This is a genomic window from Streptomyces yangpuensis, from assembly GCF_001005295.1.
GTDB classification, from domain to species: domain Bacteria; phylum Actinomycetota; class Actinomycetes; order Streptomycetales; family Streptomycetaceae; genus Streptomyces; species Streptomyces yangpuensis.
On sequence record NZ_LBMK01000002.1, the window covers coordinates 1803196 to 1913538 of the forward strand.

At 72.6% G+C, this 110343-nt stretch carries 108 protein-coding genes and 6 pseudogenes; 58 read left to right on the forward strand and 56 right to left on the reverse strand.

Going from position 1 to position 110343, the window contains the following annotated elements; translation table 11 throughout:
• Positions 1–413 precede the first annotated feature (413 nt).
• Positions 414–2903 (forward strand): hypothetical protein, encoded by a 2490-nt coding sequence (locus AAT21_RS13315; protein WP_046776798.1) that lies wholly within the window; start codon positions 414–416, stop codon positions 2901–2903.
• Positions 2904–2949: 46 nt separating this feature from the next.
• Here AAT21_RS13315 and AAT21_RS13320 read toward each other — a convergent pair whose 3' ends face one another.
• The 3 genes from AAT21_RS13320 to AAT21_RS13330 form a co-directional block, all read right to left on the reverse strand.
• Positions 2950–3204 carry a hypothetical protein gene (locus AAT21_RS13320; protein WP_046776799.1) on the reverse strand — a complete coding sequence of 85 codons (255 nt, stop codon included), beginning with the start codon at positions 3202–3204 and terminating at the stop codon, positions 2950–2952.
• Between the two features lie 16 nt (positions 3205–3220).
• Complete coding sequence (locus tag AAT21_RS13325) at positions 3221–3652, reverse strand: VOC family protein (RefSeq protein ID WP_046776800.1); 432 nt, start codon at positions 3650–3652, stop codon at positions 3221–3223.
• Between the two features lie 270 nt (positions 3653–3922).
• Entirely contained in the window at positions 3923–4564 is a 642-nt protein-coding gene (locus AAT21_RS13330) for a ScbR family autoregulator-binding transcription factor (RefSeq protein ID WP_046776801.1), read from the reverse strand.
• 317 nt (positions 4565–4881) lie between these two features.
• On the opposite strand from AAT21_RS13330, the gene AAT21_RS35470 reads away from it, so the two are divergent.
• A complete protein-coding gene (locus AAT21_RS35470) occupies positions 4882–5013 on the forward strand; it encodes a suppressor of fused domain protein (protein ID WP_235438774.1) in 132 nt (43 codons plus the stop codon).
• Between the two features lie 19 nt (positions 5014–5032).
• On the opposite strand, the gene AAT21_RS13335 is transcribed toward AAT21_RS35470, so the two are convergent.
• Positions 5033–5689, reverse strand: a complete 657-nt coding sequence (locus AAT21_RS13335; RefSeq protein ID WP_046776802.1) for a response regulator — start codon at positions 5687–5689, stop codon at positions 5033–5035.
• Entirely contained in the window at positions 5686–6645 is a 960-nt protein-coding gene (locus AAT21_RS13340; protein ID WP_046777356.1) for a HAMP domain-containing sensor histidine kinase, read from the reverse strand. The genes AAT21_RS13335 and AAT21_RS13340 overlap by 4 nt, the downstream gene beginning before the upstream one ends.
• A 400-nt stretch (positions 6646–7045) precedes the next feature.
• Here AAT21_RS13340 and AAT21_RS13345 point away from each other — a divergent pair, with 400 nt between their 5' ends.
• Together AAT21_RS13345 and AAT21_RS13350 are read left to right on the forward strand one after the other, a co-directional pair.
• A complete protein-coding gene (locus AAT21_RS13345; RefSeq protein ID WP_046776803.1) occupies positions 7046–7516 on the forward strand; it encodes a cation:proton antiporter regulatory subunit in 471 nt (156 codons plus the stop codon).
• A 4-nt stretch (positions 7517–7520) separates the two neighbouring features.
• Positions 7521–8753 carry a cation:proton antiporter gene (locus tag AAT21_RS13350; RefSeq protein ID WP_046776804.1) on the forward strand — a complete coding sequence of 411 codons (1233 nt, stop codon included), beginning with the start codon at positions 7521–7523 and terminating at the stop codon, positions 8751–8753.
• A 571-nt stretch (positions 8754–9324) separates the two neighbouring features.
• Here AAT21_RS13350 and AAT21_RS13355 read toward each other — a convergent pair.
• The 3 genes from AAT21_RS13355 to AAT21_RS13365 form a co-directional block, all read right to left on the reverse strand.
• Positions 9325–10635, reverse strand: a complete 1311-nt coding sequence (locus AAT21_RS13355; protein WP_107081252.1) for an LCP family protein — start codon at positions 10633–10635, stop codon at positions 9325–9327.
• A gap of 219 nt (positions 10636–10854) precedes the next feature.
• A complete protein-coding gene (locus AAT21_RS13360; protein WP_235438775.1) occupies positions 10855–11532 on the reverse strand; it encodes a M15 family metallopeptidase in 678 nt (225 codons plus the stop codon).
• Between the two features lie 295 nt (positions 11533–11827).
• Positions 11828–12373, reverse strand: a complete 546-nt coding sequence (locus tag AAT21_RS13365; RefSeq protein ID WP_046776806.1) for a MarR family winged helix-turn-helix transcriptional regulator — start codon at positions 12371–12373, stop codon at positions 11828–11830.
• A gap of 176 nt (positions 12374–12549) precedes the next feature.
• Between AAT21_RS13365 and AAT21_RS13370 the strand changes: the two genes are divergently transcribed.
• A complete protein-coding gene (locus tag AAT21_RS13370; protein WP_046776807.1) occupies positions 12550–13617 on the forward strand; it encodes an alkene reductase in 1068 nt (355 codons plus the stop codon).
• 34 nt (positions 13618–13651) lie between these two features.
• Here the strand turns inward: AAT21_RS13370 and AAT21_RS13375 are convergent, their stop codons facing one another.
• From AAT21_RS13375 to AAT21_RS13410, 9 genes are all read right to left on the reverse strand, one after another.
• The gene (locus AAT21_RS13375; protein WP_046776808.1) at positions 13652–13852 is read right to left on the reverse strand and encodes a hypothetical protein; all 201 of its coding nucleotides are present in this window, start codon (positions 13850–13852) and stop codon (positions 13652–13654) included.
• A gap of 78 nt (positions 13853–13930) precedes the next feature.
• Entirely contained in the window at positions 13931–14104 is a 174-nt protein-coding gene (locus AAT21_RS37455; protein WP_157879677.1) for a hypothetical protein, read from the reverse strand.
• A gap of 106 nt (positions 14105–14210) precedes the next feature.
• A complete protein-coding gene (locus AAT21_RS13380) occupies positions 14211–16739 on the reverse strand; it encodes an acyl-CoA reductase (RefSeq protein ID WP_046776809.1) in 2529 nt (842 codons plus the stop codon).
• 2 nt (positions 16740–16741) lie between these two features.
• The gene (locus AAT21_RS13385; protein ID WP_046776810.1) at positions 16742–17890 is read right to left on the reverse strand and encodes a LuxE/PaaK family acyltransferase; all 1149 of its coding nucleotides are present in this window, start codon (positions 17888–17890) and stop codon (positions 16742–16744) included.
• 5 nt (positions 17891–17895) lie between these two features.
• Complete coding sequence (locus AAT21_RS13390; protein WP_046776811.1) at positions 17896–19056, reverse strand: GNAT family N-acetyltransferase; 1161 nt, start codon at positions 19054–19056, stop codon at positions 17896–17898.
• Positions 19053–20420, reverse strand: coding sequence for an MFS transporter (locus tag AAT21_RS13395; protein WP_079025602.1), 1368 nt, complete (start codon positions 20418–20420; stop codon positions 19053–19055). The genes AAT21_RS13390 and AAT21_RS13395 overlap by 4 nt, the downstream gene beginning before the upstream one ends.
• Complete coding sequence (locus AAT21_RS13400; protein ID WP_046776812.1) at positions 20417–21715, reverse strand: phenylacetate--CoA ligase family protein; 1299 nt, start codon at positions 21713–21715, stop codon at positions 20417–20419. The genes AAT21_RS13395 and AAT21_RS13400 overlap by 4 nt, the downstream gene beginning before the upstream one ends.
• A 248-nt stretch (positions 21716–21963) precedes the next feature.
• Positions 21964–22491: a hypothetical protein gene (locus AAT21_RS13405; protein WP_052757760.1), complete on the reverse strand. Its 528-nt coding sequence runs from the start codon at positions 22489–22491 to the stop codon at positions 21964–21966.
• Positions 22492–22744: 253 nt separating this feature from the next.
• Entirely contained in the window at positions 22745–23482 is a 738-nt protein-coding gene (locus AAT21_RS13410) for a VOC family protein (RefSeq protein ID WP_046777359.1), read from the reverse strand.
• Between the two features lie 85 nt (positions 23483–23567).
• On the opposite strand from AAT21_RS13410, the gene AAT21_RS13415 reads away from it, so the two are divergent.
• A complete protein-coding gene (locus AAT21_RS13415; RefSeq protein ID WP_046776813.1) occupies positions 23568–23918 on the forward strand; it encodes a DUF1398 family protein in 351 nt (116 codons plus the stop codon).
• Between the two features lie 426 nt (positions 23919–24344).
• Positions 24345–27047, forward strand: a complete 2703-nt coding sequence (locus AAT21_RS13420; RefSeq protein WP_063838110.1) for a glycoside hydrolase family 2 protein — start codon at positions 24345–24347, stop codon at positions 27045–27047.
• Positions 27048–27073: 26 nt separating this feature from the next.
• Here AAT21_RS13420 and AAT21_RS13425 read toward each other — a convergent pair whose 3' ends face one another.
• Both AAT21_RS13425 and AAT21_RS13430 read right to left on the reverse strand, forming a co-directional pair.
• Complete coding sequence (locus AAT21_RS13425) at positions 27074–27667, reverse strand: NAD(P)H-dependent oxidoreductase (RefSeq protein WP_046776814.1); 594 nt, start codon at positions 27665–27667, stop codon at positions 27074–27076.
• A gap of 81 nt (positions 27668–27748) precedes the next feature.
• Positions 27749–28255, reverse strand: coding sequence for a nuclear transport factor 2 family protein (locus AAT21_RS13430; RefSeq protein WP_046776815.1), 507 nt, complete (start codon positions 28253–28255; stop codon positions 27749–27751).
• Positions 28256–28489: 234 nt separating this feature from the next.
• Between AAT21_RS13430 and AAT21_RS13435 the strand changes: the two genes are divergently transcribed.
• The 3 genes from AAT21_RS13435 (at position 28490) to AAT21_RS13445 (ending at position 30973) form a co-directional block, all read left to right on the forward strand.
• Positions 28490–28972, forward strand: coding sequence for a barstar family protein (locus tag AAT21_RS13435; protein ID WP_052757761.1), 483 nt, complete (start codon positions 28490–28492; stop codon positions 28970–28972).
• A 97-nt stretch (positions 28973–29069) separates the two neighbouring features.
• Positions 29070–29918, forward strand: coding sequence for an NAD(P)H-binding protein (locus tag AAT21_RS13440; protein ID WP_046777362.1), 849 nt, complete (start codon positions 29070–29072; stop codon positions 29916–29918).
• Positions 29919–29953: 35 nt separating this feature from the next.
• Positions 29954–30973: an AraC family transcriptional regulator gene (locus tag AAT21_RS13445; protein ID WP_046776816.1), complete on the forward strand. Its 1020-nt coding sequence runs from the start codon at positions 29954–29956 to the stop codon at positions 30971–30973.
• On the opposite strand, the gene AAT21_RS13450 is transcribed toward AAT21_RS13445, so the two are convergent.
• Positions 30939–31445, reverse strand: coding sequence for a GNAT family N-acetyltransferase (locus AAT21_RS13450; RefSeq protein ID WP_046777363.1), 507 nt, complete (start codon positions 31443–31445; stop codon positions 30939–30941). The two genes, AAT21_RS13445 and AAT21_RS13450, sit on opposite strands and share 35 nt — an antisense overlap.
• A gap of 175 nt (positions 31446–31620) precedes the next feature.
• On the opposite strand from AAT21_RS13450, the gene AAT21_RS13455 reads away from it, so the two are divergent.
• The 4 genes from AAT21_RS13455 to AAT21_RS13470 all read left to right on the forward strand — a co-directional run bounded on the left by AAT21_RS13455 (position 31621) and on the right by AAT21_RS13470 (position 33760).
• Positions 31621–32859 (forward strand): tryptophan 2,3-dioxygenase family protein, encoded by a 1239-nt coding sequence (locus tag AAT21_RS13455; RefSeq protein WP_157879678.1) that lies wholly within the window; start codon positions 31621–31623, stop codon positions 32857–32859.
• A 56-nt stretch (positions 32860–32915) separates the two neighbouring features.
• Positions 32916–33113 carry a hypothetical protein gene (locus tag AAT21_RS13460; protein WP_046776818.1) on the forward strand — a complete coding sequence of 66 codons (198 nt, stop codon included), beginning with the start codon at positions 32916–32918 and terminating at the stop codon, positions 33111–33113.
• A gap of 81 nt (positions 33114–33194) precedes the next feature.
• Positions 33195–33485, forward strand: a complete 291-nt coding sequence (locus AAT21_RS13465; RefSeq protein ID WP_200904379.1) for a hypothetical protein — start codon at positions 33195–33197, stop codon at positions 33483–33485.
• The gene (locus tag AAT21_RS13470) at positions 33485–33760 is read left to right on the forward strand and encodes a hypothetical protein (protein ID WP_052757762.1); all 276 of its coding nucleotides are present in this window, start codon (positions 33485–33487) and stop codon (positions 33758–33760) included. The genes AAT21_RS13465 and AAT21_RS13470 overlap by 1 nt, the downstream gene beginning before the upstream one ends.
• Before the next feature lie 33 nt (positions 33761–33793).
• Here the strand turns inward: AAT21_RS13470 and AAT21_RS13475 are convergent, their stop codons facing one another.
• Positions 33794–34612 carry a YwqG family protein gene (locus AAT21_RS13475; protein WP_046777366.1) on the reverse strand — a complete coding sequence of 273 codons (819 nt, stop codon included), beginning with the start codon at positions 34610–34612 and terminating at the stop codon, positions 33794–33796.
• Positions 34613–34732: 120 nt separating this feature from the next.
• Between AAT21_RS13475 and AAT21_RS13480 the strand changes: the two genes are divergently transcribed.
• A complete protein-coding gene (locus tag AAT21_RS13480) occupies positions 34733–35470 on the forward strand; it encodes a DUF6193 family natural product biosynthesis protein (protein WP_046776819.1) in 738 nt (245 codons plus the stop codon).
• A 376-nt stretch (positions 35471–35846) separates the two neighbouring features.
• Positions 35847–36638 carry a polyphosphate kinase 2 gene (ppk2, locus tag AAT21_RS13485; RefSeq protein ID WP_046777367.1) on the forward strand — a complete coding sequence of 264 codons (792 nt, stop codon included), beginning with the start codon at positions 35847–35849 and terminating at the stop codon, positions 36636–36638.
• Positions 36639–36668: 30 nt separating this feature from the next.
• Here the strand turns inward: ppk2 and AAT21_RS13490 are convergent, their stop codons facing one another.
• Positions 36669–37211 carry a GNAT family N-acetyltransferase gene (locus tag AAT21_RS13490; protein WP_046776820.1) on the reverse strand — a complete coding sequence of 181 codons (543 nt, stop codon included), beginning with the start codon at positions 37209–37211 and terminating at the stop codon, positions 36669–36671.
• A 178-nt stretch (positions 37212–37389) separates the two neighbouring features.
• Between AAT21_RS13490 and AAT21_RS13495 the strand changes: the two genes are divergently transcribed.
• Positions 37390–38817, forward strand: coding sequence for an amidase (locus AAT21_RS13495; protein WP_046777368.1), 1428 nt, complete (start codon positions 37390–37392; stop codon positions 38815–38817).
• Between the two features lie 103 nt (positions 38818–38920).
• Here AAT21_RS13495 and AAT21_RS13500 read toward each other — a convergent pair whose 3' ends face one another.
• From AAT21_RS13500 to AAT21_RS13520, 5 genes are all read right to left on the reverse strand, one after another.
• Entirely contained in the window at positions 38921–39931 is a 1011-nt protein-coding gene (locus AAT21_RS13500) for a carbohydrate ABC transporter permease (protein WP_079025606.1), read from the reverse strand.
• Positions 39928–41310, reverse strand: a complete 1383-nt coding sequence (locus AAT21_RS13505; RefSeq protein WP_046776821.1) for an ABC transporter permease — start codon at positions 41308–41310, stop codon at positions 39928–39930. The genes AAT21_RS13500 and AAT21_RS13505 overlap by 4 nt, the downstream gene beginning before the upstream one ends.
• 10 nt (positions 41311–41320) lie before the next feature.
• A complete protein-coding gene (locus AAT21_RS13510; protein ID WP_046776822.1) occupies positions 41321–42652 on the reverse strand; it encodes an ABC transporter substrate-binding protein in 1332 nt (443 codons plus the stop codon).
• Between the two features lie 128 nt (positions 42653–42780).
• Positions 42781–44484 carry a glycoside hydrolase family 13 protein gene (locus tag AAT21_RS13515; RefSeq protein ID WP_046776823.1) on the reverse strand — a complete coding sequence of 568 codons (1704 nt, stop codon included), beginning with the start codon at positions 44482–44484 and terminating at the stop codon, positions 42781–42783.
• Positions 44485–44696: 212 nt separating this feature from the next.
• The gene (locus tag AAT21_RS13520) at positions 44697–45971 is read right to left on the reverse strand and encodes an ABC transporter substrate-binding protein (protein ID WP_046776824.1); all 1275 of its coding nucleotides are present in this window, start codon (positions 45969–45971) and stop codon (positions 44697–44699) included.
• A gap of 167 nt (positions 45972–46138) precedes the next feature.
• On the opposite strand from AAT21_RS13520, the gene AAT21_RS13525 reads away from it, so the two are divergent.
• From AAT21_RS13525 to AAT21_RS13535, 3 genes are read left to right on the forward strand one after another with little or no spacing between them, the layout of a single operon-like run.
• Complete coding sequence (locus tag AAT21_RS13525; protein WP_030660918.1) at positions 46139–46645, forward strand: PadR family transcriptional regulator; 507 nt, start codon at positions 46139–46141, stop codon at positions 46643–46645.
• Entirely contained in the window at positions 46642–47433 is a 792-nt protein-coding gene (locus AAT21_RS13530) for an ABC transporter ATP-binding protein (RefSeq protein WP_046776825.1), read from the forward strand. The genes AAT21_RS13525 and AAT21_RS13530 overlap by 4 nt, the downstream gene beginning before the upstream one ends.
• A 2-nt stretch (positions 47434–47435) precedes the next feature.
• Positions 47436–49790, forward strand: a complete 2355-nt coding sequence (locus AAT21_RS13535) for an ABC transporter permease (RefSeq protein ID WP_046776826.1) — start codon at positions 47436–47438, stop codon at positions 49788–49790.
• On the opposite strand, the gene AAT21_RS13540 is transcribed toward AAT21_RS13535, so the two are convergent.
• Positions 49770–51026: a nuclear transport factor 2 family protein gene (locus tag AAT21_RS13540; protein WP_046776827.1), complete on the reverse strand. Its 1257-nt coding sequence runs from the start codon at positions 51024–51026 to the stop codon at positions 49770–49772. The genes AAT21_RS13535 and AAT21_RS13540 overlap by 21 nt on opposite strands.
• Before the next feature lie 251 nt (positions 51027–51277).
• Between AAT21_RS13540 and rph the strand changes: the two genes are divergently transcribed.
• Both rph and AAT21_RS13550 read left to right on the forward strand, forming a co-directional pair.
• On the forward strand, positions 51278–53884 hold the full coding sequence (gene rph / locus AAT21_RS13545; RefSeq protein WP_046776828.1) for a rifamycin-inactivating phosphotransferase: 2607 nt from the start codon (positions 51278–51280) through the stop codon (positions 53882–53884).
• 155 nt (positions 53885–54039) lie between these two features.
• The gene (locus AAT21_RS13550) at positions 54040–54369 is read left to right on the forward strand and encodes a hypothetical protein (protein WP_046776829.1); all 330 of its coding nucleotides are present in this window, start codon (positions 54040–54042) and stop codon (positions 54367–54369) included.
• A 16-nt stretch (positions 54370–54385) separates the two neighbouring features.
• Here the strand turns inward: AAT21_RS13550 and AAT21_RS13555 are convergent, their stop codons facing one another.
• Positions 54386–54631: a DUF6479 family protein gene (locus tag AAT21_RS13555; RefSeq protein WP_052757763.1), complete on the reverse strand. Its 246-nt coding sequence runs from the start codon at positions 54629–54631 to the stop codon at positions 54386–54388.
• Positions 54632–55018: 387 nt separating this feature from the next.
• Between AAT21_RS13555 and AAT21_RS13560 the strand changes: the two genes are divergently transcribed.
• Positions 55019–55294 (forward strand): isoamylase early set domain-containing protein, encoded by a 276-nt coding sequence (locus AAT21_RS13560; protein WP_046776831.1) that lies wholly within the window; start codon positions 55019–55021, stop codon positions 55292–55294.
• Between the two features lie 150 nt (positions 55295–55444).
• On the opposite strand, the gene amaP is transcribed toward AAT21_RS13560, so the two are convergent.
• The 5 genes from amaP to AAT21_RS13585 are packed head-to-tail and all read right to left on the reverse strand — an operon-like array spanning position 55445 to position 57869.
• Positions 55445–56044, reverse strand: coding sequence for an alkaline shock response membrane anchor protein AmaP (gene amaP / locus AAT21_RS13565; RefSeq protein ID WP_046776832.1), 600 nt, complete (start codon positions 56042–56044; stop codon positions 55445–55447).
• A 33-nt stretch (positions 56045–56077) separates the two neighbouring features.
• Positions 56078–56731, reverse strand: a complete 654-nt coding sequence (locus tag AAT21_RS13570; RefSeq protein ID WP_079025607.1) for a DUF6286 domain-containing protein — start codon at positions 56729–56731, stop codon at positions 56078–56080.
• Between the two features lie 35 nt (positions 56732–56766).
• The gene (locus tag AAT21_RS13575) at positions 56767–57171 is read right to left on the reverse strand and encodes an Asp23/Gls24 family envelope stress response protein (RefSeq protein WP_046776833.1); all 405 of its coding nucleotides are present in this window, start codon (positions 57169–57171) and stop codon (positions 56767–56769) included.
• Complete coding sequence (locus AAT21_RS13580) at positions 57168–57347, reverse strand: hypothetical protein (RefSeq protein ID WP_046776834.1); 180 nt, start codon at positions 57345–57347, stop codon at positions 57168–57170. Before AAT21_RS13580 ends, AAT21_RS13575 begins: the two co-directional genes overlap by 4 nt.
• 39 nt (positions 57348–57386) lie before the next feature.
• Entirely contained in the window at positions 57387–57869 is a 483-nt protein-coding gene (locus AAT21_RS13585; RefSeq protein ID WP_046776835.1) for an Asp23/Gls24 family envelope stress response protein, read from the reverse strand.
• Positions 57870–58028: 159 nt separating this feature from the next.
• Here AAT21_RS13585 and AAT21_RS13590 point away from each other — a divergent pair, with 159 nt between their 5' ends.
• From AAT21_RS13590 to AAT21_RS38905, 5 genes and pseudogenes are all read left to right on the forward strand, one after another.
• Complete coding sequence (locus AAT21_RS13590; protein ID WP_079025608.1) at positions 58029–58679, forward strand: RNA polymerase sigma factor; 651 nt, start codon at positions 58029–58031, stop codon at positions 58677–58679.
• Positions 58670–59350, forward strand: a complete 681-nt coding sequence (locus AAT21_RS13595; RefSeq protein WP_046776836.1) for an Asp23/Gls24 family envelope stress response protein — start codon at positions 58670–58672, stop codon at positions 59348–59350. The genes AAT21_RS13590 and AAT21_RS13595 overlap by 10 nt, the downstream gene beginning before the upstream one ends.
• Positions 59347–59739, forward strand: a complete 393-nt coding sequence (locus AAT21_RS13600; protein ID WP_046776837.1) for a hypothetical protein — start codon at positions 59347–59349, stop codon at positions 59737–59739. The genes AAT21_RS13595 and AAT21_RS13600 overlap by 4 nt, the downstream gene beginning before the upstream one ends.
• A 552-nt stretch (positions 59740–60291) precedes the next feature.
• Positions 60292–61329 carry a YihY/virulence factor BrkB family protein gene (locus AAT21_RS13605; protein WP_046776838.1) on the forward strand — a complete coding sequence of 346 codons (1038 nt, stop codon included), beginning with the start codon at positions 60292–60294 and terminating at the stop codon, positions 61327–61329.
• A pseudogene (locus AAT21_RS38905) lies at positions 61330–61474 on the forward strand (DUF4235 domain-containing protein); the annotation flags it as partial. It abuts the gene before it with no gap.
• A gap of 57 nt (positions 61475–61531) precedes the next feature.
• Here AAT21_RS38905 and AAT21_RS13610 read toward each other — a convergent pair.
• The gene (locus AAT21_RS13610; protein ID WP_235438777.1) at positions 61532–61825 is read right to left on the reverse strand and encodes a DUF4190 domain-containing protein; all 294 of its coding nucleotides are present in this window, start codon (positions 61823–61825) and stop codon (positions 61532–61534) included.
• Positions 61822–62013: a hypothetical protein gene (locus tag AAT21_RS13615; RefSeq protein ID WP_046776839.1), complete on the reverse strand. Its 192-nt coding sequence runs from the start codon at positions 62011–62013 to the stop codon at positions 61822–61824. Before AAT21_RS13615 ends, AAT21_RS13610 begins: the two co-directional genes overlap by 4 nt.
• 100 nt (positions 62014–62113) lie before the next feature.
• Here AAT21_RS13615 and AAT21_RS13620 point away from each other — a divergent pair, with 100 nt between their 5' ends.
• From AAT21_RS13620 to AAT21_RS13630, 3 genes are all read left to right on the forward strand, one after another.
• Complete coding sequence (locus AAT21_RS13620; RefSeq protein ID WP_046776840.1) at positions 62114–62749, forward strand: TetR family transcriptional regulator; 636 nt, start codon at positions 62114–62116, stop codon at positions 62747–62749.
• A gap of 109 nt (positions 62750–62858) precedes the next feature.
• On the forward strand, positions 62859–63146 hold the full coding sequence (locus AAT21_RS13625; protein WP_046776841.1) for a hypothetical protein: 288 nt from the start codon (positions 62859–62861) through the stop codon (positions 63144–63146).
• Between the two features lie 122 nt (positions 63147–63268).
• Entirely contained in the window at positions 63269–64651 is a 1383-nt protein-coding gene (locus AAT21_RS13630; protein WP_046776842.1) for a mycothione reductase, read from the forward strand.
• 2 nt (positions 64652–64653) lie between these two features.
• Here the strand turns inward: AAT21_RS13630 and AAT21_RS35480 are convergent.
• The 3 genes and pseudogenes from AAT21_RS35480 to AAT21_RS13640 form a co-directional block, all read right to left on the reverse strand.
• Positions 64654–64800 (reverse strand): annotated as a pseudogene (locus AAT21_RS35480) (SDR family oxidoreductase); the annotation flags it as partial.
• A 79-nt stretch (positions 64801–64879) separates the two neighbouring features.
• The gene (locus AAT21_RS13635) at positions 64880–66382 is read right to left on the reverse strand and encodes a hypothetical protein (protein ID WP_235438778.1); all 1503 of its coding nucleotides are present in this window, start codon (positions 66380–66382) and stop codon (positions 64880–64882) included.
• 181 nt (positions 66383–66563) lie between these two features.
• The gene (locus tag AAT21_RS13640) at positions 66564–66752 is read right to left on the reverse strand and encodes a DUF6381 family protein (RefSeq protein ID WP_046776844.1); all 189 of its coding nucleotides are present in this window, start codon (positions 66750–66752) and stop codon (positions 66564–66566) included.
• A 237-nt stretch (positions 66753–66989) separates the two neighbouring features.
• Between AAT21_RS13640 and AAT21_RS13645 the strand changes: the two genes are divergently transcribed.
• A complete protein-coding gene (locus AAT21_RS13645) occupies positions 66990–67562 on the forward strand; it encodes a DUF2231 domain-containing protein (protein ID WP_052757764.1) in 573 nt (190 codons plus the stop codon).
• Between the two features lie 43 nt (positions 67563–67605).
• Here AAT21_RS13645 and dhaK read toward each other — a convergent pair whose 3' ends face one another.
• The 3 genes from dhaK to AAT21_RS13660 form a co-directional block, all read right to left on the reverse strand.
• Positions 67606–68610, reverse strand: a complete 1005-nt coding sequence (dhaK, locus tag AAT21_RS13650) for a dihydroxyacetone kinase subunit DhaK (RefSeq protein WP_046776845.1) — start codon at positions 68608–68610, stop codon at positions 67606–67608.
• Positions 68611–68994: 384 nt separating this feature from the next.
• Positions 68995–70248 (reverse strand): PP2C family protein-serine/threonine phosphatase, encoded by a 1254-nt coding sequence (locus AAT21_RS13655; RefSeq protein WP_235438779.1) that lies wholly within the window; start codon positions 70246–70248, stop codon positions 68995–68997.
• A gap of 235 nt (positions 70249–70483) precedes the next feature.
• A complete protein-coding gene (locus AAT21_RS13660) occupies positions 70484–70825 on the reverse strand; it encodes a hypothetical protein (RefSeq protein WP_235438780.1) in 342 nt (113 codons plus the stop codon).
• 225 nt (positions 70826–71050) lie between these two features.
• On the opposite strand from AAT21_RS13660, the gene AAT21_RS13665 reads away from it, so the two are divergent.
• Entirely contained in the window at positions 71051–72235 is a 1185-nt protein-coding gene (locus AAT21_RS13665) for an alcohol dehydrogenase catalytic domain-containing protein (protein ID WP_046776846.1), read from the forward strand.
• A 354-nt stretch (positions 72236–72589) separates the two neighbouring features.
• Here AAT21_RS13665 and AAT21_RS13670 read toward each other — a convergent pair whose 3' ends face one another.
• Positions 72590–72868 (reverse strand): GlsB/YeaQ/YmgE family stress response membrane protein, encoded by a 279-nt coding sequence (locus tag AAT21_RS13670; protein WP_046776847.1) that lies wholly within the window; start codon positions 72866–72868, stop codon positions 72590–72592.
• A gap of 147 nt (positions 72869–73015) precedes the next feature.
• Between AAT21_RS13670 and AAT21_RS13675 the strand changes: the two genes are divergently transcribed.
• From AAT21_RS13675 to AAT21_RS13690, 4 genes are all read left to right on the forward strand, one after another.
• Positions 73016–73558 (forward strand): cysteine hydrolase family protein, encoded by a 543-nt coding sequence (locus AAT21_RS13675; RefSeq protein WP_046776848.1) that lies wholly within the window; start codon positions 73016–73018, stop codon positions 73556–73558.
• A 179-nt stretch (positions 73559–73737) separates the two neighbouring features.
• Positions 73738–73935 (forward strand): hypothetical protein, encoded by a 198-nt coding sequence (locus AAT21_RS13680; protein ID WP_046776849.1) that lies wholly within the window; start codon positions 73738–73740, stop codon positions 73933–73935.
• A gap of 380 nt (positions 73936–74315) precedes the next feature.
• Positions 74316–76097, forward strand: a complete 1782-nt coding sequence (locus AAT21_RS13685) for an N-acetylglutaminylglutamine amidotransferase (RefSeq protein WP_046776850.1) — start codon at positions 74316–74318, stop codon at positions 76095–76097.
• 73 nt (positions 76098–76170) lie between these two features.
• Positions 76171–78387 carry a prolyl oligopeptidase family serine peptidase gene (locus tag AAT21_RS13690; protein ID WP_079025610.1) on the forward strand — a complete coding sequence of 739 codons (2217 nt, stop codon included), beginning with the start codon at positions 76171–76173 and terminating at the stop codon, positions 78385–78387.
• A 62-nt stretch (positions 78388–78449) separates the two neighbouring features.
• Here AAT21_RS13690 and AAT21_RS35490 read toward each other — a convergent pair.
• Positions 78450–78662 (reverse strand): annotated as a pseudogene (locus AAT21_RS35490) (SDR family oxidoreductase); the annotation flags it as partial.
• 164 nt (positions 78663–78826) lie between these two features.
• On the opposite strand from AAT21_RS35490, the gene AAT21_RS13695 reads away from it, so the two are divergent.
• Positions 78827–79207 (forward strand): hypothetical protein, encoded by a 381-nt coding sequence (locus tag AAT21_RS13695; protein WP_046776851.1) that lies wholly within the window; start codon positions 78827–78829, stop codon positions 79205–79207.
• Positions 79208–79251: 44 nt separating this feature from the next.
• On the opposite strand, the gene AAT21_RS13700 is transcribed toward AAT21_RS13695, so the two are convergent.
• Entirely contained in the window at positions 79252–79728 is a 477-nt protein-coding gene (locus tag AAT21_RS13700; RefSeq protein WP_046776852.1) for a hypothetical protein, read from the reverse strand.
• A 197-nt stretch (positions 79729–79925) separates the two neighbouring features.
• Entirely contained in the window at positions 79926–80255 is a 330-nt protein-coding gene (locus tag AAT21_RS13705) for a hypothetical protein (protein ID WP_046776853.1), read from the reverse strand.
• 374 nt (positions 80256–80629) lie between these two features.
• Here AAT21_RS13705 and AAT21_RS35495 point away from each other — a divergent pair.
• Positions 80630–81184: pseudogene (locus AAT21_RS35495) on the forward strand (SDR family NAD(P)-dependent oxidoreductase).
• 178 nt (positions 81185–81362) lie between these two features.
• Positions 81363–81605 (forward strand): DUF5133 domain-containing protein, encoded by a 243-nt coding sequence (locus AAT21_RS13715; RefSeq protein WP_046776855.1) that lies wholly within the window; start codon positions 81363–81365, stop codon positions 81603–81605.
• A 546-nt stretch (positions 81606–82151) separates the two neighbouring features.
• Here AAT21_RS13715 and AAT21_RS13720 read toward each other — a convergent pair.
• Positions 82152–83075, reverse strand: a complete 924-nt coding sequence (locus tag AAT21_RS13720) for an oxidoreductase (RefSeq protein WP_327152734.1) — start codon at positions 83073–83075, stop codon at positions 82152–82154.
• On the opposite strand from AAT21_RS13720, the gene AAT21_RS13725 reads away from it, so the two are divergent.
• Positions 83074–83592, forward strand: a complete 519-nt coding sequence (locus AAT21_RS13725) for a MerR family transcriptional regulator (RefSeq protein ID WP_079025611.1) — start codon at positions 83074–83076, stop codon at positions 83590–83592. The genes AAT21_RS13720 and AAT21_RS13725 overlap by 2 nt on opposite strands.
• A 31-nt stretch (positions 83593–83623) precedes the next feature.
• On the opposite strand, the gene AAT21_RS13730 is transcribed toward AAT21_RS13725, so the two are convergent.
• The gene (locus tag AAT21_RS13730; protein ID WP_046776856.1) at positions 83624–84829 is read right to left on the reverse strand and encodes an alpha/beta hydrolase family protein; all 1206 of its coding nucleotides are present in this window, start codon (positions 84827–84829) and stop codon (positions 83624–83626) included.
• A 211-nt stretch (positions 84830–85040) separates the two neighbouring features.
• On the opposite strand from AAT21_RS13730, the gene AAT21_RS13735 reads away from it, so the two are divergent.
• Positions 85041–85880, forward strand: a complete 840-nt coding sequence (locus tag AAT21_RS13735) for a hypothetical protein (protein ID WP_052757765.1) — start codon at positions 85041–85043, stop codon at positions 85878–85880.
• Positions 85881–86142: 262 nt separating this feature from the next.
• Here AAT21_RS13735 and AAT21_RS13745 read toward each other — a convergent pair whose 3' ends face one another.
• From AAT21_RS13745 to AAT21_RS13755, 3 genes are all read right to left on the reverse strand, one after another.
• On the reverse strand, positions 86143–86706 hold the full coding sequence (locus tag AAT21_RS13745) for a ribosome-inactivating family protein (RefSeq protein ID WP_046776858.1): 564 nt from the start codon (positions 86704–86706) through the stop codon (positions 86143–86145).
• 260 nt (positions 86707–86966) lie between these two features.
• Complete coding sequence (locus AAT21_RS13750; protein ID WP_046777380.1) at positions 86967–87350, reverse strand: VOC family protein; 384 nt, start codon at positions 87348–87350, stop codon at positions 86967–86969.
• A gap of 346 nt (positions 87351–87696) precedes the next feature.
• Positions 87697–88950 carry a cytochrome P450 gene (locus AAT21_RS13755; protein ID WP_046776859.1) on the reverse strand — a complete coding sequence of 418 codons (1254 nt, stop codon included), beginning with the start codon at positions 88948–88950 and terminating at the stop codon, positions 87697–87699.
• Positions 88951–89187: 237 nt separating this feature from the next.
• Between AAT21_RS13755 and AAT21_RS13760 the strand changes: the two genes are divergently transcribed.
• The 8 genes and pseudogenes from AAT21_RS13760 (at position 89188) to AAT21_RS13795 (ending at position 96775) form a co-directional block, all read left to right on the forward strand.
• Positions 89188–89619 (forward strand): CBS domain-containing protein, encoded by a 432-nt coding sequence (locus AAT21_RS13760; protein WP_046776860.1) that lies wholly within the window; start codon positions 89188–89190, stop codon positions 89617–89619.
• A 296-nt stretch (positions 89620–89915) separates the two neighbouring features.
• A pseudogene (locus tag AAT21_RS13765) lies at positions 89916–90092 on the forward strand (ribonuclease BN); the annotation flags it as partial.
• A 126-nt stretch (positions 90093–90218) separates the two neighbouring features.
• Positions 90219–90632: a phage holin family protein gene (locus AAT21_RS13770; RefSeq protein WP_046776862.1), complete on the forward strand. Its 414-nt coding sequence runs from the start codon at positions 90219–90221 to the stop codon at positions 90630–90632.
• Positions 90629–90982 carry a DUF3618 domain-containing protein gene (locus tag AAT21_RS13775; RefSeq protein WP_046776863.1) on the forward strand — a complete coding sequence of 118 codons (354 nt, stop codon included), beginning with the start codon at positions 90629–90631 and terminating at the stop codon, positions 90980–90982. The genes AAT21_RS13770 and AAT21_RS13775 overlap by 4 nt, the downstream gene beginning before the upstream one ends.
• Before the next feature lie 388 nt (positions 90983–91370).
• Positions 91371–92219: an MIP/aquaporin family protein gene (locus AAT21_RS13780; protein ID WP_046776864.1), complete on the forward strand. Its 849-nt coding sequence runs from the start codon at positions 91371–91373 to the stop codon at positions 92217–92219.
• Between the two features lie 252 nt (positions 92220–92471).
• Positions 92472–93989, forward strand: coding sequence for a glycerol kinase GlpK (gene glpK / locus AAT21_RS13785; RefSeq protein ID WP_046776865.1), 1518 nt, complete (start codon positions 92472–92474; stop codon positions 93987–93989).
• Positions 93990–94170: 181 nt separating this feature from the next.
• A pseudogene (gene abc-f, locus AAT21_RS13790) lies at positions 94171–95821 on the forward strand (ribosomal protection-like ABC-F family protein).
• A 210-nt stretch (positions 95822–96031) separates the two neighbouring features.
• Positions 96032–96775, forward strand: a complete 744-nt coding sequence (locus tag AAT21_RS13795) for a class E sortase (RefSeq protein ID WP_107081254.1) — start codon at positions 96032–96034, stop codon at positions 96773–96775.
• Positions 96776–96836: 61 nt separating this feature from the next.
• Here AAT21_RS13795 and AAT21_RS13800 read toward each other — a convergent pair whose 3' ends face one another.
• Entirely contained in the window at positions 96837–98933 is a 2097-nt protein-coding gene (locus tag AAT21_RS13800; protein ID WP_046776866.1) for a SpoIIE family protein phosphatase, read from the reverse strand.
• A gap of 259 nt (positions 98934–99192) precedes the next feature.
• On the opposite strand from AAT21_RS13800, the gene AAT21_RS13805 reads away from it, so the two are divergent.
• The 7 genes from AAT21_RS13805 to AAT21_RS13835 all read left to right on the forward strand — a co-directional run bounded on the left by AAT21_RS13805 (position 99193) and on the right by AAT21_RS13835 (position 105976).
• Entirely contained in the window at positions 99193–99732 is a 540-nt protein-coding gene (locus AAT21_RS13805) for a hypothetical protein (protein WP_046776867.1), read from the forward strand.
• A gap of 253 nt (positions 99733–99985) precedes the next feature.
• Positions 99986–100354: a hypothetical protein gene (locus AAT21_RS13810; RefSeq protein ID WP_046776868.1), complete on the forward strand. Its 369-nt coding sequence runs from the start codon at positions 99986–99988 to the stop codon at positions 100352–100354.
• Between the two features lie 38 nt (positions 100355–100392).
• Entirely contained in the window at positions 100393–101604 is a 1212-nt protein-coding gene (locus AAT21_RS13815) for a cytochrome P450 family protein (RefSeq protein ID WP_046776869.1), read from the forward strand.
• A gap of 519 nt (positions 101605–102123) precedes the next feature.
• Positions 102124–102852 carry a hypothetical protein gene (locus AAT21_RS13820; RefSeq protein WP_052757766.1) on the forward strand — a complete coding sequence of 243 codons (729 nt, stop codon included), beginning with the start codon at positions 102124–102126 and terminating at the stop codon, positions 102850–102852.
• Between the two features lie 27 nt (positions 102853–102879).
• Positions 102880–104091 (forward strand): FAD-dependent monooxygenase, encoded by a 1212-nt coding sequence (locus AAT21_RS13825; RefSeq protein WP_046777383.1) that lies wholly within the window; start codon positions 102880–102882, stop codon positions 104089–104091.
• The gene (locus AAT21_RS13830) at positions 104088–104321 is read left to right on the forward strand and encodes a hypothetical protein (protein ID WP_046776870.1); all 234 of its coding nucleotides are present in this window, start codon (positions 104088–104090) and stop codon (positions 104319–104321) included. The genes AAT21_RS13825 and AAT21_RS13830 overlap by 4 nt, the downstream gene beginning before the upstream one ends.
• A gap of 149 nt (positions 104322–104470) precedes the next feature.
• Positions 104471–105976, forward strand: a complete 1506-nt coding sequence (locus AAT21_RS13835; protein ID WP_046776871.1) for a SpoIIE family protein phosphatase — start codon at positions 104471–104473, stop codon at positions 105974–105976.
• A gap of 29 nt (positions 105977–106005) precedes the next feature.
• Here AAT21_RS13835 and AAT21_RS13840 read toward each other — a convergent pair whose 3' ends face one another.
• Positions 106006–107811, reverse strand: a complete 1806-nt coding sequence (locus AAT21_RS13840; protein ID WP_235438781.1) for an ABC transporter ATP-binding protein — start codon at positions 107809–107811, stop codon at positions 106006–106008.
• A gap of 73 nt (positions 107812–107884) precedes the next feature.
• On the opposite strand from AAT21_RS13840, the gene AAT21_RS13845 reads away from it, so the two are divergent.
• A complete protein-coding gene (locus tag AAT21_RS13845; RefSeq protein ID WP_046776872.1) occupies positions 107885–108502 on the forward strand; it encodes a TetR/AcrR family transcriptional regulator in 618 nt (205 codons plus the stop codon).
• Between the two features lies 1 nt (position 108503).
• Here AAT21_RS13845 and AAT21_RS37460 read toward each other — a convergent pair whose 3' ends face one another.
• The 3 genes from AAT21_RS37460 to AAT21_RS13855 all read right to left on the reverse strand — a co-directional run bounded on the left by AAT21_RS37460 (position 108504) and on the right by AAT21_RS13855 (position 110209).
• Positions 108504–108614, reverse strand: a complete 111-nt coding sequence (locus tag AAT21_RS37460) for a S1 RNA-binding domain-containing protein (protein ID WP_157879679.1) — start codon at positions 108612–108614, stop codon at positions 108504–108506.
• Positions 108615–108637: 23 nt separating this feature from the next.
• Positions 108638–109450, reverse strand: coding sequence for a polysaccharide deacetylase family protein (locus tag AAT21_RS13850; protein ID WP_052757767.1), 813 nt, complete (start codon positions 109448–109450; stop codon positions 108638–108640).
• Between the two features lie 327 nt (positions 109451–109777).
• On the reverse strand, positions 109778–110209 hold the full coding sequence (locus AAT21_RS13855; protein ID WP_046777386.1) for a ribosomal maturation YjgA family protein: 432 nt from the start codon (positions 110207–110209) through the stop codon (positions 109778–109780).
• Positions 110210–110343 lie beyond the last annotated feature (134 nt).

Genomic DNA, 110343 nt, shown 5'->3' on the forward strand with positions numbered 1-110343 from the left:
GGGGGGGGGGCAGGGGCGAACTGATGGATGGCCAGGACCGTCAGTAGGCGACGGGCGACGGGCGACGGGCGACCGTGCCTTGCCCGCCACGGGACGACAGGCCGGCCAGTAGATCCCGGCCATTGACGATCGGGCGGACTTCCAGGCCGCCCTTGCCGGGCGGCGGACAGACGATGCTCAGGCGAAGAAGGTCCGACCCGGCAGTAGGCCGGTGGCGCCATCTGCGGTACGAGCAACTGGGCCTTTTGTGCAGCAGGTGGCAGGAGATCCGGCGCGGCCACCACGCCGGGGACAAGGATGCGACGGTGGGGACCACGCCTTCCGGCTCCCGGAACGGGCGGAGCCTCGCAGGTCCTCGCTGTCAGACCCCGCCTGTAGCGTCGGTCTTCTGACACGACGTGAGGAGTGGGTGGGTGGGGATCAACGAGTCGGCCGCGGTGGCAGCCGCGTACCGCCTGGCGGACCGGTCGACGGCCGTCGGCCTGGTCCGGAGCCTGCGTGCCGAGACGCGCGAGCTCCTGGTCTGCGGTTGCCGTCGGCCGCAGCGGCTGGTGGAGGCGGTGATCGCCTCCGGCGACCGTGAGTTGCAGGTGGCGCTGGCGCGTAATGCCGGCCTCTGCACACCCCGGCAGCGCCTGCGGCTGGCGCGGCTGGGCGTCCCCGATGTCGGCCGCGCCCTGTACGTGGCCGAGCGCTGGTCCCGTACCGGCTGCCGCGACGAGATACGGGCCGCCGTACTGGCGGCGGCCGATCCGGAGGACCCGGCCTGGCGGGCGCCGGGCGGACTGGTCGCCATGCTGCTCGGCGAGACCCACCCCACGGAACTCGCCGCGGCGATCCGCGCCCCGTTCCCCGACCTGGCGCTGCACGCCCTGCGCCACTGTGGCCGTGACCTGCCACTCCCGATACTGCTCCGGGCGGCTCGGACCCTCCACGCGCACGGCGGGCCGGAGCGGCTGACGGCGCTCGCCGAGCTCGTCGACGAGGAGGGCGGGCTCGGCCACCCCGGGCTCGCCGCCCTCCTGCGCCGCGCCGCTGACGGCGACGTCGAATCCGGGGCCCGTGGCGGTGACGGCTCCGTGGCTTCGCTCCTTGCCGGGGATCCCTCGCCCACGGACGAGCTTCTCTGCGCCGTCCGCCTGCACGGGGGAAGGGAGATGACCGCCGATGTGCCGCCGGACTGGGAAGGCGTTCGCTCCGAGCACGCCAGGCACCCCTTCACCGCCGGCGATCTCACGCACCTGAACCGGTGGCCCGGCTGTCCGCCGGACCTGGCCGTCGAGGGCCTGCGGAGGGATCCCCGTACGGCGCTCGTCCAGGGGGCGGGTCCGCTGCCGCTGTCCGCGCTGACCGGGCCCGCGGCCGAGCCCGCGCGGTCCTACGTACCTCGTGTCCTGGAGCGGGGCCTGCGTGAGGGCTGGCTGTCGGCGGAACGGCTGTTCACCGAGGTGACCCCTGCCGCCGATGTCATCGGCTGTCTGCCGCAGGGCGACGAGCTCGTGGGCAAGGCGGTGCGGGAGCTCACGGCTCCACTGGGGGACGAGCCAGCCGCCTGGCTCGCCCTCTACCGGCGGATCAACCGCTTCGAGGGGACGGCCACGGAGCTTGTCGCAGCGGCCCGTGCGGACGCCGCCGGGCGCCGCGGCCCCGCCCCGTCGTGGCCGCGGGCCACCGGCCCGGCCTTCCCCTGCCGGGAACCCGAGGGGGCGCGTGCCCTCTTCCAGCGGCTGTTCGCGTATGCGCAGGAGGATGTCCAGGAGGCCCTGGTGCCCCACCTCGACCTCCGGGCGGTCCAGCACCTGCTCGTCTTCGGCACACCCTCCCCGCGCCTGCGCGAGCGGATCACCGCCGTCCATGGCAGGGCCGCACAGGTGGCCCATGCCTCCCGCTGGGACCTGCCCGGCGAGATCGTCGAGGAACTCCTGGACCTCGACGACCCGGAGGTGAACGAGAAGCTCTACCTCTACGGGGCGATAGCCCGGGAGGAGCGCGAGCGGATCCTGGCCGGCCGGGGCCGGGGCGGCGGCTCCGTGCCCGTCACCGACGGGCTCCTCGGCGCACTCACCTGGATCGACCTGCGACACCACCGGGCGTGGGTGAGCGCCGGCCTGCTCTCCGGCGACCCCCGGGTGCTCAGGGTGGTGCTGGGCCGGATCAGGACCCACACGGAAGCCGGCCGCCTGCGCGTGCTGGTCCGGCTCTGGGAGCGGCACGGCCGGGAAGCGGTCGGCTCGCTGTTGGCGGAGGAGGACTTCCCCGGCCGCACCGGCGGAGCCCGGCACCCGCTGCCCGCCGCCACTCACAAGAACGTGGCAAAGGCCCTGGCCTCGCCCGACGGACTCGCCTTCCTCCGCGGCCGGCTGGCCGCCGAGGAGGATCCCGTACGCGTGGTCGCACTGCTGCGCCGCACCGCCGCCGGACCCGTCGCCGAGCGGGTACGCCACCTCGCGGAGGAGGGCACCGCCCTGCCCTGGCCGCAACTCCTGGAGGCACACGCTGCCGATCCCCTGCCCGTGCACCTGCTGCGGGCCCTCGCCCAACAGCCCGACTGCCCGCAGTCGCTGCTGCTGGCGGCGCTCGGCGCCGGGCCGGTACGCCGCCTCGACGACGCGCCGTGGCTGGTGCCGGCGATCGAGGCGGGCCGCCTCACCCCGGACGACATCTTCCGGCACTGCGGACCGGCCGCCGAGGCCGTGTCCCTCCTCGCCGGAGTCCACAGTCACTGGTCCACCGCCGAGGCCGCCTCGTGGGGCCCGCTGCTGCGCGAGGCCCGCGCCCTCACCCGGTCCCACCTCGGCACCTCCCAGGAGGCCTGGACCCGAGCAGCCCGTCTCCTCCCGGCCTTCCCCGGCTCCCTCCGCGCCCTGTTCACTGCGGCAGCCACCGACTCGACCCCCGACTGAGACGCGGGTGGTCGGTCGGCGGGGCCGGAGGACGGCCGGGGCGCGTTCAGCAGGGGCCGGGGAGCGGGCCGGGCGTGCGCAGTATGCGCAATGCGGCCCGCGCCGCGGCCCCTTGCCCCGTACGTGCCAGTGCCTCCAGGGCGTAGAGGTCGGCCCAGCCGCGCCGGAACTCGTCATCGCGCGGAAGGGCCTCCAGGGCTCGTATGTTCTCACCCAGTGCCCGTACCAACCGTTCGGCGAACTCGGAATGACCGGTGTCGTGCCCGGCCCGCCGCAGTGCGTCGATCTCCTTCCGGCTCATCGGCCCATGGGCGACGTCAGCGCTCGCTCAGGTCGGAGGGGGCCTCCTGGACCACCCAGCTGTTGCCGTCCGGGTCGTTGAAGGACAGGAAGGAGTTCCAGGTGCCGCCCTTGCCGTCCTCCCAGCCCGTCTCGCCGACGTGGCGGACGGGGGAGACGACCACGCCGCGCCCGGTCAGGGCCGCGTGGGCGGCGTCGATGTCGGTGACGCAGATCTGCAGTCCGTGCAGGGTGCCCGGTGCCATGACCTTCGTGTCGGGCGGTGTGGGCATGCCCTGGAGCAGGGCGATGGAGCACCGGGAGCCGGGCGGCGTCAGCTGGATGACGCGCACCCCGGGGGCGACCTCGTCGTCGAGGTCGACGGTGAAGCCGATCTTCTTGGCGTAGAACTCCTTCGCACGGTCCATGTCGGTGACGGGGACGGGCACGACTTCGATGGTCCAGTTCACGGGGTGTCTCCTCGGAGACGTCGACGGGTTCGGTGGGTGCCTGCGGCGGTCCACGGTTGCCGATGGCGGTCCGGTCGCGCACGCCGAAACGCCCGTAGGGGCCTGACAGGATTGTCCCGTGAACCCCTGTTCGAGAGGTTGGGCAGGGCGGTCTCGCTCACGCCGTGGCGAGCACCCCCGTGGTTCGCCACGGCGTGTGCGAGGCCGCCCTGGTGCGGTGCGGTGCGGTGCGGTGCGGTGCGGTGCTGAGCAGTGCGGTGCGCGGTGCGGTCAGTCGGTGGGGGAGCCGTACGACAGCGGTGTGCCCATGGGGCGGAACCGGTCCATCCGGTCCGCGGGGACGATACTGGGGAGGAGGAAACTCCACAGGTCCGCGACGCGGGTGTGGAGGTCCTGGCGGCGCGTGCGGACGTGCGAGGTGACCTGGATCCCCGTGAACGCTCCGACGAGGAGCGCCGAGAGGGCGTTGACGTCCAGCGCGGGGTGGAGGTCACCGGCCTGCTGAGCCGGGATCAGGCAGGCACGGCAGGTGTCGATCCAGGCGTCGTAGGGGGTCGGGTCGGGGTGGGTGAAGGAGCCGAACTCGATGACCAGGCGGATGCCGGCGCGGATACGGACATTGGTGCGCAGCCCGTGTGCCATCTGGTGTGTCAGGTCGATGACGGTCTGCAGCCCCGGGTTCTCGACCGCCGGAAGGTGGTCCGAGACCTGGAACTGCTCCTCCATCAGTGTGCGGGCGAGCGCCTGCTTGGACGGGAAGTGGAAGTAGAGGGCTCCCTTGGTGACTCCGGCGTGCTTGACGACGTCACTGAGGCTGGTGCCCTCGAACCCGCAGTCGTCGAACGCGATGGCGGCGCCGTCGAGGATGGACTGACGGGTGATCTCAGCCCGTTCCTGTCTGGCCCTCGCCACGTGGTCGTCCTTCCCGGGTCACTGCTGGTGCGGTGCGGTGCGGTGCGGTGCGGTGTCCTCTGCGGTGTGTCGTCAATGTAATCGGGTGACCTGAAAGAAAACCAGTCGACAGGTACTTTTGTATGAGAATGGGGAGGCGTTCGTGCTGTTGTGGTGCTCTTTGTGCGGTTGTCGCATGGTGGGCTGCTGCTCTGTGAGGCACGAACGGCGGTCGCAGCGAAGTGAGTTGAGGGGGCGGTAGGCCGGGTGCTCGTCAGCCTGCCGTACCTGCACGGCCCGAGCTCGAACATTGCCCGCTGCCCGGGGGCCACGCCCGCGTGCTCTGGACCCTGCCGGTGACGAGCGCGGAGATCGAGTTCCGCCGGAACCACGGGCACGAGGCGCTGGAGCGGCTGTTCGGCGAAGCGGGGATCGCGCCCACGGATCCGTACCGGGCCTCCGGTGTATGAGTTCCGCGGCCGGGGCCGGTCAGGGTTCGATCAGCCCGACGCGTATGGCGTAGCGGGTGAGTTCCAGCCGGTCGCGCAGGCCGAGCTTCTGCAACAGGTTGGCGCGGTGGCGTTCCACCGTCTTGGCGCTGATCACGAGGAGGTCGCCGATCTCCTTCGAGGTGTGCCCCTCGGCGACCAGCTTGAGGATCTCCTCCTCTCTTTCGGTGATGGGCCGCGCCGGGAGGTCCCCACCGGTGCGGGCGCGGTCGAGGTAGGTGCGGATCAGGGTCGTCTCGGCGCCGGGGTAGATGAACGGCTCGTCGCGCAACGCCGCCCGGCACGCCTCGACGAGATCGCGGTCGGCGACGGACTTCGGTACGTAGCCGCTGGCGCCGGCCCTGAGGGCCTCGAAGAAGTACTGCTCGTTGTCGTACATGGTCAGCATCAGGATCCGCAGCCCCGGCCGCAGCCGGGACAGCTCGCGGGCGGCCTGCAGCCCCGTCTGGCGGGGCATCGCGATGTCCAGGATGGCCAGGTCCAGGCCCGGGTCCTCGCGGGCACGCAGTACGGCGTCCGCACCGTCGTCGGCCTCGGCGACGACGGCCAGGTCCGGCTCCGCGTCGAGGATGAGCCGCACGCCGCTACGGACGAGGGCGTGGTCGTCGGCGAGCAGGATGCGAGCCGGTGCGGTCATGAGCTGGATCCCCCGTGTCGGAGTGCAGTGACGTTCAGGCGCACATCGGTGCCGCTGCTCGGCCCGGCCCCGACGAAGAGCTCGGCACCGATCAGCAGGGCGCGTTCGCGCATCCCCCGGATCCCCGCGCCCTCCGGCGCGCCGCCGAGCCCGCGGCCGTTGTCGCGGACCAGCAGCGCCGTGCCGCCGCCCGGCACCGGCCGCAGGTGGATCTCCACACGGGTGGCCCCCGAGTGGCGGGCGGCGTTGGTCAGCCCCTCCTGCGCGACGCGGTACAGCACGAGCTCCGTGGCCGGGTCCAGGGCCGGCAGCCCCGGAGTGATGAGGGCGCTGACGCTCAGCCGGGGCGTGGTGAACTCGGCGGCCAGCGAGCGCAGGGCACTGTGCAGACCCAGCTCCTCCAGGACCCCCGGGCGCAGCCGGCGCGCGATGCGCCGGATCTCGTCCAGGCTGGTCCGGGTGGTCTCCTGCGCCTGGTGGAGATCGGCGCGCACCGGCTCGGGGATCCGGTCGGCGGCGTGTTTGATCTGGAGGAGTACCGCCGTCAGGGTCTGCCCGACCTCGTCGTGGAGTTCCTGCGCGATGCGCTGGCGTTCGTCCTCGAGCGCGGACAGGACCCGTCCGGTGCTGGTGGCCCGTTCCGCTTCGAGCCGGTCCAGCATCGTGTTGAACGTCCCGGTCAGCTCGGCGATCTCCCCCTGTCCGGTGACCTGAAGCCTGGCGCCCGGCTTGAGGAGGTCGACCGTCGCCATCGCCCGGCTCAGCCGCCCGAGCGGGGCCAGCCCGATCCGCAGCAGCACCGCGTTCGCGATGAGCATCGCGACCAGCCCGGCGACCAGCACGATCGCCTCGCCGAACAGCACCGGGGTCGACACGGTGACCGGACCGAACAGCAGCAGGACCGCGACGACGAGCACGGCGGCGTTCAACAGGAAGATCCGCCAGTACAACGACATGGCCACGCCCCTTTCCGGCCTGCTGCCTCCCATCCCCGTCCCATCCCGTCCATGGTCCCCGAGCCGGGCTGGGTCTGCATACCCTGACCTGCGGCGGAACCCACTTACCCACCTCGATCCTCGCCAGCGGGACGGGCTGCTGTCCATCCGTGCCGACACCCATATTCCGGCCATGCGAAACATGGCAGCATGAACCCGGCCGCGCGGATTCCGCATGCTTGGACGGTCCGGGTCACCAGGAACACCAGGGCTACCCGGATTGCTCGGATTGCTCGGATTGGTCGGATCACCTGGATCACTCGGATCATGCCGATCGTCGGGGCTTCCCGGATCCGCCGCGTGCCGCACCACCGTCACAAGGCTCACAACACGAGGGGGATGGGCTGTGCCTGCTCCACGGATGCGTACGACGCCACTGCCCGGCATCGGCGTCCAGTACGACCTCACCACCCGCGAACACCGCAACCTGTCGGTCATCGCGCACCGGGACGGCACCCGCACCGTCAGCCTGTACCGGGCCGACGACCCGGACGCCTGCGCCGAGTCGCTGCATCTGACGGGAGCCGAGACGGCTTCGCTGATCGACGCGCTGATGCCGGCGCACCACAGCCCGAACCTCCTGCACACCACCGATCTGGGCCTGGTCGCCGAGCGTGTCGAGCTCTCGGCGCACTCGCACTGGAACGGCCGGGTGCTGGGCGAGACCAGGATGCGCACCGAGACGGGCGTCTCGGTCGTGGCAGTGCTGCGGCGGGCCGAGGCCCGGCCCTCCCCGGCCCCGGACTTCCGCCTCGCCGGCGGCGACACCCTCATCCTGATCGGCACCCGCGAGGGCGTCGACGCCGCCGCGACGATCCTCGACAGGGAGTGATCGCGTGCACTCTGCCGTCTTTCTCATCGAGTTCGGAGCGATCCTCCTCGGACTGGGCCTGCTGGGCCGGGTCGCGGGCCGCCTGAGGTTCTCGCCGATACCCCTGTACCTGCTCGCGGGGCTGGCCTTCGGCACGGGCGGCCTCCTCCCGCTGGGCGCGAGCGAGGAGTTCGTCGCGATCGGCGCCGAGATCGGCGTCATCCTGCTCCTGCTGATGCTGGGTCTGGAGTACACCGCCAGCGACCTCGTCTCCAACCTCAAGACCCAGTACCCGGCCGGGATCGTCGACTTCACCCTCAACGCCCTGCCCGGCGCGGCCGCGGCCCTGCTGCTGGGGTGGGGGCCGGTCGCCGCCGTCGTCCTCGCCGGCGTCACCTGGATTTCGTCGTCCGGCGTCATCGCCAAGGTCATGGGAGACCTGGGCCGGCTCGGCAACCGCGAAACGCCGGTCATCCTGTCCATCCTGGTCCTCGAGGACCTGGCCATGGCCGTCTACCTGCCGATCATCACCGCACTGCTCGCCGGAGTGAGCCTGGCGGCGGGCAGCCTCACGCTGGCCATCGCCCTGGGCGTCGCGGGCGCGGTGCTGTTCGTCGCGGTCCGCTACGGCCGGGTCATCTCCCGCTTCGTCTCCAGCGACGACCCGGAGAAGCTGCTGCTGGTCGTCCTCGGCCTGACGCTGCTGGTGGCGGGTATCGCCCAGCAGCTCCAGGTCTCCGCCGCCGTGGGCGCGTTCCTGGTCGGCATCGCCCTGTCGGGCGAGGTCGCCGAGGGCACGCACACGCTGCTGAGCCCGCTGCGGGACCTGTTCGCCGCTGTGTTCTTCGTCTTCTTCGGCCTGCACACCGACCCGGCGAGCATCCCGCCGGTGTTGCTGCCCGCTCTTGCGCTGGCACTGGTCACCACCGGTACGAAGATCGCCACCGGGTACTGGGCGGCGAAGCGGGCCGGCATCGGGGTCAAGGGCCGCTGGCGGGCGGGCGGCACGCTCGTCGCCCGCGGCGAGTTCTCCATCGTCATCGCAGGCCTCGCGGTCACCGCCGGCATCGAACCGGAGCTGGGACCGCTCGCCACCGCGTACGTTCTCATCCTCGTCGTCGTCGGACCGCTCACCGCCCGCTACACCCAGCCCCTCGCAGCCTGGTTCACCGAGCGCCGACAGACGGGCGGCGGCTCCGCCGACCCGGCCGCGGAAACCACCGCGGCCCTGCCGGAACCGGCCTCCCGGGAGCGCTGACCCTGTCGTCGAAGTAGCCAGGCGGGACTTCGACGACAGGGCCTGCGGGGCGTCCTGCCGATGAGGCCGTCCCTTCCGGACCGTGCCGCGCGGCCCTGGTCGGGCAGGATCCGGGCAGGTCCGGAAGGGGCCGCGCAGACGCGTCGTTGCCGCAGGCTCACGCCTCACGGCAGCCGCTCACGGTCCCGGCCGGCCGGACCGGTTCTTGCCCGGGCTGCGTCCGGGGCGCGGAGGGGAGCGCCGGAGCGCGGGACGCGCGGGGTGGGTTTCGTCGCTCCTCTCGTGCCCGGGCGCGCCCTCTTCCGCCGGTGGGCGTCACGTATGGACAACACCGTGATCTGCCTGACCCGTTGGGGCCGAGGTCGGGGCCGGGGCAGGGGCGGGGGCTGGAGCACATCGGCTCCGGCAGCGGGTCCCTCCTGCAACGGGAGTCTGCCTCCACCCCACCGTCACCAGGGGCGCAGGCGTCGCGCATCGGGGCCGGCACCCATCGTGGCCGTGTGCGTCTCCGTGCTGCCGCTCGTCCTCGCGGCAATCCCGTTCGCGGTAACGCCGTTCGTGGCGACGCGGGTCACGGACGCCCCGCCGGGACCGGTCCCGACGGCTCGGCGCAGCGCAGGCTGTCGCCGGTCACCGGGGCGCCGTCGGCGATGTTTCGGTCGTAGGTGACGGTCTTGACCCGTACCGGTTCCGCGCCGACGGCGACGTCGAAGACGGCGTCGTGACCGGGAACGGCTTCCAGCCGGGAGCCCGGCAAGGCCGCGGCGAGGGTCGCCGCGTGCTCCTCCTGGCCCGGGGCGTAGCGGATGACCGGCGGACCCGCCGGGCGTACGGGCGATGCCGACGGGGAGGTGTCGGTGACGACGAAGCCGTTGCTGCGCAGCGCCGCGGCCACGGTGGCGTCGTCCACCCGGACCGCGATGGCCGCGGGGCTGGTCGGCGCAGGGGTCTCCGCGACGGGCTGGATCCGGGTGTCGCCGGTGATCGGGCGGTCGGCGCCCAGGGCTTCCCACAGTGCGGCGGACCTGGCCTCGTCCCACACGAGTGTGGACCCCACGCCCGGCACGCGGTGGTCGAAGAGGCGGATGGGGACGGTGGCGAACTCGGTACGGTCCGCACGCAGACGGCCGAGCGCCCAGCCGATGCGGATCAGGTCGCCCGGGCCCGTCCCGGCGTCGGTGCGCACGGTCTTCAGGAGGGTGTGGACCGTCCGCGCGGTGCGTACGGGGCTGGCCAGGGCGCCCTCGACGGTGAGGCGGGCCAGCAGGTCGTTGACCACGCGCTGCTGGCGGCGTACGCGACCGAGGTCCCCGGGCCGGAGATTGACGTGCCGGGCCCGGACGTAGCGCAGGGTCCGGTTGCCGTCGGTGTGGTGGCGGCCGGCCGCGATGTCCAGGCCGGAGTTCTCGTCCTTGAGCGGCCTGTCCGTGCACACCGTTGCGCCGCCAAGGTTGTCGATGGTCCGCTCGAAGCCGACGAAGTCGGTCTCCAGGTAGTGGTCGACGTGGAGTCCGGTGGCCTTCTCGACGGTGGCGACCGTGAGCGGGCCGCCGCCGAGGGCAAAGGCGCCGTTGATCTTTCCGCTGCGCGGCGGGCCGGCGGGGCCGGCGTATGCGACGTAGGAGTCGCGCGGGATGGAGACGACGCTCGCGCGGCGTTCGTCCTCCGACAGGTGTACGAGCATCATTACGTCGGTGCAGTTGCAGCCTTTCCCGCCCACGTGGAGCCGGTTCTTCTCGGCGGTGGAGAGCCCCGCGCGGCTGTCGATGCCCACGATCAGGATGTTCGTGCCCCGGCCGCCCCCTGCCGGTGCCGCCGCCGCGGGGGTGTGGGCCGATACGGCCTGCGTGCCCACGAGGGATCCGCAGGAAAGGGCGGTCACGCAGGCGAGAGCAACGGCGAGGCGGCGCAACGCGGGTCCCCCAAACAGGATGAAACGGGCTCGGATCGCGACTGTAGGGGGAGCGGGTGGCGGAGTCGGAGGATGAGCGGTCGTGTACACGCCGGTGTCACTCGCGCGGCGGGCGGCGGGCGGCGGGCGGTGGGCGGTGGGCGGTGGGCGGTAGCGGCGGCGCGCCGGGTCGTGTTGCCGGCAGGGGGCTCACTCGCCGTTGGCGGAGAAGTGCTGGTAGTCCGGGTTGGCCCAGCGGCCGCCCCACTGCCAGCCCACCTCGCGGAAAGCCGCGGCGACGGCGTCGGCGGGGTGGATCTGGCCCGGGCGGGCCGGGGACCGCCGCAGGTGGGCGCGTGCGTTCGGCGGGTGGACGACGCCGTTGATGTCGACGTACGGGTTCTCGACGGGGTTGATGTCGACCGCGTCGCCCCAGGCGTGCCGGGACAGCCGCCGGGGATCGCCGGTGACCGGACGGCAGTTGAAAGCCGACGTGTTGTCGTCGGCCATGGCCTCCGCGTCGTCGCGGTACTCGGCCATCACGCGCATCCGGCGGATCGGGAACCGGGCTTCGAAGGCCCGCTCGAAGACATGCAGGACGGGGCGGACGGCGTCCTCGTGGACGACCATCTCACCCACGTGGGTGCGGCCGTCGAAACCCCAGTGGTTCATGCGGATGAGCCGGAGCCGGTCCGGCGGGACCGGGCAGCCCGCCCGGTGGGAGGCGCCCAGCTTTGCCTGCGGCACGGTCGTGACGCGCGAGGTGAACCGGACCGGCGGGTCGGGCGGTCCGGCCGGCGCCCGCGACGGGGCGGCCTGTGTGGAGCAGGCCAGTGCGGCCGCGCACAGGGCGGCCGTCACGGCCGCGGCCGCGGTGGTGTGGCGCACGGAACCACGCTAAGGCGAGCACCGCAGCCCGGCATGCCGACCGGCCCAGGCCGGAACCGGGAGGACATGCCGTGCAGGGCGGGTGAGAGCCGGACGGCCGGACACATGCCGGGCGGGACCCGCTGCGGTAACCGGGCCGGACCCGCTGGGCGCGACGGGGCGGACGGGGCGGCCTCCCGGGAGGAACCCTGTAGGCCGACCGGGCGGAATCCATGGGCACGCCTGGCCGGGCGGGCAGGGTTGGCGCGCCGGGGCGGGCGGGGCAGGAGTCGGTCGGGAGCCGGGCGGTGTTCGGTCAGCAGTCGAGTGGGCCCTGGTGCGGGGAGTGGCAGTCGGCTTCGGCGGCTCGGGCCGCCGATGTGCAGAGGGAGCCCTCCACCTTGGCCAGCAGGCGGGCCAGCTCGGTGCGTTCGGTGGCGTCCAGGCCCTCCAGGGTCTGGCGCTCCAGCTCGCCCCACGCCTCGCGGACCGCCATGAGGAGCCCGCAGCTCGCCTCCGTCGCCTCCACCAGCGAGGCGCGCCGGTCCGCCGGGTCGGGGCGGCGCCGTACGTGACCGGACTGTTCGAGCCGCTGGAGCATCTTGGTCACCGTGGACGGGTCGAGCCCGACCGCCTTGATCAGCTCGGACTGCCGCACGGCCCCGCTGTCCCACAGGTGCATCATCAGGAACTCCTGGCCCGGATGCAGGCCGAGGTCCCGCAGCAGGCGGCCCGCCGCGATCCGGTGGAGCCGGGCCACCCGGCTGATCGAGTGGCTCACCGGCCCGTCCAGTACAGCCCCGGGCACGGCCGCGCACTGCGGCGTCTGCCTGCTCGGTTCCTGGGCGGCTTCCGCGGTCATGGGGGCGCTCCTCCTGCGTGGCTGAGGCGGGGTCCGGTGGGCGGGTCCCCGCCCGGACCGTCGTCCGCTCCGCCGATTTTACCCGCCGCCCAGATTTTACCTTGGCCGACCAACTAATGGGGTACGCTGCCTCCCGAAGCCATTGATTGGCCGACCAAATATCTATGGAGGCAAAGATGACCAGCGCTTTCGATCCCGTCCGCCTGGCCGGGGGGACCACCCTCTCCAACCGCATCGCCCTGGCCCCGATGACCCGCAGCCGTGCCGGTGAAGGCGGTGTCGCCACCCCCCTCGTCGCCGAGTACTACACCCAGCGCGCCTCGGCCGGTCTGATCATCAGCGAGGGCGTCCAGCCGTCCGTGGTCGGGCAGGGCTACCCCTTCACCCCCGGCCTGCACAGCGCCGAGCAGGTCGCGGCCTGGCGTGAGGTCACCGACTCCGTCCACGCGGCCGGCGGGCGGATCTTCGCCCAGCTGATGCACTCAGGCCGTATCGGCCACCCGTCGCTGCTGCCCGACGGGCTCGTCCCGGTGGCCCCGTCGGCGGTCAGGCCGGCCGGCCAGCTGTTCACGGGCGAGGGCATGAAGGACTTCACGACCCCCCACGAGCTGACCGGCGACGAGGTACGGGCGACCATCGCCGACTACGCCGACGCCGCCCGGAATGCCATCGAGGCCGGCTTCGACGGCGTGGAGCTGCACGGGGCCAACGGCTACCTGATCCACCAGTTCCTGGCCCCGGGCTCGAACCTGCGCACCGACGAGTGGGGCGGACCGGCCGAGAACCGCATCCGCTTCGCGGTCGAGGTGGTCAAGGCGGTCGCCGCCGCCATCGGCGCCGAGCGCACGGCCCTGCGCATCTCGCCCGGGAACCCGTACAACGACATCTCCGAGCCCGACGCGCAGCCCGTCTACGAGGCGCTGGTCAAGGAGATCGACGGGCTGGGGCCGGCCTACCTGCACGTGCTGGAGTACGGCCCCGAGGCACGGGAGACCACCCTCGCCCTGCGCAAGCAGTTCTCCGGACTCCTCGTGCTGAACCCGGCCACGGAGGGCCCCACCGACCACCGCGCCCTCGCGCTGGTCGAGGACGGCACCGCCGACCTGATCGCCTTCGGTGCGCTCTTCCTGGCCAACCCCGACCTGCCGGACCGCCTGCGCACCGAAGGCCCGTACAACACCCCGGACCCGTCCACCTTCTTCGGGGGCGACGCCCGCGGCTACACGGACTACCCGACGCGCTGAACGAGGTCCCCGCCGGGGAGGCCGCCGGCCGGGGTCAGCCGCGGCGGTTGAGTTCGTTCGGCGGGGTGTAGAACCTGCGCCCGGGGGAGAGCTTGTCGAAGCGGGCCTCCTGCCGGGCCCGTTCCTCCGCCTGCAGTCCGTCGAGGTTCCTCGTCCGGGTGGCCCGGTCGCTCCAGAGCAGGTACGCGACCAGCGCGACGATGGGAAGCCCCAGGCATGCATAGAAAAGGATCACGGTCTTCGTACCCCCCGGCGAAGATCAATAAGTGTGCTGAGTCTGCGCACGGTGCGGGGAGAGAGTCAAGGGCCCGCCTCACAGGGCCGGTGCGGCGAAGGCCCCGTCGAGGAAGCCGTCCGGCAGGCCCGTACCCGTCCAGGTCCAGCCGGAGGGGCGCACCGCCCCGGCGACCTCCTCCACGGCCGTGTCCGCACGCGCGGGATCAGGCTCGGGCAGGCCCAGGGCGACCACCGCCCTCGCGGACGACACCGGGGTCCCGCCGCACGGACAAATGTCGACGACCGGCCCGGCGGCTCGCGCACGCGGCCCGGCGGGCCGGCGAGCACGCGCCGGGCCGCCGGGCCGCGTACGGGTCCTACCTGCGGGCGTCCACCACGGCCAGCAGCTTGCCGCTGGTCGGGCTGCGGTCCAGCGACGCGCCGTCGACGGCTTCGACGGCCAGGTCGAGCAGCCGCTCCGTCACCGCCTCCCGGAGCTCCGGATAACCGGCCAGGAAGACCTCCCGCAGCCGCTCCGGGTCCGTCGCGCCGGCGCGTTCCACCCGTACGGTCAGCCGCTCGCGCGCGTCCGTGACGTCGAGCCGGATCTGCAACTCGCCCCGGTGGCCGCCGCTTTCCCCGGCCAGGTCCAGGAAGCGGCGCTGGTTGAGGAAGTACGTCGCCACCCGCATCACGTCGCCGGTGCGGCCCCGGAGTTCGAACCGGGGGGCCAGGCGGCCGCACGGACAGCGGCCCGGGATCTCCCGGCCCAGGTCGCCGATCACGTACCGGCCCAGGTCCTGGCCGCGCCGGGCGTGCGTGGTGAAGACCAGCCTGCCGGTCTCGCCCGGCGTCACCGGCCGGTCCTCGGCCAGGTCCAGGATCTCCATGGTGTGCAGGTCGGCGTGCAGGTGGTGGACTCCGCCGGAGCTTTCGGTGCACTGGTAGCCCAGCGGCCCGAGGTCGGTGCTGCCGTAGGTGATCGAGCGGATCACCTCGATGCCGAAGGTGTCCTTCAGTGTGCGCTGCTGCTCCGGGGTGAAGTGCTCGCCGCCGTAGAAGACCTTGCGCAGGCCGCCGTACGCACGCAGGGCGTCCGCCTCCGCGTGCAGCAGCTGCCACAGGTAGGACGGCATCCCGAAGAGGGTGTCGGCGCCGTGGTCGATGAGCGCCTGCGCCGTAGCCCGGTGGTCGGGGCCGGCCGACAGCGGCAGCTGCACCCCGCCGAGGCGTTCCAGCACGGAGAAGAAGCTGATGAAGCTGCCGTACATGGCACCGCAGTAGAAGAGGTTCGCGGTGCGGTCCCCGACCGGGTCGTAGCCGGCCGCGAGCAGGCCGCGTGCGGCGGCGTGCATCTGCGTGTCGTAGTCGTCGTAACTGAAGATCGACAGCGCGGGCGCCCCGGTGCTGCCGCCACTGCGGAAGTACAGCTCGGCGTCCGCGCGCGCCACCCGCCGGCCCGGCTCCTGCACGTCCTCCTTGCCCAGCAGCGGTCCCGCCGGCGCCGGCAGGACGACGGGCCGGGCCAGGTCGTCCAGGCAGGCGGTGGTGGCGAAGACGGCCGGGTCGGCCTGTACCGCGACACGCCGGCTGTAGCGCTGGAGGGCGTACACACCGTCGTGCGGCTCACCCGCGTAGCTCTCCAGCATGGACCCGACCGGTGTCACCCGGGTGACACCCGCGGCCAGGGCGGTGCGCGACAGCTCGGCGATGTCGGTCCGGCTGCCCGCGAGGCCCGCGGTCTGCAGGTAGCGGCGCATCGGGCGCAGGGTGGCGATCATCCGCTTCCGCGGCAGCGGCTTGACCCACACGCTGCGGTGCAGCGGCGACGCGGTGAGCGGGGACCGGGTGTCGGCCATGACCCGCCACGAACCGTCGGGCGCGGCGAACACCCGGGTCAGGCCGAGGTGTTCCTCCAGCCGGGCCACCAGCTCGGTGGTGGTCAGCTCGGCCGCCTCAGCCGGGTCCGGCTCGGCCGCCGAGGCGGCGCCCACCGCCGAGGCGACGCCGACCGCCGGCGGGCGGGCCGCGAGCACGGCGGCGAAACGCTCGGCGAAGGCGAACACCTCGCCCTCGTCCTCGGTGTCGAGGTAGACCACCTGGGGGCTGGAGCAGGCCTGCTGCTCGTGCAGGCACACGTCGTCCGCGAGGGCGCCGAGCGTCACCGCGTCCGACCAGGCGTCACGCGTCAGGTAGGCGAAGGAGATCCGGTGCCCCCACTCCACCAGCCGGCAACCGGCGGGCACATGGGCCGCCACGCCCTCCACGGCGCCCTCCCCGCCCCACACGGCGACGGCGTCCGCGGGCGCGCACATCAGGCGCAGCCACTCCTGCCGGGACGACGGGAACCGCAGGACGACGATCCGCGCGGCCAGCGCACCACTGGGGTCCAGGGCCGCCAGCTCGGCCATCAGGTGCTGGGTGAACAAGGTGTCGGCGCTGCTGGTCTTCAGCACGTTGACGTTCCCGGCCAGCAGGCCCTCGACGATGCTCAGCGGTGCCACGGTCGCCGCGTTGCCCGGGGCGATGTGCGCGACCAGGCCGACGGGCGCCCACGCCTCGTAGACCGTCTCGCGCGGATCCGCCCGGTTCAGCCGGCCCGGAGCCGTGCCGCCCAGTTCACGGCGCAGCTTCCGGGTCAGTTCACGCCGGGCGAGCAGGGCGCCGAGCTCGGCCAGGACCGCCGGGTCCTCGCCCTCCGGCAGGTGCGCGGCGAGCCGGCCGTGCACGGGGTGGGCCGGGTCGCACAGCGCGGCGGCCAGGGCGTCGCAGGCGGCCAGGACGGTCTCGGTCGCCAGCTCTGTTGCCAGCGCGGCCTCGACCGCCGCGGGCAGCTCGACAAGGCGGCGCCCGGCCTCCTCGTCGCCGACGAAGGAGCCCTGCCAGTAGTGGTGGTGCACGCTCATGGTCACGCCATTCCCTTCATCAGTTCCGCCGCGGCCACGGCGCAGCTTTTGTTGCGGCTCACCCCGGCACGGCCGTGCACGGTGAACCAGGGGGTCTCCAGCTCGCACCCGCAGGCCTCACCCGGCTGGAGGGAGGCGAGGTCGCCCATGACCACGCTCTGCGCCGGCACCGAGGTGATGTACGGCGACACCAGGTGCAGGTAGCCGCGTTCCCCGTACGGCAGGGGCTCCAGGTTCCGGGTGGAGCGGATCGTCACCCGGGACCAGACGGGGGCGTGCAGCCGGTGGTGGTCGCACTCGATGTACGGGATGCAGTGCTCCACCGACCCGAAGGTGTCCCGGATCCGCTCACCCGGGATGCCGAGCTGCTCGGTGACGCGCGCGTACAGCTCCTCCTTCTCGATGCGCCGGTCGGCGTGCCCCTTCCAGCCGCCGCCGAGGACGACGAGCGAACCCTCCGGCAGGCGCAGCGGCGCCATCCCCATGGCCCGCATCCGCTCCAGCGTGAAGAAGAGGAAGGCGGGGAAGCCGAGGATGCGGACCGGGGCGTCCTCCCGCTCGAAGCGGCGCAGCGCGGCGATGCAGCCGAAGGGGTCGAACTCGTGGTCGCCGCCGGTGTTGCGCAGTGCGTACTCGACGCTGCGCGCGGGGGCGAAGTCGCACAGGTAGTTGTCGGTGAAGGCGGTGCCCAGGTTCAGGGACGGGGCCGGCTCGTAGCTGTACAGGAGGTAGTTGACCTCCTGGTCCGGGGTGATCCAGCCGTTGCGCTCGAAGATCCGGGCGACCATGCGCTGGGCGGAGCGGATGGTCCAGTGATCGAAGAACATCTGCGACTTCTGGCCGGTGGTGCCCGACGAGGTCAGGTGCAGTTCGACGTCCTCACGCGGGATGGAGAGCACCTCGTGGCGCTTGAAGAAGTTCGCGTGGACGAGCGGCGTACGGTACGGCTCCGCCGGGGGAGTGGCTTCGTACAGGGAGCGGAAGAACGGGGAGCGTTCGCGGTGCCAGGCGTTGGTCTCCGCCATGGCCGCGGCGAAGAGCTCGTCCATGGCGGGCCCGTGGGCGTACGGGTCGGTCAGGTCGCACAGCTGTTGTACGTGCGGCAGGAGGGCCGGGTCGGGTACGGCGACGGGCGCGAGATGGGGGTTCATACGGTTCATGGGGCAACCTCGGATGGTGTGGGCAGGTGCGCCGCCGCCCAGGCCGACGCGTAGCAGTCCAGGTAGGGCTGAAGGGGTGGTTCGACGGCGACGCCGCGGAAGTCGATCCGCTCGCTGGAGCGGGACAGGACGGCGTAGTCGTGGAATCCGTCGCCGTCCGCGCGCATCGCCGGGTAGAGGGCTCCGGCGACGAACCCCTGGGTGAGGAAGGCGGAGAGCGCCTCCTCGTGGGCGAGCGGCACCAGGGCCTCGACGTAGCCGGCGCCTGCGCGGGCCAGGGCCCGGGTGACGGGTTCGAGGTGGGCGGCCGCGGCCGCCGGGTCGGGGTGGGCGGTCAGCAGCGAGCAGTACCCGCCGGCGCGGTTGAGGTACGCGTACACCTCGAAGCGGCCGTCCTCGGGCGTGAGCAGCACGTTCGGGGTGTGCAGCGGATAGAACCAGCCCTCCGCGCCCGGGAACCGCTCGCGGAAGCGGCGGCGTACGAACGCGGGCGCCTCGATCATCTCCAGCTGCTCGACGCCCCGTTGGCGGTCGGGTGCCGGGCGGCGGCGGCCGGCGGCGGCCCGCACTTCCGGGTAGCCGATGCCGAGGGCATCCCCGGCGGTGCGCAGCAACGGCAGCAGCGCGGCGGGCACTTCGGTGACGGGCACCCGGCGGTCGAGCACACCGGGGGAGTGACGCGCGTAGAGGGCGAGGCTCTCGCGGCTGCTGAGATCCACCGCGTTGGGCAGGATGCCCAGCGGGCGGAAGCCGTTGCGGGCGACGACCCGCTGCGGGCCGGACCCTACGGTGCGGACGGTCGCGTACACCGAGTCCAGCCGGCCCGTGTCCAGCATCCGGGCGCAGAGCGCCTCGGTCAGGGCGGCGGCCAGACCGGCGGAGCGGTACTCGGGGTGCACGGCGATGCCCTCCAGCCGGGCGATGCGGCTGCCGGCCTCGCCGTGGATGGCGGCGGACCCGGTCAGGGCCCCGGTGGCCGCGCAGCGGGCGACGAGCCACAGGGAGTGCGGGTCCGCCATGAGCAGGGCCATCTCGGCCGGGTCCGTCCCGAGCGCCACCGGGTAGTGGGGGCCGTAGACGGCGTAGTAGAGCTGACGCAGTTCGGCGATGTCCGCCCGGGTGGCCTGGGCGATGACCGGGGCGGCGAGGGTACTCACCGGGCGCCTCCCGGGGTTCGCGGCTCCGCCGCGGGCGTGGGCTCGGGCGTACGGCTCCCCGGCAGGGCCAGCGCACAGGCGGCGGGCAGCAGGCCGACGCCCTGCACCAGACACAGCGTCTGCGGGGAGAGGACGTCGCCCGCGGAGCCGAACACCAGGGACGCCACCGGCAGGGAGGCGCCCAGGACGGCCTGCATCACGGCGAAGAAGCCGGGCTTGTCGGCGGTCGGCACCAGCCGCTGGAAGAGGGCCACGAAGCGGACGCTGACGGCTCCGGCGCACCAGCCGGCCACCGCCAGGCAGCCCGCGATGACCAGGCGGTGCGCGAACAGGCCGGGCAGCGCCAGGGCGAGGGCCATCAGACCCAGGCAGTACGCACCGGCCACCGTGGGCCGGCCCGGCACGCGGGTGCCGGTGAAGGCACCGATGAGCGCGCCCGTGCCCAGCGAGGCCTCCAGCAGGGCGACCGTGCCGCCACCGCCGCCGAGGACGGAGCGGGTGTAGAGCGGGATGACGACGAACACGGCGGCGGTGAAGAGGTTCGCCGCGGTGAAACAGACCAGGATCCGGCGTACGTGGGGCAGTTCACCGAGGATGCGGCGGAGCGGGCGCCGCGCGGGCGGTTCGTCCGAGCAGGCCGCGGCCGCCCCCGGGCCGCGGAAGCGGGCGCTCGCGACGAGGACGGCTGCGCCCGCGTAGGCGGCCGCGCAGCCGGCGGCGAGCCAGGCCATGCCGGCCCGGTCGACGGTGAGGGCGCCGAGCAGCGCTCCGCCGAGGCCCGCGAGGGACTGGGTGGACAGCTCGAAGCCGGTGGCCGTCTCGATGTCGGCGTCGTCGACGAGTTCGGGCACGGACGTGGTCAGGCACGGGTCGAAGAACGCCTGGCAGGTGGCCAGCGCGAGCCCGGCGGCGTACACCCCGGCGAGCGGCGGTCCGCCGCCCTGCGCCCACACCGCGAGGACGCCGGCCGTGGCCGCGGCCAGGCCGGCGGCGGTCCGCAGCACCGAACGGTGGGCGAACCCCGCCACGGTCCGGGCCACCACGGGCGCCAGTACCACGGCGGGCAGTGTGCAGGCGGCCATGAACAGCCCGGAGGCCAGACCGCGGGCGTCGCGCACGGCGTAGGCCACGATCCACCAGGACACGCCGACCTGGAACATGCGCACGGCGGCCTGGGTGAGGACCTGGCCCAGCCAGACGGCGGCGAAGGCGCGGTTGCGCAGGATCAGCGGGGTCCGCCGGGCAGTAACGTTCGGGCTCGCGGCCACCGTCTCGGCTGCGGTCCCGGCTGCGGTCCCGGTTGCGACCGCGGTTTCGGCTTCGGTCGAGGGGTCGGGGGCGCAGGCGGGTGCCGGGGCGGTCATGCCGTCGGCCTCTCGTCCAGGACCCGGACGAGCTTGCCCGAGCGCGGGTTGACGGCGAGGTCGCGGTGGCGCGCCCACTCCACGGACACCGGGTGCACGAACCCGGCGCGCACGCTGTCGGGGTACAGCGGCCGTACGGTCTCCAGCTCGGCGACGACGGCCCGGGCCAGCGCCTCCCGCCGTGCGGCGTCGCGGTCGGCGTCGCGCTCGGTGTCATGTTCGCCGACGGGGGCGGTGGCCAGCCGCAGGACGAGCCCGTCGCGGCCGTCCCAGCGGCGGACGACGAGCTGCATGCCGACCACCTGACCTGCGGTGTCGGCGGTGGCCACGGCGTCCTGGGCGTCCTGCGTGTAGAGGGACACGGGGCCGACCCGTACGCCCTCCTCGGCGCGTCCGAGGATCCGGAAGTGCCCCGGTCCGGTGCCGGTCCATTCGGCCCGGTCGCCGGCGGGGTAGCGGATGATCGGCATCAGACGGCGGAACAGGCTCGTGACGACGACCCGGCCGGGGCGTCCCGGCTCGGTGACGGGCTCGTTGGTGGTGTCATCGAGGATCTCGACGACGGAGTACGGGGTGAAGGCCCGGTGTACCCGCGCGTCGGCGCCCGGTACCGGGCGGCCGAGCAGGCCGGCGTCGACGCTGGCGTAGCCGACGGAGCGGGCCTCGGCGCGAGGGAACGCCGTGGCCAGCAGGCGCCGTTGGTCGTCGAAGAGCGCCTCACCACCGAAGAGCAGCAGCTCGACGGAGTCGACGCGGACGCCGGACGCGACCACCTGTTCGGCGAGCCGGCACAGGGTGGTGGGAGTTCCGGTGAGCACCTGCGCCGCGAGATCGCGCAGCGTCGGGATCGTCGACTCCAGCGGCGCGCCCCCGCCGATGGGCAGGCGGACGTTGTCCACGGGCGCGTGGGCGAGCGAGTCGAGGACGAACAGGAAGCTGGCATACAGCTCCCCGGCGTAGAAGAGGTCGGCGACGCGGTGTCCGGGGCGCAGCCCGGTGTCCACCAGGCCCTGCCCGAAGGAGGTGACGAAGGTGCGCCACTCGTCCCGGGTGTAGACGGAGAACTTCGGGGACCCGGTGGTGCCGCCGGTCTTGTAGACCGTGGCCTCGCTGAGCGGGCCGGTCAGTACGCGGCTGTCATGCAGGGTGTTGGCCGCCCAGAACGCCTCCTGGTCGACCACCGGAAGGTCGGTGAGCCGGTCGGCGTGCGCCGGCAGGGACGCGTAGAGGTCCCGGTAGAAGGGCGAGTTGTGACGGGCGAAACGTATGAGGTCCGAGAGTTGCTGGGCGGACATGGGCCTTTGCCTAGGTGACGGAAGTGGGACGGGAGCCACGGCGGGGCACGGCGAGCACAGGGACTCGCCTGCCGCATCTGCCGGTACGAACGGGGGACCCCCCGGCGCCCCCGCCTCCTCGACGCACGTCGAAAGCTGACGTGCAGTCATGATGATGAAACATCAGTGCGCAAGTCACCAAATTGAGCGAATATTCCCGGCCATTGTGGCAACATTCAACAATTCTTGTGGCACGGGTCCTTGTTGTGTCAGTTGTCCGGCATTCGCCACGCGATGAGGGCGAGCGCGGCCACGTCGTGGTGGGCGCGCGCGACGTCCTCGGGTATCTCGGCCAGCAGCGCGCCCAGGTCGGCGTAGCGGACGGCCGGCCGGCGCTCGGCCGTGAAGCGGAGGGCCGTACGGGCCTCCCGCCAGGACCGCACCGGTTCTCCGGCGGCGCCCACGCCCGCGCGGACCCCTGCGGGGAGCAGGTCCGACTGCGACGAGGCGGAATCGGCGGCGGTGTCGGTATCGGTGGCGGTGACCAGGATGCCGGCGTCGGCGAGGGGCGCGGCCTTCACCGGGCGGCCCGGGCAGAGCAGGGCGGCGACCCGGTCCAGCGGAAGGCGGGGAGGGCCGGTGCGCTCCAGCCGGAGCGCGCCGATCTCCTCCTCGTCCAGGGTGATGGGCGCGGTGGTGGACGCGGGTCCGGGCGGGGCGGGGCGGACGCGTCCGTTCCGTCGGGCGAGACGCGCACCACCCGCCCCGTACCGTGCAGCCGGACCCCGGCCGCGCATTCGGCCGGCCCCGCCGAGGACCGGGCCGGTGCGATCAGGTCCACCCGCCGGTGGATCGGCATGCCGTGGAACGCGACGACGCGGATAGCCCCTTCCGCATGCGCGTCCAGGTGCGACAGTCGTGCGGCGAGTGCCTCGCTGCCTGGAGGGCAGGCCGCCCGAGCCGCGCGGGGCGGGTCGGGCGGGCGGCCGCCCGCGCAGGGTCAGTGGGCACCGGCGAGGGCCGGCGGGGGACGGCCGGGGCCGACGAGGGTCAGCGAGGGGAGAGGAGGCAGAACTCGTTGCCCTCCGGGTCGGCCAGAATCCTCCAGGAGATCGCGGACTGGTCGATACCGGGGTCCGTGGCGCCCAGGGCGCGCAGCCGGGCCTCCTCTACCGCCAGGTCGTCGCCGCGGTAGGGGCTGATGTCGAGGTGCACGCGGTTCCACCCGCTCTTGGTGTCGGGGGTGCGGACGAACTCCAGGTAGGGGCCGACGCCTTGGGCGGAACGCATGGTCGCCCCGTCGTCGGTGACCTCGTGGAGCTTCCAGTCCATCGCCTCGTCCCAGAACCGGGCCATCGCCCGCGGGTCGGCACAGTCGACCACCACCGCGGCGATCGGCCCGGTGCCCTCGTAGACCGGACGGGGTTCCAGGACGCAGAACTCGTTGCCCTCCGGGTCGGCCATGACCGTCCAGGGGACGTCGCCCTGCCCCACGTCGGCGAGCGTCGCGCCCAGCTCGCGCAGGCGCGCGACCAGCTCCGCCTGGTGGGCCGCGGAGGTGGTGGCCAGATCGAGGTGCACCCGGTTCTTCCCCGTCTTGGGTTCCGGGCGGGCGATGAGGTCGATGCAGACGGCGCTGGGGTCGGGGTAGGTGAAGCCCACGGGTTCGAGGTTCGTCACGCCGGGCCCCTCGCTGTCGATGCCCCACCCGAGTGCCTCCGCCCAGAACCGGCCGAGCGCGGAGTCGTCGTGGGCCTTCATGTTGATCTGCACGAGTCTCGTAGCCATGCCGAAGATCATAAAAGCTGTCGCAGGTCGGGGCTGCGACTTAACAGCATTAGGCAATATGTTGTCTGTTTGGCGTCATGATGTCATGAATGACACGGATGCGATCAGTCGTCTGCAGGCCGCCAGGGAGCGAGGTGCGGCCGCCCGGCCCAGGGTCGGCGGCTTCCCCTGCCTGACCGAGCACGGAAACGCTGTCGTCCAGGGCGAGCCGCTCGTCACCGGCTTCGCTGTGGCACCGCCGTTCGCCCGGGCCGGCCTGATCGCGGCGCTGCGTGCGGACCAGTCCGGGGAGACGACGTTCCGCGAGTTCGTCCGCGGCCGCTGGGCTGCGGGCATCGTCCGGTACGACGTCGACACCGCCGCCCGCACCTGCACCTACTACGGGGCGGACGGCGCGTCCTACACCGAGGACTATCCAGCCGTCGTGCTCCCCTGAGCGGGGCGCGGGCCCGGGGCTCGCGGGGCTGGGCGCGGGCCGCAGGGCGAACGGCGTACGGGAAGCGGCACGGCGGGAGAAGCGGCGGCGGGACAAGGTGGCCGGAGAAGGTGCGGCGGGGGAACCTTCGGCGCCCCGCGGGCTGTCGCCACCGCACGCGGTCGCGCCCGTGGCAGACTCGGTCCCCTCCGGCCCGGCCGCCGCGCAGCGGGCGGGACGCCCCACTCCGATGAGCAGCCCACGGATCAGCCGCGCCCGCCGTCGGCCGCGCCCGATTCCGGGCCCGGTCCCGCGGGAGGCCCCGTGCTCCGCCGACTCGCCCACCCCTGCCGCCACCGCCCGCACCGACTCCATGGCCGCCACCGCCCGCACCGACCCCACGGCCACCACCACCGCCGCCACCGCACGCGGGCCGTCGCCCTCGCCGTGGCCGGCCTGGCGCTCCTCCTCACCGCGGGCACCTCCGGCGCGGCGGCCCCCGCCGTACCCGCCCCCGGGTCGGTACCCCGTACGCCGTCGGCCACGGCGCCGACGACCGCCGTGCCCGACGCGCCCGGCAGCGCGACCCCTCTCTCGGGCTACGCCGTCCAGTCCACCGCCAAGGTCACCGACACGGCCGAAGCCGTGTCCAGCCCCGGCTATCCGGCCACCGGCTGGTATCCCGCGGGCCCCCGGTCCACCGTCCTCGCCGCGCTGCTCGCCGCGGGCGTGTACCCGGACCCCTTCCACTCCACCCGGCAGAAGCTGATCCCCGCCGCGGACTTCACCGTGCCCTGGTGGTACCGCTCCGACTTCACCCTCGCCGACACGACGGCCCGTACCCACCTGGACCTCAGCGGCGTCATCTCCGCCGCCGACGTCTACGTCAACGGACACCGGATCGCCACCACCGGCACGGTCACCGGCGCCTACACCCGCCACGAGTTCGACGTCACCGCCCTCGTCAGGCCCGGAACCAATACCGTCGCCTTCCGGATCCAGCCCAACAATCCGCGCAAGCACCTCACCATGGGCTGGCTCGACTGGCTGCAACCGCCCCCGGACCAGAACATGGGCATCGTCCGCGACGTCACCGTCCGCCGTGCCGGACCCGTCGCCCTGCGCGACGCCCACGTGGTGACGGCCCTCGCCATGCCGTCCATGGCGTCCGCCGACCTCACCGTCAAGGCCCGGCTGCGCAATGACTCCGACGTCACCGTCACCACGACCCTGTCCGGCACCGTCAGCGGCGGCGCGCCCTTCGGCCGCAGTGTCACGCTGGCCCCCCACGAGACCCGGGCGGTGGTCTTCGCACCCGCCGAACACCCGGCGCTGCGGCTGGAATCGCCCCGCGTGTGGTGGCCGGCCCAGATGGGCGGGCAGCCGATGTACGCGCTCGACCTCACGGCCACCGTGAACACCACCCCCTCCGACACCGCCCACCAGGCCTTCGGCATCCGCGACGTACGCGCACCCCTCAACGCGGACGGCGCCCGCCAGTACGAGATCAACGGCCGCCCCCTCCTCGTCAAGGGCGGCGGCTGGTCCCCCGACGAGTTCCTCCGCTGGGACTCGACCTACACCGAGGACCGTCTGAAGTACGCCCTCGACCTCGGCCTGAACACCCTGCGCCTGGAAGGACACATCGAGCCCGACGAGTTCTTCGACCTCGCCGACCGGCACGGCATCCTCACCCTCCCCGGCTGGGAGTGCTGCACCAAATGGGAGGGCGAGACCAACCGCTCAGGCTCCGGCGAACGTTGGACCACCGCCGACCACTCCGTGGCCCGGGCCTCGATGGCCGCCGAGGCCGCCCGGCTGCGCCACCACCCCAGCGTCATCTCCTTCCTGATCGGCAGTGACGCCGCACCGAACGAGGAGATCGAACGCGGCTACCTCGACGCGCTGAAAGCCGCCGACTGGACCGCCCCGGTGATCCCCGCCGCCTCCGACACCTCGTCCCCGATCACCGGCCGCTCCGGCATGAAGATGACCGGACCGTACGACTGGGTCCCGCCGGGCTACTGGTACGACAAGCGCGAGGGAGGGGCGAGCGGTTTCAATTCCGAGACCAGCGCCGGCCCCGACATCCCGACCCTCGACACCCTGCGTCGCATGATGACCCCGGCCGAACTCGAAACCCTGTGGAAGGACCCGACCGCCCCCCAGTACCACCGCTCCCCGTCCGCCACCTTCGACACGCTGGAGCTCTACGACGCCGCCCTCACTGCCCGCTACGGAGCCCCGGCGAGCCTGGAGGACTACGTACGCAAGGCGCAGCTCGCCCAGTACGAGAACGTACGCGCGCAGTTCGAGGCGTACGCCCGCAACGCCAAGGATCCCTCGGACCCGTCGACGGGCGTCGTCTACTGGATGTTCAACAGCGGCTGGACCTCGCTCCACTGGCAGCTCGTGGACCGCTACCTCGACCAGGGCGGCGCCTACTTCGGCGCGAAGAAGGCGAACGAACCCCTGCACGTCCAGTACGGCTACGACGACCGCTCCGTGACGGTCGTCAACAACCGCACCGCGCCCGCCTCCGGACTGACCGCCCGGGTGACGCTCTTCGCCCCCGACGGCACACAGAAGTACGACCGCACGGCGACCGGCCTGAGCGTCGCCGCCGACGGCGCGAGCAGCACCGTGCTCACGGTTCCCGAGTCGGTGCCGGGCCTGCCCACCACGTACCTGGCCAGGCTGCTGCTCACCGACGCCGCCGGACGGGAGGTGAGCCGTAACGTCTACTGGCTCTCCACCGAGGAGGACGTCCTCGACCACGAGCGCAGCGACTGGTACCACACGCCCACCACCTCCTACGCCGACCTGCGCGGGCTGGCCGCGATGCCGCGGACGGCGGTCGCCGCCACGGCCTCGACGACGGCCGGCGCCTCCGGGACGTCCACGACAACCGTGACCCTGCGCCACGCGGGCACCGGCGGCACCCCGGCCCTGCTCACGGACGTCCACCTGGTGGGGGAGCAGGGAACACCGGTGCTGCCCGTGCGGTGGACCGACAATCAGGTCAGCCTCTGGCCGGGGGAGTCGGTCACGCTGACGGCGACGTACCGGACCGCGGACCTGCACGGCAGCGCGCCCCGGCTGCGGATCTCCGGCTGGAACACGCCGACGTCGACGATCCCGGCGGCCTGACGGCGGCCCGGCCCCGCGGCAGGGGGTCAGGCCACCAGCGCGGCGGCCTCCCGCCGGGCCTGAAGGAGCCAGGCCCGGCGGGTCTCGTCGGTGGAGTCGGTGACGGTACGGAAGACCACCCGGCGTACGTCGGCGACTCCCACGTACGGCAGGACACACGCGGCCCAGATCCGCTGGAGCGGGTCGCCGAACTCGCTCTCCTCACGCTCGCCCGGGGTGTCGGAGGTGTTCAGCACGAGGGCCCGGCCGGCCGACAGCAGCCCGGCGGGCTCGCCGTCGGCGGTACCCAGCTTGTAGGCCACGCCGGGTACGAGGACGCGCTGGACCCAGCCCGTCAGGACGGCCGGCGGCATGCCCCACCAGTTCGGGTGGACGAACACCAGGGCGTCGAGCCCGGCCACCTCCCGCCGGTGCTGAGCCACGCGCGGATCGTCCGCGCTCGCGGCCGCGAAGACGGTGCCCGTCTCCGCGGCGGACAGCAGGGGCGGAAAGCCTTCGGCGTACAGATCGTGCGCGACCACCCGACACCCCCGCTCCTGCAGCTCCTCCACGACGGCGTCGAACACCGCATGGTTGAAACTGCCCGCCCGCGGATGAGCGAGGTACACCCCGACACGCATGATCCGTTCCCCCCCGGTCGACCCCGGCCGTGGCCCATTGTCCCCGACCGCCACCGACGGCCCACCGTGGCCCAGGTGGGATCAGCCGACGGGCGGGGTCCAGTCGGCCGGGAGGCCGGACTGGCTGAGGACGGTGGCCAGGCTGTAGTGGTCCTTGTCGGAGGTGATGCGGCAGCGGTTCCTGTCGAGGTCGAGGATGGTCGTCATCGGTACGGCGAACGGCTTGGGCGCGCCCTTGAGGTGGCCGGAATACACGGCGCGGACGGTGACGCGGTGCCCCTCGACACGGGTGGTGCGGACGGTGACGTGGACGTTGTCGATGAGGGAGTCGGCGCGGGCCTTCCACCCGGAGATCTCCTTGCGGCCACGGAAGGTGACGGCCACGGCCTCGTCGGTGTACGTGCCGTCGGCGGTGAACAGGGCGCCGAGGGCCCGGGGATCGGTGCCGTTCCAGGCGTCGGCCCAGGCGGTGACGATCCTCGGCGCAGGTCGGCCTGTGTCCTGCGCGGCATGGGCGGCGGAGGCGGTGGCGCAGAGCGCCGCGGCGGCGGTCAGCACGCCGACGGTAAGGAGCTGGCGGGACGTCATGACGGGACTCCTTCGAGGAGGGGATGGTTGCGCGGAGGCGGGTGCCGGTCGAACACGTCGGCGCGTTCGACCGGCACCCGTCACACACGGTCGCGTCGAGCGCTGTCCACTCTCCAGCCCCCCACCGCGCCGGAGACTGCCCACCACTGTCCACCCCCGTCCACAACCCCGCGGTCCGGTTGCGCTCTAGACTGCGCAGTTCAACGCCGTCAACGGCGGTCCGAGGAGGAGGGGATGAGAGCCGTGGTGCACGACCCGCCCTGGCTGCACGTGATTGCGGCAGGGGGTGCCCTCCCCGTCGATCTTCTGCTGCCCGCGACGGGCACGACGTACGTGGCGCGGGTCGACGGCCGGGAGATGGCCGACCTCGACGGCGTTTTCCAGAGCTTCTACGACGGACTGCGGCTGCCCGACTACTTCGGGTGGAACTGGAACGCCCTGCACGACTGCCTCCGTGACCTGCACTGGCTGCCCGCGGAGCACCGCGTACTGATCGTGGAGGCAGCCGACGAGGCACTCCCGGACGATCCCGACGAGCGGCTGGTGCTGTTCAGGGCCTTGCTGCGCGCCGGGAGGCGCTGGTCGTACACGCGGAAGCCCGACGGTGTCGAGCTCGGCAGGCTCGTGCTGGTCCTGTACTGCGACGCCGGAACCGTGCCGTCCCTCCGGGAACAGCTGCAGTCGTGCTGGGCAGAGGTGACCGCGTCGCCCTCGTAGACGCTCGCGTATGCGGATGAGCGTTTCGGCTATGTCGCGTCTCGGGCCGTTCGACTTGACTGAGGGCATGACGAACACGACGGACACGACGAACTCGATGAACTCGACGAACACGACGAAGAGCGACACCCGGGCCCTCACCCTCGTCATCGGTGGGAACGGCAAGACCGGCCGCAAGGTCGCCGAGAAGCTGACGGCCCAGGGCCGGCCCGTCCGGGTCGGGTCCCGCAGCGGGACGCCGGCCTTCGACTGGAACGAGCCCACCACCTGGCTCCCGGCACTGGAGGGCGTCGGCCGGGTGTACGTGACCTACTACCCCGACCTCGCCTTCCCGGGTGCCCCCGAGCAGGTGGGCGCCTTCGCCGAGGCCGCGGTCGCCGCCGGGGCCCGCCGCCTCGTGCTGCTGTCCGGGCGGGGAGAGGAGGCCGCGCAGCTCAGCGAGGAGAAGCTGAAGGCGTCCGGGGCCGACTGGACGGTCGTCCGGGCCAGTTGGTTCAACCAGAACTTCGACGAGAGCTTCTTCCTGGAGCCGGTACGGGCCGGGGTGATCGCCCTGCCGACCGCGGACGGGGTCGAGGCGTTCGTCGACACCGAGGACATCGCCGACGTGGTGGTGGCCGCGCTGACCGACGACCGGCACATCGGCAGGACCTACGAGCTGTCGGGCCCCCGGCTCATGAGCTTCGCCGACGTCGCAGCCGAGCTGTCGCAGGTCACCGGCCGGGAGATCGTCTACGTACCGGTCACGGACGAGGCCTACCGCGCGGAACTGCGGGAGCACGGTGTCCCGGAGGACTTCGCCGAATTGTTCACCCTGATCGTGGACGGGCGCAACGCGCACCTCGTCCACGGGGTCGAGGAGGTCCTGGGCCGCCCGCCCAGGGACTTCGCGGACTTCGCCCGCGAGGCGGCGGCCACCGGCGTCTGGGACGTCCCTTCCGCCTGACCGGCCGGGAGCGCGGTGGTGGAGAAGATGTACGCATGGACATGTTGACCGGCCTGCTCGAAGGCCCCCAGGCCCGGGGGGCCTTCCTCCTCAAGTCCGTCCTCAACCCGCCGTGGGCCATGCGGATCGAGGACCGCGCTCCGCTGTCGATCGCGACGATGGTGCGCGGTTCCGCGTGGCTGCTGCCCGACGGGGGAGAGCCGGTACCGGTCGCCCCGGGCGACGTGGCGTTGGTGCGCGGGCCCGACCCGTACACGGTGGCCGACTCCCCGGACACACCGGTGACGGTGACGGTGGGAGCGGACCAGCGGTGCAGCACACCGGAGGGGGAGGACGTCACGGACTCCATGGCGCTGGGGGTGCGGACCTGGGGAGCCGCCCACCAGCACGCCGGTTCGGCGGTGATGCTCAGCGGCACCTATCAGGCGCCGAGCGAGATCGGCCGCCGGCTGCTGGGCGCACTGCCGAAGATCCTGGTCAGGCCGGCGAAGGCCGCGGACGCGACGCTGATCGACCTGCTCGCCTCCGAGATCTCCAGCGAGGAGCCGGGCCAGGAGGTGGTGCTGGACCGGCTGTTGGACCTGCTCCTGATCGGGGTCCTGCGGGCGTGGCCGTCGGCGGCCGGTTCGAGCGCGCCCGCCTGGTTCCGCGCCCAGAGCGATCCGGTGGTCGGCCCGGCGCTGCGGCTGCTGCACGAGAGCCCGGCGCACGCGTGGACCGTGGCGGAACTGGCCGTACGGGTCGGGGTGTCACGGGCGCAGTTGGCCCGCCGGTTCAGGGAGGTGATGGGGGAGCCGCCCGTCGGCTATCTGACGGGCTGGCGGCTCGCGCTGGCGGCGGACATGCTGCGTGAGCCGGACGCTACGGTCGAGAGGGTGGCCCGCCGGGTCGGTTACGGCAGCGCCTTCGCCCTGTCGGCGGCCTTCAAACGGGTCCGGGGGATGAGCCCCCAGGCCTTCCGTGCGGGCGGGTCCGGGCCCGGGGCGGGGCTGGCGCCGGGGCCCGGGGGAACGGTGGTCCTCAGCCCGCCGGAGGTGCGGCCGGGGCGAGGGTGAGAACGCCCACCCGTTCGTCACCGCTGAGTTCGCCGGTGGGGGTGAACCCGAGTCCCAGGTAGAAGGGTTCGGGACTGCCGGGGCCGAGGTGCCAGCTGACGTGGACCGCCGCGTGGGACCCTCGGCGGCGGATCTCGTCGACGACGGAACGCACGGCGAAGCGGCCGTAGCCCTTGCCCTGGTGGCCGGCGTCGATGTTGAGGCGCCAGATGCCGCTGCGCCGGTCTGCCGGGTCGGCCGCCGGGTCCCAGACGATGTCGTGGAAGGCCATCACGAAGCCGACGACATCGTCTCCGTCGACGACGGCGCGCGGCCAGGCGCAAGTGGGGTGGACGTACGCCTCGGCAAGGGACTTCACGACGGGGGACACCAAGTGCGTCTGATCGGGGCGCACTTGCACGGCACACACCGCGTCGAAGTTGTCGGCGGTGACGGGTTCCGTTCGCAGGGTCCGCTGCGGCGGGACGATCATGGCGGGCATGACGTCACCCTAGCGCCCCCCGCTGCCCCACCCGGGAAGCCCTTCGGAGGGGTACTGCTCCTGCCGCTGTCAAGACACGAATGTCCGAGACATGACCGGCGGCCCCGCAGTCCTGTCTGGTGGAGGTCAGCGCCGCCGCACAGCGGCACGGGAGAGGTGAGTGGCGATGACTCCTCAGGACGAGCGGTATGCGTCGGCCCTACGGGCGGCAAGACGCTGGGTGGCCGCCGACCGCGTACCGGTGGAATCCGACGGCCTCGCCCTGGCCCGGTCCGTCAACGACCACGTGCGACGGACGGGAAAACACTTCCTGCCGGAACACATGCTGATAAGGCTGAGGAAAATCCGTGACCGGAATGCGGCGGACCTCCCGTTCCTCGATACTTTTCTCGACTGTGTCCTGGACAAACACGAGAACCGCTTCTGGAATCGCACGTACCTTTCGCTGCCGGTTCTGGAGCTGCTCCTGGACGGGCGGAATTCCGTACGGAGCGCGGAGCGGATGGCCACCCTGCTCATGGCCGATGTCGTCCGCTTCGAGGCCGGGGCCGCGACCGGGTCGCGGGAGGGCCCCGGCCGGGGCCGGCCGGACGCGGCGACGGTCCGGACGCGGCTGCGGCACGCCCTGAGGTTCGTGGCCGCGGGCCCCGGCGGGGCGGAGGCCGGCGACCTGCCGTCACGCCTGGACGGAATTCCCGGGTCCCGGCTGCGGGAACTCACCGACCGCCTGCCCGGGCCCCCGGCCACAGAAGGCTGGGCGTGGTTCGACGTCACCGTCCAGCCGGTCTACGTACTCCACGACGAATACTTCTTCATCCGCATCCTCCAGGCCCATGAAATGCTCTTCACGGCGATGGCGAACCATGTGAAATCGGCTGTTTCCGCATTGAGGGCGGGACGTCCTGGAGAAAGTGCCGAGCGAATAGACGACGCGGCGGTGATCTTCGAGCGGGCCGCGGGACTGTTCCGCACGGTCGCCACGATGCGCGCGGAACACTTCTCTGCCTTCCGCCACTACACCCAGGGGGCCAGCGCCATCCAGTCCGAGCAGTACAAGCGCTTCGAGAGCCTCTGCGGAGTGCCGCCGGCCCCGCGGCTGCACTCGGCCGCCTTCACGAGCGTGCCCGCCGTACGGGCCGAGGCGCGGGCGGCCGGCCACGACACCGTCACCCGCGCCTACCTCGACCTCCGCCGCGGAGGAGGGCCCGACCGGGCGGAATGGGACCGCCTCGACACCGCGCTCGGCCGGCTGGAGGGCCGGCACCAGCGGTGGAAGTCGGCCCATCGCGGCCTGGCTGCGCGGATGCTCGGCGACGCGCACGGATCCGGGTACACCGACGGCGTCCCGTACCTGACCGGAGCCCTGGAGAACCGGCTGTTCTGGCAGCTGCCCGCGAGCCGCTGAGCGGCGTAGACCTTCCGGCGGGTGACATCCCCGGGGCGTCGGGCGTTGGTCTGGGCATGGACATGGACGACGTGGTGGACCTGCTGGACGCACTGCTCGACGGGGTCACCGAGCCCCGCCTGAAGCTGATCAGCGCGGACGAGGCGCGGGCGCTGATGGTGCTGCTGGGGGTGCTGGAAGGCGACGGGCAGCCCGAGGAGATCCGCCGCGCGGCCGGCGACATGCGCTACCGGATCAGCACCCGCCTGGCCTGACACCCCGGCCGCCCCGGCGCGCGTCCCCGGGGCCGGTGGGCCGGTCCTGATGGCAATCCTGCCGTCGGGCAGACTGGCGAGGTGATCATTGCGCAGCCGGTCCTGGAGGTCCAGCAGTGCTGCGGCTTCGCCCTCTGGCCGGTGGCCGAGGCGGAGCCGTACGGCTTCCTGCCGCTCAGCGGCGCGCTGTCCCCGGCGGAGGTGGGGACAGCGGTCATGTCTGTTGCCGCGTGCAACGACCGGCAGCCCGACGAGGGACGCCCACCGCGGCCCGCCGACCCGCTCGGAGCCTTCCTGCACGGCCTGCTCACCGCGGAGGACCTGTTCGCATCCGGCGGGCTTCGGGTCACCGACAGGTCCCGGGACCGGTGATGCCGAGGCTCGGGACGTACCGGAACGCGGCCGGGCAGCCGCTGGTGTCGCGGGGCCCGCGGGGGAATATCGTCGTCAACCCGGACGACGCGCACGGCCTGGAGCTGCGGCACGCGGCCCCGGCCTGCTGCGGAGCCGCCCCGGACGGCGGCATGAGCCAGGTGTGCGCGGCCTGCGGAACCCTCGTCGCGACCCTCTCCTCCGACTGCGCCATGCCGTACGAGCTCCGCCTCTCGGCCGCGCACGTCCGCGCGGTATCCCCGACGGGACCATGACCCGCAGGCACATGTGTGCCGACGCCCCCGGGCTCAGGCACAGTCGTAGCGTTCCTTGACCGGGCGCCCCGGGCAGCTCCGGCACTCGAAGAGGTAGACCCCGCCCGCGTCACCGAGCATCAGGCCCGTGGCTTCGTAGTGGACATCCTGGTCCTCGACGGGGGTCCACGTCCGCCGGGACTCCGCGTCGGCCTCCCAGCTCTCCACCGTCAGCAGGTGGGCCATCTGCTCTCCGCACACGGAGCAGTCCGGCCACTGCGGATCCTGGCACCAGCCGGGGTACCCGCCCAGCTTGGTCCCCGGAGCGGTGGACAGGTGGTAGTGGTAGTCCCAGCCGGTCTCCGCCTCCACCTGCTCGAAGCGCGACTCCAGGGCGTCCCAGAGCTCGTCGGGCAGGTCCCAGCTCGGGTACTCCGTGACCAGCTCCGGGTGGACGACGCAGGGCCTCGGCACATGGCCGTACACGTCCGCGGCGGGAACCGCCGGTGCCTCGCGGACGTTCGCGACGGCCGCAGCGTCCCGCCAGTGGACCTCCGGAGCCACCCAGCATCCGTCGTGGGACCGCGGACACCACAGCACTTGCAGGAGGTCACAGCCGGTCGGGAACGGTACGAGGCCCAGGGCGTCGGCGGCGTGGACCTGCACGACCGGCACCATCGCGGACCCGTGGTGCTCCGGGCACACCGGCCACGCCTCGTCCTGCGGCCACAGCAGCGGACCGCCCACCGAACTGTCCCGGTACGTCGGACTCCCCGCACGCGGATGCAGCCGGACCGCCTGCCGCCGGAACGGCGCGACCTCGGGGAACAACTGCTCGACGTCCAGGGGCCGGGGTGGCGTACGGCGGGTCATGGCCCACAGGCTACGCGCCCGGTCGCCGCAGGTGCGGGCCCGCGGTTCCCGGCCGCCGTTCCCCGCCACGGTTCCCGGCCGCGGTTCCCGGCCGCGGTTCCGGGACGGCAGACTGCGGGGGTGAACTCCCACTCCGGCTCGTATCCCGTCCTTTATCCCGACCTGGTCGCCGCGGGTGGTCTCGCGTCCGCCCTGGAGGGCGTCGCCGCCGAACTCGGGGCCGAGATCGCCGTGGTGCCCGGCGACTGGGGGCCCCTGATATCGGCCGGCATCGCCGCCCCGCATCCCGGGCGGAGACCGCTGTCCGTGCGGGCCGGGGCCGACCGGCGCCGGTTCGCCGTGGCCGGCTGGAGCGCGGGGATCGAACTGGTCACGGGAGAGACCCCGGACCTCCGCGACGTAGTGCGCGCCGGCGTGGCGTGGGGAGCGGGGAAGGGTCTCGCCGAGCTGACCGCCCTGCTGCCGTTCCTGCACTTCGGCGAACTCGCCGGGGCCCACGAACGCGGACCGGCAGCGGTGGTGGACGTGCAGTGGCGGCGGATACGGGAACAGGCCGCCGCCGAGCCGCAGTTCCCGGAGTTCGGCCTGCTCGTCGAGGCGGCGTACGCGGAGCCGCGGCTGCGGCAGCTGTACCCCTTCTCCAGCCACTGGACGCTCGGCTTCAACGCCCACACCGGCTCGCCCTGCCCTCCCGTGATCGCGGTCAGCCCGGCGCACGACGGGCACCCCTACCGCGTCCGGGATTCCCCCCACGGCGACTGCCTCGGTGAAGCCGCCACGGCAGCGAAGGCCGTAGGCCTGGCCGTGGCCCACCTGCCGGCCGGCACCGGGGCCGCCGTCGCCGGTGCCGCGGAGTGATCCGAGCCGGCTGCCGCGGCGTCGCTCGCGCGAGGTGTGGAAGGACCGGAGCGGAAAGACCTGGCCGCGGCGGAAGCGGGACTCGGCGTCCGGCTGCCCGCGGCCCTGCGCGAGGCGTACCGGCTCTTCGGACGGGCCTCATGGCCCCTGGCCGGACGGCACCGGACCTTGACCGGCTGCGCGAGCTGATCGACGGCGACTGGCCCGACGGATAGCCTCCGGCGGACGGCGCTCCGGCGGACGGCCGCCGACACGCCCGGGCCGGGGCGGCGTCGTTGCGCTCGGGTGCCCGCCGTGACTGACTTGACCGACTTGAATGACTTGATTGATCGACAGGACACACCGGAACACGGACCACGACGGGGAGGCGGACACCATGGGTCTCAAGAGGGCGGTCTACGAGCAGGAGTTGCTGCGGCTGCAGACGGAGCTGGTCAAGCTCCAGGAATGGGTCCGCACGGAGGGCGCCCGACTCGTCGTCGTCTTCGAGGGCCGCGACGCGGCGGGCAAAGGCGGAACGATCAAGCGGGTCGCCGAGCACCTCAACCCCCGTATCGCCCGCATCGCGGCCCTGCCGAAGCCGACGGAGCGCGAACGCGGCCAGTGGTACTTCCAGCGCTACGTGGAACACCTGCCGGCCGCCGGCGAGATCGTGCTCTTCGACCGCAGCTGGTACAACCGCGCCGGAGTGGAGCACGTGATGGGCTTCTGCACCCCCGCGGAGCACCAGCGCTTCCTGCGCCAGTGCCCCATCTTCGAGCGCATGCTGGTGGAGGACGGGATCCTGCTCCGCAAGTACTGGTTCTCCGTCAGCGACGCCGTCCAGGAGGACCGCTTCCGCCGCCGTACCGAGGACCCGCTCCGGCGCTGGAAGATCTCCCCGATGGACCTGGAGTCCCTCACCCGCTGGGAGGCGTACTCCCGGGCCAAGGACGAGATGCTCGTCCACACGGACACGGAGGACTGCCCCTGGTACGTGGTCGAGAGCGACGACAAACGCAGCGCGCGGCTGAACATGATTGCCCACCTGCTGTCCTCGGTCCCCTACGAGGACGTGGCCCTGCCGTCGATCACCCTTCCGCCGCGCCCCGCGTCGACGGGCTACGTGCGCCCGCCCAAGGACCTCCAGCACCCCGTCCCCGACCACGCCGCCACCCTCACCGACTGACGACCCGACCCACCCCCTCCCGGCCGTCCGTCAGCCGGCGCTGCTGTCCGTCTCCGCCGACGGGTCGTGCAGCTCCTCGGCGAGGAGGTCCATCAGCAGGCCGTCGTGCCAGGTGCCGTCGTCGCCGCGTTCGTACTGCCGCATGATGCCGACGGGCCGGAAGCCGACCTTCGTGTAGCAGCGGATGGCGGCGGCGTTGTCGGCGGCCGGGTCGATGACGAGCCGGTGGAAACCGGCCTCGTGGACGAGGTGCCGGGCGAGGGTCGCGACGGCGTCGGTGCCGAGCCCCCGGCCGTGTACCGCAGGGTCCAGGAAGAGGTCGATGCCGGCGTGCCGGTAGTCGGGGTCTTCCTCGGCGTGCCACTGGATCATGCCGATGATCCGGTCCTGCTGGTAGATCGTCAGGCAGTGCGTGCCGGGATCCGCCAGGTCCTCCGCGACATCGGCCACGAGATCGTCGCCGCCGCGCCAGCGGGCCCGTACCTCGGGAGTGGCGCGGATCGCGGCCAGCCCGGGGACGTCGTGGGGTTCGGAGGGCCGGAGTTCGAGGGCGTCGCCGCACAGCACTGTCATGTCCCGCAGCCTACGGTTCCGGGCCCCTCGCCGGGCGTGAGGCCGCCGACCGCGGACAGCCGCACCCTGCGCACCCGAAGCGTGGACGATCTTGGGGGTGAGTGCTTGACGCGGGGGCGGTGGGGCGACAGCCTTGCCCGGAGTTACCGAGAGGTACGGGGCGAAGGGGCGGGTGGGCATGGACCGGGACGACGCGGAGTTGATGTTCCAAGGGGTCGAGCAGCAGGCCGAGTCGGTGCGTACCGGCAAGGTCACCTCCCGCGCCCTCGTCGAGGCCGCGCTACGCCGCATCGCCCGGTTCGACCCCGCTCTCGGAGCCTTCCGCGTCGTCCTCGCCGAGCAGGCGCGCGCGGAGGCCGACGCCCTCGACGCGGAGACGGAGGGGAACCCCCAGCAGGCGCACGGCCCGCTCCACGGCGTGCCCATCGCCGTCAAGGACGAGCTCGACGTCGCCGGGCAGGTCACCACCTTCGGCGGCGCCGCCAACCACACCCCCGTCGCCGCCGATTCCGAAGCCGTGCGCCGGCTGCGCGCCGCCGGAGCCGTCGTCATCGGCAAGACGACGATGCCCGAGTTCGGCCAGTGGCCCTTCACCGAGTCCGACACCCACGGAACCGCCCACAACCCCTGGGACATCACCCGCACCCCCGGCGGCTCCAGCGGCGGCAGCGCCGCCGCGGTCGCGGCCGGACTCGTCGGCGCCGCGCTCGGCGGCGACGGCGGCGGATCCATCCGCATTCCGGCCGCGTGCTGCGGGCTGTTCGGCCTCAAGCCCCAGCGCGGCCGGGTCTCCACCGCCCCGAACGCGCACCTCTGGTACGCCCTCGGCACCGTGGGACCGCTGACCCGCAGCGTCCGCGACGCCGCCCTGCTCTACGACGTCCTCGCCGGCACCACCCCCGCCGACCGCTGGAGTGCCCGCCCCGTCACCACCGGGTGGCTGCGGGCCCTGGAGACCCCGCCCGGCCGACTCCGCATCGGCTATTCGGCCAAGCCCGCCGTACCCGGTGTGCGCCCGCATCCCGAGCATGTCGAGGCCATGCTGGAGACCGTACGGGCGCTGCGCGAACTGGGGCACGACGTACGGGAGGTCAACCCCCGTTACCCGGACGCGACGGCTCCGTTCGCGGCGCAGTTCTGCGGCGGGGTGCGCGCGGAGGCCGCCGCCGTCGAACGCCCCGACCTGCTGGAGGCGCGTACCCGGAGCACGCTCGCGCTCGCCCGCCTGGTCCCCGAATCCGCCGTGGAACGCGGGATCAGGGCGGGGGAGCGGCTGGCGGAGCGCGCCGACCGCATGTTCACGACCATGGACCTGCTGCTGACCCCGGTCGTCGCCGCCCGCCCACGCCCGGTGGGCGCGCTGGACGGCGCCGGTCTGCTGACGGCGCTGGCGCGTTCGCGCCCGATGGTCGCCTACACCGCGCTGTGGAACGTCACCGGTCACCCGGCGGCCTCCGTGCCCGCGGGCCACGGCACGGACGGGCTTCCGCTCGCCGTGCAGCTGGTGGGCCGCCGCGACGACGAGGTGGCGGTGCTGCGGGTGGCGGCGCAGTTGGAGGAGGTCCGGCCGTGGGCCGGGCGCCGCCCGCGGCTCACGACCCCCTGACGGCCGCTGGCCGCCTCTGACGGAGTCCCGGCACGCGGACGCCTCCGCACGGGTACGGGTACCCGTGCGGAGGCGGGGAGCGGAGTCCGTCCGGCCGGTGCTGCTACTTCACCGAGCCGGCCATCACGCCCTGGACGAAGTGCCGTTGGAAGGCGAAGAAGACGACCAGCGGGACCACCAGTGACAGGAACGCCCCGGGTGCGAGTACACCGATGTTGCTGCCGAACTGCCGCATCTGGGACTGCAGCGCGACCGTGAGCGGCTGCGACCCGGTGTCCGCGAAGAGCAGCGCCACGAGCATGTCGTTCCAGACCCAGAGGAACTGGAAGATGGCCAGGCTCGCGATGGCCGGACGGCCGAGCGGCAGCACGAGCCGGGAGAAGATCCGCCACTCGCTGCCGCCGTCCATCCGGGCGGCCTCCAGCATCTCGCGCGGGATCTCGGCGAAGTAGTTGCGCAGCAGGAAGATCGCGAAGGGCAGTCCGTAGGCGACGTGGAAGAGGACCACTCCCGCGATCGTCCCGAACAGGCCCACGGCACCGAACAGTTTGGCCACCGGCAGCAGCCCGATCTGCACGGGTACCACGAGGAGTCCGACGACGACGAGGAAGACGGCGTCCCGGCCGGGGAACTCCAGCCACGCGAAGGCGTATCCGGCGAGCGCCGCGATGACGACCACCAGGACGGTGGTCGGCACGGAGATCAGGACGGTGTTCCAGAAGGCCGCCCCGATGCCGGAATCCCTCAGCAGGGCGCTGTAGTTGTCCAGGGACAGCTGGGAGGGATCGGTGAGGGCGGTCCACCAGCCCTCGGTGGCGTTGTCCTGCTCGGAACGCAGGGAGGACAGGAGCAGGCCCGCCAGCGGTGTGATCCATACGAGGGCGACCAGGATCAGGACGCCCTGGACGACGGAGCTGCCCAGGAGCCGGGAGATCCGGCCCCCACGGCGGCGCCCGGGCGCGGATCCGGGCGGCGTCGCGGACAACCGCGTGGACGTTCGTACGGACGGCTGCCGGGATGCCTGCGCGGTCGGTTGCCCGGACCGGCTGACGGGCCCGAGCGCCGTCGTCCGCCCGGACGGGCCGCGCCGCTCGACGGTGCTGTGGCCGCTCATGCTCCACTCCTTCGGAAACGCCGGACATTGAAGATCATCGCGGGGACGACGAGGAGCAGGAGCACCATGCTGAGCGCGCTGCCCAGCCCCTGGTCGTTGCCACCGCCGAAGGAGACCAGCCACATGCGGGTGGCCAGGACGTTCGCCTCCTCCTGGACCGGTCCGGGGGCGATGATCCAGACGAGGTCGAAGACCTTCATCACGTTGATGACCAGGGTCACGAAGACCACGGTGAGTACCGGTGCGAGCAGCGGCACCGTGATCTTGCGGAAGATCTGGCCCTCGGTGGCGCCGTCCATGCGTGCGGCCTCCAACGCGTCGCGCGGGATGGCCGCGAGGCCGGCGCCGATCAGGACCATCGAGAAGCCGGTCCAGACCCACAGGTAGGCGCCGATGATGGCGGGTGTGACCAGCGCGGGGCCGAGCCAGTTCACGCCCTGGTACGGGGCTTCGAAGTTGGCGGCGGGCAGCCGGACGGTGTAGTCGCCGTCGGCCAGGCCGGCGAATCGGAAGGACCCGTCGTCGGCCGTGGTGGCGGTCGCGGCGACGCGGCCGTCCCGCACGGCCTCGACCGTCATGCCGGGCAGCCCCTTCTCGCCGGGGTCGACCCGGCCTGGTGTGCCGGTGCCGCCGGGGGCGAAGTCGAGGTAGACGACACCCCCGATCGAGTCCGCGGCGCCTGCGGTGCCCGCGGCGGGCGAGGCCCCCGCCGCGTCGGCCGGGCCGGCCGCGGCCTTCGCGCCGGCCGGCAGGGCGTCGGGAGCGACTCCGATGAACCCGAGGCCGATCGAGCCCCCGGGCCGTACGGTCGACGTGGTGGTGTACGGGCCGCCCGCCCCGCCCGTCAGACCGTGGCCCTCCCGGGCCCGGGCCGTCGGATACGCGGCGGCGTCGTCGAAGCCGTCGTGGACGGCGACGGCGGCGGCGTTGAGCACGCCCCGGTCCGGGTCCTGTTCGTAGGCGAGCCGGAAGATGATGCCCGCGGCGAGGAACGACACGGCCATCGGCAGGAAGAGGACCAGCTTGAACGCGGTGGCCCAGCGCACCTTCTCGGTGAGTACGGCGAGCAGCAGCCCCAGTCCGGTGAGCAGGGTGGGGGCGACGACGACCCAGATGGCGCTGTTGCGGATGGCCTTGAGGGTGGCCGGGTCCTGCACGATCGCCGCGTAGTTCGCGGCGCCGACGAACCGGTCGCCGCTGGCGTCGAAGAGGCTGCGGCCGAAGGAGAAGAGGACGGGGTAGACGACCAGCGCGCCGAGCAGCAGCAGGGCCGGCAGGACGAAGACGACCGCGAGGCGGCGCTTCCGGCGCTGGGCCCGGCGCTTGCCGTCGGCCGCGGAGCCGACGGTCGGGGGGCGGACGGTCACGGTGTCAGCCATGGCGGTCGCCTCAGTTCCCGTAGGCCTTGGCGGCCTCGGCCTCGAGCTTCGCGGCGGTGCCCTGCGGGTCGGACGGGTCGCGCAGGAAGTCCTGGAGGAGCTTCCACTCGCCCGCGCCCTTGGTGCCGCCGAACGCGGCCGGTGCCTGGTCCGACATGTCGAAGCGGATCGAGTTGCCCGCGGCGATCAGCGAGTCGGCGGTGCTGCGGGTGGTGTCGTCGCTGTACGAGGCGAAGTCGACCTCGTTGTTCGGGGACAGGAAGCCGCCCGCGCCGGCCCAGACCTCGGCCGCCTCGGCACTCGCCAGGAACTCGACCAGCTTCAGGCCGGCCTTGCCGTTCTTGCCGTCCTTCAGGACGACCGCCGCGTCACCGCCGCTGACCACCGGCGGCCGGCCGCCGTCGACCGACGGGAAGGGGAAGAACTTGGCGTCCTGTCCGAGCTTCTTGCCGAACTGGCCCTTGGCGACGCCGCCGACGAAGTCGCCCTCGTAGACCATGCCCGCCTTGGGTTCCGGGCCGAAGACCTGCGCGACCGAGGTGGGGAAGTCGGTTCCGAGTGCTGCCTGGGCGCCGCCGGCGACGAGCTGCTTGTCCTTGAACAGTTCCCCGAGGGTGGTCAGGGCCCGCACGACGCTCTCGTCGGTCCACTTCAGCTTGTGCTGGGCGAGCTGGTCGTACTTCTCCGGTCCGGCCTGGGAGAGGTAGATGTTCTCGAACCAGTCGGTGAGGGTCCAGCCGTCCTCGCCGGCTATGGCGAAGGCCGGGCGGCCGGAGTCCGCGAGGGTGCGGCCGGTCTTCAGCATGTCGCTGTAGCTCTTGGGCTCGCCGACGCCGGCCTGGGCGAAGGCCTCCGGGGCGTACCAGACGGTCGACTTGTGGGCGGCCTTGAAGTAGAGGCCGTAGTACGTGCCGTCGACCGTGCCGTAGTTCTTCCACACCGGGGCGAGGGTGGATCCGGCGGTCTGGGCGGTCTGCTCGGACAGCGGCTGGAGCCAGCCCTCCTTCGCGAACTGCTGGAGCACGCCGACCTGCGGCACCATCACCACGTCGGGTGCGTTGCCGCCTTCGATCTTGCTTCCGACGAAGGTGGAGACGTTGTCGCCGGAGGGCACGAAGACGGTCTTGGCGCCGGTCTTCTGGGTGAAGGCGTCGAGGACCTTCTTGAAGCTCTGCTGCTCGGCGCCGGTCCAGACGCCCGCCACGGTGACGGTCTGGCCGGCGAGTTCACCGCTGCCCGCGGGTCCGGTGGCGCCACCGCAGGCGGTGGCGGCGAGGGCGAGGGCGAGGGCGGCCGTCGCGGTGGCGGCACTGCGGCGGGACGTCTTGCTGGGTCGTCGCATGAGGAGTCCTTTCGGGGAAGTCCGGGGCCGGGGCAGGGCCTGCCCGGGACCACGGGCTGAGGAAGGAGCGGGCTGCGGGGGGTGCAGGCTGCGGGGCTGCACGTGCGGGGCCGGGGGCCGGCCGGCGGTTACGGCTGCGGGGCCGCCGGGCCGGGAGCCGGGTACTCGCCCGCCCACCAGGCCGCGGTCGCCGCGGGGAGGATTCCGTCGGGGCAGGGGCCGCTGGCGAGCAGCGGGGTACCGGGGACCGGTGCGGGCACCGGCTCCGTGCCGAAGTTCACCGCGCAGATCAGGCCGTCACCGCGGGCGATGGCCAGGACCTGCGCGGGCGCGTCCAGCCAGCGCAGGGTGCCGTCGCCGAGCTGCGGCAGGGTGCGCCGCAGCTGGAGGCCGTCGCGGTAGAGGTGCCAGAAGGAGCGGGTGTCGGCCAGGGCCCGGTCGGTGGAGTGTTCGGCGAACCACTCGGGCTGCGGGAGCCAGGGCTTGACGCCGGCGGTCTCCTGGCTGAAGCCGAAGGGGGAGGCGTGTCCGGACCAGGGCAGGGGCACGCGGCAGCCGTCCCGTACGTGCTTGCGGCTGCCGGTACGGCGGAAGATCGGGTCGGTGAGGACCTCGTCGGGCAGATCGAGGACCTCGGGCAGGCCGAGCTCCTCGCCCTGGTACACGTACGCGGCCCCGGGCAGGGCGAGCATCAGCAGGGCCGCGGCGCGGGCGCGGGCCGCTCCCAGTCCGCTGCCCTCCACCCCCGGCTCGCCCGCGTAGCGGGTGACCGTGCGGACCTGGTCGTGGTTGTTGAGGACCCAGGTGACGGTGGAGCCGGTGCCGGCGATGTCGCGTATCGCCTCGGTGATCGTCGCGCGGAAGGCCTCGGCGTCCCAGGGTGCGCTGAGCAGGTCGAAGAAGAACGCCTGGTGCAGTTCGTCGGGGCGGACGTACTCGGCGTGCTCGCGCGCGGTGGGCACGGACACCTCGCCCACCAGCAGCCGCTCGTGGCCGTCCCGGGCGGTGTACTCCTCGCAGACCGAGCGCCAGCGGCGCCATACGCCGTGCACCTCGGGCTGGTTCCAGGCCAGCTGGTTGACGGCGTCGCGGGCCCGCTCGTCGGCGCCCGGGTCGTCGGAGTCGGGCAGCTCGGGGTGCTTGAACAGGCCTGCGGCGACATCGATGCGGAAACCGTCGACACCCCGGTCCAGCCAGAAGCGCAGCACCCGCTCGAACTCGTCGCCCACGGCGGGGTCGCGCCAGTTCAGGTCGGGCTGCTCGGGCGTGAAGAGGTGCAGGTACCAGTCGCCGGGGGTGCCGTCGGCCGCGGTGGTCCGGCTCCAGGCCGGGCCGCCGAACATGGCGTGCCAGTTGTTGGGCGGCTCCGCGCCGTCCGGGCCGCGGCCCGGCGCGAAGTGGAAGCGGGAGCGTGGTGCGCTGCCCGGCTCCGCCGCGAGCGCCTCGCGGAACCACGGGTGCTCGCTGGAGCAGTGGTTCGGAACGATGTCGAGCAGCAGCTTCAGACCGAGCCGGTGGGCGTCGGACACGAGGCGGTCGAACTCCGCGAGGTCGCCGTAGACCGGGTCGACGCCGCAGTAGTCGGCGACGTCGTAGCCGTGGTCGTGCTGCGGCGACGGGTAGAAGGGGCTGAGCCAGATGCCGTCCACGCCGAGCTTGCGCAGGTAGGGAAGTCCGGCGCGGACGCCGGCGAGGTCGCCGACCCCGTCCCCGGTGCTGTCGAGGAAGCTGCGGACGTAGACCTGGTAGATCACCGCGTCGCGCCACCAGGGGGCGGAGGGGGCGGCGCTGCGGGAGGGGCGACCGGTACCGGCCGGAAGGGTGCTGAGCATCTCGCGTCGACCTGTCTGCTGAATGCGAGAGCGCCCTGGATCAGGTGCGCTGTTATGCATGCATGTTAAGTAGCAGCGACTGGAAGGTGTCAACGATGTGTCCAGAATCAGGCGAAAGCTGGGGTGTTTTGTCCCTGAATGCACACGTGCATGACTGAGGGCTCCTACTTAACATGTAAGTAGGAGCCCTCAGGGGAGGTGGAGAAGTGCGATCAGTCCGTGCGGGAAATGGCCCCGAGCTCGCGCGCCAGCCGCGCCACCGCTTCCTCGGGCGTCTGCCGCGACGCCATCAGGTCCTGCCCCACGGCCTGCACGGCGAGGCTCACCTGGTCGTAGCGCGGGCTCTTGGGGCGCGGCACCGCCGACAGCACGCTCTCGCGCAGGGTCGGCAGGTACGGATACGCGCGGACCAGCTCGGGATCCTCGTACAGCGCGGCGCGCACCGGTGGCAGCGAGCCCTCGGTCAGCACCCGCCGCTGCACCCGCTCGCTGGTGAGGTAGGAGATCAGATCGGCCGCCGATGCCGGATGGCGTGCGTGACTGCTGACGGCGAGGTTGGAGCCGCCCAGCACGCTCGTGCCGGGCCCGTCGGCCCCGGGCAGCGGCACCGCGCCGAACCGGCCCGCGACCTTCGATCCCGCCGCGCTCGCGTCCGCGTACACATACGGCCAGTTCCGCAGGAAGAGCAGCCGGCCGTCCTGGAACGCCTTCCTGGACTCCTCCTCCTTGTAGCCGAGCGCCTCGCGGGAGATCCAGCCGTCCCGCACCCCGTCCGCGAGGAACCGCAGCCCGGTGCGCGCCGCGTCGGAGTCCACGGTGACGCGGGCGCCGTCGTCGCGCAGGATCGAACCGCCCGCCGAATGCACGGCCTCGGTGACGTTGACCGTCAGCCCCTCGTACGGGAGGAACTGGCCGGCATAGCCGTCCAGGCCGTGCCTCGGGGCGATCGTGCGCGCCTGACGGACCAGTTCGGACCAGGTCCGCGGCGGCTGCTCGCCCTCCAGCTCCAGGATGTCCTTGCGGTAGTACAGCAGGCCGGCGTTGGTGACGTACGGCACCGCGTACAGCTGTCCGTCGAAGGTCGCGGTGTCCACGACCGGCCGCAGGAAGGCGTCCAGCGGGAAGCGGCTGCGTTCGAGCGGGGAGATCCATCCGGCGGCCGCGAACTCGGACGTCCAGGCGACATCGATGTTCAGCACGTCGAACCGGTCACGGCCTGATCGCAGTTCGCTGATCATCTGGGCCCGGGTCTCGTCGGCCGAGTCGGGCAGCTCGACGAGCGTGACGCGCTCGTCGGGACGGCTCTCGTTCCAGTCGTCGAGGAGCGGACCGAGGTAGTCGGTCAGATCGCCCGCCGTCACGAGCGTCAGGGGGCCGCGGGCGTCAAAAGTGGCGCCCGCGTCGGGGCGGACACCGAGACCGGCGTACCCCGTCAGCACCACCGCCACCACCAGGAGAGCTCTACCCGCGGCACGCATCCACCGCATAGATTCCTCCCAGTGCACGATCCGGCTGCATCGCCGACCACCGTGGCCTATATATACCCGTTAGGCATGGGCGATACTAGACGTCCAGGCAGACGGGACGAACGGCGGCGACATCCGTCCCGATGCCAGTGAACGGTTGACTACACAGCGGGAGGGAGGGGGAGCGAGTGCGGCTGGCGCTCCTTGCGCTCCTCACCCGTAGCCCTGCGCACGGTTACGAGCTCAAGCAGGACCTTGAGAAGCTCCTGGGCGCCGCGTACCCTCAGCCCAACGTGGGTCAGATCTACGTCACCCTCGGCCGGCTGGAGAAGAGCGGTCTGATCGAGGGCGAGGACGTCGAACAGTCGGGCCGGCCCAACAAACGCACGTACAAGCTGACGGACGCAGGGCGCGAAGCCGTACTGGCGTGGTTCGAGGACACCGCCGAGGAACCCCGGGTACGGGACGAGTTCTTCATGAAACTGGCGCTCGCACCGCAGTCGGGACTGGCCGATCCGATAGCTCTGATCAACAAGCAGCGGCGCCAGTACCTCAACACCATGCGGGACCTGTCGAAGCTGGCCGCGGCCGAGGACCGCGACAACAAGATCTCCCAACTGCTGATCGAGGGCGCCATGCTGCACCTGCAGGCCGACCTCGACTGGCTGGAACGCTGTCAGGAGGAGCTGGAATGAGCGACGACGCCACCGCCGCTCCAGCCGTGCCCACCGCCCGCCCCGCCACGCCGATCGTCCGCGCCGAGGGACTGACCAAGACCCACCACGGCGAGGGCGCACCGGTGCCCGCCGTCCGCGGTGTGGACCTCTCCGTCCAGCCCGGCGAGTTCGTCGCGGTCACCGGCCCGTCCGGAGCCGGCAAGTCCACGCTGCTGCACCTCATCGGCGGCCTCCAGCGGCCCGACGGCGGCAAGCTGTGGATCGACGGCGAGCGGGTCGACGCATACCGGGAGGCCCGCTGGGCCGTCCTGCGCCGCCGCAGCATCGGCGTCGTCTTCCAGTTCTTCAACCTCGTCTCCAACCTCACCGTCGCCGACAACGTCGAACTGCCCGCCCTGCTCGCCGGCGTCTCCCCGAAGGCCGCCCGCGACTCCCGCGCGGAACTGCTCGCCGAACTCGGCCTCGAAGGCCGCGAACGGGCCATGCCCGGAGAACTGTCCGGCGGCGAACAGCAGCGCGTCGCGCTCGCCCGTGCCCTGGTCAACCACCCCGCGCTGCTGCTCGCCGACGAACCGGCCGGCAGCCTCGACAGCAAGGGCACCCGTGAGGTGCTGCGGCTGCTCACCCGGTTCCACCAGCGCGGCCAGACGATCATGATGGTCACCCACGACGCCCGGATGGCCAGCGCCGCCGACCGCGTCATCAGCTTCTTCGACGGCCGGATAGCCGACGACGCGCAGCTCGGCGGCGGGCGCCGCCCCGGGCCGTCCGGCGGCGTCTCCGGCGTGCTCGAACTCAAGGAGTGACCGTGCGGGCCACCCTGCGCTGGGCGCAGGCCGACTTCCGCGCACACCGCGGCGAAGCCCTCTTCGTCGTCCTGGCCAGCGCCGGGGTCATCGCCTCGCTGCTGCTGGCCGGCGCGCTGTTCGGCTACGCCGCGAACCCCTGGCAGCGGGTCTTCAACCAGTCCCACGGCGCACACATCTGGCTGCACACCCGTGCCGGTGCGGACACGGGCGCCCTGTCGGGCGTGGACGGGGTCGCGGACCTGTCGGGGCCCTACCGCACGGCGGCCACCACGGTCGAGTCCCGCGGGGCCCGGGCCGGGGTGACCCTCCGCGCGGCCCCGGAGGAGCCCCCGCGCACCGGACGGCCGGTCGTCGCCGCCGGCAGCTGGCTCGGCGCGCCCGGCGACGCAGCGACCGGCGACCACGCCGGCGGTTCCGGCTCCGGCGCGGGTTCCGTCGTACTGGAGACCTCGGTCGCCCGGGCCCTGTGGGCGGAGCCGGGCGACACCGTACGCGTCACCGGACCGGACGGCGCCCCGCACCTGCTGCGGGTCAGCGGGACGGCCGACGTGGCCGAGCCCCGCTACCAGCCGGGCGGCGCGGCGGGCATCGGCTGGGTGCTCCCCGCCACGCTCGACGAGATCGCCCGGGGCGACACCGGCCAGAGCGTGGGCCTGCGCCTGGAGGACCCCGACGACACGGACTTCATCGTCCAGCGCGCGGTCACCGTACTGGGCGCCGACCGGGTCGCCGAGGTCACCAAATGGCAGCAGGCGCGCGCCGACGCGGGCGGCGACGACCGGCTGCTGGGCGCGATGTTCGGCGTGTTCGGCCTCGGTGCGCTGCTTGCCGCCGCGCTGGCCGCGTCGGGAGCGATCGGCGCCCGCGTACGGGGCCAGCTGCGGGACATCGCCGTCCTCAAGGCGATCGGCTTCACCCCCGGCCAGGTCACCCGCGGCTTCCTCCTCCAGCACCTGGCCTTCGCGCTCCTCGGTGTCGCCCTCGGCACCACGGTGATCGCCCTGCTCGGCGCCCGGATACCCGGGCGGATCGGGGAGGCCGCCGCCGTGTGGCAGGACCTGCCCGGCCACACGGCGATGATGATCGGCATACCCGTCGGCGCGGTGCTGCTGATCGCGGCCTCCACCGGGCTCTCGGCCTGGCGGGCCGGACGGGTGCCGCCGGTGCCGGTGGCCCGCGCGGCGCTGCCCTCCGCCGCACCGATGACCGCGCTCGGCAAGCGGGCGCTGGGCGTCCGCGTGCCCCCCGCCCTCGTCCTCGGGTGGCGCGCGGCGTTCCCCCGACGTGGCCGGACGCTCGTACCGGTGGCCCGGCTCGCGCTGCCGCTGGTGCTCATCACGGTCGCCCTCGTCACCTGGTCGACGCTCGACCAGTTCCGTAGCCGCCCCGCACAGATGGGGCTGGCCGCGGCACTGACCGTACGGGCCGAGCAGCCCGCCGGACCGTCGGACGCTGAGCTGGAGCGGACCCTCGCGGCGGCCCCGGACGTCGCCGCCGTCCATCCGGGCGCCGAGATGGCCGCGCTCGTCCCCGGACAGACCGGGACCATCACACTGCGCGGGCTCGGTACGGCCCGGCAGCCCTATCCCTCCGCGGTGGTGGAAGGACGCGCGGTCGCCGGACCCGACGAGGCGGTGGCCGGCCAGGGACTGCTGGACCTCCTCGGCGTACGGGTCGGCGACTGGGTGCGGATGACGGTCGGTGGACGGCCGCAGATCCTGCACCTCGTCGGCCGCACCATCGAGCCCGAGTCCGGCGGCCGGGTGATCACCACCACCCTCGACGCCCTGCGCGAGCGCGACCCGCGGCTGCGGCCCGCCTACCACGCCCTGGAGCTGCGCGACGGAGCGGACCCGCGGGCCGTCAGCGGAGCCCTCGCCACGGCGGCCGGCGGCACCCTGGAGATCCGCGAGACGCCCAACCCGGCCGACCGGCTGGAACCGGCCCGCGGGGTGATCGGCGCCCTGATCGCCGTACTGGCCCTCATCGGGCTGATCGAACTGCTGACCCTGATCGGCACGGGCGTACGCGACCGGGGCCGCGACCTGCTCGCCCTGAAGGCGATCGGGCTCACGCCCCGCCAGATCGGGGCGATGATCGTGACGGCCGCGGGCCTGACCGCCCTCGCGGCGGCGCTGGCGGGGACGGCGGTCGGCGTTCTGACCGGCACCTGGCTGGTGGACACCCAGGGCGCGTCGAGCGGGATCGGCGCGGGGATCGCCCAGCTGCCGCCGCTGCCGGTACTGCTGACCGTGATCGTCGGCGCGGTACTTGGCGCGGTCGCGGCGGCGGCGCTCCCGGCGACCCGGGCGGCCCGGCGCCGCCTGGCGGACTCACTCAGCGAAACCCTCTGACTCCCGGCCAGCCGCCTGCGGGCGGGAGGGGGAGGGATGCCGGTGGTAGGCCTTGTTGGCGATGCGCCAGCCGCCGTCGGCACGGACCAGCAGGAAGAGGTCGGTGAACGTGTCCGCGCCGTGCGAGAGCGTCATGGTCGCGGTCGCCACGGTGCCGTGGACATCGACGGTGTCGATGCGGCGGGACCGGACCGGTTCGTCAGGGGCAGGCCGGCCCGGGAAGAGGGCGCAGTAGGCGTCCAGCGGCCATGAGACGAAGGCGCCGTCCCGGATCCCCTCGACGTGGGCGGTGGGCAGGAACGCGTCCCGGAAGTGGGCGGGGTCGCCGGTGGCGTGGCCGCGGACGTAAGCGCGCAGCGGTTCGAGGACGGCGTCGTGCTCCGCGTCGTGCACGGCGGGCACCGTGGCGGCAGCGGCGATGTCGGACTCGGGGCCCGCAGGGGTGCCGGCCAGCTCGGCCGCGCTGCGCAGTGGGGCGCCGGACGCGCCGGCCAGCAGAGCCATGTCCTTGGCCAGCGCACCGACGGTGAACTCGGCCGTGGACGTGGCCGGGGCCGTGGCCTTGCCATGTTCCGTGGCCGGTTCGAAGGTCAGGAAGGGACGTTTGCGGGCGACGAGCCTGCCGAGCTGGCCGAGTTCGAGGACGTCCAGCGCCTGTGCGCGGGGCAGGCCGAGGGCGTCGGACTGCCGCAGTGCGTCGCGCAGCGCGAGGACGGCGCCGGCGAGGCTGCTGTTGGCGATCAGCTTGAGCGAAGCGGCGGTGGCGGCGTCGCCGTCGACGCGCCGCACGGTGCCCAGCGCTTCCAGGACGGGTCGGGCACGGTCGAGCGTGTCCCGGTCCGCAGCGGCCAGGATCTGGAGGGTGCCGGTGGTGGCCGCGGGCACGGAGCCGAGCACGGGCGCGTGGACGTAGGACGGGCCGAACTGCCGGGCCAGCTCGGCTGCTTCGGCGGGAGCGATGGTGCTGGTGTTCAGCACGGTCGTGTCGGTGCGCAGTGAGCCGCGGACGTCTTCGAGCACCTGGCGGCAGGCCGGACCGTCGAACAGGGCCAGGAGTACGAAATCGGCTTTCGCGACTGCCTCCTGCGGATCGGCGGCCGTGCGGGCGGCGCCCGACGCAGGCCGCCCGGAGCGTGTCCAGCCGACGACGTCCCGGCCCTCGGCAGCCAGTCGTGTCGCGATCGCGTCGCCCATGCGTCCCAGGCCGAGCACGGCGATGGTGTGCGGTGAGTTCATGAACGCCACACTCGGGCACGACAAGCAATGCGACAAGCGAAGATCTCGCAGACCAGGTATGCGTGATCCGCATACCTGGTGACGGCTGATTGCTGGTGCCGCACGGCTGACGGGGCGTCGGAAACGACAAAGGCAAGGAGAACGCTCTCCTTGCCACTCTCAACTTATAGCGCGACCGGGGGCTTGCCGCAAGGGCCGGGGCAGGGCGCAGAATCGTCGACCTGAGCCATGACCGCCTTGGAGGCATCGCAGTGAACGAGCAGTACGTGTGGGACCTTCACCAGGTGGACGAGACCCAGGTCGCGTTCGTCGGCGGCAAGGCCGCACACCTGGGCGGGCTGTCGCGCATCGAGGGGGTGCATGTGCCTGGCGGCTTCTGCGTGACGACGAAGGCCTTCCGGCGGATCATCGAGACGACCCCCTCGGCCGACGAGCTGCTCGACCGGCTGGCGCGCGTGACCCCGGACGACCGGGAAGCGGTCCGGATGCTGAGCGCGCAGATCCGGCGGGCCGTCGAAGCGACCCCCGTCCCGGACGATCTCGCTGCGGAGATCACCCGTGCACTCGCCCGGTCCGGCGAGAGGACCGCCTACGCCGTGCGGTCCAGTGCCACGGCGGAGGACATGCCGACGGCCTCCTTCGCCGGCCAGCAGGACACCTATCTGAACGTTGTGGGACCGGCGGCGGTCCTCCGGCACATCAGCCGTTGCTGGGCCTCACTGTTCACCGAGCGTGCCGTTACCTACCGCCACCGGCACGGTATCGATCACCGCACGGTCCACATGGCCGTCGTCGTCCAGCACATGGTTTTCCCGGACGCGTCCGGCATCCTGTTCACGGCCGACCCAGTCACGGGCCACCGGAAGGTCGCCACCGTGGACGCCGGCTTCGGCCTCGGAGAGGCTCTGGTCTCCGGTCTGGTGAACCCGGACGTCTTCACGGTGCGCGACGGTGAGGTCGTCTCGCGTGCGATCTCCGCCAAACAGCGCGCCGTGACCGCCCTGCCGGCAGGCGGTACGCAGGAGGTGGCGATCGAAGCGCAGCGGCAGGAGGAGCCGGCACTGACGGATGCGCAGGCCGTACGGCTGGTGGAGCTCGGGCGGCGGATCGAGGCGCATTTCCAGCGTCCGCAGGACATCGAATGGTGCCTGGTGGACGGTGACTTCAGGATCGTGCAGAGCCGGCCGATCACCACCCTCTTCCCCGTCCCGGAGAGTGGCGACGGGGACAACCACGTCTATGTCTCCGTCGGCCACGGGCAGATGATGACCGACCCCATGAAGCCCCTGGGGTTCTCCATGTGGCAGCTGACCGCCCTGGTGCCGATGCACGAGGCCGGCGGCAGGCTGTTCGTGGACGTCACACAGCGCCTGGCATCGCCCACGAGCCGCGCCGCCCTCCTGGACGCCCTCGGGAAAGGCGATCCGCTGATCAGGGACGCACTGGAGACCGTCCTCGACCGCGGGGACTTCGTACCGTCGCTCCCCGATCCGGACCCGGCAGGGCCGCCGCCCGGCGGGGTACCCGCCCCGATCGAGACCGATCGGGCCGTCGTCGGCCGGCTGATCGAGCGCAGCCGGACCTCCCTCGCGGCCCTGGAGCACGGGATCCGGACGAAGCGCGGACCGGCGCTCTTCGACTACCTGCTGGAGGCGTTCGAGGAGCACAAGCGCTTCGTCGGCGATCCGCTGAGCATGCAGGTGATCACGGCGGGCATGGAGGCCACGTGGTGGCTCAACGACAAGCTGGGGGAGTGGCTGGGCGAGAAGAACGCCGCGGACACACTGACGCTGTCCGCCCCCGACAACGTCACCTCGGAGATGGGGCTGGCACTGCTCGACGTCGCGGACGTCGTCCGCCCGCTGCCCGAGGTCGTGGCATTCCTCCGGGCCGTCGAGGACGACGACGACCACTTCCTGGACGAGCTCGCGAAGCTCACCGGCGGGCCCGAGGCGCGTGACGCCATCGAGGCCTACCTCGACCGGTACGGCATGCGCTGCGTCGGCGAGATCGACATCACCAGGCCGCGCTGGCGCGAACGCCCTGGCGCGCTGGTGTCCGCGATCCTCGACAACGTGCGCAACTTCGAACCGGGCGCCGCCGAGCGGCGTTTCGAGCTCGGGCGGCAGAGGGCGCGGCAGAAGGAGCAGGACGTGCTGTCACGCCTGCGCACCCAGGCGGACGGGGACCACAAGGCCGAGGAGACCAAGCGGATGATCGACCGGGTCCGCACCTTCATCGGGTACCGGGAGTACCCGAAGTACGACATCGTCAGCCGCTACTCCCTCTACAAGCAGGCCCTGATGGGCGAGGCCGGTCGCCTGGTACGGGCGGGCGTGCTCACCGAGCGGGAGGACGTCTTCCACCTCACCTTCCAGGAACTTCACGAGGTGGTTCGCTCGAACCGGACGGTCGATCCGCAGCTCGTCCGGCAGCGCGCAGAGGCGTTCCGGGCGCACCACGCGCTCACGCCGCCCCGGGTGCTCACCTCGGACGGTGAGGCCCTCACCGGGGTGTACCGCCGGGACGACGTGCCATCGGGCGCGCTGGTCGGCGTACCGGTCTCGGCCGGGGCCGTCGAGGGGCGGGCCCGGGTCGTCCTCGACATCGCGGAGGCCGATCTCGAAGCGGGCGACATCCTGGTCACGGCCTTCACCGACCCCAGCTGGTCGCCGCTCTTCGTCGGGATCGCGGGCCTGGTGACCGAGGTGGGGGGCCTGATGACCCATGGCGCGGTGATCGCCCGGGAGTACGGTCTGCCGACGGTCGTCGGCGTGGAGGGGGCCACCCGCCTGATCAGAGACGGTCAGCGGATCCGGGTGCACGGCACCGACGGGTTCGTCGAGATCCTGCCCTGACAGCCACGGTCCGGTCTTCTCGCCGGCGAAGTTCCTACAGCCTCCTGCCCGTCGCCGACGAGGCGCCAAGAGGACTGCCCGGAAGTCGATTTGACCAAGCCATGCCATTCATTTGATCATTTGCTGTTCCCTGTAAGCGAAGACGAAGGAGCACCATGCGCGTCAGCGCCGCACGCCGTCTCTCCGCCCTGGCCATCACGGCCGGACTGACCCTCTCCGCAGCCCTCTGCGCCGCATCCCCGGCCTCGGCCGCCGCCATCACCTGCCGGGAGCAGGGCGGTGAGCTGTACGTCACCAAGTCCTCGGCGCCCGTGCGCACGACCTACTACGAGACCGGCCGGGTCGTCGACACCGTCTACCGGACCAACCGGCTCAACTTCACCAAGCAGTGCACCAACTCGAAGGGCAACCTCTGGTACTGGGTCGACAGGACCTACGGTGTGAAGGACGGCTGGATCTACTCGGGCAACGTCGCCCGCATCTGATCCCTGCGCAAGGCGTTCAGCGGTCCTCCTCGGGGCCGGGCCGGGTGTCGAAGTTGCCGTACCCCTTGAGCTGGTGCGGCTTGAGGCGGCCCCCGGAACCGGGGTCCGGTCCGGGGCCCGGTCCGGCCCCCGGCTCCCGGCCGGAGGGCTCATCCGTGTGAAGGGGGCCGCTGTCGCGGGCCTGGATGCGCCGCCCCCGGGCGAACGCGATCAGCAGGAACGCCACGATGGCAACCCCGACCAGCAGAAATATCCAGATCATCGCACTGTCCATGTACTGCGTATGCCCAGCAGATCGTCGTCATGCAGACCCGCCCCGAATGGCGGAACGGTCCGACCGCGCGGGCCGAACTGCACACGGCAGGGCCCGAGCGGCCGCGGGCGGGCGGGCAGGGACGGATCTGCGGGCCGGGCCCTCCGCCGTACGGGCAGGATGCCGGCGTGCGGCGGTCGCTGTCGGCCACCGTTTGGCTACCCGTGCCACGGTCGAGGCAGGGGCCGTGCGATCGGCGCTCACGAGGGTGCGGAGAGAGGCGTCGGCCACGGTGGTGCAGAAGTGACGGCGGGAAGAGCCGGCGTGCGAGAGATGCGCAGGGCGCCCACTATGAGCGGGTATCCCGGATCATCTTCGCCTGTCAGGAGTACACCCATGCTCGAACGCACGATGCGCAAGGACCGCACCGAAGTCACCTTCGTCCTGCCGGTGGACGTCCCGCCCGGTCCGGTGAGTGTGGTGGGCGACTTCAATGACTGGCAGCCCGGAGCCCATCCCCTCACGGCACGCCAGGACGGCAAGCGCGCCGTGACCGTCGAGCTGCCGGGCGAGAACACCTACGCCTTCCGGTACCTGGCGGCTGGGGACTACTGGTTCAACGACGAGGGAGCCGGCGACCGGGACGGCCCGAACAGCCGCCTGCACACGTAACCCTTCCGCCTCGGGAGCCAGGGCGGACGACGTCGACCTCGCCGGACGCCCGGCACACCACCGCCCACCCGCCCGGGCCGGCGCTCCACCGCAGCGGCAGGCCTCAGCCTGCCCCTGTGCGGCCGTGTCGCCGCAAGGCAGTGGCACTTCCTACTGAGCACGGTGGGGTTTGTGCGGGGTCGCCCGCAGCCGCGTTGTGGCGGGGAGGGTCCGGGCCACCGTCTGGCGGGCGCGTTTCAGCGGCCCGTCGCACAGTGCCTGGAGGGCCTGGCCGGGCTCGGCGTCGGGGGTGAGGGTGAGGTCGATGTGCGCTTCAGGGCGGCGGGACGAGCCGTCCACGCGCGCCCGTGCCCGCCGGACCCCGGGCAGGTGCCCGGCGTCGGCGGCCATGGCGTCGCTGAGGGCGCCTTCGCGCAGTTCCACGCCGTCCCGCGCCGGGTCTCCCACCGACAGGTCGCCCGGGTGGGTGCGGCGCAGTTGTGCCAGGAACCACCACAGGGCGAGCAGGATGGCGACGGCCAGCACGGCGATCACGGTGGGCCACCACCAGATCTCGTCGGTCCAGCGGGTGCGGTCGGCGTCGTCGAGCAGGACGTCCTGGGGGGTGGTGAGGGGCCGGCCGGCGGGTGCTGACAGGCGCAGGCGCCGGTAAAGGTCGAAACCGCCCGCCAGTACCAGGAGGGCCGTGCCGAGCACGAGGATCCCTGTGAGGGCCAGCAGCACTCGGTTGATGACGGATTTCCTGTGCATGGGATCTCCTCTTCCCTCGGCCCTTATGGCGGCTCAGTGCCGACGCGGGCGTACCCGGACTCGGAGGGACGGACGGTGGGCGAGGGCGAGCCGGTCGAGTTCCTGCAGCAGCGAGGTGCGCACATCGGCCCGGACGTCCGCGGGGGCGCGGAACCGTACGTCCGCGCGCGCCGTGGCGTGCCTTCGGGAGAACCGGACCCTGGCAGCACTCACTCCCGGTACGCGCATCGCAGCATCACGCATCCGTAGTTCCGCGGCCTTGCGGTCCAGGACGGCGTGCATCTGCGCGTCGGGGGTCTTGAGAGGCAGGCGGTGGCGCAGGCCGGGGGTCAGCGCCAGGACGATGAGCCAGAGGCCCAGGGCGGCGAGGACGGCGCCGCCGGCCTGTATGGCGCTGTCGTCCAGCGGGCGGGAGGCCAGTTCGTCGGCCAGGTGCCTGCGCCAGGCTGCGGCCGACTGACCGGCCCGCACCCTGATGACGTCGGCCAGAAGGGTGCCGGCCGCGGCCGCGACGGCCAGGGCCGTGAGCGCGGCGGGGATCCGGCGCTCGGACCACGGGCGCCGGGAGATCGACTGCGGTCCGGTCGTCGGAGGCTGTTCGGTCAGCAGCCCCACCGTGCGAGAAGTGACACCGTCCACCGCTGGGAGTTGGTCCTTCTCCGCCGAAGGGCGGTGGTCGCGTTCCATGCCGGCTCTCCTTCCCAGGCCCGGGTGGCTGCGGCTCACCGCACGCGGCGGTGTCCCAGGCCGTCGGCGGCAGCGAGGTGCTCGATGGCGAGGGTGACTTCGGTGACGTGCATCCCCGTCAGCCGGGCCACCCGCTCCCTGACGTGGTGCTGTACGTGGCGGGCGGCGTCGGCCAGGTCGAGCGGGTAAGGCACATCCAAGGCCAGCCGCAGCCGCGCGGCGCCGCCGCCCGTGGTGGCCGAAGCGTGCGGTGACGTCAGTGCCGCCAGAGCGGCGGGGGCTGCCGGGAGGGTGGCCAGTGCCTCCTGTGCGGCGCGGGCCGCGATGCGGGCGACGACCTTGTCCGGTATGACCGTGGCCCCGCGTTGGGCCGCCAGCAGCACCGGGCGGGCTGAGCCGGCCGGGCCTTGACGGAGGGCAGCTGCAGTGTGCGAGGTCATTGCCGGTTCCGCGAACGCGTGAAGTCGGACAGCTCCAGGTCGCCCTGCAGCATACGGCCGAGGATCAGGCCCACCAGGCCCAGGAACGCCACGAGCAGGAACGCCCAGAAGCCGCCGAAGAATGCGGCGAACCCCAGGGCCATTCCAGCCAGCAGGCCCGTGGTTGCTGCGCTCATTTCACTCACCTGAATTTCCGTCGGTTGGCGTGGAGGGGGTCACTGCACGCGTCCTGCGTCTTCGTCGTTGTCGTCTTCCTCGTCGGGCAGGTGGACGTCGTCGACGGCGATGTTGACCTCGACGACCTCCAGGCCGGTCATGCCTTCCACGGCTGTGATGACGCTGGTGCGGACGTCGGCGGAGATGTCCACGATGGGGACGCCGTACTCCACGACGACGTCGAGGTCGACGGCGGCCTGGCGTTCGCCCACCTCGACCTTCACCCCGCGGGAGACGTTGGGGCGGCCGCCGGAGACCTTGTCGGTCACCGCGCCGAGCGTGCGGGCCATGCCGCCGCCGAGGCTGTGGATGCCCGGTACCTCACGGGTGGCCATGCCGGCGATCTTCTCGACCACACTGTCCGCGATGGTCGTACGGCCCCGCGTCTCGGGCGCCGTGCCGGGGCCGGTCCGGCCGGTGAGGGTCCTGCCCACCGTCGGTGAGTCGCTCCCGCCCGAAGCGGGGCTGCTGATGTCCGACATTTGGACCTCCCCAGGGTGTCCGTCCGGGCGCCGGTGCGGCGCCCTCATCTGTTGGACACCCCGCGCGGGCATTCCTCACGCCGCCGGGCGCACCGGCCTACGCTTGAGGAGTACGTACGGAGGCGGCGGCAGGCGCCTCCGGCAGGAAGCGAGCGGCCGATGCACAACCGGATGGGCACCTCGCCCCAGCCCGCCGTGGGCGTCCCCCCGCACCGCGCCCTGCCGCCGCTCCGCGGAGTCGACAACGTCGGCGTGGCGCAGGACACTGCCGGCTCACTGGACGACGGTCTGCTGGCGGTACGGGCCGCGGAAGGGGACGAGGACGCCTTCGCTGTCCTGGTCCGCCGGCACAGCAGCCGAATGCTCGCCCTCGCACAGCATCTGCTCGGCAGCCGCACAGACGCCGAGGACGCGGTCCAGGACGCCTTCCTCAGCGCGTGGAGACGCCTGCCGGAGTTCCAGCACACCGCGTCGTTCGGCACCTGGATGTACCGCATCGTGACGAACCGCTGCCTCAGCACCCTGCGCCGCCGTACACGTCCCCTCCCTCTGGACACCATCCCCGACCCCGCCACGGACCCGGACAGATCACCGCCCCACGTGGCCGAGATCGACGCGGCGACGGCCGCCCTGACGGCGGCCCTGCAAAAGCTGAGCCCCGAGCTTCGGGTGTGCTGGGTCCTGCGGGAACTGCACGGCCTGCACTACGAAGAGATCGCCCACGTGACGGGCAGCAGGGAACAGACCGTGCGCGGCAGGCTCTTTCGCGCGCGACGCGCTTTGACGGAGGCGATGCGTCCATGGCGCTAGACGAACCGCCCCCGGCCTCGGACGACGAGTCCATGACCAGCGGCGCCGTGCCGGCCGGAACACCTCTGCCTGCCGAAGCCGAGCTGCTGGCGGGTGCGGAGCGTCTACCCTGCGGGCGTCCGCTCGGCCGTGCCTGGCAACAGGCACGCGACGCGGGCCGAGCGCCGGATCCGCACAGCAGCCACTGCCCCCACTGCCGCGGGGCCATCGAAGGGCTCACGGCCCTGGACCGGGCCACCCGGGCCCTGCGCGGCGAGGAACAGCCCGACGGCCACCGCCTCGCCACCCGCATCATCAACGCGGTACGGACCGAAGTACGACTGGGTCCCATGCTGTTCCTCGACGACCCCGACCATGACCTGCGCATCGCGGAGAGCGCCGCCGCGAAAGTGCTGCGCCGGGCCGCCGACACCGTTCCCGGCATCCGCGCCGCCAGCTGCCGCATCATCGCCTCGGAGAGCGGCGACGCCACGCACGTCGTCACCATCACGGTGGCGGCAACCCTCGACCGGCCGCTGCGCGGACGAGCCGAGGCACTGCGCGGAGCCGTGCTGCACAGTGCTGAGCACGTCCTCGGCCTGGCCGTCACCGCCGTCAACGTGGAAATCAACGCCGTGCTGGACCTCTCGCCCGTGCCGAGCGACGACCGCTTTGAGCTGAGGGACCGATGACCACCGCCGAGCGGGAGGCTGTCCACCGGACCGCGGCGCGAGCCGCCCTCGGCGTTCCCGGTGTGGTCGCACTCCAGCCGGCACTCGCCGAACGGCTGGCGCTGGCAGCCTCCCGCGTGGTCGAAGCCGTCGGAGCGGGGGCCGCCATAGCCCCCGTGGGGGCCGGCGTCCGCTGCGAAATCGCCCCGGACGGCGTGTGGCACCTGGAGGTGCGCTGCATCCTCGACGAGGACCACCGTGTCGTCGACGTGGCCCGACGGGTCCGCTCAGACGTCGGGGCGGCGGTCGACACCTGCCTGGTCCAGCACGATGCAGCACCGCCACTCACCGTCAGGGTCGTCGTGAGCGTCACGCGCACCATCCGGCCCGCCGCCTGCGAAACGGCCTAGCTGTCTGCCCGGACTCTCCGCGAGCCGGTCCGGCGTACTGACCGGTCAAAGCGATCATCCACCGGTTCCGGCGTAGGCACCGGGAGCAGGCCGAGTATGTCCAGCAGCCGCGCCAAGTCCTGAGGATCGGTGGCGCGGGCGGCCACGGCCCGGCGGGCAGCCGCGCGGCCTGTCGGCGCGCAAAGCGCCAGCAAGGACGGATCGTCACAGCCGAAGGGGTCTTTCACCTGACCGATCTCAGCACGGACACCGCAGCAGCGCACGCGGACGCGTCCGGTTCGCCGTGCGAAGTCGCGGTCCGGGGAGCTGCCGTACTGCGGGGTGGGGCCCGCGGCCGGGACGTCGCAGACGCTGATGAGGAGGGCCGGGCCGCGACGCGGCGGCATCCGCCCGCGTGGCCGGATCTTCCTCGCCACGGCTGCGCTCACCATCGACGGTGCGTGTGCCTGCGGGTGGCGGCCCGTCGCCGGGACAGACCCGCCTGTGAGGCGGCCCGGCCCGGCTCTCGCAGGGGTGGTGCATGAGACTCCCGTGAGAGGAAAGCCGCCCGGTATGAAACGGACAACGAACCCCCAGCACGAAGCCCGCGAGCCCACCACGGCCGGGCCTGACGACGTGGGCCCCGACCAGCAGGTCGAGGAGCGGGCCCCGGACCAGCTCTCGCAGATGCCCAAGCGGTCGTGGAAGGCGGTGCTGCGCGGCACGCTGAAGGAGTTCCAGGACGACGAACTCGCCGACCGAGCCGCAGCGCTCACCTACTACGGTGTGCTGGCCCTCTTCCCGGCGCTGCTGGTGCTGGTCTCCCTGCTCGGTATCGCTGGAGAGTCGGTGACCGCGCAGGTCCTGGACAACCTGCAGAAGCTGACCCCCGGCTCGGCGCGCGACGTGATCACCGATGCGGTCCGGCAGCTCCAGGGCAACGCCGGCATCGGATCCCTCGTGGCGCTCGTCGGCCTGGCCGTCGCCGTCTGGTCGGCTTCCGGGTACGTCGCCGCGTTCATCCGGACCTCGAACGCCGTCTATGACATTCCGGAGGGCCGCCCGGCGTGGAAGGTCCTGCCGCTGCGTCTGGCGCTGACGATCACGCTGATGGTCCTGGCCGTGGTCAGCGCCCTGATCGTGGTGTTCACCGGCGGTCTCGCCCGGCAGGCGGGTGCCGCTCTCGGGGTCGGCGACACGGCGATGACGGTGTGGTCGATCGCGAAGTGGCCGGTCCTGGTGCTGCTCGTCACCATCATGATTGCGATCTTGTACTGGGCGGCACCGAACGCCAGGGGCCGCGGATTCAAGTGGATCACGCCCGGGAGTTTCCTGGCCCTGGTGATCTGGATGATTGCCTCGGCGGGCTTCGCCTTCTACGTGGCGAACTTCGGCTCGTACAACAAGACGTACGGCACGCTCGCCGGCGTCATCGTGTTCCTGATCTGGCTGTGGATCACCAACCTGGCCATCCTCCTCGGCCTGGAGTTCGACGCCGAGATGGTCCGCCAGCGCGCCATCGCCGGCGGCCACCCCGAGGACGAGGAGCCCTACGTCGAGCCCCGGGACACCCGGAAGTGGAGCGACGAGGACCGCCGGCGGCTGGGCTGAGACCCGTCCGACGAGCACCGGACCTGGCAGGAAGTCCTGGTCGCCGCAGCCCCGCAGGGGGCGGTGTTCGCCGTCGTCAAGGCTGTTGTCGGACCGTGCGGGAGCAGTCGCCACCCGGCGCCTCACCGGTACCTGGCCCGGTTGAGCCCTCAGCGGGGTCGGCGCCGGTCCGTTTCCGCATCCCGGTACCCGTGAGGACGGTTCAGGTCAGGCTCCAGGACCAGGTGCCGTCCGCGGCGACGAGGCAGGCGAGGACGAGTACGTCGGTCAGTCCCAGGGCGATGGCCAGTTGAGCCCGGCTCGGCCGGGTGGTGCGGCGGTGGAGGGCGAGCGCGCCGAGGACCACGGCGACGGGACCGAGCAGCAGGTTCATCACGAGCAGTCCCACCAGGCCGAGGACGAACGCGGTGACGGCCATCGCATCGGCGTCGCGGGTGGAGGTACGGACACGGACACGGGCGCGGGCGGCGTTGCGCGGTTCGGTGTGCGGGCTCATCGCAGGCCTCCGCGGTCGTGGTGGAGGCGGGCGGCCCGCTGCCGGCCCGACTGCCGTTCGCGCGCGGCGAAGAGGCTCAGCCACAGGGCGATGGCGAGACCGGCTGCCGCGCTGACGGGCACGGGGAGGTGGGCCACGGCGCCCAGGAGGACGCCGAGCACCAGCAGAGCGGCTACGAGGAAGAGCATGGGATGTCCTTCCAAATCGGTAACAGTTGTTCACTGATTACCCGGTTCAGTTCGGGTCCATGCTGGCGGCGCGCGAGTGTGACGCGGTTGACTGCCCGTCATGAGTGCTTCCCCCGGGGTCCGCGAGACCCAGCGCCGCCGCACCCGCCGTGTCCTGCTCGACGCGGCCCTGTCGGTGCTGGAGGAGCGCAGTCTGGGGAGCCTCGGGCTCAGAGAGGTCACCCGGGCCGCGGGTGTCTCTCCCACCGCCTTCTACCGGCACTTCCGGGACATGGACGAGCTGGGGACGGCGCTGGTCGAGGAGGCGCTGGCCAGTCTGCACGTGACGGTGCGGGACATCCTCGCCGCGACCGGTGACCCCGAGCGCCGCGGAGAGGCCGCGGTGCACCTGGTCGCCGAGCTGGTGCGCTCGCGGCCGGCTCACGTCCGCTTCCTGGTCCGCGAACGCCACGGCGGGGTCGCGGCGGTGCGGGATGCCATCGCCGGGCAACTGGACGTGTTCGCCGAGGAGATAGAGGCGGTCCTCGGAGCGGATCCCCTCAGCGCGGGGTGGCCCCGGCCGGACGTGACGATGCTGTCGAGACTCCTGGTGGACCACATGTTCATGACGGCCTCGGCGTTCCTCGCCGCCTCGATGCGGGGGGATGTGCGGGGTGACGACTGGGCGGCCGCCACCCGCACCGCGCTGGGCCAGCTCCGTCTGATCCACCTCGGCCGGCTGCACTGGCCGGGGTGACCCGGGCGCGTCGCCCGGCGAAGGCATCGCCGCCGCGGTCCGCGAAGCGAATGGTCCGCCCATTGCCGGGCACGTGCGTCCCAGGACCGTGCGCAGGGGAGGCGGGGGCGTGACCGGGAACGAACTGACGCCGCAAGAGACGGCGGCCTGGGACCAGTTGCTCGCCGACCTGAACGGCGACGGTGCCCCCACGCAGTCCCATGGGGCGAGATGGCGTGCGGCCGGGCGTCGGATCGGCATGACCACGCTGTTACTGGCCGCGCTCATCATGCTCCTGGCAGGGAGCTTCGCCGGCTCGGGGTTCCTGGCCTGGAGCGGGGTGATCGCGTGGACAAGTGCCGTCCTGATCATCTCTCACCACCATGGCCACGGCCCCCGCCTGCCCATGGGCCGGTAACCACCACGGAGCCCGTCCCGTAGAGGCGGGCGACGGACGGCGGCGGCCGCGTGCCGTGCACGACGGCGGCGGCCGCGTGCCGTGCGCGTGTGGAGAGGCCACCCGGGGGTACGTTGCGCCGCATGCGCACCTATGACCTCGTGATCGTCGGGGCCGGATCCGGCAACACCATCGTGGACGAACGCTTCTCCCACCTGGACGTGGCCCTCGTCGAGGAGGCCGCCTTCGGCGGTACCTGCCTGAACCGCGGGTGCATCCCGAGCAAGATGCTCGTGCACGTCGCAGACCTCACCGACGGCATCCACGAAGCCGGCCGGTTCGGCGTACAGGCCGAGCTGGGCGGAGTCGACTGGCCCGCGGTGCGGGAGCGGGTCTTCGGACGTCTGGACCGGGAGGCCGCGGAGGGGAAGCGCGGACGGCGTGACGCCCCGAACGTCGACGTCCTCGAAGGGCGCGCCCGTTTCACAGGCGACCGGACACTGGTGGTCGGTGACGGCGCGGACGCCGTCACCGTCCGCGGCGAGCAGGTCGTGATCGCCGTCGGCGGACGCCCGGACGTGCCCGCGCCGGTCCGGGATTCCGGGCTGCCGTACGAGACGTCCGATACGGTCATGCGCCTGGACCGGCCGCCGCGGCACCTCGCGGTACTCGGCGGCGGCTACGTCGCGGCCGAGCTCGCGCACGTCTTCCACGCGGCGGGCAGCCGCATCACGGTCATCGAGCAGGAGGACAACCTCCTCGCCGCGCAGGACGAATCGGTTGCCGCCGCCTACACCGCGATCGCCGCCGACCGCTACGACCTGCGGACGGGCACCGCACTGGCCCGTGTCGAGGGGGAGCCGGGACGGCTGCGCCTGGTCCTGGACGACGACACGACCGTCGAGGCGGACACCCTGCTCGTCGCTGTGGGGCGCACGCCGAACAGCGACCTGATCGACGCCGACCGGGCGGGGGTCCCGCTCCACGACGACGGACGGGTGGCGGTCGACGCCTTTCAGCGGACCGGCGCCCCGGGAGTATTCGCCCTCGGCGACGTGTGCACGCCCTTTCCGCTCAAACATGTGGCGAACCGGGAGGCCCACGTGGTGGCGCACAACCTCCTGCACCCCGGCGACCCCATCCGCACCTCTCACGGGGCCGTCCCCGCCGCCGTGTTCACCCGGCCCCAGATCGCGCAGGTCGGGCGGACCGAGCAGCAGTGCCGGAAAGAGGGACTCGACTACGCCGTCTGCGTGCGCCGCTTCGCGGACACCGCCTACGGCTGGGCCCTGGAGGACGGCACGGGCTTCTGCAAGGTGCTCGCGGACCGCCGTAGCGGACTGCTGCTGGGCGCCCACATCATGGGCCCGCAGGCCGCGAGCCTGATCCAGCCCCTGGTGGTCGCCATGAGCTGTGGCATCACTGCCGGCGACCTCGCGCGGACCCCGCTGTGGATCCACCCCGCGCCCACCGAGGTGATCTCCAACGCCCTCCTCGACCTCCACCGAGCCCTCGGCCACCGATGAACTCAGGGCAGGGGCGTTCCGCCGGTGGCGTCGACGAGCTCGCCGGTGATGCAGGAGGCCCCGTCCGAGGCGAGGAAGACGAAGGCGGGCGCCGTCTCCGCGGGCTGCGCGGGGCGGCCCAGCGGCGACTGCTCGCCGAATGCGCGGGTGCGGCCGGGCGGGCACCCGACGGCTCAAGGGCGGCCGTGGCCTGCCCGTGCCCGACCGCGCGTTCCGCAACGGGCCGGCTCAGCCGCTCTTCAGGCGGCGGAGGAACTCATCTCCCAAGCGGCGCTGCAGCTCCGCCAGTTGATCGTCGCTCAGTCCCTTGAGATCGCCCGGCGCCCCTCCCGAGCCCTTCGCCGCTTCTTCCTGCTGCTTCTGCTGCTCCCTGCGTTTGAGTTCCTGCTCCTCCGGCGATCCGGGCACCGCGTACGCACAACGGATGAGCGCACCGTCGGCCGCCTTGAGACAGGTGGCCTCGCGCCCGTCGACCGGTCCTCTGCCCTCCACGCGGAATCGGATGTTCTGCTCGCTGCCGACCGTGGCCGTCCACGTGCTGCCACCGGAGGGGACGACCTCGAACACCTGATCGTCGTTGTAGCAACAGACGTCCCGGTACTCGGCCTTGATGAGGGCCACGAGCGCCTTCGGCGACGACCAGGCCGGATCGAGGCGGTGGACGGTCATCGGCGCGAGCGTGCCGCCCCGGTGCCGCGTGGGCACCGTCGAGACCGCCACCACCGAGCTGGCCTCACCCTGGGGGGTGAGGGGGGTGACGTAGGCACTTCCGGCCCCGCCCGCGGCCGTATCGCCGTACCGCAGGGTGAACTCGGACTCGTTGCCCTCGTTGGCGCCGTCCTCGGAGGCGTCCCAGCCGCTGCGCTCGAACCACCAGTCACTGAAGCCGCCCACCGCCGCCGTGCCCTCCCGCTGGCGGGCGGCGAGGCTCAGCGGATAGGACGGGCCGGGGACCGCGGACGTGTCGGTGGTCACCGTCAGCTTCCCGGTCGAGCCGTCGTAAAGCGCCACACCGGCGGGACGTTCCGTCACGACGAAGAGCCCGGTCTGGCGCTTGAGGGGGACGACCACGACCGGCGTGCCGTCGGAGCAGGTCACATAGGCGTCGCCGGCCTCGAAACGTACCCACCGCTGCACACCCGAGATCTTGCGGCCCAGGTTGTGGGTGAACCAGCCGCTGATCCGCGCGTCCGCCTTCTCCAGGTCGAAGGGGCAGCGCACCTGGCTCCGGCCGCTGCCGCCCAGCGGGACCTCCTGGACGAGTCCCACCTCGTACCCGGAGAGCCAGCCCCGCCGCTCGACCAGGGTGCCGAAGCGGTCGGAGTCGGGCAGGTAGGTGATGTCGGCGATCTCGCCGGTGACGTCGCCGAGGTGCGGAGCGGCCTGAGCCTCGCCGACCACGTACGGGGAGCGGGCGGAGAGGGCGGGGACCGGATCGGTCACGATCTGCGCGGTGGCCATGTACGCGCGGTCCTGGAGGTACGCCCCGTACACCAGCCAGCCGACGCCCAGCACCACGGCGGAGACGGTGCCCAACCACGCCAGGACGACGGCCGCGTTCCCGGCGTCGGGGTGTCCCGCGCGCCGTCGGAGCCACCGCGCCAGCAGCCCGGCCCCGATACAGCACGCCACGGCCAGCAGGGGCAGGGCGAACCAGGCGAGGAGCTTGCGCAGCTCCCATACCAGGACCGTCGTGTAGTAGGAGGCGTACCACACTGCGAAACCCGCCACCAGCAGGGTCAGTCCCCAACGCCAAGCCCGGCCCATCCGTACCCCCCACCCCCCGGCCCGGGCCCCCCGCCCGATGCCGCAGACTCGATTCTGCACCCCCGGGCGCGCCGTGTCACCGGATCCGGCGCGGCACGGTCAGCGGCCTGACCGGGCACGGCCGACGGCCGACCCGGCCCCGCGACTACATGGGGTCCATGGTGGCGCTCTCCGGACCTCCGACCTCCTCGCACTTCGCACGCAGGTGCACGGCCTTCTCCATGAGCCGCTCCCGCTCCGCGGGATCGGCAGCCCGCTGCGCCTGCAGTTCCAGTTGCTCGGCCTTCTGCCGCATCTCGCCGGCCACCCTGCTCCGCTGCTCGTCACCGGTCATGTCTCGCCCTTTCGGTGCGCGTACGGTCTCCGCCGGACGGTGAGGTACCGACCGGCTCCGTCCTGATGCGCCTACCCGCGTCACCGCGGGGCTGACACGGAGCGAGGCGACGTTCACGATTTCAGGGTTCTGACGGCGCTGCGTACCAGGGGATCGCGTACACGCGCCGGGGTATCGCGTCTCCCATTCGGCCGACAGCGACGTGGGGCAGGGCCCGATGGCGGGTAGGCGCCCTGCATGAACACCACAGCCCTTGCCCCCACGCGCGTCGTCCGCGCCCTGGACACCGTTTCCGGACGGTGGCTGGCGGCCCTGGACCGCCTGGAACGGAGCAACCTGGCCGACCCGGCGATCCGCGTCCTCCAGCGGGGGATCCGCTCGCTCCCGTTGGGTGACGTGCGGGACCTGCTGAGGGGACGGCCACTGGGCCATCCTCTCCATCCCGTCCTCGTGCAGGTGCCCATCGGATGCTGGCTCTCCGCCGCGGTCCTGGACGTCGTCCCCGGTGAGCGGCGTGCGGCCACCACCCTGACGGCCGTCGGCCTCGCGGGGGTGGCCCCGGCCGCGATCGCCGGCTGGGCCGACTGGGCCGACCTGCCGCCCGAACAGGCCAGGGTGGGCCTCGCCCACGCCGTCGCCAACGCGGCGGCCGTCAGCTGCTACGCGATCTCCCTCGGGGCACGCCTCGGCGGCCGCCCCGCGAAGGGCCGGCTGTGGGGGTGGGCCGGTCTGACGGCGGTGGGCATCACCGGGGCACTCGGCGGCCACGTCGCCTACCGGCAGGCCGTCGGGGCCCACCCCACCTCCTGAGGCCGCATCCGCAAGCAGCGCCGGCCGCCGGGCGGGCGGGAGTTCAGCGGCCCCAGCGCAGCGCCGGGGTCTGCACCGGCGCGTCCCACAGCCGCAGGAACTCCTCCTCGGCACGGCAGAGGGTCACCGAGCACCCCGCCATGTCCAGCGACGTGACGTAGTTGCCCACCAGGCACCGCGCCACGGGTACCCCACGGTCCGCGAGCACCTGGGCCACGGCGGCGTGGAACCCGTACAGCTCCAGCAGCGGCGTCGCACCCATCCCGTTCACCAGGGCCAGCACCGGCCCGTCGGCCGGAGCCACGCTCGCCAGGTCGTCCAGTACGGCGCCCACCGCGAACTCCGCGATCTCGTGGGCCGTCATCATCGGGCGGCGCTCGCGGCCGGGCTCGCCGTGGATCCCGATGCCGAGTTCGAGCTCGCCGTCGGGCAGGTCGAAGGTGGGGCTGCCCTTGGCGGGTGTGGTGCAGGCGCTCAGGGCCACACCGAAGCTGCGGGAGGCCTTGTTCACGCGCTCGGCCACCGCCGCGACCTGCTCCAGCGGAGCGCCCTCCTCGGCGGCGGCCCCGGCGATCTTCTCGACGAAGAGGGTGGCTCCGGTGCCGCGCCGGCCGGCGGTGTACAGACTGTCGGTGACGGCCACGTCGTCGTCGACCAGCACGCGCTGGACGCGGACGCCGTCCTCCTCGGCGAGTTCGGCGGCCATGTCGAAGTTCAGTACGTCCCCGGTGTAGTTCTTGACGACGAACAGCACCCCCTGGCCGGAGTCCACAGCCTTGGCCGCCCGCAGGACCTGGTCGGGTACGGGAGAGGTGAACACCTCGCCCGGACAGGCGGCCGACAGCATTCCGGGTCCCACGAAGCCCGCGTGCAACGGCTCGTGCCCGGATCCGCCGCCGGAGACCAGGCCGACCCGGCCGCCCTCGCGGGCCCCCTTGCGGACGACGACCCGGGCCTCCACGTCCACCTCCAGGTCCGGATGGGCGGCGGCCAGGCCGCGCAGGGCATCGGCGACCACGGTCTGAGGACTGTTGATCAGCATCTTCACGGCGCATCTCCCAGTGGGCTGACAGGTGACTCTCCGAGCCGCGTGCATGCAGGTCGCCCCGCGGGGCGGCACGCCGATCGCGCAGCGCTCACCTCGACGGTAAAGGAGCCCGCCCCGCAACGACAGGCAGGCAGGGCCCTGGGCGACCGAGATCGTACGGACTGTCCGAGACGGCCGACATGGGGGCCGCCGACGGCACGCCGATCGCGGGTGATGGCGTACAGCACCCGATAGCGGCCGACGTGGATCCGGCACAGCCCCGGGCCGTGGATGGCGGCACCCCGCGGGCGGGGGTCGCCGGACAGGAGCCCGACGGCGTACAGCAGCTGCCGAAGGCCGCCCGGGTCGTCCACGAGGTGCCGGGCCGCCCCGTGAACGGCGGCATCACGCGCCGGCGGGCCGCCCGCTGGGCGGGGTGTCCGAGGCGGTCCAGGAGGCCGGGGTGGCCGAGGTGTGCGGGTGCCATTCGGCCAAGAGGATGGTGGCGTCGTCGCGCAGGCGGTGTTCCTGGTGGGCGAGGAGCTTCTGGACGAGCCGCCGCAGGGCCTCCGCGCCGCTGTGCCCGGACGCGAGTGAGCGGATCACGGTGTCGGTGAGACGGTCCTCGCCGTAGAGGTCGCCGTCGGGGGAGCGGGCTTCGGTCACCCCGTCGCTGTGGATCAGGACGCGGTCGCCGGGCTGGAGCCGGACATGGTGCCGAGCGGGAGGTTCCTGGTCGTGGAACCCGAGGCCGAGGGGGAGTTGGGCGTCCCGTTCGAGTGCCCGGGGGAGGACATGGCCGTCGCGGATGAGCAGCGGTGGCGGGTGGCCGCAATTGATCCAGCTGAAGTCGCCGTTGTGGGTGTCGAGTTCGGCGACGACCCCGGTCATGAGCCGGTCGGGGATCCACCGGGCCAGGGTGCGGTCGATGGTGGTGGCGATGTCGGGGAGGGTGCCGCCGGAACGACGCGTGGCGCGGCAGGCCGCGACGGCGGCGGCGCTCGCTCCGCCGGAGGCCAGGTCGTGACCCATCGCGTCGAGCATCGTCACGTGCAGGACGCCGTCGATGAAGGTGTGGTCGAAGGCGTCGCCGCCGATGTCGTAGGCCGGCTCCAGCATCGCCGCCGAGGTCGCCTCGGTGGTGCCGATGGTCCGCGGTGGCAGGAACGCCCACAGCAGTTCGGCCTGGAGACTCATCGGGCGTGTCCGTTGATGGCGGACGAGGAGGTCGTTGTGGGATGACTGGGACACCACCAGCAGCGTGGCCAGACTCGCCAGCGCCCGGCCCGCCTCCATCCGGTCGGCGGCCGGGCCGGAGACCGAGGCCTGCATGACGCCGACCCGTTCGATGCCGTCGATCATCGGGAACCAGGCGGTGCCCCGGTCACTGCTGAGATGGACCCGCTGGGTGCGGTAGGCCAGCCCGGCCAGGGAACCCTCGATGTCGAGAGCGGCCGGTACCTGCGGGCCCTGGGGCTGAGGGAGAAGGTTGAGCCGGCCCTGCTGGATGTCGGCGAGGAACAGCCGGGCCGAACCGATCCCCAGCCGGCCGGCGGCCTCATCGATCAGTGCCGCGAGGTCCAGTGCCGACGCCTCGTGAGAGCGCTCGAGAACCCACGCCAGGACCGGGCCCAACCCCTCGCCGTCTCCCGCGCTCACCAGGAACGCCCTTCCCCATCGCACTCCATCGGATGCTTCTCCTCGAGACGGGAACCCATGGAGCCATCTTGACCAAGGAATCCCGCGTCGGCCCGGTCGACACGGCGCCGGCCGGCCGCGCCGCGGCATCGGAAGGTGACGAGCAACCCCGCCGGGCGGCGAACCGACGCGTCAACCTCATCACCCCGCCGGCCCCTGCGGAACCCGCCCCCTCATGGGCGTGAGTCCGTGAGGGTCAGGTGGGGCGATGCCAGCGTTCTGCCTCGCGGGTACGGCGCCTGATCACCTGGAGGTCGATCAGGGCGAGTACCACCAGGGCGAAGCAGATCGCGGCGAGGACGACGTACACGGTGCGGGGCGGAGCGGCCCCGGCGGTGGTCTGTGAAGCGAGGTACGCCAGGAGGGCGCTGCCGGCGGCGAACACGGGGATCGCCCACAGGGACAGGACGCGACGCAGGCGCAGGTCGCTGCGGGCCCACTGGGCTTCCGAACCGTCGTGCCGCCACCGTGCGGCCGCCTGCCGCGCGTGCCGGTCGGCGGCGCGCAGACCGGCTTGTCTGCGTGCGGAGAAGCCCATGCCCTCACCTCGTTTCATGCCGGCCGGTGGTCCGGCTCGTCACGTTCCTCGGGATCCCGGCGTTCCAGCGGGCGAAGCCATATCCGGCGACTGCCCAGAAAACCCGCCCGGATGCCCTGAGGGCATTGCGGGACATTCCGGTTCACCGGCGTGGCAGGGGGCACGCGCACCAGGGGGGCCACACACCGAGCACCACACTGCGCAGCACACTCCGCAGGAGGCGTCATGAAGGCACTCACATGGCACGGCAAGCGGGATGTCCGCTTCGAATCAGTTCCCGATCCCGGGCTCCGCGACCGCGACGACGTGATCGTGAAGATCACGACCACCGGCCTGTGCGGTTCGGACCTGCACCTCTACGAGGTCCTGGGGGCGTTCATCGACCCCGGCGACATCCTCGGGCACGAGCCCATGGGCATCGTCCAGGAGGCGGGACCGGAGGTCGGCTCGCTGAAGCCGGGGGACAGGGTGGTGATCCCGTTCAACGTCTCGTGCGGCACCTGTTTCATGTGCGAACGGGGCCTGCAGTCCCAGTGCGAGACCACACAGGTGCGCGAGCACGGGACGGGCGCCTCGCTCTTCGGGTACACGAAGCTCTACGGACAGGTACCCGGCGGCCAGGCCGAGTACCTGCGGGTCCCCTTCGGCAACCACCTGCCCATCCGAGTGCCCGACGGACCGTCCGACGAACGGTTCGTCTACCTGTCCGATGTGCTGCCGACGGCCTGGCAGGCGGTCGAGTACGCCGCCGTCCCGCAGGGCGGCAGCGTCGCCGTACTGGGCCTGGGCCCCATCGGGGACATGAGCTGCCGCATCGCCGCCCACCACGGTGCCGGCACGGTCATCGGTATCGACCTCGTTCCCGAGCGGCTCGAGCGGGCCCGCCGCCGCGGCTACCACGCCCTGGACCTCCTGGAACGGGGCGAGGGCCTCACGGATGCCGTCCGTGAACTCACCAGCGGGCGCGGCCCGGACGCCGTCATCGACGCGGTCGGGATGGAGGCCCACGGCAGTCGTGTCGCAGCCGCCGCGCAGAAGATGACCACGTTCCTGCCGGATGCCGTGGCCGCGGCCCTGATGAAGCGCGCGGGCGTCGACCGGCTGTCCGCCCTGTACACCGCCATTGACCTCGTCCGCCGCGGCGGGACCGTTTCGGTGTCCGGGGTGTACGGGGGCGCGGCCGATCCGCTGCCCCTGCTGACCGTCTTCGACAAGCAGCTCACCCTGCGTATGGGCCAGGCCAACGTCTGGCGCTGGGTCGGCGACATCCTTCCCCTGCTCACCGACGGGGACCCCCTCGGCGTCGACGACTTCGCCACGCACCTGTTGCCGCTGCAGGAGGCCCCGGGCGCGTACGAGATGTTCCAGGAGAAGCGGGACGGCGCCGTGAAGGTGCTCTTCACACCGTGACAGGGACGACTGCCAGAGGACGTGCCGGCGCATGCTTTCGGCCCCGGGAACTCCCGGGGCCGAAAGCACTCGCCGGGCCGAAGCCGGCCGGAGCGATCCGCAGTCAGGAGGACATGGCCTCCAGGAGTTCGCCGACCTGCGGGTCGGGGAGCGAGCGGGCCACGTTCCCCGACGCGGCCCGTGATACTGGTCAGCCCCGCCGGAGCGGGGCTGCGCCGTACGTCTGCCCGCTGCCGGGAAGCCCACACCTGGCCTCGCACAGCGATCGGTTCCTCCCTCGCCGAGGGAGGAACCGATCGCAGTGGGCCGTGCGGCCCGTAACCCTGGCGCGTGGCCGTGGCGCGTGGCCGGGGGTCACGCGTGCCGGTGCGAGCGCCGGTTCCCGATCACCAGCCGGTAGAGGGCCAGCAGGATGACCGAGCCGACGATGGCGGCGATCCAGGTGGAGAGGTCGAAGAAGCCGTCGATGGAGTCGACGCCGAAGATGACCTTCCCGAGCCAGCCGCCGAGCAGGCCACCGGCGATCCCGATGAGCGTCGTGACGATGATCCCGCCCGGGTCCCTGCCCGGCATCAGTGCCTTGGCCACGAGTCCTGCCAGCAGGCCGATGAGGATCCAAGCGATGATGCCCATGTGCGTCTCCCGCCGTGGTGCTGTGTCAGGTAACTGTCACGTCGCTTGTGCACGCTGCGCGCGATCTCAAACTCCGGTGGCCGCCGGCTCCGGATGGCAGAGACTGGGGAGACCGGACGGAGAACGAGACGAGAGGCGGCGGCTCCGATGTCCCAAACGGTGCTGATCGTGATCGACATGCTCAACACCTACGAGCACGAGGACGCCGAAGCCCTGGTCCCGTCCGTCCGCCGGGCGCTGCCCGGCATCACGGCCCTGCTCGAACACGCCCGCGCCGGCGAGTCCCCCGTCGTCTACGTGAACGACAACTTCGGGGAATGGCGCTCCCACCACGGCGAAATCCTGGAGGCGGCTCTCGCAGGCCGCCACAAGAGCCTGGTGGAGCCGATCGCCCCCGACGAGAGTTCACTCTTCGTGGTCAAGGCGCGCCACTCGATCTTCTTCGAAACCCCCCTGTCCTACCTGCTCGGTCAACTCGGGGCGGAGCGCCTGGTCCTGTGCGGACAGGTGACCGAGCAGTGCGTGCTGTATTCGGCGCTGGACGCCCACATCCGGCACTTCGACGTCGTCGTGCCGGACGACGCGGTGGCCCACATCGACGCCGAGCTGGCCGAGGCGGCCCTGCAGTTGATGAGGCGCAACATGTCCGCCGACGTCTGCAGGGTGCAAAACGTCGAGTTCGACGGCTGACCTGGGCGGTCCTCGCCCGGCCGGGACGGGGTCGCGACGCCGCCTGCCTCCGGCGCGACGGCCGGCCGCCGCCGGGCGGCTCCGCATGATCCTCCGGGAGCGGGGAAGACGCCCCGGGCACGCGTGAGGCGCGCGAGGGGCCGGTACGAGAGCCGGCTCACGAGCCCGAGAGGTGGAGCATGACCTCCAAACGAGCGGGCACCGGCCCGACGGACACCACCGCCGGCACCGGCGACCGGGCAACCCCGTGGGGCGACTTCCGGCGGGTGCTCGACCAGATGCGCGGACTACTGGACGGCGTTCACCCGGACGACGGATCCGAAGCCCCGGAAACGGCGCCCCGCGGTGCCGCCGTGGCCGGCGGCGGCCTGCGGTGACAGCGCGCCCGGGCCGGCGACGCGCCCGTGCTCTTCTTCGGGACGGGTCTGCCCGCCGACCGGTGGCACGGCGCCGAGGAGCGCGTGGAGCTCCGCGCCCTCACACTGGGAATCTGTGCACTGACCCGGTTCCTCGATGAACTGGATGCCCGCCCGAGGAGGGTGCGGCGGTGCCGCCCGCGCGCCGAGTAGGCAGGGGGCCGCTTGAAAGGCCCAGGTGCGGGCAGGCGTGAAACATGTCGATCGCCCGTTCGAGCCGGCTCGCACGCGCCGGCCGAACCGGCACAGGAGTGCAGAAGCATGGTGTACGCGACCTGGCCTACCGGCAGGAGTGAGGTATCCCGGGCGTCCCGAGGCGCCGAGGCACGCGGAGGTGCCTCATGTGCGGCCTGAGTGGCGAGGTGCGTTTCGACGGCAGGCGCCCCGATGTCGCCGTCGTCGAACGCATGACCGATGTCATGGAGCCGCGGGGTCCCGATGGCAGAGGGATCTGGTCCCAGGCGGCGGTCGCCCTGGGTCACCGGCGCCTGCAGATCATCGATCTGTCGGAGCGTGGCGCCCAGCCCATGGTCGACGCCCAGCTCGGCCTCACGGTGGTCTTCAACGGCTGCATCTACAACCACCGCGAGCTGCGCGCCCGCCTAGAGAGGCTCGGGTACCGCTTCTTCTCCGACTCCGACACCGAGGTCGTCGTCAAGGCGTACGCGGAATGGGGACGGGAATGCGTGGAATTCTTCGTCGGCATGTTCGCCTTCGCCGTCGCCGAGCACCGCTCGGGGCGGGTCGTCCTGGGCCGCGACCGGCTGGGAATCAAGCCGCTCTACGTCACCGAGGACTGCGACCGCCTCCGCTTCGCCTCCTCGCTGCCGGCCCTGCTGGCGGCCGGGGGAGTGGACACCTCCATCGACCCGGCGGCCCTTCACCAGTACCTGAGCTGGCACGGCACGGTGGTCGCACCCCGCACGGTACTGACGGGCGTACGGAAGGTTCCGCCGGCGACCGTCAGGGTCGTCGAACCCGACGGCACCCGCCACGACCACTGCTACTGGCAGCCCGCGTACACCCGGCACTCCGAGCTCGGCGACGACCCCGTGGCCTGGCGGGAGGCCGTGCACGACGCGCTGAGGACCGCCGTGAGGCGTCGTACGGTCGCGGACGTCCCCGTGGGGGTGCTCCTGTCCGGCGGTCTGGACTCCAGCCTGATGGTGGCGATGCTCGCCGAGGAGGGTTTCGAGGACATCCCGACCTTCGCGATGGGCTTCGAGGAGGAGAACGGTGAGGACGGCGACGAGTTCGTGTACTCGGACCTGGTCGCGCGCCGGTTCTCGACCGCCCACCAGAAGTTCATGATCCCGTCCGACCGGCTTCCCGCAGCGCTGGAGGCCGCCATCGGCGCCATGAGCGAGCCGATGGTCAGCCACGACGCCGTGGCCTTCCACATGCTGTCCGAACAGGTCTCGAAGGAGGTCAAGGTCGTGCTGTGCGGCCAGGGCGCGGACGAGGTGTTCGCCGGCTACCACTGGTATCCGCAGATTGCCTCGGCCTGCCGGGCGGGGGCGGACGACGCCTACGCCCGCGCGTACTTCGACCGGACGCACGCCGACCTCACCGCCATGATCCACCCGGACCTCGCGGCCGGCCACGACGCCTCGATGGACTTCGTCCGGAGCCACATGGCCACCCCGGGGGCCGCCACCGCTCTCGACGCCGCCCTGCGCATGGACGTCCACGCACTCATGCCGGACGACCCCGTCAAGCGGGTCGACAACATGACCATGGCCTGGGGCCTGGAGGCACGGGTGCCCTTCCTGGACCAGGACCTCGTCGAGCTGGCAGCCGCCTGTCCGCCGGGACTGAAGCTCGCGGACGGCGGCAAGGCCGTGCTCAAGCAGGTCGGGCGCACCGTACTGCCCCGGCAGGTCGTCGACCGCCCCAAGGGCTACTTCCCCGTCCCGGCCGTGCGCCACATGGCCGAGCCCGTGCTGGCGCGGGTGCGGGACGCCCTCACGGCCCCGGAAGCACGCCGCCGCGGGATCTTCGACGCCCAGGTCGTCGGCGAACTGCTCGCGCAGCCCAACCGCCACCGCGCACGGCGCGGGGCCAACACCTTGTGGCAGGTGGCGACGCTGGAGATCTGGCTTCAGGCGCACGGCATCCGATGACGTGACCACCCGGTGACGTGACGGGACCGAGTGGTGGGAACACTCAGGAAGCGGAAGCCTGGGAGAGGTGGCCATGCCCCTGGAGCGGACGAACCTCGTGGATCACGTACGTGGTACGGCGGGCGGTACTACGGCGGCCCCCGGAACCGGAGGGACCGGCGCCGCGTCCCCCGCGCCGGCACCCGTACCGGTGCGGCTGCCCGACCATGTCGGTGCCGACCCGCCCACGCTGCTCACCGCCCACGGGTGCTGGTACCCGTCGGCGGATCCCACCGGTGAGCACGTGGCCTTCATCTGCGACCGGGCGGGTGTCCCCCAGCTGTGGAGCGGCCCCGCCCGGGGCAGCGAAGCCCATGTCCTGGACGGCGACCCCGATCCGGTGACCGAGATCTCCTGGTCCCCCGACGGACGCTGGATCGCCTACACCTCGGCACCGGGCGGCGGCGAGCACACCCGCGTGCTGGTGGTGCGCCCGGACGGAACCGGACGGCAGGTGCTCGCCGGGGCCGAGCCCGGAAGCTCCGCGCACCTCGGCTGCTGGACCCGCGACGGCACCGCCCTGGCCGTCACGGTCGCCCAGCCCTCCGTGTCCGGCGCGGAGCACACCGGGGCGGGACACCTTCCGTCGGACGTCGACGGCGCGCCGGCGGACGGGGCGCGGGGCCCCGGCGCGGCCTGGTCCGAACGCGACGGAACCGCGACCCTCCTCGGCGGCGGTTCGGCGCACCGGCCTGCCCTCTCCCGCGACCGGGCGTCGTCCGTGCACGTGGGGGCGGGCCCGGTGCCGGCGCTCGGCCAGGTCCGCGGGGGCGGCCTCGCGGCCTACCTGGTCGACCCCGACGGCGCGCACACGCCCGTCCTGCTGTACGGCGAGGAGGGAGCGGCGTCGCTGCGGGTGTGCGACACCAGCCCGGACGGGCGCTTCGCCCTCGTGCGCCGCGGTCCGCGCGGCCGGCGCGAGGCCCTCGTACTCGACACCGGCTCCGGCCGCACCACCTTCGCCCTGCACGTTGCCGATGGGGACCCGTGGATCGGCCGCTTCTCCGCCGACGCGCGGACCGTGTGGCTGCGCAGCGACACGGACCGCGAATTCGCGGCCCTCCTGCGGGTCCGGCTGGATGAACAGGGCGCGGCCAGGAGCCTGACGGTGGCGGCGGAACGGCAGGAGGCCGCCCTCGACCTGCTGAGCATGCCCGATCACGGCCGCTGGGCCCTCCTCGCCTGGAACGTCCACGGTGCGACAGAGCTGGAGAGCACGGGCCTGCCCCTCACCGACGCCGACGGCGACGTCGGACCGCGACACCGTCCGGTGCTGCCGCACGAAGTCGTGACCCGGATCGCACCCCTGGAACGCGGCGGCCTGTTCGCCGCGCTGGCCGGTTCCCGGCGCAGGCCCGGCATCTGGGAACTGGACCAGGGCCTCGTACCGGCGCGCGCCGGCTGGTCGGCCTCCGACGAGGACGCGGTACCGCCCGGCCGGCCCCCCGTACGCCCCGTGCCCCTGCGCTGCCGCGCCCGGGACGGGCTGATGCTGGGCGGCTGGTACTACCGGGCGCCGGGCCAGGACCCGGGGCGGCCCGCCCCGTGCGTCATCCACCTCCACGGCGGGCCCGAGGAACAGGAGCGGCCGGTGTTCAGCCCGCTTTACCACGAGCTCCTCGGCAGGGGCCTGGACGTGTTCGCCCCGGACGTCCGCGGCTCCTCGGGCTGGGGGCGCTCCTTCGTCGACGCCGACCTCGGCGCCGGTCGGTTCGCGGCGATCGACGACGTCGCCGACTGCGCCGCGCACGTGGTCTCCCTCGGCTATGCCGACCCCGTGCGGCTCGGGGTGATGGGCCGCTCGTACGGCGGCTACCTGACGATGGCCTCCCTCGTATGGCATCCGGACCTCTTCCGCGCCGGGGTGGCCGTCTGCGGGATGTCGGACTTCGCCACGTTCTTCGCCGGCACCGAACCGTGGATCGCCCAGTCCGCCACCGCGAAGTACGGCCATCCCGAACACGACCGGGACCTGCTGCGGGCTCTGTCCCCGATGAGCCGCATCGACCAACTGCGGGCGCCCGTGCTGGCCGTCCACGGCGAACACGACACCAACGTGCCGCCGACGGAGTCGGAGCAGTTCGTCCGCGCGGCACGGGGTCGCGGAGTGCCGGCGCGGCAGCTTACGCTGCGCGACGAGGGCCATGAATTCCTGCGGGCGGACAACAGGCGGCTCTACCGGCGCGCCGCCGCGGACTGGCTGGAGCGCCACCTCGGCGACAACCCGCTCCCCGGCCGACAGGCCACGTGACGGCCGAGACCATCCCCGCCGAAGCGCCGACGGCAGCCCGTCCCCTGCACGACCACCGCTGTTCAGGGCACGCGATCGGAGCGCCGTGAAGGCCGGTCCTCGTTCATGGGGCGGCGCCACCGGTTGTGGTCCATGTGCGATCCGGCCATGGGACCCATCCGCAGCATGCCCCCGTCCACGGCCCAGGAGGCACCCGTGACGTACAAGGCCTCGGCGCCCGCCAGGAAGGCGATGACGGCGGCGACCTCGCGGGCGTCGCCGGGGCGGCGCCGTGGTCCGAGCCCGGCTCACCCGGGTGGCCGCGCGCCAGGAGTGCCGGGCGGGTCGACGGGTAGGCGCCTCGTGCGGTAGGGCACCCGGGCGGGCGCTCGGCCAACCGCCGGGCAGCCGATACCGCGCTCGGCGGGTGCCTCCCACCTGGAAGAACAGGAGAACGATCATGAGTGGCAAGTCGGACAGGGAAGCGTCGCAGCACGAGGCGAGCCGGCACCGGGGAGCACAGCACGGCTGGTCGCCCGACGTCGACGAGACGCGTCAGCAGGACAATCCCAGCGCCCACCGGTCCTTCCACCCGGACCGCTACGCCCCCGCGAAGGGCGCCGGCAGGACGGTGTCGAAGGAGGAGTCGGGAAACCCCCACGGAAATCCGACCGAGAGCAGCAGCCGGAGCGGCGAGGAACTGGCCCGTAAGGGCGAGGACGGCATGCACGACAAGGGTCCGAAGGGGAAGTCGCGCCGCCCCAGCGGCAGCAAGGACGCCTCTGCCTTCACCGGAATACGGCCCGAGGACCACCGTACCGAGGGGCCCGCCGGCAGGTGACGGCCGGTCGCGGCGTCCGGCTGAGGTGGGCGGCCTCGCCGAGGTCAGGGCGAAGACAGCCCAGGGTCGTCAGAGCGCGGTTCCTCAGGACGGGCGCTGTGATCGGGGTGGCCGGCGGTCCGGCGCGCCTCCTTCATCTCGGCCTCGTACAGGTGCTGCCTCCCGGCGGCCAGTGCTGCGACCGCCTGACGCTCAAGCCCCCGGAACGGCTCGTAGTACGTGCGGTCGTACGCCTCGACGATCTGGAAGGTCCAGTGGCCGGGGATGACGTTGCGGCCGAGGATGTCCCTCTGGACCCGACCGGCCCACTCGTCGTGTCCGGCCGCCCTGAGCAGCCGGACCGCGCGGTCCAGTTCGAGATCCGCCGTCCCCGTCAGCTGGTGGAACCCGTACAGGTGGCCCCGGGCGCGCTCCACGGTTTCCAGCGCCTTCGAGAGTGACCCGAGGGCTTCCACCGTCACATCGTCCACCCCGGCCGGGCGCTGATGTGCCGGGTCCGGTCCGTCATCGCGTCGCGTCATACTTCGGCACTGCCCGCCCGGACCGCCCGCTCATGCCCTTCCGGTCCCCGCTTCCCCCGAAGGCAGCACCCGTGCCGCGGGGGCATCCGGCCACGCTCGCGTCGGCCCCCTGCCTAGCTGATGACGGACGGCCACGATGGCTCCCTCCCGACGACGACGGCGAACGGAACGCCCGAGGCGGCGGCACTGGCCGCGGCTCAGCGCCCCAGGGCGTTCTTGAGCTGCTGCTTGGTCATCGTCGAGCGGCCGTCGATGCCGCGCTTCTTCGCCTCCCGGTACAGGTCGTCCTTGGTGGGCCCGGACGAGCTGCCGCCGCCACCGGACTTCTCGCCTCCGCGCTGGGAGGCGGACTTGCCCTGGGTGGAGCTGCGGCTGGCGGTCTTGCTCTCTCCCGAACGAGCGCGTTCCTTGTTGACCGTCCGGGAGGCCATCTCCTTCGCGCGCTCCTCCGACATACCGCGCTTCTCGCCCGACTCCTTGATGTGCTCGTACTGGCGCTCGCGCTTGGGGCTGGATCCTCGGGGCATGACGCAACCTTTCATCAGCGGTGCGATTCAACGGTCATCGTGCGCGTACCCAGATAACGCCACATATCACGCGAATCGGGCTGGATGCCCGGAGGGGTCGGCGGGTCTCTGAGGCTCACTGCGGCCTTCTCGCGCCGGCGGGCCCGGGCCCGGTGGGCGAGAACGGCAACACGATGCTGGTCGCGCTGCCCCCGCGACCGTGCCACGCGCCGCCCCCGGCCCCCCTTCCCACGCGAGCCAGGAAGGCCGGAGGGCGGCTTCCTACGCGCCTGCCGTCGGCCATAGCGCGTGGTCCCGGTCCGCATGCGACCTCCCGGCAGGAGCATCCTGGAAGCAGGAGAACCGGACGACATGCCCCGAGGGACGGAGCGCGAGTGAGGACACTTACGCACAACCGGCCCCTGCAAGGCCGCACCGTGGTGGTGACGGGGGCGGCGCGCGGCCTGGGAGCGGCGCTGGCCCGGGCGTTCGACGACCGGGGCGCGCGGCTGGCCCTGCTGGGCCTCGAAGGAGAGCGCCTGCGGGAGCTGGCCGCCTCCTTGCACGGCGAAGCGGCCTGCTGGGAGGTCGACTTGACGGACGACGCAGCCATGGCCGACACCGCCCGACAGGTGCGGGGGCGCCTCGGACCCGCGTCCGTCGTCGTGGGCAACGCCGGGGTCGCCGAGGGAGGGCCGTTCGCCGACTTGGACCCGCAGGTCTGAACGGCGGCCCAGGTCGCCGACAGGCTGGCCGCCGCCGCGGAACGACGTGCGGCCTCGGTCTACGTCCCCGCCTGGCTTCGTGCCGTGCAACCGGTGCGGGCCTGCCTCCCGGCCGTCGTCACGTGCGTCGCCCGCACCGAACTGCCGCGTCTGGAACGTACCCAGCGGCTGGAGCCGACCGGTCTGCTCGGCGCGGGCGGCCGCGCCGACGAGCGCCACGGCTGACCGACCGCGCCGCCGGACGCCCGCTCGCGCCCGTCCGCCCGACCCGTCCCGGCCAACCCCCTGCGCGTCATGCGCGTCGCCGGACTCGGCCAGGTCGTCACCATCACCGGGAATCAATACCGCCCGGCAGGGTAGGCGACGGCCACTTGATCGATCTCATGGCGAAAGGCAACCACCCATGCTGATGGCTCACCCGGCCGTGCTGCCCGGTCTCGTCGACCGCTACTGGGCGCTGTCCGTGCTCGACGCCTCGGAGGGCGACTCACCCGTGCGCAAGGAGATCGAAGCCGTCGAGCGCGCACTGTGCGTGGCCACCGGCACCACCGACGTGCACGCCGCCCTGATCGCCGCCCGCCTTCACCTGCCGGGCACGGGCACCCTCGACGACTCGGTACTCGCCGCAGGCCGAGAGCCGGCTTGAGCACGCAGTGGCCTCGGCGAACAGCCGCAGGGAGGCTTCGAGCCAGGCGTCGTAGACGTCCTCCGCATCGTCCAGGGCGGGGCACGTACCCCACCGGGTCCGTACAGCGGCGACCTGTCCGGGTGCAGCGGCACATGGGCGCTGTACCAGGCCCGTACGGCGCCCGCTCGCTCGGCATCCGTGCCGCTCCGCAGATACCCGACGAGGGCCGCCGCCACCCGGCGGCGGCCGAAGGCGTAGACCGCCGGCTCGACGAACCAGCGGCAGAAGCTCGGGTCCGGATCGTGGACGGTTGCCGCCATCAACGGGCCGAACCACTCCTCGGGCATGCTCTCCCGTTCGAGCAGCGGCTTACGCACCGCATGGGCGAGGTGGCGGGCCCGAAGATCGCCCGGCTCCCCGGCGGCGGCGTCGACGCCCAGCAGCCGGGCCACCTCCGTCGCGCACGTCAGGAACGAACGCGGCTCGGTTCGTGCGTCTGTGCTCGTGCCTGTGCTGTCGTCATCGCTCACAAGACGATTCTGTGCGACGGCAGTAGACGGTTCCTCAGAACGCCGTGGAGAGCGCCACATGCCGCCACTGGTCGAGTTCACGTCGTACCAGATCCAGCTTTGCCTCGACACGTTCCACCGCGTCCGCGCCCAACTGCAGCCGCAACGGCGGCTGGTCGGTCTCGGTGATGTCCACGATGGCTCGGGCCGCCTTCGCCGGATCGCCCGGCTGGAGACCGTCGAACGTGCTCATCGCCTCGCGCACCGGCCCCGCACCGGCGGCGTAGTCGGCGATGCCGGCCGGCTCGACCCGGAGGCTGGAGGTGCCCAGGAAGCCGGTCCGGAAGCCGCCGGGTTCGATGACCGTGACGCGGATCCCGAGAGGGGCCAGCTCGCCGTGCAGGGCCTCGGAGATGCCTTCGAGGGCGAACTTCGACGCACCGTACAGGCCCACCGCCGGAGCGGTGGCGAAGCCGCCCACGGAGCTGATGTTCAGGACGTGCCCGGAACGCTGGGCGCGCAGCGTCGGCAGGGTCGCCCGGAGCGTATTGAGCACGCCGAACACGTTGACCTCGAACAGATCCCGGGCAGCCCGGTCCGAGACCTCCTCGATCGCGCCCACGAGGCCGTAGCCGGCGTTGTTGACGACGGTGTCGATCCGGCCGAACCTGGCCAGTCCGGCCTCCACCGCCGCCGCCAACTGCCCCTCGTCGGTGACGTCCGCGTCCACCGCCAGCAACCCGTCCGGCCTCTCCGGGTGGGCCTTGAGCACCACCGACGCGTCCCGCGCCGTGGCGATCACGCCGTGCCCCCGCTCCAGCGCCTCACGTGTGATCTCCGCGCCGAGCCCGCGCGATGCACCGGTGACAAACCAAACGTTCATGTTCTCCCGCATTCCGATCGTCCGACTGGCCGTCACATCAACGCTAGGAGCTAGAGTCCGGTCTAGATCAAGAGCGGCGTGACGGGAGTCACTCATGGACCTGACCATCGGCGAAGTGGCGCAGCGCAGTGGGCTGAGCGTGCACGCGCTGCGGTTCTACGAGCGGGAGGGCCTGTTCGCCAACCCGGTGCGCCGCCTGTCCAACGGCCGCCGGATCTACCACGAAGAGGATGTGGAGTGGCTGGCGGTCTGCACCAAGCTGCGCTCCTCGGGGATGTCGGTGGCGATGATCCGGCAGTACATCGAGCTGGTCCGGCAGGGTCCGGGTAACGAGCTCGACCGCCTGGAGCTGCTGCGCCGCCACGAGGCCTTCGTGGAGGCGCAGATCAGGGAACTGCGAGAAGCGCTGGGCGTGATGCGGCACAAGGTGCGGATCTACGAGGACCACGTGGAGCGGGGTGAGGCCGACCGGCTGTGGAACCCGTCCCGCACGGACGCCACGGCCACGGACTGCACGCCGCCGGACACCACGGCACCGGGCTGCACGCCGCCGGACACCACGGCACCGGGCTGCACGCCGCCGCCGGGGCCGCAGACGGCCGGCAGGACGTAGGCGACGGCCGACCGCCCACCCCCGCCTGCAGTCAGGCCGTGGCGTCGAGACGGGCGGCCAGCCAGTCGAACACCCGTTGCTCGAACAGGGCCCGGCCCAGGGGCTCGCAGTGCATGTCCGCGCCCTCCGCCGCCGTGAACTCCACGAACGCCTTCTCGCCCGGCAGCGCCTCGTACAGGCGCCGTGCCTGGCCGGGCCAGAAGTGCTCGCCCTCCGGCGAGGTCACCAGCAGCGGCACCGTGATCCGGTCCAGGACCCCCGTCAGGTCGTACCGGGTCATCTCGGTGAGCAGGTCGTACGGGGAGTCGATCGCGTACGGCTTGGCCCGCCACCGCCAGAGGGCGGCGAACTCCCCGTCCTCCGCGATCCCTTCGCGCATGACCGCGTCGAAGGCGTCCCGGTCGCCCGAGTCGAACAACTCGCGGAGCTCCGGCGGGAAGTTGTTCCACCAGGCGTCCACGACGGACACCACACCCGGGTCCGCGACACCCGCCACGATCCGGTGCTCGAAGGCGAGGGCCCGGGGCACCCAGTAGCCGGCCTGACTGATCCCGGCCAGTACGAGCCGGCCGGCGGCGATGTCGTCCCGGGCCAGCAGGAAGTCCACCACCGGGGTGATCACGTTCTCCCAGTCCGGGCGGAACGGCATCCGGTGCTCGAACAGCATCGACTGCTGCCCCGGCCCGTCGAAGAGGAGCGCGTTCCAGCCGCGCGCCACGGCCGGCGCGCCGAGCATCGTCCACGCGGTGCTCACCGGACCGTCGCTGCCGTTGTTCACGATCACCGTCGGGGCGTCCGCGCCGCCTCCGGCCGGGCGGAAGAGGTAGCCGGGGAGCGTGGTCCCCTCGTACGGCACCGCCACGCGCTCCGCGGCCGGCTCCCACGCCGCCGCGAACCGGTCGAAGACATCGCGGTGCTCCCGGAACACCGCGAGGAGCCGCTCCTCGTCGGACAGGGCGTCGGCGGCGACCAATCCCGTGCCGTAGTAGCCGGCAGCCCGCAGCCACGCGTCCCGAGCACTCGTCCGCCGCCCCGCCGCGGCCGCCCGTTCGCCGTCGGACCGGACGCGACGGGCCAGCTCCGTCCAGCCCTCGAACCAGGCAGGGCCGTCCGCATTGCGCAGCCGCGCGGCCGTGGCCAGCACCTCGCCCGGATCGGAGCCCTGCTGCCAGGACGCCCCGAGGAGCACCAGCACCTCGAAATCGAACTGTTCGTTCGCGCAGAACCGGTACGCCACGATGCCTCCCGGAGTACACCCCCACGGTACGAGGACCTCCGGACGTCCGCACGCCGCACCGGCCCCGCACCCCGCGTCACTTGCTGCCGTGCCGTGCCGCAGTGGGCGGCGACGGGCAGACGGGCGGGCGGAGTCGGGTTGCCGGACGGGCTGCCGGTCGGGCTCCCGCGGCCGCCGCATAGGCTCAACTGCCATGACATATCTCAGGCGTATGAGCCGGCCGACCTCCTGGTCGGCGTGGATGGGCGGGGCCCCGGCTCCGTGGCACTTCGCTGCTCTCGAACAGGCCTACGCGCTGATGGAGGAGGGCCGCTTCGAGGAGGCCGAGGCGCGCGCACGAGCCCTGGTCACAGCCCGGCGGAGCCGGAAGGGACGGGGCCGCCGAGCGGGCACCGCCTGGTACGCCAGGCATGTCGCCGTGGTCGCGGCGCGCGCCCACGGACGACGGGTCCCCTCGTCGCTGGGCGAGGTCGAGGAGTTGATAGCAGAGGCCGAGCGGTCGAACGACCTCCCCCACGGTCTGCTGCTGGCCGCCCGCTTGAACCGTGCGTTGGTGCTCATCGACGACGAGCGGCCGGGGGAGGCGGAGTCGGAAACCCGGGACGTCCTGCGGGCGCTGGCCCGGCGGGCGCATCCCGCCAACTACCGCCGGATCGAACTGGCCGCCCTGATCTGTCTCGGGCACGCCCTGTGCACGCAGGACCTGTACGAGGAGCCGGAAACGATCGCCCGCGCGAGCCTGCCACGGGCCGACGACGGGGAGGTCGTGGACGCTCTGCGTGTCCTGCTGGTCCGCAGCCTGGCGGGCCTGGGCCGCCACGAGGAGGCCCTGGCCGAGTCGCTGGAGGCGCAGACCCTGCCCGAGCCGCCGCCGCACGCCGTCGGGCACCTGGAGCTGTACCGGGCCAAGGCCTTGCACGGCCTCGGCCGCAGCGACGAGGCCCGCGCGGAGGCCGCCCGGGCTCTGGCCGCCTGCGAGCGGTACCTGCATCCCACGCACTCCCGCACCGCCGCGCTGCACACGCTCCTGTCCCGTATCCCGCCGTCCTGACCACCCGCCCGCCGACGCGGTCGCCGCAACGGGAGGCGCATAACAGGGGAACCCCCGGCTGACATCGGCCATGCGCGCCATCCTGTGGCGGTTCCAGACGTTCACGGGCCGGCCGCTGGTCACGGAAAGCCGTGTGCCGCCCGGGGCAGGGACCGGGCGGCACATCCTGAAGAGGGTTCTGTTTTCTCCTTCCGGCTTCCGTTCCCCGATGCCGATGGGGCGGCAGGGGGGGGCGGGAATTCGATGGTTCCTGGCCCGCTGATTACAGTCGTCCCCCCGTTATCCATAGGCGTGACATCGCATCTGCCAGCGCGGGATACCGGGCCGCCTCGCAGAGCATTTCCGAGAGCACCAGCATTCCGTAGGCGGTGCTCCGCGGATCGCGGTTCTGGTGCAGCCGGATGACCGCGAGGCTCAAGGGGCGGCGTCCGAGCATGATCCCGGCGCGGCGGACGGCTGCCGCCGTCTCCAGGTCGGCGCGGGCCCCGCCGAACGGCAGGGTTTCCGTTCTGTCGAGTTCCTGCGGCGCGGCCGAGTCCCGCACGTGGTGCACATACGCTTCCGGCGGGGCCTCGCCGTTCTCGAAGATATTCCGGAACCCGGCGATACGGAGGCTGGTATTGCGCGGGCGGAGCTCGATGAAAAGCTCGACGAACAAGCCCCGCAGCCGGATGTGGAGGGGCAGGTAGGGCATCTCGCCCTCCTTGCGCCCGGCTCCGCCGAAGAATCCCTGCCCGTCTTCCGCCTTCGCCCGGATGGTCGACGTCAGGGACCGGTAATCGTCGGCCGTGGCCTGCGCCGGTGAGAACAGGATCGGCATCAACATGGCCGGCCCATCAGGGGAGAGGCCCAGGGCTCGGGCTTGTCGTGAGGAATCTGACCGTGATCGCCCGGATCCTGCTGCACTCGCGCATGCACACCACCACCTTCGCCTCATTCCGGCCGCCCACGGGTTTATCACTCCGTCGCGGCCGGGTTCGGTCTGATGGCTCCTTTGTAGTCGTCCGGGTTGCGGCCGGGAGAATTGTTGGCCTGTGATGCTAAGAAATCGGCCGCCGATCCCGCAAGCCGGACGTAATCGGCCGGCTACGAATCCGTGGCCGCCCGGTCGGAATCGCTGCGCAGAACGCAGAACTCATTGCCCTCCGGGTCGGCAAGAACCGCCCAGCCCGAACCGTCGGGGTTCCGGTGGTCGGCGACGAAGGAGGCGCCGAGGCCCAGCAGCCGCTCCACCTCCTGATCGCGCGAGGTCTCGGGGCGCAGGCACAGGTGGATCCGGTTCTTGGCCGTCTTGGCCTCGGGCACCTGGTTGAAGTACAGCACCGGGCCCTCCGCCATCGGCACCAGGGTCTCCCGATCCCCCGGCCGGACGTCCGGATGCAAAGGACGGCCCGTCACGCCGCTCCAGAACCGCGCCAGCTCATAGGCGTCCGCACAGTCGATCGCCACGTTCTGCACTGTCGAAACCATGCGCGTGATCATGGCTGATCCGCAGGCCGAGCGCCAAGGCCACCCGCGAGGGGAACACGACACCGTCGTCGAGCGTTCCTCTTTGCGTGGGTGCGGAAAGGGACGATGTTCCCGGGCCCGATCCGATGCCCGCGGGGAAGGCCGTTCGGCCGCGGCCCCGCAGTGCACTCCGCCGTGACGCGAGGCCCTTTCCGCACCCACGCCCGAACGCCCCGGCCCGCCTCCCCCCGGCCGGCCTGGGGCCGCCCCGATCGGCCATCCCCCCCGGCCGGTCGGGGCCCACTGTCCCGAGCCCCGTCCGCCGCCGTCCCGAGCCCCGTCCGTCCCCCGTCCCGCCCCGCCGCGCCTACGCGAGGCGGAACCGGAAGCCGCTGCGCGGAAGCGTGGGCATCCGGGACAGCGGAATGGTCAGGTCCTGGTCGGGAACGGTGAGGTCGAGCCCGGCCAGCTCCGTGACCAGGGCCGCCAGCAGCGTGACGCTGATGTCCTCACCGGGGCACCGGTGCCCCACGGCCGCGTCGCCGCCGCCCTGGGGGACGAGATTTCGCAAGCTCTCGTCGCTTCCGTAGCGGTGCGGATCGAACCGGTACGGGTGGTCCCACCACTGCGCGTCGTGATGCTGCCCGTACAGGTCCAGCAGAAGCAGGGTCCCCGCCGGGAGGGTCTCGCCGTGCCACTCCAGATCGCGGGCGGCGAGCCCGCCGACGAACGGCGCGAAGGGATAGAAGCGGCGGACCTCGTGGGCGAAACCGGTGGCCAGGTGCCCCGACACGTCACCGCGGAGCGGGCCGCGGTGCTCGGGCCACCGGTGCAGGGCGTGCGCGGCGAATGTGACGTACCACGCGATCGCCACGGTCGGCCGGATGATGTTCAGCAGCTCCACCGCCGCCAGGTGCGGGTCGAGGACGGAGCCGTCGGCGTCGCGGTGCCGGGCGACCACGTCGAGCGCGCTGCCGTCGGGAGCCGCCTCCTGCTGCTCCCGGACCCGGACGATCAGTCGCGCGAGGGCCTGCTCCTGGCGCTTGCGGGCATCCCGCGCCCGCAGGTGGCGCGGCCCGGCCGTCGCGAACCCGTCGACCATGGCCACGCAGTCCCGCGCCAGCTCCTCGCCGCCGTCCGCCTCCGTGAGCGGTACGCCGGTCCAGTCGCAGACGGCGAGGGCGAGCACCCTGGCCGTCTCGTCGAAGAGGACCACCGTCTCCTCCGGATCCTCCCGCCACCGGTCCACGGCCTCCCGCCACCGCAGCAGTACGTGCTCCCGCAGGGCCTCGATGCCCTTCCCGTCCTTCAGCAGGGCCATGAACATTCCCTTGCGGACCCGGTGGGCGAGGCCGTCGAGGGTGTGCACCGCCCCCTGCCCGAACAGGGTGTCGAGTACCGGGTCCGGGAGTGCGGCGCGCCGCTGGACGTGCTGCTCGTCGTAGAAGAAGGCGACGGCTTCCGGGCCGCGCAGCGCGACCGTATGGCGGCCGAGGAGACGCGTACGGACCGTGCCGTCCGCCGAAGTGCGCATCTGGTCGGGGAGCCAGGCGTAGCCCTGCGTCAGCAGCGAAAGGGTGCCGTCGGTCCACACGGACGGGGGGTGCTTGAGAGTCGGCATGGGATGCGGCTACCCGGGTCCGCGGCCCCCACACGGCGCGCCCGGCGCCGTCACCCGGATACCCGGATACTGGGACGGACCGGCTCAGGGACTGCCCCGCCGGTGGAGGGGCAGACGCGCGCGGACGGCACCGCCCGGCAAGGGCGCTGTCCGCGCCGTTCCCAGCTGGTCCGAGCTGTTCCGGAGTGTTCCGAAGTGTTCCGGCCAAGGCGACCGATCGACCCATCGGGAGGACCGATGACCCGACGAGTGCACGAGGTGATGACGCGCAACCCGGTGACCGTGGAGCGCCAGACCTCGCTGGCGGAAGCGGCGCGGGTGATGCGCGACGCGGGCATCGGGGACGTACTGGTCGTCGACGAGGGACGGCTCTGCGGCATCCTCACGGACCGGGACATCGTCGTCCGCGCGCTGGCGGAGGACCGCGACCCGGCCGAGACGACCGTCCTGGCGATCTGCAGCGCGGAACCGCTCACGGTCGGGCCCGACGACCACGTCGACGAAGCCGTCGACCTCATGCGTCGGCACGCGCTGCGGCGCCTGCCCGTACGGACCGGGAGCGGCGAGCTCGTCGGCATCGTCACCCTCGGCGACCTGGAGGTCGAACGGGACCCGGGCTCGCCCCTCGCCTCCATCGCGGCGGCCGTGGAGGCGGCACGCGAACGGTGACGACGTCCGGACGGGCGGACGTCCGTACGTCCGGACGCCGTCAGGTTTGAGTCCGCGGAGAGCGGCCATAAGCGTCTCCACGGGAGTTCGCGGCGGTGAGCGGCGCGGACTGCCGAACGGACCCGGGCCGCGTGGTGGCTCTCCCCCCGCCATCACGCGGCCGGGCACCGTACCGGCCGATCCGACGCGTTCCACGCGCAGGGCCTCGATGGGGGAGTGCCGCGCGAGCAGCTCGGGAACGGCGTCGCACAGCTGCGTCGGCTCGTTGCGGTAGACCGCCTCGACCCGTGCCTCCCGGCCCGGCCCGCCGGGCGGGCACCGCCCTGGGCATCGGGGACACAGGACTGGCGGTGTGGTCGATCACGAAGTGGCCGGCCCTTGTCCTCCTTGTCACGATCATGATCGCGCTCCTGTACTGGGCGGCGCCGAACGCCAAGGGCCGCGGCTTCCGGTGGGTGACGCCGGGCTGCTACGCGGAGGACCGTCGGCGCATGACCCACTGAGCTCACGACCCGCTGGCTCGGTGGCCGGGTGCCGGCGCGTTTACCGGGTAGGCGCGCGTCGACAGAAGCGTGTGCAACCTGAAGGGGAGACTCCGCATGAGCACGATAGAGCGGCAGACCCACATGGCCGATGAATCCGTGAGCGTGCTCGTCTCGCGCGCGTCCCGGCAGATATCGGAGCTGGTCCGCGAGGAGATGCAGCTGGCGCGGGCGGAGATGACGCAGAAAGGGAAGCGCTTCGGGCGGGGCGGCGGCCTCTTCAGTGGTGCGGGTCTGCTCGGATTCCTGGCGGCCCAGGCCCTGACGGCGGCCGGTATCGCAGCCCTCGCGCTGGTACTGCCGGTCTGGGCCTCGGCCCTGATCGTCATGGCGGTACTGGCGATCGGTGCCGCGATGCTGGCCCTGGCGGGCAGGAAGCAGGTGACCAAGGCCGGCGCGCCCATGCCGGCGCAGACCATCGACAGCGTCAAGGCCGACCTGGCCGCGATGCGGGAGAAGGCGCACCGATGACCGGCGACCCCGACAAACCCCGAACCGACAACGGCACCCCCACCCCCGACGAGCTGCGCGAACAGGTCGAGCGCTCGCGGGACGAGCTGGGGCGGACCATAGAGGCCCTGGCGGGCAAGGCCGACCTCAAGGCCCAGGCCGGGAGGAAGACCGCGCAGGTCGCCGACCGGATCCACGAGAGGGCCGCGCACACGGCGGAGCTGGTGAAGCACGCCACGCCCGAGCCGGTGCTCGACGGGGCGGACCGGGTCGTCACGGCGGCACGCACCTACCACAGGCCGTTGCTCGTGGCCGGTTGCGCCGCACTGGTGGTCTTCCTGCTGGTGCGCCGCGGCTGTCGGCACCGGTGACCGCATCCGGAAGCTGCACTGTGTAGTCGAAATAGTGCGAAGAGTGATCGAATGTGTCAGTCTGGTGAAGCGGAGTTCGAACCGGAGCGTTCGAGCCTCCGCGCTCCCCAGCAACACCCCACGCACGCAGGGCCCGGCCGGAGCCAGTAGTCACCCCGGCCGGGCCCTGTCACCTTCCGGGCAGTCCCGTGGCACGGGAGCCGGAGGCGCATAAGGGGCGGATAAGGGGACGGTGGAGCAGTATGGAGGTACCCGCTCACGGGCTGTGCTCTGAGTGAGGCCGGATCGGCCTTTCGTACGCAGGGGGCACTTCGTGCTGCGGTCGGACAAGCAGAGGACTCGGGGCAGTCGAAGCCGGCCGTCGGCCTGGCGGGAAGCTGGTGCACCCATGACGGAGCGCCTCCATAGATCGGGTCTGGTGGGCGAACTCTTCGCCGAATTCGCCGGCACCATGATCCTTATCCTCTTCGGTTGCGGTGTGGTGGCCCAAGTGGTTGCCGGTGGGGCCCTCACGGACCCCCCGGGCGGTCTCGGGGACCACGACAGCATCGCCTGGGCCTGGGGTCTTGGCGTAACCCTGGGTGTTTATGTCGCCGCGAGGCTGAGCGGTGCTCACCTCAATCCAGCGGTGACCGTCGCACTGGCCGCGTTCAAGGGCTTTCCGTGGAGCAAGGTGGCCCCCTACGCGCTGGCCCAGGTGGCCGGCGCCTTCGTGGCCGCCCTGATCGTCCGCTGGAACTACAGCGAGGCACTGGCCAAGGTCGACCCCGGGCACACCATCAAGACCCAGGGCGTCTTCTCCACTCTCCCGGCCAACGGGAACACCAACCTGCCGGTGACCGAGTGGGGCGCACTGCGCGACCAGATCATCGGTACCGCGATCCTGCTCTTCCTGATCCTCGCCGTCACGGACCTGCTGGGCACGCCCCCCGGCGCCAACCTCGCCCCGTTCATCGTCGGCCTGATCGTCGTGGCGATCGGTATGGCGTGGGGCACCGCCGCCGGTTACGCGATCAACCCGGCCCGTGACTTCGGCCCCCGCCTGGCGAGCTTCTTCACCGGCTACGGCGGGGCGTGGCGAGATCAGTACGGGAATTTCTACTTCTGGGTCCCGATCATCGGCCCCTTCATCGGCGGCCTGCTCGGAGGAGCTCTGTACAAGCTCTTCATCGGCCGGTTCCTGCCGACCGCCGAACCGGAGCCTCCCGGACGGGTGCCGACACCGGACGAGAGCTGACCATGCAGCCACGCAGTGTGCGTACGGCGCAGAGCCGATCACGCAGAGCCGATCACGCAGAACGGACCGCGCAGATCGGACCGCGCAGTACGGGCCGATCGGCGCTGATCACGCAGCGCCGATCGCGCACAGCCGACCGCAGAGAGCCGGTCGCGCGCAGAGCTGACGCCGCCCGGGACGGACGTTCGCGGCACGCCCGCTCCGTACCGGGCGGCAGCCCCCCGCACGGCATCCGCAGAGAGGCGGCACCCCATGCCTGACTTCGTCGGCGCAGTGGACCAGGGGACCACGAGCACCCGTTTCATGATCTTCGACCACGCCGGAAACGAGGTGGCGAGGCACCAGCTGGAGCACTCCCAGATCCTCCCGCGCTCGGGATGGGTCGAACACGACCCCGTGGAGATCTGGGAACGCACCAACTCGGTGATCCAGAACGCCCTCCGGCACGGCAACCTCGACGCCTCCGACCTCGCGGCCGTCGGTATCACCAACCAGCGCGAGACGACCGTCGTCTGGGACCCCCGCACCGGGCGCCCCTACTACAACGCGATCGTCTGGCAGGACACCCGTACGGACTCCATCGCCGCGGCACTGGAGCGCGGCGGCCAGGGCGACGTCATCCGCCGCAAGGCGGGGCTGCCCCCGGCCACCTACTTCTCCGGCGGCAAGATCCAGTGGATCCTGGAGAACGTCGACGGAGTGCGGGAGGCCGCCGAGCAGGGCCACGCCCTCTTCGGCAACACCGACTGCTGGGTGCTGTGGAACCTCACCGGAGGCCCCGACGGCGGCATCCACGCCACCGACGTCACCAATGCCAGCCGCACCATGCTCATGGACCTGGAAACCCTCGACTGGGACGACGAACTGCTCGGCTTCTTCAACATCCCCCGGGCCATGCTGCCCACCATCAACCCGTCCTCCCACCCGGAGGCGTACGGGCGGACCCGCACCTCCCGGCCGTTGCGCGAGGCCATCCCCATCACGGGCGTCCTCGGCGACCAGCAGGCGGCCACCGTCGGCCAGGTCTGTTTCGCACCCGGCGAGGCGAAGAACACCTACGGGACCGGCAACTTCCTGGTCCTCAACACCGGTACGGAACTGGTCCGCTCGCAGCACGGCCTCCTGACCACCGTGGCCTACCAGTTCGGCGACAGCCCCGCGGTCTACGCCCTCGAAGGCTCCATCGCGGTCACCGGCTCCGCCGTGCAGTGGCTGCGCGACCAGCTGAAGATCATCTCGGATGCAGGTGAGAGCGAGCGTCTGGCCCGGACCGTCGAGGACAGCGGCGGCATCTACTTCGTCCCCGCCTTCTCCGGCCTGTTCGCCCCGTACTGGCGCTCCGACGCCCGCGGTGCGATCGTCGGACTCGCCCGCTACCACGACAACGGCCACCTGGCGCGGGCCACGCTGGAGGCGATCTGCTACCAGAGCCGCGACGTCGTGGAAGCCATGGAGCAGGACTCGGGCGTGCACCTCGACGTGCTCAAGGTCGACGGCGGAGTCACCGCCAACGACCTGTGCATGCAGACGCAGTCCGACGTCCTCGGCGTACCGGTCAGCCGGCCCGTCGTCGCCGAGACCACCGCGCTCGGCGCCGCCTACGCGGCCGGCCTCGCCACCGGGTTCTGGCGGGACACGGACGAACTGCGCACGCACTGGCAGGAGTCCAAGCGCTGGGAGCCCCAGTGGTCCGAGGAGCGACGTGCCGAGGGGTACGCGGGCTGGAAGCGGGCGGTGGAGCGCACGCTCGACTGGGAGAAGGTCGAATAGACGGCCGGCCCGGACCGGCGGTGCCGCTGGGCCGCGTGGGCGCGCCATACATCGGTTGAGACGAGACGCATCGTCTTGCTATGGTCGACGCATGGATTTCCACTGCTTTCCCTGAGTCCGGGCACGGCGGCCACGCCGCCTCCGCAGCCCACAGACCCTTCACGTCATCAGGGAAAGCCTCATGCGCGAACGCGCCCACACCGCCGTGCCCGCCCCCGTGGCACAGCTGTCCGTCAAGGACGTCACCAAGTCCTACGGCACCCGTACCGTCCTCGACCAGGTCTCCTTCACCGTCCGTCCCGGCGAGAAGGCCGCCGTCATCGGCGAGAACGGCTCCGGCAAGTCCACCCTGCTGCGGCTCCTCGCCGCGGCCGAGCCGCCCGACACCGGCGAGATCGCCGTCGTCTTCCCGGGCGGCACCGGCCACCTCGCCCAGACCCTCGACCTCGACCCCGGCCACACCGTGCAGGACGCCGTCGACCTCGCCCTCGCGGACCTGCGCGGCATGGAACGCAGGCTGCCCGCGGCCGAGAAGGACCTGGCCGGAGCGTCCCCGGCCGAACTCGACGCGTACGGCGAGCTGCTGACCGCGTACGAGGACCGCGGCGGCTACGAGGTCGACGCCCGCGTCGACGCCGCCCTGTACGGCCTCGGGCTCGCCGGGACCACCCGCGACCGTACGCTCGGTTCACTGTCCGGCGGCGAGCAGACCCGACTCTCGCTCGCCTGCGTACTGGCCGCCGCCCCCGAGCTGCTGCTCCTCGACGAGCCGACGAACCACCTCGACGAGGCCGCCGTGCACTGGCTCGAAGAGCACCTGCGCGCACCGGGGCACCGTCGTCGCCGTCACCCATGACCGCGGCTTCCTGGAGCGGATCGCCACCACCGTCCTCGAAGTCGACCGCGACGCGCGCACCGTGCACCGCCACGGGGACGGCTGGCGCGGCTACCGCGCCGCGAAGGCGGCCGCCAGACGGCGCGCGGCGCAGGAACACGCGGACTGGCGCGACGACCTCGGCCGTACCGAGGAACTGCTCGGCGCGGCCACGAAACGCCTGGCCGGCACCGGCAAGGACCCCCGGCAGGGCTTCGGCAAACATCGCCGGTCGCACGAGGCCAAGCTCGGCGGACAGGTCCGGGCCGTCCGGGAGAGGCTGGACCACCTGCGACGCAACCCGGTGGCGCCGCCGCCCGAACTCCTGAGGTTCAAGGCGGCGCTGCCGGCGACCGGCCGAGAGCACCAGGACGCCGGCCCGCTGGCCGAGCTCGACGGCGTGGCCGTCGGGGAGCGGCTCCGACTCGACGGCCTGCTGACCATCGGGCCGGGGGAGCGACTGCTGGTCACCGGCGGAAACGGAGCCGGCAAGACGACCCTGCTGCGCGTTCTGGCGGGCGACCTGGAGCCCGACGTGGGGACCGTACGCCGCTCCCGCTCCGCCCGGATCGGGTACCTCGCGCAGGAACTGCCCGCCCGGTCCAGCCGGCTGCCGCTGCTCACGGCCTTCGCGGCCGGCCGTCCGGGTCCGCCGGAGGAGTACGCGGAGCGGCTGCTGGCGCTGGGCCTGTTCCGCGAGGAGGACCTGCACGTCCCCGTCGCGGCGCTGTCCGCGGGGCAGCAGCGGCGGCTGCAGATCGCGACCCTGGTGACCCGGCCCGCGGACCTCCTCGTCCTCGACGAGCCGACGAACCACATCGCCCTCGACCTGATCGAGGACCTGGAAGCCGCCCTCGCCGCCTACCGCGGAGCCGTGGTGGCGGTCTCGCACGACCGCGGCTTCCGCCACCGCTTCCCGGGAAACCGCCTGAACCTCCGAGCCGGCCGCAACTCCTGACCGCCGGCCCCGGCCCCGGCCCCGGTCCCTGGCCCGGCCCCGGCCCCCGGCCCCCGGCCCGGGGCCCCTCGCCTCGGGTCCCGGGGCGGGGGAGGGAGGTCACAGGGGTGGACCCTTATGGACTGCTTGCTCCGTATGTCACCCTGGCCGTGAACCGGGTCACCCACCTGCCGCTCGACCCGGGCGACCGATCCCCCCACGGATGCGCTCATGCCCCCCTCGTTCCCGTTCCGAGCCGTACCCGTCGTTCTGGCCGGTGCTGTGACCGCCCTGCTGGCTGCCTGCGGGCCCTCGGCCGCCGCAGGGTCCGCAGCGGCACCGGCGACTCCCGCCGCCACGACTCCCCCCGCCACGACCGCCGCCGCCACGACCCCCTCCGCCCCGGGCCCGGCGCAGGCCACCGCCGCGTACTCACCCGCTGCGGATCCCGGCGACGCCCGTACTCGGGAGTCGACGCTGTCCATACCCTCCGCGGGTATATCCGGGCTGCGCGTCGTGCCGTACGAGGGCACCACCGACGACGTACCCGGGACCCGCATCCAGGACCGCGGGGTCGCGGCCAGCCCGTACGGGAAGCGGGGCGGGGTGGGACCCGGGCAGGTGGGGAACTTCCTGGTCACCGCGCACCGCCTGTCAGCCGGCGGCCCCCTGCGGGACCTGCCCGCGGTCGACCACGGAGACACGGTCCTCGTGACCGCGGGCGGGGTGCAGTACACCTACGAGATCACCGCGACCCGCAAGACGTCCTTCCGGCAGCAGCGCTCGCTGGACGAACAGCGCGCAGCCGTGCCCGGCGTACCCGGCGCGACCCCCACCCAGGCCATGATCACGATCTCGACCTGTGCCACACCGGAGGACCACGCCGAGGGCAACTTCTGGAGCGACGCCCAGGGCAATCCCGAGCACCGCATCGACAAGATCGGCGTCCTGCGCAAGACGGCGCCGTCTCCGTAGCACCACCCAGGGTGGGCGCATGAGCACGGCAGACGAACCGGCCGCCGGGGCACGTCACTCCTCAAGGCGGCCCCGCACCGGCGGCCCGGCCCCTCGCGCGGTGGATCCGGGCCAGTACCAGGACCGTGTCGTCGGTCGCCTCGGCCGGAAGCAGGTTCGCGATGATCCGGTCCGCGGCCTCCTCCAGCGGGCCGGTCACCGTACGCAGCTGCTCCTGCAGCGCCTCCAGACCGGCTCCGATGTCCTGCCCCCGCGTCTCGATCAGGCCGTCGGTGTACAGGGCGAGCACCGCGCCCTCGGGCAGGTCGAGCGCCGACGACCGGAAGGGGACGCCGCCCACCCCCAGCGGGATCCCCAGGCCCTCGCCCACCGTCTCGACCGTCCCGTCCGGGTGGCGTACCAGGGGCGGCGGATGGCCGGCGTTCCCGATGCGGGTGCGGCCGGTGTGCGGGTCGTACACGAGGAAGAGGCACGTGGCCAGCTGGATGCCGGACTCCTGCGCGCAGGAGTCGAGTTCGGTGAGCAGCGCCTCGGGGGTGGGGGCGTGGGGGGCCAGGGCCTTGGCCGTGATGCGCAGCCGGCCCATCGACGCGGCGGCCGGGACGCCGTGCCCCATGACGTCCCCGACGACGAGCGCGACCCGGTCGTCGGGCAGGTTGATCACGTCGTACCAGTCGCCCCCGACCTCGGTGATCCGGCTGCCGGGGAGATAGCGGTGGGCGACGTCCACATGGGCGCCGGAGACCACGGCGCTGGGCAGCAGGGCGCGCTGGAGGGTCAGCGCGATGTCCTGGACCCGGCCGTACAGGCGCGCGTTGTCCAGGCACAGGGCCGCCCGTGAGGCCAGCTCACCGGCGAGGGTGACGTCCTGTTCGGTGAAGGCGGGACGGGCGGTGGAGCGGCCGAACATGGCGATGCCCTGGACGGTACCCCGTGCGATGAGCGGCGCGAGGACGATCCCGCCCAGATCGCTGTCCAGCAGCAGGCGGGCCCGGTCCCGGTGGTCGGCGGTGCGGGTCGCGAAGGCCTCGTCGACGACGACGGAGAGCGGGCGGCCGCTGCTCAGCATGTCGTGGATGCCGGAGCCGGGTGGGTAGGTGACCCGTTCCCGGCCGCCGACCAGCTCGGGTACGGGCGGCGGGAGGACGGTGCCGGAGGCGATCCGGCGCGTGGTGAGCGGCAGCGCGGGGTCGAACCGTTCGTCCTCGTGCATCCACTCGATGATTTCGACCACGGCGCCGTCGCAGAAGTCGGGCATGACGGCGTCGATGAGCTCGCGGGCGGTGACCTCCAGGTCCAGGGTGGTGCCGACCTGGGCCGATGCGCGGTCCAGCAGGTCCAGCCGCTGCCGGGCGGCCGTCGCTTCGAGCAGGGCCTGTTCCCGGTCGGTCACGTCGACGAGCAGCCCGCCCACACCGGGCAGGGTGTCTCCCGCCCCGCTCAGCGGAAAGAAGCTCACCGAGCGGACCTGGTCGCGGTCGGGCCGGCCGGGGGTGCGCAGTCCCACCAGCGCGCCGACGAGGGGGTGTCCCTTCTCGGCCACGGCCCGGAGCATGCGTTCGTACTCGCCCCCGTCGGACGTGATCATGATGTCGGTCATGCGTCGCCCGAGGTGTTCCCGCACGGGAATCCCGTCCATGTCGGCCAGCACCTGGTTGAGGTGCACGTAACGCAGCTCCTCGTCGAGCATGACGAGGCCGATCGGGCAGGTCTCGAAGAGGGCGTCGAGGAAGACGAGGTTCGTCTTGACCCGGTCGAGCTCGTCGCCCCGGCTGGCCAGGCCCATGACCACGGAGTCGCCTGCCGGGCCGGTCACCGGGAACACCCGGAACCCGCAGTCGAAGACCCCGGCGTCGCGGTGCCGGGCGGGCATCCGGACCCGCCAGTACCCGAGGCTCCGGCCGCGCTCCACCAGCTGAGACGCCCCGCCGGGGGTTCCCGGCTCAGGGTCGGGGAAGAGGATCGAGGCCGGCCGGGACAGCACCTCTTCGGGCGCGTAGCCGAAAAGGTGCCGGGCGCCCGGGCCCCAGTAGCGGACCCTCTCCTCGTGGTCGAGGCCGAAGACGGCCACGGGCACGTGCTCCAGGAGGGCCCCCGGCTCGGACCGGATCGGACCGGGGGCGTCGGCGTCCGCACCCCCTGGCCGGTCCGATGGCATCAGAGGTCCCCCTTCGATCGAGGTCTCTCCTCATTGTGCCCGTCATCCGGGCAGCGGACCTCACGGCGCCTCGTGGGGCGGATCCAGCGGTGCGGTACGCCGTACCGACCGGTAATTCCAGCCAATTGTCGCCATGCACCTGACAGGCTCCTGACACTTCGAGATGGCTGTGGGACGCTCCCGGCACGCACTCCGCACCCCCCTGAGAGGCCCAGCGCCTCGCCCACCCCCACCAGCACGTGGCATGGAGGAGCGACCCATGAGGCACACCCCGAACATCTCCCGCACCACACGACTCGCCCGCGTCGCCGGGATCGCGACACTCGTCGTCGCGGCAGGTCTGGCCGGTACCGGAACCGCCCTGGCCCACGGCTCCGCCGCCCCGGCCGCCGACCAGAAGGTCGACGGCGTGATGGTCGTCGCCGGCAACAGCTGCAGCTGGACGAACGCGAGCACCAGCGCCGCCGCCCCGAGCGCCCTCACCGTGGACCGTGCCACGGTCAACGCGCCTGGCGGCAACCTCGCCTGTGGCGGCGGCATCGCCGCCACACTCAACAACAACCCCGCGTTCACCTTCGACGACGCGGCCGGCACGGCCCGGACCGACCTGATCGACATCACCGGCAGGCAGAGCTTCATCTCCTGTCGCTACAAGGCGACGAACATCGCGTGGGACCGCGACGGTACGACCCGTAAGTACATCAACCGGGCCTTCACGGCGACCAAGACCTCGGGCAGCTTCCTGTGTCCGGCCTCGGTGACCACCCCGGCCGGGGACGCGTCCATGCTGTTCCGCTGAGCCACCGCTGAGCCACCCGCGCCACACCCGGCCGCCTCCCGGCTCCGCTCCGGGAGGCGGCCCCACCCGTCGGCCCCGCCCGCGTTGGTGACGGCGATCCAGCAGTCGGTCAACTCGTGCCGGAGTGCGGTAGTGACCTGGTGGGCGCCGGCGATCCGGGTGAGTTCGGGCAGGCTCTGATCCGTCATGAGGTGGAGCATGTCAGCCGTCGCGGACGGCCGTACGGGCAGCGGGTCGGTTCGTCGGCGCGCTGGTGGAGTGGAACGCCGATGCCGCGGCCTGGGCGCGTCTGGTCCCTCCGGGCCTGCGGGCGAGCAGTGAGCGGGCCCTGGGGTTCGCCCCGCTCTGGCAGGAGCGCTACGGCGAGGCCCCTCAAGGCCCTCCGGCCAAGGGCGCCGAGGCCGTCAACCGGCAGGAGGCCGACCACGGTCCGGACGGTACGGTCGTCGCCTACCCCGCCGACCCCTTCCTGGCCGAGGGGGCCGCGCCCATCTTCGCCACCCGGTACAGCGAGCGCATCGACCGCCACGTCTTCCTCGATGCCGTCCACGGACGCGTCCCGCTCACCCCGCAGACCACCGCGACCTGGACGGATGCCGTCGCCCGCCAACGCACGGCCTGAAGCGGGGCAGTTGGCCGCCGTGAGCCTAAGGTAACCCCATGGATCTCCAGGCCGAACTGCTCGAACACCCCTACTCCGTCTACGACCGGCTGCGCGACACCGCACCGGTGTGCCGCATCACCGGCACCGACGGCACCCCGGCATGGCTGGTAACGCGGTACGACGACGTGCGTGCCGCCCTCGCCGACCGCCGGCTGTCCCTCGACAAGTCCCATTCCAAGGACGGCGGTTACCGGGGCCTGTCGCTGCCGCCGGCCCTGGACGCCAACCTGCTCAACATGGATCCCCCGGACCACACCCGCATCCGCAGGCTCGTGAGCCGCGCCTTCACCCCGCGCCGCACCGAGCAGTTGCGCGCCCCCATCCGCGCGACTGCCGACCGTCTCCTCGACGACCTCGGCCCGGCCGGAACCGCGGACCTGGTGGCCGCGTACGCCGCCCCGCTGCCCATCATCGTCATCTGCGACCTGCTGGGCGTTCCGGAGGACCGCCGCCTGGACTTCCGCACCTGGACGGACGCGCTGATCACCCCCGACCCCAGCCGTCCCCATGCCGCGAAGGAAGCTGTGATGGCCATGCTCGGCTTCTTCACCGAGCTCATGGCGCACAAGCGCAGCAGGCCCGCCGACGACCTGCTGTCCGACCTGACAGCCGTCCGGGACGCCGCGGACGGCGAGGACGCCCGCGACGGCGACCGCCTCAGCGAGGACGAGCTGATGTCACTCGCCTTCCTCATCCTCTTCGCCGGGTACGAGAACACCGTCCAGCTCATCGGCAACGCGATCCACACACTCCTGGAGCACCCCGAAGAACAGGCCCGCCTCCGCAGGGAACCGTCCGCCCTCCCGGCCGCCGTCGAGGAACTCGCGCGCTACGAAGGCCCCGCGCCCCTCGCCATCCGCCGCTTCCCGACCGAGGACATCACCATCTCGGGAGTCACCGTCCCGGCGGGGGAGACGGTCCTGCTCTCGCTCTCCGCGGCCAACCGCGACCCGGCCCGCTTCCCCCGGCCCGACCTCCTCGACCTGGACCGCGACGCCTCCGGCCACCTCGCGCTCGGCCACGGCATCCACTACTGCCTCGGCGCCCCCCTGGCCCGCGCCGAGACCGAGATCGCACTCGCCGCCCTCCTGGAGCGCTACCCCGTCCTCGAAGCCGCCGGCCCCGCGCCCCGCTGGCGCCCCTCCCTGCGCGCCCGCGGCCTGCTGGAACTCCCGGTCCGCTACGACACGGGACACTCCCCGCACTGAGCCCTGCCCGTCCGCCCACGCGCCAGTGATCCAGATCACCCGGTAGGGCGGCCCGGTGTGCGTGGCGAAGACCCACCGGGCACGACTCGCCGGCCTCGTGGAACAGGGCAGGAAGGCCCTGGACCTGCGGCACGGGGCCCGTGCCGCCGCGCTCGGCTGCGGGGGCGACCCGCTCGGCGCACTCGCCGCGCAGGTGACGCACCGTGAGATGGCCGATCCTGTAGGCGCGTTCGCGGCAGGTGCCCGCGGCGCTCGCCACCGTGCTGGTCGCTGCCGCGGGGGTATGGGCGATGGTGGTGGCCGGCCCGCTCAGGTGACCGCGCCCACACGGTCGGCTCCGGGCGTTGTCAGTGGCTCCCGGTAGCGTGGGCCGGGCCTGCTCGACGAAGCGCGGTCACCGACGCGCCACGGGGGCGCATGTGATGGGGGTGCATGTGAGGGGGCCGATGGGGCCGACCACTGTCTGGATGGCCGGGCCGCCGACCGGTACGGCCGTCGTGTCCGGAAGGAACCCGTTACGTGATCGCGAGACCCTCCGACGACCTGGCCGCCGCCTTCGCACGCCTGGGCGGTGAGGACGACGGGCAGGTGTGGAGCAGCCTCTGGAACGACCTGTGCCACCAGAACTGCGTCTACCCCGACAGCTACCTCGCCCTCCCGTACCTGGCGGCCATCGCGGCCGGACGCGCCCCCGGGGCACCGGACGAGGCGGTCTCGATGGCGGGCCTCATCCTGTCCGCGGCGGACGACGAGCAGACCGCCCAGTACGCGGACGAGACGGCCGTCCTCCTCGGGACGGCCCGCCGCCTGCTCGGCGAGACAGGCGCCGACGCCCCGGCCTTCGTCTACCTCCTGCAAGCCCTCCTGGCCTTCGAGGGCGAGCGGGTGTGGAGCGTCGGACGCCTGGAGGGCCTGTTCACGGAGGAGTACGAAGTCGACTGCCCGGCCTGCTCGTCGACGCTCTTCGTCGCCTTCGGCGGGTACGGCACCTTCGCCTCGGCCGGTGACTACGTGACCTCCGACCCGGCCAGGACGGAACTGCTGCCCGCAGGCTCGGCCAGGACGGAACTGCTGCCCGCGGACCCGGCCGCCCTCGACGCACTGCCGGCCCGCCTGCACCGTCTGGCGACGGAGGCGGGGCACGGGAAGGTCGCGTACGGGCTGCTCCACCTCTTCGGCCGGGCGGTCTGCCCGGACTGCGAGGCGGTCTTCTCCGTGTCGGACCGGGTCGTGGAGAGGGACGAGTAAATGAGGGAACCGAACGGAGAGGTGTCCATGCAGAGACTCCACGCGGTGGTGGCCGGGGCCGGGATCGGCGGTCTCACGGCCGCCCTCGCACTGCACCGCCGCGGCTGGCAGGTCACCGTCTGCGAACGCGCCCCCGAACCGCCCGTGACCGGGGCCGGCATCGGACTCGCTCCGAACGCCCTGCGCGCCCTCGACGCAATCGGAGCCGGCGCGGCCCGGGCCACCGGCAGCGCCGTGCCCGCGACGATGGGCGTCCGCCGCTCCGACGGCCGGTGGCTCACCCGGGCCGAGACCTCGTACATGGCCGCCCGGTACGGGATGCCCCCGATCGCCGTACCGCGCCCCGCCTTCACCGCGGCGCTGGGCGCCGCCCTGCCGCCGCAGGCCCTCCGTTACGGCGCCACCGTGACCGGTGTCGACGATGCCGTCGGCCGCGCGACCGTCCGTACGGCCGAGGGCCCGGACTTTCCCGCCGACCTGGTCGTCGCCGCCGACGGGATCCACAGCCCGCTGCGCCGCGCGTGCTTCCCCGCGCACCCCGGCCTGCACTACCTCGGCGAGACGGCCTGGCGGACCCTCGTCGACGCTCCGGACCTGCGGATACCGTCCATGAGCGAGACGTGGGGGCGGGGGGAACGCTTCGGCGTGACACCGCTCGCGGACGGCCGGTACTACCTCTACGCCACCGCGGTGGTCCCGGCCGGCACCCGCTCGGCCGACCCCCTCGCCGAACTCCTCCGCCGCTTCGGCGCGTGGCACGACCCGATTCCGGCCCTGCTGGACCGGGTCGGGCGCTCCGGCCCCGCCGACGTCCTGCAGAACGACCTGTACGACCTGGCCGCCCCGCTTCCCCGGCTGCACCACGGCCGGACCGTCTGGCTCGGCGACGCCGCCCATGCCATGGCCCCCAACCTCGGCCAGGGCGGCTGCCAGGCCATCGAGGACGCGGTGGTCCTCGCCCACCTGCTCCCGGCCGGGGACGACACCGGCGGTGCGGAGGCCGTCCCGGCCGCCCTGGCCGCGTACACCGCCGCCCGCCGCGACCGCACGGACGCCGTCCGCCTCCGCGCCCGCCGCGTCGGCCGCCTGGGCGCCCTGCGCAACCCCCTCGCGGCGACAGCCCGCGACCTGGCGGTCCGTGCCACCCCCACAAGGCTGGCCCTGCGCGGCATGGACGACCTCTTCAACGGCTTCCGCCTCCCCGGCGCCGGCCGTACGGACCGCTCCATGCATAAGTGATGCTTCTGGGCGGCAGCAGAACCATCTACTGGAGATATCACCCGGTTGGGCCCAGGGTTGATCACATCGAGGACGCGAACACCCACCCCCGCACCCGGTTCCTCCTGGGTGCGGCCCTGCTGTCGACCGGCCTGCTCGCCGGGGCCTTCGGCTCCGGCGCCGCCAACCTCGTGTTCGCCGTACTGATCTGCGTGGCGTGCGCGGGGCGTCCAGGTGCGGGACGTCCGTGATGTGCCGCCCGTCGAGCATGTGTTCGAATATGTCGGGCGTGGGCCGTCCGGTGGGGGCGCGGCGTGCACGCGTGTCGCGCGGAGGGGGACGATGAGATGGCTGGGAGCGTAGGGCCGCAGCCCGCGGTGGCCGGAAGGAGAGCCCACAGATGGGAGCAATCGAGCCCTCGCACGGCGGTCCCGGAGAGGCGTGGCCCGCCGCGTCCGGGCCCGGCGGCCTGCTCGATGTGCTGCGCGTGGCCGCCGTACTCCTCGACGCCGACGGCCGGATCGACCTGTGGAGCCCGCAGGCGGAGCAACTGTTCGGTTACACCGCCGACGAGGCCCTCGGCGAGTACGCGGCCCGGCTCCTGCTCCACGAGGAGCACGTCCCGGTCGTACTGGACATGTTCGCCGAGGTCATGGAGGCCGGCGTCAGCTGGGTCGGTGTCTTCCCCATCCGGCACAAGGACGGCAGCACGCGCATGGTCGAGTTCCGCAACATGCGGCTGCTGGACTCCCAGCAGGATTACTACGCCCTGGGCCTGGCCGCGGACCAGGCGACGGTGCGGCAGGTCGAGCGGGATCTGGCGCTGTCCGCCCGGCTCGTGGAACAGTCACCGGTCGGCCTCGGCGTGCTCGACACCGACCTTCGCTACGTCTCGGTCAACCCGGCGGAGGAACGCCTCAACGGGGTCCCCGCGGCCGAGCACATCGGCCGGCACGTCCACGAGGTACTGCCTGCTGTCGACCCCTCCTTCGAAGCGGCGATGCGCGAGGTGCTGGCCACCGGAGTTCCCATCGTGGACCAGTACACCGTCGGCCGTACCCCGGCCGACCCGGACCACGACCACGCCTGGTCGATCTCGTTCTACCGGCTCGAAACCCCCAACGGGACCGTGCTGGGCGTGGCCACCGCCAGCGTCGACGTCACCGAGCGGCACCGGGCGGTCGAGGAGCAACGCCACACCGCACTCACCCTCCAGCGCAGCCTGCTGCCCCACACCCCGCCGCGGCGGCCGGGCCTGGAGGTCGCCACCCGCTACCGCCCCGCCCAGGCCACCATGGAGATCGGCGGCGACTGGTTCGACGTGATCCCGCTGAGCGGGGACAAGACCGCCCTCGTCGTGGGCGATGTCATGGGAAGTGGGGTCGCTGCCGCGGCCAGCATGGGCCAACTGCGCACCGCCACCCGGACCCTGGCCGACCTCGACCTCGACCCGGCGCAGGTCCTGCACCACCTCGACCACGTCACCGAGGGCCTCGAAACCATCGCGACCTGCGTCTACGCCGTCTACGACCCACTCGGGGCGCAGTGGCACCTCTCCCTGGCCGGGCACCTCCCTCCGGTCCTCCTGAGGCAGGACGGCACGCGCGAACTCCTCGACCTGCCCACCGGCGCGCCCCTCGGCGGCTGCGGTGTCCCCTTCCGCACCGTCAGCATCCCCGTCGAGGCGGGCGACCAGCTCGTCCTCTACACCGACGGCCTGGTCGAGACCCGGGATGACCCGATCGACCAGCGCCTCGAGGTCCTCCTCGACGCCCTCGACGACCCCGGCCGCCCCCTGGACGAGACCTGCGACCTGCTGCTGGACACCATGCGCCACCCGGGAGTCCACGACGACGTAGCGCTCCTGATCGCCCGGGCCATCCCGGCTCCCGAGGGCCCTGCCTGATCGCCCGACACCGCACCGCGCGGGGTGGGCTACGCCACCTCCGCCGCGGCGGAGGTGGTGGCCAGGCGCAGGGCCGCCACCAGTTCGCGGTAGAGCGGATCGGACTCCAGCAGCTCCTCATGGGTGCCGCGGGCGCGGATCCGGCCCGCCTCCATGACCACGATCAGATCGGCGTCAACCACCGTCGACAGGCGGTGCGCGACCGTCACCACCGCACCCGTCGCCGCGCGGCTGCGGATGCAGTCCTGCACAGCGGCCTCGGTCAGACCGTCCAGCTGCGCGGTCGCCTCGTCCAGCAGCAGGACCTCGGGAGTGCGCAGCAGGGCGCGCGCGAGCGCGATGCGCTGGCGTTCGCCACCGGACACGTGCGCCGACGACAGCGGGCTGTCCAGACCGCTGTCGAGGGTGTCGACCTTGTCCGTCAGCCGTACGTCCCGCAGTACGCGGCGCAGTTCCTCCTCGGTGGCGTCCGGCCGGGCGAGCAACAGGTTGTCGCGGAGGGTGCCGGGCACGACCGGGGTGTCCTGCTCGACGTACGCCAGCCGCGCCCGTACCTCGGAGTGGCTGTGGTCGCGGTACGGCCGTCCGTTCAGGAGTAGTTCGCCGTCGACGGGCTCCAGGAACCGCAGGACCAGCGAGAACAGCGTGGTCTTGCCGGCGCCCGACGGCCCGACGATCGCGGTGTGACCGCGCCGGGGGATGGCCAGCCGCACGTCGGTGACGGCGTTCCCGGCGTCGGGGCCGTACGCGGCGCTGACACCGCGCAGTTCGAGCACGGGCATGTGCGCCCGGTCGTCGGCGTCCGCCGGGCGGGTGGGCGACGTACCGCGGGCAGGGCCGCCCGCCGCGTCCTCGCCCGTCAGATCGGCGGTCTGCCGGATGCGTTCGGCCGCGGCCATCCCGGCCTGAAGGGAGGTCAGGTTCTGGCTGAGCGTGCTGACCGGCTCCATCAGCGTGAACGCGTACAGCAGGAAGGCGATCAGGCTGGACACCTCCAGGTCCCCGGCCCCGACCCGCCATGCCCCGACGCCCAGGATCGCGATGATGGCCAGCTGGATGCCGGACCCGGCGACCGTCCAGGCCAGCGCCTCCTGACGCACCGCCCGGATGCCGTACTCGGCCGCGGACCGCGCGTCGGCCACGATCCGTTCGGCGGCCCGGTCCTCGGCGCGGCTCACCTTCACGGTGCGGATCGCGCGCAGCGTGCCCTCCAGGCGGCCGCCGAGCAGGCCGATGTGCTCCTGCGCGCGCTGCTGCGCCTTGCCGATGCCCGGCATGAGGAGCGCGAAGAGCGCGCCGGTCACGGCCACGGCGGCCACCGTCGTACCGAAAAGCACCAGGTCGAGCACGCCCATCAGGACCAGACTGCCCACCAGCATGACGGCGCCGTTGACCAGGCCGACGAACGACTGGGCGGTCGCCTCGCGGAGCAGGACGGTGTCCGAGGTGACGCGGGTGACGAGCTCACCGGTCGGGCGGCGGGTGAGCGCGGGCACAGTGGCCTGGAGGAACCGCCGCACCATGGATTCGCGCGCCTCCAGAACGACGCGTTCGCCGAGCGTGCCGAGCATGCACCACTGCCGGTAGGACACGGCGGCGCCGACGACGAGGAGCACGAACAGCGCGGTCACGGGGCCGGTGAGGGAGGCGGAGTCGTTCAGCGCGTCCAGCACCCACTTGGTGATCATGGGCGTGGCCAGGCCGAGTGCCGAGCCGGCCAGCGCCAGGCCCAGTCCTGCGGCCAGCGTGCGGCGGTGCGGGCGGGCGAACGACCAGAGGACGCGCAGCCGGGGTGCGTCGAGCACGGTACGGGGAGGGGGTGTCGAGTCAGCCATGAGGAAAATGGAACATGGATGTTCCATAACGGTCAAGTCAGTTTCATTGCGGGATGCGCGCTACCGTACGTCCATGGAGCACGACCACATCGCGACGGAAGCGGCAGCGGCAGCGGCGACGGCCGAACCGGCGACGACCGAGACCGCGACCCGCGCCCGCACGCGGCGCGCGATCCTCGACGCCGCCGTCACCGTCCTGTCGGCCAACCACGGTGCGTCGCTCGCGGACGTCGCCGAGGCCGCCGGCGTCGGACGCACGACCGTCCACCGCTACTTCGCGGAACGCTCGGACCTGGTGGCGGCGCTCGGGGCCGATGTACGAGAGCGGCTGCACGAGGCGACCGTCCGCGCGCGGGTCGAGGAGGGCCCGGCCCCGAAGGCGCTGGAACGGCTCTGCCTTGAGTACTTCGAGCTGGGGGACCGGCTCATGCTGCTGTTCGACGTCCCGCAGTTCCTGAGCTGGGCGGGCTTCGACGAGGAGACCGGCTCCGACCGGGTCCTGGTCCGCCTCATCGAACGCGGCCAGTCCGAAGGCACGGTCGACGCGGAGGCGGACGCCGAGTGGCTGCAGAACGTGCTGTGGTCCCTGCTGTACGCGGCCTGGATGCAGGCACGCGACTACGGCACGCCGCGCCACACGGCCCTCTCGTCGTGCCTCCACACCCTCCGCAAGGCCATGGCGGCCTCCTGACTCAACCGACCGCCCCCGGCAGGAGAACCAGCCGCCGCCGCTCCCGGTCGATCTCGGTGACGACGACCGCGATCGCGTCGCCGGCCTGGACGACGTCCTCAGAGCCTCTCACGCCGCAGTCCGGCGCAGGGTGGGCTACGGGGTGGTGCGGGCGGGGAAGGTGAAGTGGTAGCCCTGCGCGGTGAGCCAGGGCAGGTACTGCTTGAGCGCCGCGACGGTTTCGCTGCGGTCCCCGCCCCCGTCGTGGAAGAGGACGGTCGGCTGCTGGGGCAGCTTGCCCTCGACGGCGGAGATGATCGCGGGCAGGCCCGGGCGGCTCCAGTCCTTGGGGTCCACGCTCCAGCCCAGCGGACGCATCCCGCTCGCCGCGGCGATCGCCCGGCTGTCGGGGGTGAAAGCGCCGCCCGGGGCGCGGTAGTAGCCGACCGGGACCCCGGGAGCGGCCTTCTCGATCATGGCCTTGCCCTCGAGTATCTGCTGCTTCTGGTAGGCGACGGGCTTGTGGTCCATGGTCACGTCGTGGTCGACGGAGTGGTTGCACAGGCGGTGTCCGTCGGCGGCGACCGAGCGCACGAGCTCCGGGTACTTCTGCGCCTTCGTCCCGATCAGGCAGAAGGTGGCCTTGACGTGGTTCTTCCGCAGCACGTCCAGGACCTGGGGCGTCCAGCGGGGGTCCGGGCCGTCGTCGATGGTGATCGCGACGTCCCGGCCCGAGCCCTGCGCGAGCCGGGAGATGGCCAGGGGGATCCCCGAGGCGCTCCGCGCGGTCTCCGGGCTTCCGGCCGACGCGGCGGCCCCGGCGGGGTTCCCGGGCACGGGCTTGTCCGCCGAGCCGTCCGTGGCGGCAAGGGCCGGGGTGCCGGAAACGGCCAGGATGCCGAGGACGGCCGCGGTGGCGGCGGATCCCGCCCGCCGGAGACGGCGAGCGGAACTGCTGGTGATGCCCATGGACGCGCTCTTCCTTTGCGCTCGGCCCCCCGTTCTCGCGTGTCCGGTCCAGGCTAGGTCATCCGTTCCGGAGCCCTCCTCGGCCGACCGGCCGGTTCCGCGGCGCGTACCGCGGCCACAACGGGACCGGAACGGGACCGGTCCGGCGGGCCGGACGGCGGCCCCTCGGGAGGCGCGCGGCGGGCCTGTCGGCCGGTGTGCGGGCGGTATCGGGCCTCCGGGCCGGGCGGGTGCAGGGTCCCCCTGTGCGTGGCCGGCGTCGCGGCGACGGGGACGGCGGGCGTGCCCTCGACGGCTCCCCCGGGGCCCCGCCCCGTGTGAGGAGAGTCACCGGCCGGTGGAGGCCTCCGGCCGTCGCTTCGCCACCATCGCCGTGTGGAGCAGCCAGCCGCCCGCCGCGCCGACCACGTACCAGAACAGGTCCGGTGCGTTGAAGGTGGAGCCGAGTACCAGGCGGGCGGCCGCACTGTACCGGGACAGCTCCGCGGGCAGGGAGCTGAGCTGGAAGACCTCGACGGCCCAGCTCGCCCCCAGCGCGGTCCCGGCGGCCCGCAGGGGCGTCCACCGCGGCGCGACCAGCACGACCAGGGCCACCAGCAGGACGGTGTACAGCGCGTCCCCGCCGTACTTCGCCACGCTCCCCGCCGCCACGGCCCGCAGCCCGAGCCCCGCACCGACCGTCACCACGGCCGCGGCGGCCGCCGCCAGACGGATCCGACGGGTGACGGGGGCGGCGGCGCTGCCACAGCTTCCGGATATGAAGGTCACGGGGCCATCCTGCCCGAGCCCGCCGCCCGGCCCGCCGCCCGAGCCCACCGCCCGGCCCGCCGCCCGCCGGCCCATCGGTTTACGCCGTCCTCGGCTCGACCTGCCCGACGCGCCGCAGGCGTCCC

Excerpts from the sequence above, each read along its gene's own strand:
- AAT21_RS13320 (WP_046776799.1), bottom strand. The coding sequence starts at position 3,204 with ATGAGCCGGAAGGAGATCGACGCACTGCGGCGGGCCGGGCACGACACC.
- AAT21_RS13335 (WP_046776802.1), bottom strand. The coding sequence starts at position 5,689 with ATGACCGCACCGGCTCGCATCCTGCTCGCCGACGACCACGCCCTCGTC.
- AAT21_RS13340 (WP_046777356.1), bottom strand. The coding sequence starts at position 6,645 with ATGTCGTTGTACTGGCGGATCTTCCTGTTGAACGCCGCCGTGCTCGTC.
- AAT21_RS13345 (WP_046776803.1), top strand. The coding sequence starts at position 7,046 with ATGCGTACGACGCCACTGCCCGGCATCGGCGTCCAGTACGACCTCACC.
- AAT21_RS13365 (WP_046776806.1), bottom strand. The coding sequence starts at position 12,373 with ATGACCGCGGAAGCCGCCCAGGAACCGAGCAGGCAGACGCCGCAGTGC.
- AAT21_RS13370 (WP_046776807.1), top strand. The coding sequence starts at position 12,550 with ATGACCAGCGCTTTCGATCCCGTCCGCCTGGCCGGGGGGACCACCCTC.
- AAT21_RS13380 (WP_046776809.1), bottom strand. The coding sequence starts at position 16,739 with ATGAGCGTGCACCACCACTACTGGCAGGGCTCCTTCGTCGGCGACGAG.
- AAT21_RS13385 (WP_046776810.1), bottom strand. The coding sequence starts at position 17,890 with ATGAACCCCCATCTCGCGCCCGTCGCCGTACCCGACCCGGCCCTCCTG.
- AAT21_RS13395 (WP_079025602.1), bottom strand. The coding sequence starts at position 20,420 with ATGACCGCCCCGGCACCCGCCTGCGCCCCCGACCCCTCGACCGAAGCC.
- AAT21_RS13400 (WP_046776812.1), bottom strand. The coding sequence starts at position 21,715 with ATGTCCGCCCAGCAACTCTCGGACCTCATACGTTTCGCCCGTCACAAC.
- AAT21_RS13405 (WP_052757760.1), bottom strand. The coding sequence starts at position 22,491 with ATGCGCGGCCGGGGTCCGGCTGCACGGTACGGGGCGGGTGGTGCGCGT.
- AAT21_RS13410 (WP_046777359.1), bottom strand. The coding sequence starts at position 23,482 with ATGGCTACGAGACTCGTGCAGATCAACATGAAGGCCCACGACGACTCC.
- AAT21_RS13415 (WP_046776813.1), top strand. The coding sequence starts at position 23,568 with ATGAATGACACGGATGCGATCAGTCGTCTGCAGGCCGCCAGGGAGCGA.
- AAT21_RS13425 (WP_046776814.1), bottom strand. The coding sequence starts at position 27,667 with ATGCGTGTCGGGGTGTACCTCGCTCATCCGCGGGCGGGCAGTTTCAAC.
- AAT21_RS13430 (WP_046776815.1), bottom strand. The coding sequence starts at position 28,255 with ATGACGTCCCGCCAGCTCCTTACCGTCGGCGTGCTGACCGCCGCCGCG.
- AAT21_RS13435 (WP_052757761.1), top strand. The coding sequence starts at position 28,490 with ATGAGAGCCGTGGTGCACGACCCGCCCTGGCTGCACGTGATTGCGGCA.
- AAT21_RS13440 (WP_046777362.1), top strand. The coding sequence starts at position 29,070 with ATGAACTCGACGAACACGACGAAGAGCGACACCCGGGCCCTCACCCTC.
- AAT21_RS13445 (WP_046776816.1), top strand. The coding sequence starts at position 29,954 with ATGGACATGTTGACCGGCCTGCTCGAAGGCCCCCAGGCCCGGGGGGCC.
- AAT21_RS13450 (WP_046777363.1), bottom strand. The coding sequence starts at position 31,445 with ATGATCGTCCCGCCGCAGCGGACCCTGCGAACGGAACCCGTCACCGCC.
- AAT21_RS13455 (WP_157879678.1), top strand. The coding sequence starts at position 31,621 with ATGACTCCTCAGGACGAGCGGTATGCGTCGGCCCTACGGGCGGCAAGA.
- AAT21_RS13460 (WP_046776818.1), top strand. The coding sequence starts at position 32,916 with ATGGACATGGACGACGTGGTGGACCTGCTGGACGCACTGCTCGACGGG.
- AAT21_RS13470 (WP_052757762.1), top strand. The coding sequence starts at position 33,485 with ATGCCGAGGCTCGGGACGTACCGGAACGCGGCCGGGCAGCCGCTGGTG.
- AAT21_RS13475 (WP_046777366.1), bottom strand. The coding sequence starts at position 34,612 with ATGACCCGCCGTACGCCACCCCGGCCCCTGGACGTCGAGCAGTTGTTC.
- ppk2 (WP_046777367.1), top strand. The coding sequence starts at position 35,847 with ATGGGTCTCAAGAGGGCGGTCTACGAGCAGGAGTTGCTGCGGCTGCAG.
- AAT21_RS13490 (WP_046776820.1), bottom strand. The coding sequence starts at position 37,211 with ATGACAGTGCTGTGCGGCGACGCCCTCGAACTCCGGCCCTCCGAACCC.
- AAT21_RS13495 (WP_046777368.1), top strand. The coding sequence starts at position 37,390 with ATGGACCGGGACGACGCGGAGTTGATGTTCCAAGGGGTCGAGCAGCAG.
- AAT21_RS13500 (WP_079025606.1), bottom strand. The coding sequence starts at position 39,931 with ATGAGCGGCCACAGCACCGTCGAGCGGCGCGGCCCGTCCGGGCGGACG.
- AAT21_RS13505 (WP_046776821.1), bottom strand. The coding sequence starts at position 41,310 with ATGGCTGACACCGTGACCGTCCGCCCCCCGACCGTCGGCTCCGCGGCC.
- AAT21_RS13510 (WP_046776822.1), bottom strand. The coding sequence starts at position 42,652 with ATGCGACGACCCAGCAAGACGTCCCGCCGCAGTGCCGCCACCGCGACG.
- AAT21_RS13515 (WP_046776823.1), bottom strand. The coding sequence starts at position 44,484 with ATGCTCAGCACCCTTCCGGCCGGTACCGGTCGCCCCTCCCGCAGCGCC.
- AAT21_RS13520 (WP_046776824.1), bottom strand. The coding sequence starts at position 45,971 with ATGCGGTGGATGCGTGCCGCGGGTAGAGCTCTCCTGGTGGTGGCGGTG.
- AAT21_RS13530 (WP_046776825.1), top strand. The coding sequence starts at position 46,642 with ATGAGCGACGACGCCACCGCCGCTCCAGCCGTGCCCACCGCCCGCCCC.
- AAT21_RS13540 (WP_046776827.1), bottom strand. The coding sequence starts at position 51,026 with ATGAACTCACCGCACACCATCGCCGTGCTCGGCCTGGGACGCATGGGC.
- AAT21_RS13550 (WP_046776829.1), top strand. The coding sequence starts at position 54,040 with ATGCGCGTCAGCGCCGCACGCCGTCTCTCCGCCCTGGCCATCACGGCC.
- AAT21_RS13555 (WP_052757763.1), bottom strand. The coding sequence starts at position 54,631 with ATGATCTGGATATTTCTGCTGGTCGGGGTTGCCATCGTGGCGTTCCTG.
- AAT21_RS13560 (WP_046776831.1), top strand. The coding sequence starts at position 55,019 with ATGCTCGAACGCACGATGCGCAAGGACCGCACCGAAGTCACCTTCGTC.
- amaP (WP_046776832.1), bottom strand. The coding sequence starts at position 56,044 with ATGCACAGGAAATCCGTCATCAACCGAGTGCTGCTGGCCCTCACAGGG.
- AAT21_RS13570 (WP_079025607.1), bottom strand. The coding sequence starts at position 56,731 with ATGGAACGCGACCACCGCCCTTCGGCGGAGAAGGACCAACTCCCAGCG.
- AAT21_RS13575 (WP_046776833.1), bottom strand. The coding sequence starts at position 57,171 with ATGACCTCGCACACTGCAGCTGCCCTCCGTCAAGGCCCGGCCGGCTCA.
- AAT21_RS13580 (WP_046776834.1), bottom strand. The coding sequence starts at position 57,347 with ATGAGCGCAGCAACCACGGGCCTGCTGGCTGGAATGGCCCTGGGGTTC.
- AAT21_RS13585 (WP_046776835.1), bottom strand. The coding sequence starts at position 57,869 with ATGTCGGACATCAGCAGCCCCGCTTCGGGCGGGAGCGACTCACCGACG.
- AAT21_RS13590 (WP_079025608.1), top strand. The coding sequence starts at position 58,029 with ATGCACAACCGGATGGGCACCTCGCCCCAGCCCGCCGTGGGCGTCCCC.
- AAT21_RS13595 (WP_046776836.1), top strand. The coding sequence starts at position 58,670 with ATGGCGCTAGACGAACCGCCCCCGGCCTCGGACGACGAGTCCATGACC.
- AAT21_RS13600 (WP_046776837.1), top strand. The coding sequence starts at position 59,347 with ATGACCACCGCCGAGCGGGAGGCTGTCCACCGGACCGCGGCGCGAGCC.
- AAT21_RS13605 (WP_046776838.1), top strand. The coding sequence starts at position 60,292 with ATGAAACGGACAACGAACCCCCAGCACGAAGCCCGCGAGCCCACCACG.
- AAT21_RS13610 (WP_235438777.1), bottom strand. The coding sequence starts at position 61,825 with ATGAGCCCGCACACCGAACCGCGCAACGCCGCCCGCGCCCGTGTCCGT.
- AAT21_RS13615 (WP_046776839.1), bottom strand. The coding sequence starts at position 62,013 with ATGCTCTTCCTCGTAGCCGCTCTGCTGGTGCTCGGCGTCCTCCTGGGC.
- AAT21_RS13620 (WP_046776840.1), top strand. The coding sequence starts at position 62,114 with ATGAGTGCTTCCCCCGGGGTCCGCGAGACCCAGCGCCGCCGCACCCGC.
- AAT21_RS13630 (WP_046776842.1), top strand. The coding sequence starts at position 63,269 with ATGCGCACCTATGACCTCGTGATCGTCGGGGCCGGATCCGGCAACACC.
- AAT21_RS13640 (WP_046776844.1), bottom strand. The coding sequence starts at position 66,752 with ATGACCGGTGACGAGCAGCGGAGCAGGGTGGCCGGCGAGATGCGGCAG.
- AAT21_RS13645 (WP_052757764.1), top strand. The coding sequence starts at position 66,990 with ATGAACACCACAGCCCTTGCCCCCACGCGCGTCGTCCGCGCCCTGGAC.
- AAT21_RS13660 (WP_235438780.1), bottom strand. The coding sequence starts at position 70,825 with ATGGGCTTCTCCGCACGCAGACAAGCCGGTCTGCGCGCCGCCGACCGG.
- AAT21_RS13665 (WP_046776846.1), top strand. The coding sequence starts at position 71,051 with ATGAAGGCACTCACATGGCACGGCAAGCGGGATGTCCGCTTCGAATCA.
- AAT21_RS13670 (WP_046776847.1), bottom strand. The coding sequence starts at position 72,868 with ATGGGCATCATCGCTTGGATCCTCATCGGCCTGCTGGCAGGACTCGTG.
- AAT21_RS13675 (WP_046776848.1), top strand. The coding sequence starts at position 73,016 with ATGTCCCAAACGGTGCTGATCGTGATCGACATGCTCAACACCTACGAG.
- AAT21_RS13680 (WP_046776849.1), top strand. The coding sequence starts at position 73,738 with ATGACCTCCAAACGAGCGGGCACCGGCCCGACGGACACCACCGCCGGC.
- AAT21_RS13685 (WP_046776850.1), top strand. The coding sequence starts at position 74,316 with ATGTGCGGCCTGAGTGGCGAGGTGCGTTTCGACGGCAGGCGCCCCGAT.
- AAT21_RS13690 (WP_079025610.1), top strand. The coding sequence starts at position 76,171 with ATGCCCCTGGAGCGGACGAACCTCGTGGATCACGTACGTGGTACGGCG.
- AAT21_RS13695 (WP_046776851.1), top strand. The coding sequence starts at position 78,827 with ATGAGTGGCAAGTCGGACAGGGAAGCGTCGCAGCACGAGGCGAGCCGG.
- AAT21_RS13700 (WP_046776852.1), bottom strand. The coding sequence starts at position 79,728 with ATGACGCGACGCGATGACGGACCGGACCCGGCACATCAGCGCCCGGCC.
- AAT21_RS13705 (WP_046776853.1), bottom strand. The coding sequence starts at position 80,255 with ATGCCCCGAGGATCCAGCCCCAAGCGCGAGCGCCAGTACGAGCACATC.
- AAT21_RS13715 (WP_046776855.1), top strand. The coding sequence starts at position 81,363 with ATGCTGATGGCTCACCCGGCCGTGCTGCCCGGTCTCGTCGACCGCTAC.
- AAT21_RS13725 (WP_079025611.1), top strand. The coding sequence starts at position 83,074 with ATGGACCTGACCATCGGCGAAGTGGCGCAGCGCAGTGGGCTGAGCGTG.
- AAT21_RS13720 (WP_327152734.1), bottom strand. The coding sequence starts at position 83,075 with ATGAGTGACTCCCGTCACGCCGCTCTTGATCTAGACCGGACTCTAGCT.
- AAT21_RS13735 (WP_052757765.1), top strand. The coding sequence starts at position 85,041 with ATGAGCCGGCCGACCTCCTGGTCGGCGTGGATGGGCGGGGCCCCGGCT.
- AAT21_RS13745 (WP_046776858.1), bottom strand. The coding sequence starts at position 86,706 with ATGTTGATGCCGATCCTGTTCTCACCGGCGCAGGCCACGGCCGACGAT.
- AAT21_RS13750 (WP_046777380.1), bottom strand. The coding sequence starts at position 87,350 with ATGGTTTCGACAGTGCAGAACGTGGCGATCGACTGTGCGGACGCCTAT.
- AAT21_RS13755 (WP_046776859.1), bottom strand. The coding sequence starts at position 88,950 with ATGCCGACTCTCAAGCACCCCCCGTCCGTGTGGACCGACGGCACCCTT.
- AAT21_RS13760 (WP_046776860.1), top strand. The coding sequence starts at position 89,188 with ATGACCCGACGAGTGCACGAGGTGATGACGCGCAACCCGGTGACCGTG.
- AAT21_RS13770 (WP_046776862.1), top strand. The coding sequence starts at position 90,219 with ATGAGCACGATAGAGCGGCAGACCCACATGGCCGATGAATCCGTGAGC.
- AAT21_RS13775 (WP_046776863.1), top strand. The coding sequence starts at position 90,629 with ATGACCGGCGACCCCGACAAACCCCGAACCGACAACGGCACCCCCACC.
- AAT21_RS13780 (WP_046776864.1), top strand. The coding sequence starts at position 91,371 with ATGACGGAGCGCCTCCATAGATCGGGTCTGGTGGGCGAACTCTTCGCC.
- glpK (WP_046776865.1), top strand. The coding sequence starts at position 92,472 with ATGCCTGACTTCGTCGGCGCAGTGGACCAGGGGACCACGAGCACCCGT.
- AAT21_RS13795 (WP_107081254.1), top strand. The coding sequence starts at position 96,032 with ATGCCCCCCTCGTTCCCGTTCCGAGCCGTACCCGTCGTTCTGGCCGGT.
- AAT21_RS13800 (WP_046776866.1), bottom strand. The coding sequence starts at position 98,933 with ATGCCATCGGACCGGCCAGGGGGTGCGGACGCCGACGCCCCCGGTCCG.
- AAT21_RS13805 (WP_046776867.1), top strand. The coding sequence starts at position 99,193 with ATGAGGCACACCCCGAACATCTCCCGCACCACACGACTCGCCCGCGTC.
- AAT21_RS13815 (WP_046776869.1), top strand. The coding sequence starts at position 100,393 with ATGGATCTCCAGGCCGAACTGCTCGAACACCCCTACTCCGTCTACGAC.
- AAT21_RS13825 (WP_046777383.1), top strand. The coding sequence starts at position 102,880 with ATGCAGAGACTCCACGCGGTGGTGGCCGGGGCCGGGATCGGCGGTCTC.
- AAT21_RS13835 (WP_046776871.1), top strand. The coding sequence starts at position 104,471 with ATGGGAGCAATCGAGCCCTCGCACGGCGGTCCCGGAGAGGCGTGGCCC.
- AAT21_RS13840 (WP_235438781.1), bottom strand. The coding sequence starts at position 107,811 with ATGGCTGACTCGACACCCCCTCCCCGTACCGTGCTCGACGCACCCCGG.
- AAT21_RS13845 (WP_046776872.1), top strand. The coding sequence starts at position 107,885 with ATGGAGCACGACCACATCGCGACGGAAGCGGCAGCGGCAGCGGCGACG.
- AAT21_RS13850 (WP_052757767.1), bottom strand. The coding sequence starts at position 109,450 with ATGGGCATCACCAGCAGTTCCGCTCGCCGTCTCCGGCGGGCGGGATCC.